At 50.3% G+C, this 115,343-nt stretch carries 88 protein-coding genes (1 of these 88 cut by a window edge); 69 read left to right on the top strand and 19 right to left on the bottom strand.

Annotated features, from left to right (window positions below; all coding sequences use genetic code 11):
* Nucleotides 1–84: 84 nt before the first annotated feature.
* From QMO62_RS28255 to QMO62_RS28235, 5 genes are all read left to right on the top strand, one after another.
* Nucleotides 85–1,014, top strand: a complete 930-nt coding sequence (locus QMO62_RS28255; RefSeq protein ID WP_284645836.1) for a carbohydrate ABC transporter permease — start codon at nt 85–87, stop codon at nt 1,012–1,014.
* 11 nt (nt 1,015–1,025) lie between these two features.
* Nucleotides 1,026–1,856, top strand: a complete 831-nt coding sequence (locus QMO62_RS28250; RefSeq protein ID WP_284645835.1) for a carbohydrate ABC transporter permease — start codon at nt 1,026–1,028, stop codon at nt 1,854–1,856.
* Between the two features lie 20 nt (nt 1,857–1,876).
* The gene (locus QMO62_RS28245; RefSeq protein WP_284645834.1) at nt 1,877–3,037 is read left to right on the top strand and encodes a Gfo/Idh/MocA family protein; all 1,161 of its coding nucleotides are present in this window, start codon (nt 1,877–1,879) and stop codon (nt 3,035–3,037) included.
* A gap of 18 nt (nt 3,038–3,055) precedes the next feature.
* Nucleotides 3,056–3,919 carry a sugar phosphate isomerase/epimerase family protein gene (locus QMO62_RS28240; RefSeq protein ID WP_284645833.1) on the top strand — a complete coding sequence of 288 codons (864 nt, stop codon included), beginning with the start codon at nt 3,056–3,058 and terminating at the stop codon, nt 3,917–3,919.
* 163 nt (nt 3,920–4,082) lie between these two features.
* The gene (locus QMO62_RS28235; RefSeq protein ID WP_284645832.1) at nt 4,083–4,526 is read left to right on the top strand and encodes a cell wall hydrolase; all 444 of its coding nucleotides are present in this window, start codon (nt 4,083–4,085) and stop codon (nt 4,524–4,526) included.
* A 105-nt stretch (nt 4,527–4,631) separates the two neighbouring features.
* On the opposite strand, the gene QMO62_RS28230 is transcribed toward QMO62_RS28235, so the two are convergent.
* Both QMO62_RS28230 and QMO62_RS28225 read right to left on the bottom strand, forming a co-directional pair.
* Complete coding sequence (locus tag QMO62_RS28230) at nt 4,632–5,174, bottom strand: hypothetical protein (RefSeq protein ID WP_284645831.1); 543 nt, start codon at nt 5,172–5,174, stop codon at nt 4,632–4,634.
* A 597-nt stretch (nt 5,175–5,771) separates the two neighbouring features.
* Nucleotides 5,772–6,785, bottom strand: coding sequence for a DUF3231 family protein (locus tag QMO62_RS28225; RefSeq protein ID WP_284645830.1), 1,014 nt, complete (start codon nt 6,783–6,785; stop codon nt 5,772–5,774).
* Nucleotides 6,786–7,051: 266 nt separating this feature from the next.
* Between QMO62_RS28225 and QMO62_RS28220 the strand changes: the two genes are divergently transcribed.
* From QMO62_RS28220 to QMO62_RS28160, 13 genes are all read left to right on the top strand, one after another.
* A complete protein-coding gene (locus QMO62_RS28220; RefSeq protein ID WP_284645829.1) occupies nt 7,052–8,575 on the top strand; it encodes an extracellular solute-binding protein in 1,524 nt (507 codons plus the stop codon).
* Nucleotides 8,576–8,745: 170 nt separating this feature from the next.
* Nucleotides 8,746–10,293: a sulfatase family protein gene (locus QMO62_RS28215; RefSeq protein WP_284645828.1), complete on the top strand. Its 1,548-nt coding sequence runs from the start codon at nt 8,746–8,748 to the stop codon at nt 10,291–10,293.
* A gap of 10 nt (nt 10,294–10,303) precedes the next feature.
* Entirely contained in the window at nt 10,304–11,959 is a 1,656-nt protein-coding gene (locus tag QMO62_RS28210; RefSeq protein ID WP_284645827.1) for a sulfatase family protein, read from the top strand.
* A gap of 14 nt (nt 11,960–11,973) precedes the next feature.
* Complete coding sequence (locus QMO62_RS28205) at nt 11,974–14,205, top strand: glycoside hydrolase family 3 C-terminal domain-containing protein (protein ID WP_284645826.1); 2,232 nt, start codon at nt 11,974–11,976, stop codon at nt 14,203–14,205.
* A gap of 174 nt (nt 14,206–14,379) precedes the next feature.
* Nucleotides 14,380–15,399 carry a helix-turn-helix domain-containing protein gene (locus QMO62_RS28200; RefSeq protein ID WP_284645825.1) on the top strand — a complete coding sequence of 340 codons (1,020 nt, stop codon included), beginning with the start codon at nt 14,380–14,382 and terminating at the stop codon, nt 15,397–15,399.
* Between the two features lie 32 nt (nt 15,400–15,431).
* A complete protein-coding gene (locus QMO62_RS28195) occupies nt 15,432–17,237 on the top strand; it encodes a cache domain-containing sensor histidine kinase (RefSeq protein ID WP_284645824.1) in 1,806 nt (601 codons plus the stop codon).
* A 257-nt stretch (nt 17,238–17,494) separates the two neighbouring features.
* A complete protein-coding gene (locus QMO62_RS28190) occupies nt 17,495–18,451 on the top strand; it encodes an ABC transporter permease (protein ID WP_284645823.1) in 957 nt (318 codons plus the stop codon).
* Nucleotide 18,452: 1 nt separating this feature from the next.
* Nucleotides 18,453–19,322: a carbohydrate ABC transporter permease gene (locus QMO62_RS28185; RefSeq protein ID WP_284645822.1), complete on the top strand. Its 870-nt coding sequence runs from the start codon at nt 18,453–18,455 to the stop codon at nt 19,320–19,322.
* Between the two features lie 49 nt (nt 19,323–19,371).
* Complete coding sequence (locus QMO62_RS28180) at nt 19,372–20,811, top strand: sulfatase family protein (RefSeq protein ID WP_284645821.1); 1,440 nt, start codon at nt 19,372–19,374, stop codon at nt 20,809–20,811.
* Between the two features lie 13 nt (nt 20,812–20,824).
* Nucleotides 20,825–21,472: a chromate transporter gene (locus QMO62_RS28175; RefSeq protein ID WP_284645820.1), complete on the top strand. Its 648-nt coding sequence runs from the start codon at nt 20,825–20,827 to the stop codon at nt 21,470–21,472.
* Between the two features lie 19 nt (nt 21,473–21,491).
* Nucleotides 21,492–22,031, top strand: a complete 540-nt coding sequence (locus QMO62_RS28170; protein WP_284645819.1) for a chromate transporter — start codon at nt 21,492–21,494, stop codon at nt 22,029–22,031.
* Between the two features lie 24 nt (nt 22,032–22,055).
* Entirely contained in the window at nt 22,056–23,015 is a 960-nt protein-coding gene (locus QMO62_RS28165) for a formylglycine-generating enzyme family protein (RefSeq protein ID WP_284645818.1), read from the top strand.
* Nucleotides 23,016–23,074: 59 nt separating this feature from the next.
* Nucleotides 23,075–24,400 carry a sulfatase family protein gene (locus QMO62_RS28160; RefSeq protein WP_284645817.1) on the top strand — a complete coding sequence of 442 codons (1,326 nt, stop codon included), beginning with the start codon at nt 23,075–23,077 and terminating at the stop codon, nt 24,398–24,400.
* Here the strand turns inward: QMO62_RS28160 and QMO62_RS28155 are convergent.
* Nucleotides 24,397–24,534, bottom strand: a complete 138-nt coding sequence (locus QMO62_RS28155) for a hypothetical protein (RefSeq protein WP_284645816.1) — start codon at nt 24,532–24,534, stop codon at nt 24,397–24,399. The genes QMO62_RS28160 and QMO62_RS28155 overlap by 4 nt on opposite strands.
* 45 nt (nt 24,535–24,579) lie before the next feature.
* On the opposite strand from QMO62_RS28155, the gene QMO62_RS28150 reads away from it, so the two are divergent.
* The 8 genes from QMO62_RS28150 to QMO62_RS28115 all read left to right on the top strand — a co-directional run bounded on the left by QMO62_RS28150 (nt 24,580) and on the right by QMO62_RS28115 (nt 33,428).
* Nucleotides 24,580–25,434, top strand: coding sequence for an alpha/beta hydrolase (locus tag QMO62_RS28150; RefSeq protein WP_284645815.1), 855 nt, complete (start codon nt 24,580–24,582; stop codon nt 25,432–25,434).
* 291 nt (nt 25,435–25,725) lie between these two features.
* The gene (locus tag QMO62_RS28145; protein ID WP_284645814.1) at nt 25,726–26,604 is read left to right on the top strand and encodes a pentapeptide repeat-containing protein; all 879 of its coding nucleotides are present in this window, start codon (nt 25,726–25,728) and stop codon (nt 26,602–26,604) included.
* 277 nt (nt 26,605–26,881) lie between these two features.
* Nucleotides 26,882–28,432: a copper amine oxidase N-terminal domain-containing protein gene (locus QMO62_RS28140; RefSeq protein ID WP_284645813.1), complete on the top strand. Its 1,551-nt coding sequence runs from the start codon at nt 26,882–26,884 to the stop codon at nt 28,430–28,432.
* Between the two features lie 159 nt (nt 28,433–28,591).
* Nucleotides 28,592–29,815: a multidrug effflux MFS transporter gene (locus QMO62_RS28135; protein WP_284645812.1), complete on the top strand. Its 1,224-nt coding sequence runs from the start codon at nt 28,592–28,594 to the stop codon at nt 29,813–29,815.
* A gap of 327 nt (nt 29,816–30,142) precedes the next feature.
* Complete coding sequence (locus QMO62_RS28130; protein WP_284645811.1) at nt 30,143–31,042, top strand: M15 family metallopeptidase; 900 nt, start codon at nt 30,143–30,145, stop codon at nt 31,040–31,042.
* A gap of 13 nt (nt 31,043–31,055) precedes the next feature.
* Entirely contained in the window at nt 31,056–31,553 is a 498-nt protein-coding gene (locus QMO62_RS28125) for a VanZ family protein (protein WP_284645810.1), read from the top strand.
* Nucleotides 31,554–31,609: 56 nt separating this feature from the next.
* On the top strand, nt 31,610–32,305 hold the full coding sequence (locus QMO62_RS28120) for a response regulator transcription factor (protein ID WP_284645809.1): 696 nt from the start codon (nt 31,610–31,612) through the stop codon (nt 32,303–32,305).
* The gene (locus tag QMO62_RS28115) at nt 32,298–33,428 is read left to right on the top strand and encodes a sensor histidine kinase (RefSeq protein ID WP_284646704.1); all 1,131 of its coding nucleotides are present in this window, start codon (nt 32,298–32,300) and stop codon (nt 33,426–33,428) included. Before QMO62_RS28120 ends, QMO62_RS28115 begins: the two co-directional genes overlap by 8 nt.
* Before the next feature lie 621 nt (nt 33,429–34,049).
* Here QMO62_RS28115 and QMO62_RS28110 read toward each other — a convergent pair.
* Nucleotides 34,050–34,205 (bottom strand): hypothetical protein, encoded by a 156-nt coding sequence (locus QMO62_RS28110; RefSeq protein WP_284645808.1) that lies wholly within the window; start codon nt 34,203–34,205, stop codon nt 34,050–34,052.
* Between the two features lie 362 nt (nt 34,206–34,567).
* Between QMO62_RS28110 and QMO62_RS28105 the strand changes: the two genes are divergently transcribed.
* The 3 genes from QMO62_RS28105 to QMO62_RS28095 all read left to right on the top strand — a co-directional run bounded on the left by QMO62_RS28105 (nt 34,568) and on the right by QMO62_RS28095 (nt 39,035).
* Nucleotides 34,568–36,754, top strand: a complete 2,187-nt coding sequence (locus QMO62_RS28105) for an alpha-galactosidase (RefSeq protein ID WP_284645807.1) — start codon at nt 34,568–34,570, stop codon at nt 36,752–36,754.
* 161 nt (nt 36,755–36,915) lie between these two features.
* Nucleotides 36,916–37,464, top strand: coding sequence for a GNAT family N-acetyltransferase (locus QMO62_RS28100; protein ID WP_284645806.1), 549 nt, complete (start codon nt 36,916–36,918; stop codon nt 37,462–37,464).
* A gap of 146 nt (nt 37,465–37,610) precedes the next feature.
* Nucleotides 37,611–39,035 carry an ABC transporter substrate-binding protein gene (locus QMO62_RS28095; RefSeq protein WP_284645805.1) on the top strand — a complete coding sequence of 475 codons (1,425 nt, stop codon included), beginning with the start codon at nt 37,611–37,613 and terminating at the stop codon, nt 39,033–39,035.
* An 82-nt stretch (nt 39,036–39,117) separates the two neighbouring features.
* Here QMO62_RS28095 and QMO62_RS28090 read toward each other — a convergent pair whose 3' ends face one another.
* From QMO62_RS28090 to QMO62_RS28060, 7 genes are all read right to left on the bottom strand, one after another.
* Entirely contained in the window at nt 39,118–39,498 is a 381-nt protein-coding gene (locus QMO62_RS28090) for a helix-turn-helix transcriptional regulator (RefSeq protein WP_284645804.1), read from the bottom strand.
* A 235-nt stretch (nt 39,499–39,733) separates the two neighbouring features.
* Nucleotides 39,734–40,729, bottom strand: a complete 996-nt coding sequence (locus tag QMO62_RS28085) for a zinc-dependent alcohol dehydrogenase (RefSeq protein WP_284645803.1) — start codon at nt 40,727–40,729, stop codon at nt 39,734–39,736.
* A 393-nt stretch (nt 40,730–41,122) separates the two neighbouring features.
* A complete protein-coding gene (locus QMO62_RS28080) occupies nt 41,123–43,357 on the bottom strand; it encodes a helix-turn-helix transcriptional regulator (RefSeq protein WP_284645802.1) in 2,235 nt (744 codons plus the stop codon).
* A gap of 91 nt (nt 43,358–43,448) precedes the next feature.
* Nucleotides 43,449–44,288 carry a carbohydrate ABC transporter permease gene (locus QMO62_RS28075; protein ID WP_284646703.1) on the bottom strand — a complete coding sequence of 280 codons (840 nt, stop codon included), beginning with the start codon at nt 44,286–44,288 and terminating at the stop codon, nt 43,449–43,451.
* Between the two features lie 35 nt (nt 44,289–44,323).
* Nucleotides 44,324–45,247 carry an ABC transporter permease gene (locus QMO62_RS28070; protein ID WP_284645801.1) on the bottom strand — a complete coding sequence of 308 codons (924 nt, stop codon included), beginning with the start codon at nt 45,245–45,247 and terminating at the stop codon, nt 44,324–44,326.
* A gap of 16 nt (nt 45,248–45,263) precedes the next feature.
* Nucleotides 45,264–46,868: an extracellular solute-binding protein gene (locus QMO62_RS28065; protein WP_284645800.1), complete on the bottom strand. Its 1,605-nt coding sequence runs from the start codon at nt 46,866–46,868 to the stop codon at nt 45,264–45,266.
* 345 nt (nt 46,869–47,213) lie between these two features.
* Entirely contained in the window at nt 47,214–48,425 is a 1,212-nt protein-coding gene (locus QMO62_RS28060; RefSeq protein ID WP_284645799.1) for an MFS transporter, read from the bottom strand.
* Nucleotides 48,426–48,617: 192 nt separating this feature from the next.
* Between QMO62_RS28060 and QMO62_RS28055 the strand changes: the two genes are divergently transcribed.
* From QMO62_RS28055 to QMO62_RS28020, 8 genes are all read left to right on the top strand, one after another.
* Nucleotides 48,618–49,076 (top strand): PCYCGC motif-containing (lipo)protein, encoded by a 459-nt coding sequence (locus QMO62_RS28055; protein WP_284645798.1) that lies wholly within the window; start codon nt 48,618–48,620, stop codon nt 49,074–49,076.
* Between the two features lie 537 nt (nt 49,077–49,613).
* Nucleotides 49,614–50,954 carry a spore germination protein gene (locus tag QMO62_RS28050; RefSeq protein ID WP_284645797.1) on the top strand — a complete coding sequence of 447 codons (1,341 nt, stop codon included), beginning with the start codon at nt 49,614–49,616 and terminating at the stop codon, nt 50,952–50,954.
* Nucleotides 50,955–50,975: 21 nt separating this feature from the next.
* Nucleotides 50,976–52,070 (top strand): GerAB/ArcD/ProY family transporter, encoded by a 1,095-nt coding sequence (locus tag QMO62_RS28045; RefSeq protein ID WP_284645796.1) that lies wholly within the window; start codon nt 50,976–50,978, stop codon nt 52,068–52,070.
* Complete coding sequence (locus QMO62_RS28040; RefSeq protein WP_284645795.1) at nt 52,051–53,157, top strand: Ger(x)C family spore germination protein; 1,107 nt, start codon at nt 52,051–52,053, stop codon at nt 53,155–53,157. The genes QMO62_RS28045 and QMO62_RS28040 overlap by 20 nt, the downstream gene beginning before the upstream one ends.
* A 423-nt stretch (nt 53,158–53,580) precedes the next feature.
* Nucleotides 53,581–54,144: an alkyl hydroperoxide reductase subunit C gene (gene ahpC, locus QMO62_RS28035; RefSeq protein ID WP_284645794.1), complete on the top strand. Its 564-nt coding sequence runs from the start codon at nt 53,581–53,583 to the stop codon at nt 54,142–54,144.
* Nucleotides 54,145–54,155: 11 nt separating this feature from the next.
* Entirely contained in the window at nt 54,156–55,685 is a 1,530-nt protein-coding gene (gene ahpF / locus QMO62_RS28030; protein WP_284645793.1) for an alkyl hydroperoxide reductase subunit F, read from the top strand.
* 86 nt (nt 55,686–55,771) lie between these two features.
* Entirely contained in the window at nt 55,772–56,713 is a 942-nt protein-coding gene (locus QMO62_RS28025; RefSeq protein WP_284645792.1) for an NAD(P)-dependent oxidoreductase, read from the top strand.
* Between the two features lie 26 nt (nt 56,714–56,739).
* Nucleotides 56,740–57,996, top strand: coding sequence for an FAD-binding protein (locus tag QMO62_RS28020; protein WP_284645791.1), 1,257 nt, complete (start codon nt 56,740–56,742; stop codon nt 57,994–57,996).
* A 251-nt stretch (nt 57,997–58,247) separates the two neighbouring features.
* Here the strand turns inward: QMO62_RS28020 and QMO62_RS28015 are convergent, their stop codons facing one another.
* On the bottom strand, nt 58,248–59,444 hold the full coding sequence (locus QMO62_RS28015; protein ID WP_284645790.1) for an MFS transporter: 1,197 nt from the start codon (nt 59,442–59,444) through the stop codon (nt 58,248–58,250).
* A gap of 222 nt (nt 59,445–59,666) precedes the next feature.
* Between QMO62_RS28015 and QMO62_RS28010 the strand changes: the two genes are divergently transcribed.
* The 9 genes from QMO62_RS28010 (at nt 59,667) to QMO62_RS27970 (ending at nt 71,224) form a co-directional block, all read left to right on the top strand.
* Complete coding sequence (locus QMO62_RS28010) at nt 59,667–60,119, top strand: GNAT family N-acetyltransferase (protein WP_284645788.1); 453 nt, start codon at nt 59,667–59,669, stop codon at nt 60,117–60,119.
* A gap of 157 nt (nt 60,120–60,276) precedes the next feature.
* On the top strand, nt 60,277–61,923 hold the full coding sequence (locus tag QMO62_RS28005) for a response regulator (RefSeq protein ID WP_284645787.1): 1,647 nt from the start codon (nt 60,277–60,279) through the stop codon (nt 61,921–61,923).
* A complete protein-coding gene (locus QMO62_RS28000) occupies nt 61,920–62,993 on the top strand; it encodes a HEAT repeat domain-containing protein (protein WP_284645786.1) in 1,074 nt (357 codons plus the stop codon). Before QMO62_RS28005 ends, QMO62_RS28000 begins: the two co-directional genes overlap by 4 nt.
* A complete protein-coding gene (locus QMO62_RS27995; protein ID WP_284645785.1) occupies nt 62,990–64,462 on the top strand; it encodes a glycosyltransferase family 2 protein in 1,473 nt (490 codons plus the stop codon). The genes QMO62_RS28000 and QMO62_RS27995 overlap by 4 nt, the downstream gene beginning before the upstream one ends.
* Before the next feature lie 55 nt (nt 64,463–64,517).
* Entirely contained in the window at nt 64,518–67,706 is a 3,189-nt protein-coding gene (locus QMO62_RS27990) for a hypothetical protein (protein WP_284645784.1), read from the top strand.
* A gap of 218 nt (nt 67,707–67,924) precedes the next feature.
* Nucleotides 67,925–68,404 (top strand): DUF6530 family protein, encoded by a 480-nt coding sequence (locus QMO62_RS27985; RefSeq protein ID WP_284645783.1) that lies wholly within the window; start codon nt 67,925–67,927, stop codon nt 68,402–68,404.
* Between the two features lie 25 nt (nt 68,405–68,429).
* Nucleotides 68,430–69,410: an AAA family ATPase gene (locus QMO62_RS27980; RefSeq protein WP_284645782.1), complete on the top strand. Its 981-nt coding sequence runs from the start codon at nt 68,430–68,432 to the stop codon at nt 69,408–69,410.
* Nucleotides 69,401–70,498, top strand: coding sequence for a vWA domain-containing protein (locus QMO62_RS27975; protein WP_284645781.1), 1,098 nt, complete (start codon nt 69,401–69,403; stop codon nt 70,496–70,498). Before QMO62_RS27980 ends, QMO62_RS27975 begins: the two co-directional genes overlap by 10 nt.
* A 177-nt stretch (nt 70,499–70,675) precedes the next feature.
* The gene (locus QMO62_RS27970; protein WP_284645780.1) at nt 70,676–71,224 is read left to right on the top strand and encodes a DUF3231 family protein; all 549 of its coding nucleotides are present in this window, start codon (nt 70,676–70,678) and stop codon (nt 71,222–71,224) included.
* A 127-nt stretch (nt 71,225–71,351) separates the two neighbouring features.
* Here QMO62_RS27970 and QMO62_RS27965 read toward each other — a convergent pair whose 3' ends face one another.
* Nucleotides 71,352–71,864 (bottom strand): CBO0543 family protein, encoded by a 513-nt coding sequence (locus QMO62_RS27965; protein WP_284645779.1) that lies wholly within the window; start codon nt 71,862–71,864, stop codon nt 71,352–71,354.
* Nucleotides 71,865–71,997: 133 nt separating this feature from the next.
* Nucleotides 71,998–72,813 (bottom strand): carbonic anhydrase, encoded by an 816-nt coding sequence (locus tag QMO62_RS27960; RefSeq protein ID WP_284645778.1) that lies wholly within the window; start codon nt 72,811–72,813, stop codon nt 71,998–72,000.
* A 450-nt stretch (nt 72,814–73,263) separates the two neighbouring features.
* Between QMO62_RS27960 and QMO62_RS27955 the strand changes: the two genes are divergently transcribed.
* From QMO62_RS27955 to QMO62_RS27940, 4 genes are all read left to right on the top strand, one after another.
* A complete protein-coding gene (locus QMO62_RS27955) occupies nt 73,264–74,097 on the top strand; it encodes an RMD1 family protein (RefSeq protein WP_284646702.1) in 834 nt (277 codons plus the stop codon).
* A 105-nt stretch (nt 74,098–74,202) separates the two neighbouring features.
* Entirely contained in the window at nt 74,203–74,439 is a 237-nt protein-coding gene (locus QMO62_RS27950; RefSeq protein ID WP_284645777.1) for a hypothetical protein, read from the top strand.
* Nucleotides 74,440–74,595: 156 nt separating this feature from the next.
* Complete coding sequence (locus QMO62_RS27945; protein ID WP_284645776.1) at nt 74,596–74,802, top strand: hypothetical protein; 207 nt, start codon at nt 74,596–74,598, stop codon at nt 74,800–74,802.
* Nucleotides 74,803–74,978: 176 nt separating this feature from the next.
* Nucleotides 74,979–75,152 (top strand): hypothetical protein, encoded by a 174-nt coding sequence (locus QMO62_RS27940; RefSeq protein ID WP_284645775.1) that lies wholly within the window; start codon nt 74,979–74,981, stop codon nt 75,150–75,152.
* A 91-nt stretch (nt 75,153–75,243) separates the two neighbouring features.
* Here QMO62_RS27940 and QMO62_RS27935 read toward each other — a convergent pair whose 3' ends face one another.
* A complete protein-coding gene (locus tag QMO62_RS27935; protein WP_284645774.1) occupies nt 75,244–78,840 on the bottom strand; it encodes an S-layer homology domain-containing protein in 3,597 nt (1,198 codons plus the stop codon).
* 274 nt (nt 78,841–79,114) lie between these two features.
* On the opposite strand from QMO62_RS27935, the gene QMO62_RS27930 reads away from it, so the two are divergent.
* Together QMO62_RS27930 and QMO62_RS27925 are read left to right on the top strand one after the other, a co-directional pair.
* Nucleotides 79,115–81,355 carry a methyl-accepting chemotaxis protein gene (locus QMO62_RS27930; protein ID WP_284645773.1) on the top strand — a complete coding sequence of 747 codons (2,241 nt, stop codon included), beginning with the start codon at nt 79,115–79,117 and terminating at the stop codon, nt 81,353–81,355.
* Between the two features lie 291 nt (nt 81,356–81,646).
* Nucleotides 81,647–82,846, top strand: a complete 1,200-nt coding sequence (locus tag QMO62_RS27925) for an MFS transporter (protein ID WP_284646701.1) — start codon at nt 81,647–81,649, stop codon at nt 82,844–82,846.
* On the opposite strand, the gene QMO62_RS27920 is transcribed toward QMO62_RS27925, so the two are convergent.
* Together QMO62_RS27920 and QMO62_RS27915 are read right to left on the bottom strand one after the other, a co-directional pair.
* Nucleotides 82,800–84,080 (bottom strand): DHHW family protein, encoded by a 1,281-nt coding sequence (locus tag QMO62_RS27920; protein WP_284645772.1) that lies wholly within the window; start codon nt 84,078–84,080, stop codon nt 82,800–82,802. The two genes, QMO62_RS27925 and QMO62_RS27920, sit on opposite strands and share 47 nt — an antisense overlap.
* A gap of 23 nt (nt 84,081–84,103) precedes the next feature.
* On the bottom strand, nt 84,104–85,363 hold the full coding sequence (locus QMO62_RS27915; protein WP_284646700.1) for an MBOAT family O-acyltransferase: 1,260 nt from the start codon (nt 85,361–85,363) through the stop codon (nt 84,104–84,106).
* A gap of 519 nt (nt 85,364–85,882) precedes the next feature.
* Between QMO62_RS27915 and QMO62_RS27910 the strand changes: the two genes are divergently transcribed.
* The 11 genes from QMO62_RS27910 to QMO62_RS27860 all read left to right on the top strand — a co-directional run bounded on the left by QMO62_RS27910 (nt 85,883) and on the right by QMO62_RS27860 (nt 105,902).
* The gene (locus QMO62_RS27910; protein WP_284645771.1) at nt 85,883–87,367 is read left to right on the top strand and encodes an Lsa family ABC-F type ribosomal protection protein; all 1,485 of its coding nucleotides are present in this window, start codon (nt 85,883–85,885) and stop codon (nt 87,365–87,367) included.
* A gap of 241 nt (nt 87,368–87,608) precedes the next feature.
* On the top strand, nt 87,609–88,646 hold the full coding sequence (locus QMO62_RS27905) for a Cfr family 23S rRNA (adenine(2503)-C(8))-methyltransferase (RefSeq protein WP_284645770.1): 1,038 nt from the start codon (nt 87,609–87,611) through the stop codon (nt 88,644–88,646).
* Nucleotides 88,647–88,888: 242 nt separating this feature from the next.
* Nucleotides 88,889–90,160 carry a hypothetical protein gene (locus tag QMO62_RS27900; protein WP_284645769.1) on the top strand — a complete coding sequence of 424 codons (1,272 nt, stop codon included), beginning with the start codon at nt 88,889–88,891 and terminating at the stop codon, nt 90,158–90,160.
* Between the two features lie 170 nt (nt 90,161–90,330).
* On the top strand, nt 90,331–90,936 hold the full coding sequence (locus QMO62_RS27895) for a DUF4183 domain-containing protein (RefSeq protein WP_284645768.1): 606 nt from the start codon (nt 90,331–90,333) through the stop codon (nt 90,934–90,936).
* Nucleotides 90,937–91,040: 104 nt separating this feature from the next.
* On the top strand, nt 91,041–91,325 hold the full coding sequence (locus tag QMO62_RS27890) for a DUF4183 domain-containing protein (protein WP_284645767.1): 285 nt from the start codon (nt 91,041–91,043) through the stop codon (nt 91,323–91,325).
* A 375-nt stretch (nt 91,326–91,700) separates the two neighbouring features.
* Nucleotides 91,701–95,600, top strand: coding sequence for a fibronectin type III domain-containing protein (locus QMO62_RS27885; protein WP_284645766.1), 3,900 nt, complete (start codon nt 91,701–91,703; stop codon nt 95,598–95,600).
* Between the two features lie 56 nt (nt 95,601–95,656).
* A complete protein-coding gene (locus QMO62_RS27880; RefSeq protein ID WP_284645765.1) occupies nt 95,657–97,666 on the top strand; it encodes a CBM96 family carbohydrate-binding protein in 2,010 nt (669 codons plus the stop codon).
* A gap of 11 nt (nt 97,667–97,677) precedes the next feature.
* A complete protein-coding gene (locus QMO62_RS27875) occupies nt 97,678–99,510 on the top strand; it encodes an S-layer homology domain-containing protein (RefSeq protein ID WP_284645764.1) in 1,833 nt (610 codons plus the stop codon).
* An 18-nt stretch (nt 99,511–99,528) separates the two neighbouring features.
* Nucleotides 99,529–104,448: a chondroitinase-B domain-containing protein gene (locus tag QMO62_RS27870; RefSeq protein WP_284645763.1), complete on the top strand. Its 4,920-nt coding sequence runs from the start codon at nt 99,529–99,531 to the stop codon at nt 104,446–104,448.
* A 255-nt stretch (nt 104,449–104,703) separates the two neighbouring features.
* The gene (locus tag QMO62_RS27865) at nt 104,704–105,324 is read left to right on the top strand and encodes an NAD(P)-dependent oxidoreductase (protein WP_284645762.1); all 621 of its coding nucleotides are present in this window, start codon (nt 104,704–104,706) and stop codon (nt 105,322–105,324) included.
* Between the two features lie 185 nt (nt 105,325–105,509).
* Complete coding sequence (locus QMO62_RS27860) at nt 105,510–105,902, top strand: VOC family protein (protein ID WP_284645761.1); 393 nt, start codon at nt 105,510–105,512, stop codon at nt 105,900–105,902.
* A 100-nt stretch (nt 105,903–106,002) separates the two neighbouring features.
* Here the strand turns inward: QMO62_RS27860 and QMO62_RS27855 are convergent, their stop codons facing one another.
* Together QMO62_RS27855 and QMO62_RS27850 are read right to left on the bottom strand one after the other, a co-directional pair.
* On the bottom strand, nt 106,003–107,229 hold the full coding sequence (locus QMO62_RS27855; RefSeq protein WP_284645760.1) for a multidrug effflux MFS transporter: 1,227 nt from the start codon (nt 107,227–107,229) through the stop codon (nt 106,003–106,005).
* Nucleotides 107,230–107,402: 173 nt separating this feature from the next.
* Nucleotides 107,403–108,383, bottom strand: coding sequence for a hypothetical protein (locus QMO62_RS27850; protein WP_284645759.1), 981 nt, complete (start codon nt 108,381–108,383; stop codon nt 107,403–107,405).
* Between the two features lie 438 nt (nt 108,384–108,821).
* Here QMO62_RS27850 and QMO62_RS27845 point away from each other — a divergent pair, with 438 nt between their 5' ends.
* The 6 genes from QMO62_RS27845 to QMO62_RS27820 all read left to right on the top strand — a co-directional run.
* Entirely contained in the window at nt 108,822–109,739 is a 918-nt protein-coding gene (locus QMO62_RS27845; RefSeq protein ID WP_284645758.1) for a TauD/TfdA dioxygenase family protein, read from the top strand.
* Between the two features lie 136 nt (nt 109,740–109,875).
* On the top strand, nt 109,876–110,838 hold the full coding sequence (locus QMO62_RS27840; RefSeq protein WP_284645757.1) for an ABC transporter permease: 963 nt from the start codon (nt 109,876–109,878) through the stop codon (nt 110,836–110,838).
* Nucleotides 110,839–110,853: 15 nt separating this feature from the next.
* Complete coding sequence (locus tag QMO62_RS27835) at nt 110,854–111,720, top strand: carbohydrate ABC transporter permease (protein WP_284645756.1); 867 nt, start codon at nt 110,854–110,856, stop codon at nt 111,718–111,720.
* Between the two features lie 39 nt (nt 111,721–111,759).
* Entirely contained in the window at nt 111,760–113,310 is a 1,551-nt protein-coding gene (locus QMO62_RS27830; RefSeq protein WP_284645755.1) for an extracellular solute-binding protein, read from the top strand.
* A gap of 30 nt (nt 113,311–113,340) precedes the next feature.
* Nucleotides 113,341–114,267, top strand: coding sequence for a TauD/TfdA dioxygenase family protein (locus QMO62_RS27825; RefSeq protein ID WP_284645754.1), 927 nt, complete (start codon nt 113,341–113,343; stop codon nt 114,265–114,267).
* A gap of 408 nt (nt 114,268–114,675) precedes the next feature.
* Nucleotides 114,676–115,343, top strand: partial view of an extracellular solute-binding protein gene (locus QMO62_RS27820; protein ID WP_284645753.1) — the 5' end (the start) only. The gene runs 835 nt beyond the window's last position; 668 of the gene's 1,503 nt are visible here — the first part of the coding sequence; its start codon is at nt 114,676–114,678; its stop codon lies off the right edge, out of view.

The raw sequence follows: 115,343 nt of genomic DNA, 5'->3' as shown, positions 1-115,343 counted from the left end.
GGATACATGCGGCCCTCTCCATTCTTCCGGGACGGCCGCTGCCTATCTTAACAACTAGAGGTGATCGAGTTGGAGCAAGCGACCATGAAGACCCCAAGTTCTATCACGACAGGAACGGTGCGGCGTACCGCACGTAAACAAGCTTTCCACGATACGCTCGCAGGATATTTATTCATCGGGCCGATGCTGATTACAACCGGCGTACTGACGATTATCCCCATTTTCCTATCGGCCATTATTAGTTTTTCGGACTGGAACTTTATTGCGGGGCTGGACAGCATTACCTGGGTGGGCTTCGATAATTACACAAGCATGTTCATGGATAATGAATTTATCCGAGCCATGAAAAACAATATCGCCCTTATGCTTGTTGTACCGGTAACCTTGTTTCTGTCTTTGATCCTGGCGACACTGATCAATAAGGCGACGTACTTCAAGTCATTATTTAAAGTAGTCTACTTTATGCCCTTCATCTCCAGCTTTGTGGCGGTTGCCGTATTGTGGAGAGTGCTCTTCCATCCGACGAGCGGTCCGATTAACGGCTTCCTGATGTCGCTTGGGGTATCGCAACCGCCGATGTGGCTTGCCGATTCCAATTACGCGCTTATTTCAGTAATGATTATTATGATATGGTCCTCCCTAGGCTTTAACCTAATCATATTTCTTGCAGGACTGCAGAATATACCTGCTGATCTATATGAAGCGGCCAGCATCGACGGAGCATCGCCGCTGCGCCAATTTTTCTCCATTACGCTTCCTGTGCTTTCTCCAACAACCTTCTTTCTTCTCATTACGGGGATTGTCGGCTCCTTCAAAGCGTTCGACCTGATTATGATTCTGACCAATGGGGGGCCGGCAGGCTCCACTTCCGTCATCGTATTTTACCTCTATGAAACGGCATTCATTAACTTGAAATCGGGTTATGCCTCTTCGATGGGCATCGTACTACTATTGTTTATTCTTGCGATTACACTGATTCAATGGATCGGTCAGAAGAAATGGGTTAACTACTAGGAGGTGCTCACATGCAATCGATCCGTCTGGACCGCACGATCGTTACAATTATGATGGCCGCATGCGGGATCTTCTTTATCCTGCCGTTCCTTTGGATGTTATCGGCTTCCTTCAAGCCGGAGCTGGAAGTGCTCGCATACCCTATTCAATGGGTTCCAACAACATGGAATGCCGCTAAAAATTACAGCGAGGTTTGGTTCGGAGCACTTCCCTTTACAACTTATTATTGGAACAGCTTGAAAGTAACCATATTGACAACCGCTTTCTCCTTGCTCATCTCTTGTATGGCTGCATATGGCTTCGCCAAGGTTTCTTTTAAAGGACGCGATGTGCTGTTTCTAATCGTTCTGGCGACCTTCATGATTCCCCATCAGGCGATCCTGGTGCCGCAATTCATGATGATGCGCTGGATCGGGCTGTTCGACAGCCATCTCAGCCTTGTACTGATCGGGGCTTCCGGTGTTCTCGGAACATTCCTGCTGCGCCAGTTTTTCATGGGAGTGCACAATGAGATTATAGAATCGGCACGCATGGATGGAGCGAATCACTGGGTTGTTTTCTCACGTATTGCGCTGCCGCTTGTTAAGCCTGCATTGGCCACTTATATGATTCTGCGCTTCATCTGGACATGGAATGATTATCAGAACCCGCTGATTTTTATCCGTTCGGAGGCACTGTATACGCTCCAGCTGGGAATGCGCAAATTCGCGGACGCCAATGGGGAATTCTACTCCCTGATGATGGCCGGTGCGGTTTCTGCTATCATTCCGCTGCTTATCATTTTTATCATCGGCCAGAAGCATGTAATTGAAGGCGTAGCGATGGGAAGCGTCAAGGGATAAACTAACGAGGGGGTAAGGACATGGGAAAAATACGCTTAGGAATTATTGGCCTCGGAGCTCAAGGGGGGACCTATGCGGGATTTCTTGCCGAGAATAAGGTAAAGAACGTTGACTTGGGCGCCATTTGCGATACGGATTCGAAGAAGAAGGCGCTTTGCGCGGAAAAATATCCGGAGGTTCCGTTCTACGAGAATTATCTGGAGATGCTTGAAAGCGGACATGTGGATGCTGTGGTGACCTGCGTTCCGCATTATTTGCACCCTGTGATGGGAATGGAGGCATTAAAGAGAAACGTTCATGCTCTTGTAGAGAAGCCTGCGGGGGTGTATACCAAGCAAGTAAAGGAATTGAATGCCTTCGCCGCAACCAGGCCCGAATTGACCTTTGGCGTCTTCTTCAACCAACGCACCAACCCTCTGTACCAAAGGGTCAAAGAGATCATCGAATCCGGGGAAATCGGTGCCATTCGCCGCACCAACTGGATCATCACCACCTGGTGGAGACCGCAGGGCTACTATGACCAGGGGGCCTGGAGAGCTACCTGGGGCGGCGAAGGAGGCGGGGTGCTGGTCAATCAGGCGCCTCATCAGCTTGACCTGCTGCAGTGGATCTGCGGAATGCCCAAGAAGGTGTATTCCAACGTTAAATATGGCTATCAAAGGAACATTGACGTAGAGGATGAGGTCACGGCGCTCCTGGATTACGGAAATGGAGCGACGGGTGTTTTCGTTACCTGCACGCATGATATTCTGGGGACAGACCGATTTGAAATTTTGGGAGACAAAGGAAAGATAATTGTAGATGACAGCAAGAAGCTAACACTCAAAAAGCTTCATAAGCCTGAAGCTGAGCTTAGCGCCTCTATGAGCATGCAGGATGTTATGAAGATTTTCATGAATCAGAACACATCGGAAATTTATGATGAAGAAGTGCTTGAATTTACTAGCGCGTGGGGTGCGCAGCATATCGCGGTACTCGAGAATTTTGCAGCGAACATTATCGACGGCACCCCCTTGTTGGCACCTGGCAGCGATGGCATTCATGGTGTTGCACTGGCCAATGCCATTCATTTGTCGAGCTGGCTGGGTCGAGAGGTGGAGCTTCCGTTCGACGAAGAATTGTACCAGGCTGAGCTTCAAAAACGGGTAGACGAGGAACAAAAAAATCCTAGGAAATCGTGATGAAATGGAGGTGCCCTTATGACAAAGGGGATCATTGGTGTTCAAATGATGATGCTGAAAGGCAAGGTTGAGGAATTGGGCGTGTACGAAACCTTAAGGAGAGTGGCTGAGCTGGGCTACCGCTGCGTGGAGGTATCCCAAATTCCAATGACAACGGAGAACGTCACAGAGCTAAGGAGAGCTTCACAGGATTTTTCCATTGAGATTGCCGCCCTATCTGCAGCCTTGGAGCCAATGATGCCGGGAATGAAGGGCGAAACACTGACGAACGACTTCGATAAAATCGTGGCAGATTGTAAGGCACTGAATTGCTCGTTCCTGCGCATCGGCATGCTTCCATTTCATTATATCGGCAGCAGGGAAAAGACGATGGAATTTATCGCCAAGGCAGATGAGGCAGCGGCAAGATTGGCGGAGGAAGGCATTTCATTATATTATCATAATCATCATATTGAGTTTCAAAAGTACAATGGAGAATATCTGCTCGATATGATTAAAAACCATACCTCCCATATCGGCTTTGAGCTGGACGTTCACTGGATTCAGCGTGGCGGGGAAAACCCCGTAGAGGTGATTAAGCGATATGCCGGCCGCGTCGCCCTTCTGCATATTAAGGACTATCGGGTCGGCAAGATGGATACAAGTGCATTGGAGAACGGAGATTTCGGCAAGTTTATGCAAGCCTTCACGAATGTAATTGAATTCGCCGAGATTGGTGAGGGAAGCTTACATATGAAAGACATCCTGGAAGCCGGTCTAGTCAGCGGCGTGCATTATTTCTTGGTAGAGCAGGACGATGTGTATGGCAGGGACCCATTCGATTGTCTTAGAACTTCAGCTGAAAATTTAAAAGCAATGGGGTATGGGGACTGGTTTCACTGAGAGACAAGTCACCGTTGGACAAGGTCCGGAAACTTGCCGGATTAGAAACATGACGAAAAGGGAGGATCACCTTCGACATTCCCAACAAAATTCCTACATTTTTGTCATACATCTGTATCGCCCACAATATGATTTGTCTAGAACAATGTAAAGAGGTGAGCCGATGGCGGTCGTAAAAGCCAGGGACAGAGATATTGACATGTTGGCAAGGTTGCTTCGAGCCGAAGCAGTGGGCGAGGGCGAGCAGGGTATGCTCCTGGTTGGAAATGTTGGCATTAACCGAATAAGAGCGAATTGCTCCGATTTTAAAGGAATCCGGACAATTCCCCAAATGATCAATCAGCCTCATGCGTTTGAGGCGCTGCTTCATGGTATGTATTATCAAAAAGCAAGAGAACAAGAACGCCGTCTGGCTCGGCGTGCGGTCAACGGGGAGCGGTATTGGCCGGCTAAATTCTCTCTATGGTATTTTCGTCCGGGAACGGCGGAAGCTCCCGAGCCATGTCCTCCGACCTGGTACAATCAGCCGCACGTAGGACGTTACAAGCTTCACTGCTTCTATGAGCCGACCGCAGAAGAATGTGAAGAAGTATATAGCACTTATTGAATTCTAGAGCGGCAGGCTTTTTTACCTATAGGATCAAGTTTGTGTCTATCTCCGTGACGCAAATTTGGTCTTTTTTTGTTTCTAGGTACCTGCAAGGAAATTCCTTTATAGCCGGAATTCCTTTCGTGACTTGATGAGCCCGTTCTCTTTCGGGGGTTGTATATAGCTAGTAAGCCATTGGCGGTAGAAGACAAGCAGCAAGCCCTGAAGACAACCGTATATGAAAAAAGAGTAAAGATAATTCCAGTGCTTGTGAGTGTACACCTTGGCAAGCGCTCCGATCCATTCCATCCCGACACCGAGCAAGGAATAACCGATAATCCAGGCGACAGTTGGCAACCCTCTCATGCGAAACCGACAATGGACGTAAACAAAGATATAGGCGAAAGGACCGTAAACAAGGTGGAGGAAAACGTCCGACATTTCCAGCATCGGATAATCGTTAATGTCGTATAGCTCGAACGGCTTTACGGCTAGAGTCGCGTCCCATAGTTTAGGGACGGTAATGCCGAATAATATGATCAACAGGCTGACCGGCAAGGGGAATTGCTTTTTAGGCAGCAGAACGGCTCCATACCCGACTAGCAGTCCAGCGATGATAAACCACTCGTTGGCGTCGAAGTGTTTCGGAAACGGCAGAAAACTCATGACTGTTTCAGCTCCTTCCGGATCATTCGCCGAAATGCGGACATGCACCCCGCGTTCATTCCCAACATCGCGAACCAGGCAAAGGAGGATCCATAATTTCCCGCTTCGGTATACTGAATAATGCCTGTCCAACGAAATATTTGTTGCGCAAAAACGAGCACCACCCCGCTGAGAATAAGCACTATGAATCCGGTTCGCAGAGTGGATCTAACGAAAATTTCTAAGAAAAGTAGGACGAGAAGCGGGAGCATTACGAAGCGGACTGCCACGGATGCAGCGATTTTACCCGGTTCCATGGGTAAGGATACGAGATTCATATTGGTGAAGATGCTGAACTGATATGTATATATGTAAATAAAGAAGATTGCGTTGAACCAAAGCTCGAGTAAGTGAAGCCGTTTCGGAAGATAGGCGAAAACGAGGACGACGATCAACGCCGCAACAAGATACGCTCCTAAAACCACTCGTATTCACTCCCTCAAGGCAAAATCTTTTAGGAATAGTGTGATCAGCGAATCATGAGGTTATTCCATAAACTTGCCAAATAAAGCGGCTGCTTGGGACAAAATTTTCATTTCTGTCCCAAACAGCCGAAGTTTATTTTGTTAACCCGGCAAGCTCCTTTCGATTAGGGGCTTGCGGAGGCTCCTCCAGCCATTCCCTTTCGATCAGCAGATCTGTCACATCTTTACCATACTGCATGACCTCAACCATAAGCTTGGAATATTCCCCAATCAAATCAAGACGAGTAGTCATCGAGATGGCATTTCCAAGAAAAGAGAGAGCAGCGGAATTAAGCAGGTTGATAAGAGTAAGAATTAATTTGTCAGAGAAAGGAGATACCGTTGATGTTGTAACTTCCGTATTCACCATAACAGTTCCGAGCAAATCGTCTTGTATAAACTTTTCATTGATAAACCGGATTTGTTCCGTTGCCATTTCTTTGCCTCTTATCAAGAGGCGTTTGATCTTCTCGTCCTTAACCACTTGAATAAATGCTGTAAGAAGGATCAGTCCGAAGTAGTTTCTCTCAATATTGAAGAACATTTCGGATATTTCCATTACATTTAGCTGTCGCTGAGGCCCGAACCACTTGGATAGGAAGTTTTCTTTCTTTTTTATATAGCTGGCATGGTCAGGATAAGGAATCATCGGCGGCCGATCGTAGATCCCCTTGTCTAACATAAGCGTGACGGATTTGTTGTACAACTCGGCCGTGGAGTGCAGACACTGTGTGTAATAGCTTCTTACATCCTCACGAGCAACATTAGACAGATACATAGCATATTTCGTCAGGCCAATCCGACTCATGGCATAAACATAGCTCAGAGGGAAGAGATCGAAAAAGAGAGGGGGAGCTGAAACATGAACATCAGCATCAGAAAAACCAATAGGGATAGGGAACGTTTCCTTTTTAAAAAGATGTTGAATCGTTTGCAAGTGAGTTTGAGCTAAAGTTAACGATTGTTCAAGAAGCGCCTTCGCTTCATCGTCCTCAGTCATCTGCACTAGATACTTGGAAAGACATACCGAAATACTATCATTAATATAGGATGTCCATAATGATGATAATTCAGTCGACGACAATCCCACTACATGAGTACCTGCCATTAAATACAACTCCTGTTGTTAAAATATTTGAGCTTACATTTCCCCTTATACGTTTAAATTATTACTTTTTTATTGAAGTAAGCGAAGGATTCCTGATCCACCCGCAAGGATGCCTTCACAATCGCTTCGTTCGATTGTTGGCGTACTCTTATTTTTTTGATAGGATAAGAATTCAGAGAATCGTGTAACGCGATATCCGCTTAAATCCCCTATGATAAAGAGGCAACAACACAACAAGCTGAACATTGGAAAGGGGAACGATAGAAATGAAGAAAAAGCTTCTGATGCTTTGCGCTCTGATGCTGGCGACGGGTAGTGTCATCGCCTGTTCGAAGCAGGAGACCGGTGCAACGACTCCGAAGGCTGGTGAGCCTGCGGCTAACGCGAACGTGAATGATATTAGTGAAAAGCTGACGATTACCTGGATGTCTCAAGCCTTCCAAGGCGGGGGCTGGCCGGAAGATCATCCGATGATTCGAGAAATCAACAAGAAATTTAATGTAGACCTGAAGATTCAATGGGTTCCCTTCGCAAACTATAAAGAGAAGCTGAACGTTCTGGCGGCCTCCAATGAGTTTCCGGACGTTTTCTACATCCTGCACCCTGAGTTCAATAAGTGGAAGAAGCAGGGGCTGTTCTACGACATTCAACCGGTCCTGAAGGATTATCCGAATCTCGCGAAAATTCCGCAAGGACCTCTGACGGTTCTTAATCCTAAAGGAAAAGTACTCGGGATCCCGTACTATCTCACGGAAGCGAGGGATTCGTATGCGGTTCGCGAGGATTGGCTAAAAAATCTGGGGATGTCCGCCCCCAAAACCGTGGATGAGTTCTATGAAGTTGCGAAAGCGTTCGCAACAAAGGATCCGGACGGCAACGGCAAGCAGGATACGATCGGATTCTCCTTCTACATCGATCCAACGGAAAATATGCTCCGGGATATTGAGTTTCTCCAGGCTAGCTTCGGTTTGTCGAGACTATGGAAGGAGGAAGGCGGCAAGCTGGTGCCTTACCAAACGCAGGTGGAGGAGTGGAAACAATTCCTGACCTTCATGAATAAGGCATACAATGAAGGCGTATTGGATAAGGACTTTGCCGTAAACAAGGTTCGTTCTACGATTGATAAGTTCGAGGGGAACAAGGTAGGTTTCACCATCCTGAACCCGAACGACTACAACAACACGAAGAAAGCGGTCCAGAAGCTCGTTCCGGCCGGTGTCGTCACACCGATCGAGCCGCCAAAAGGACCGACAGGCTTGACGGCAACACTTACTTTTGACATGCTCAACAAGCAGGTCATCAACAACAAGATTGACGAGAAGAAGAAGCGCCGCATCCTTATGATCATGGATTACTTCCTGTCCCCAGAGGGCTCTGATTTCATCAAGCACGGTATCGAGGGTGTCCATTACAAGAAGATTTCCAATGACAAGTATGAGAAGCTCGAGGCAGCGGACAAGGACCGTCAGAATCTGATCAATAACTGGATTCTGCGTCCGTTCGATCCGGGGATTCAGATGTACAAATGGGAGGACCCTGCCTACCACAAGGTCATGCGTGACATGTTCGCGATGAACGAGAAGTTCAAGTGGCCGAATCCTGCAGCGGGACTGGAGTCCGAGACCTTCAACCGAAGCGGCGGGAACCTGAACGTGAAGTTCATGGAGACCGTGTCCAAGATCATCATGGGCCGCGAGCCGGTATCCGCGATAGAGAAGGCGTCCCAGGACTGGCTGGCCAACGGCGGCAGCAAGATCATTGAAGAAATCAACAAGTCATACAAGGAATAGGCAATTTGCTTATACTCCCCTTAGCACCTAGGCTGAGGGGAGTTTTTTTGCAGTTATACGATTGTATCAGGAATCAGAGAATCGGATAACGACGAATGTAAGAGCACCCTATATGATGAAGAGGAAGACTTGACTGCACTTACTATATTGAGAAAACGGAGCTGAAACGAATGAGAATATTGTTTCTTGATTTGGATTCAACTAGCCCGGATCACCTAGGTTGTTATGGCTACCAACGGAACACTTCACCGAATATCGATCGTATCGCCGCGGAAGGCGTGCGTTTTACGAATTATTATACCTCCGATGCTCCCTGCGCCCCGTCCCGGACGGCGCTGATGAGCGGCAAGTTTGGTATTAACAATGGCCTTGTCGGACATGGCGGTACGGCAGGGGATATGAAGCCGGAGGGACGCGAGCGTGAGCTCATGGGCAAGCTGACACGCGGGGGCTCACTTCCTTCCTACCTGAATCTCGTAGGGAATCTGAACACGGTGCTGATCAGTCCGTTCCCGCAGCGCCACTCCACCTTCCACTTCTACGCGGGCTTTAATGAGATCATGAACACGGGAGGCTATGGCAACGAGTCCGCGGAGGAAGTTACCCCTACGGCGCTGGATTGGATTGAGCGCAATGCATCGAAGGATGATTGGTTCTTGTACATCAACTACTGGGATCCGCACACCCCATACCGCGCACCTGTGGAATTCGGTAATCCGTTCGAGAACGATCCGCTGCCGGAGTGGCTGACGGAGGAGGTGCTTGAGAGGCATAAGAAGCTCGCAGGCTCCCACAGCGTGCATGAGCTGAACATCGATTATCGGGAGAAAACCTACACGAATTCGACCAGCCCGGTATTCCCTCGTTATCCTGGCGACATTATGAACATGGATGACATGAGACGCATGATCGACGGCTACGACTGCGGAATACGCTATATGGACGAGCATCTCGGCCGTTTGTTCGCAGCACTCGAGAAGCAGGGTGTAATGGAGGACCTTATCATTCTGATCTCCGCCGACCACGGTGAGAACATGGGACAGCTTGGCATCTACGGAGAGCACGCCACGGCGGATCAAGGCACCTGCCGCATTCCGATGATCATCCGCTGGCCGGGTATGAAGCAGGGCATTGTGGACGAGGGGCTGCATTACCATCTCGACCTGCTGCCGACATTTGCAGAGATGTTTGGCGGACCGGCTGCTCCTGAGTGGAGCGGGTCGAGTTATGCTCAAGCTTTGAAGGAAGGCACGGACTGCGGCCATGACTACCTGGTTGTATCCCAATGTGCACATGTGGCGCAGCGAAGTGTCAGGTTCGGTGACTGGATGTACATCCGTACGTATCACGACGGCTTCCATCTGTTCGACGAGGAGATGCTGTTCAACCTGATGGAGGACCCGAAGGAGCAGAACAATGTAGCCGCCGAGTATCCGCAGGTGTGCCGTGAGGCTGTGTACTATTTGAACCAGTGGCATGATGCTGCGATGCGTAAAAACACCGATGCCGTTGATCCGCTGTGGACGGTTATTAAAGAAGGCGGTCCGTTCCACGCGCGAGGCTATTTGAAAAATTACATTGAACGGCTGGAGGAAACGGGCCGCGGCGAGCTCGTGCCGGAGCTGGTCCGCCGACATCCGAATGAATTCCCTCAGGAGCCAAGCGCCTTCTACGGTGAGATGAGGGCTCGAATCAACGCCAAAATGATGAAGAAGTAGGGGGATTGCCATGAGCACGAAACCGAATATTCTCTGGATCTCGCTGGAGGATACGAGTCCCCGCTTCGGCTGTTACGGGGATTCGGTTGCCAGGACACCGAATATCAATAGGCTTGCTCAGCAAGGGCGGCTGTACCGCAATGCCTTCGCGACGGCTGGGGTTTGCTCCCCCAGCCGATCCGCGGTCATTACGGGCATGTACCCGACCTCCATTGGGACACATCATATGCGAACGGAGCATGTGAATCCGAATACACCGGAGCTGCCGACCCCTTACCTGGCGGTACCCCCCGCTTACGTCAAGACATTTACGGAATATTTGCGGGCCGACGGTTATTATTGTACGAACAATTGGAAGACCGATTATAACTTTGAGTCGCCGCTGACCGCATGGGATGAGAATGGGAAGCAGGCCCATTGGCGCCACCGGGCGCCGGGACAGCCCTTCTTCGCGGTGTTCAACCATATGCTCACCCATGAAAGCAGCATGTGGGGCGATTTGTTCCGTAAGATGCTGCACCCGGAACAGGAAACGGAACGTCCGCTCGTCACCGACCCGGATCAGGTGAAATTGCCGCCCTATCTTCCGGATACGCCGAAATCGCGGGAGTCGCTGGCCCGGTATTACGATCTGATCGAGGAGGCGGATCACTATGTCGGCGAGCTTCTGAAGCAGCTGGAGGAGGATGGACTGGCGGAGAACACGATCGTATTCCTCTGGAGCGATCACGGGGAGGGCTTACCGAGAGCGAAGCGCTGGCCCTACGATGCGGGTATCCGTGTTCCGCTCATCGTACGCTGGCCGGGGGTGCTGGCTCCCGGAGAGGTGTCGGAGCAATTGGTCAGCCTGCTCGATCTTGGACCGACGGTGCTCTCGGCTGCCGGGGTGACACGGCCGTATCATCTGGCGGGCCGGCCGTTCGCCGGAGCGGAGGCGGAGACGAGGGAATTTATCTTCGCGACCCGCGACCGCTATGATGAATCGTATGATATGGTTCGTGCGGTGAGGGACCAGCGGTTCAAGTACATTTGTAATTACCATCCAGAGATGCCATATTTGCCATGGATCCGCTTTAGCCACCAGCATCAGATGTTCCAGGAGCTGTGGAGGCTGCAGCTTGCCGGGGAGCTTGAAGCGAAGCAGCAGCTGCTAATGCAAACGAAACGGCCGGCGGAGGAGCTGTATGATTGCGAGGAGGATCCTTATGAGACTCGCAATCTGGCCGGGGACCCTGCGTACCGAACTACGCTGGAGCGGATGCGTATGGAGCTGGATGCTTGGCGTGCCAAGTACGATGTGTGGGGAGATGTGCCAGAATCGCAGATGGTCTCGCAGATGTGGCCCGGCGGTCAACAGCCGCAGACGGCGGCGCCGCTCTTCATCCCGATCAATAGCGGGCTGCCAGGGCTGATCCCTGCAAAGGAAGGCAGCTATGCGGAGCCGACGGCGGTACTGCTGCATTGCGCCACACAGGGCGCATCGATCGCTTACACGACAGATGAAGGAGAGGAACCGAGGTGGAAGCTGTACACGGGTCCGATCGTACTGCCCGAGGGCTCGCTCGTGCTGCGTGCCAAAGCGGTGCGTATTGGCTACAAGGACAGTGATGAGGTGACTGCTTCTTTTACTGTGGAATGTACTCACGAAGGGGTGGATATCTGTTGAATATTCAAGAAATCATGGAAAAATTGACGATCGAGGAAAAAATCAGCCTGCTCGCCGGTGGCTCATTCTGGACAACACAGGCAGTGGAGCGTGTAAGGCTTCCATCGATTATACTAACCGACGGTCCCCACGGACTAAGGCTGTCCATGGGTACGAACCCAGGGCAGATGCTGATGAATACGCAGCCGGCGACCGCCTTCCCGATCGAAGCGGCCATGGCGGCAACCTGGAACGAAGCGCTGATTGAGGAGATGGGTGCCGTCATTGCAGAGGAATGCCAATACTACGATGTCGGCATATTGCTCGGACCTGGTATGAACGGCAAGCGCTCGCCGCTAGGCGGACGCAATTTTGAGTATTTTTCCGAAGACCCTTATTTGACCGGCCGCATGGGTAATGCGTTCGTAAAGGGTGTGCAGTCCGGCGGGGTGGGAACGTCGATCAAGCATTTTGTCGCCAATGAGCAGGAAACGAACCGGATGGTCGTCAGCTCCGAGGTGGACGAACGAACGCTGCGCGAGCTGTATATGCTGCCCTTCGAGATGGTCGTCGGGGAGGCGAAGCCGTGGACGGTCATGTGCTCCTACAACAAGGTGAATGGCACGCATATGGCGAACAATGACAAATACCTGAATGGTGTGCTTAAGCAGGAATGGGGCTTCGAGGGGCTGGTCATGTCGGATTGGGGGGCGGTCGGAAATAAGGTGGCATCGGTACAGTACGGACTAGACCTAGAGATGCCGGGACCAGGCGCCCGCAGTACGGAGGTGCTGGAGGCGTACCGTAACGGACAGATCACCGATGAGCAGCTGGATGACCATGTCCGCCGCATTCTCGGAGTCATTGCGCGCGTACTGGAGAATAAGCGGGATGTCGGCTCCATTGATGTGGAGCAGCATCATGGCATGGCGCGCAGGGTGGCGGAGGAAGCTATCGTATTATTGAAGAATGACGGAAACGTGCTGCCGCTGGCCAAGGGTGCGAAGGTAGCTGTACTCGGTGCGTTCGCGAAGGAGCCGCGCTTCCAGGGCGGCGGCAGCTCCCATATGAATCCGGCGAAGCTGGATAGCCCGCTGGAGGAGATCTCTAAATACGCAGACACCGTTTATGGTGCCGGTTATGACGAGAAAGGCAGCGACGAGCTCCTGAAGGAAGCTTGCACGCTTGCGGCGGGCCGGGATGCGGTTGTCATTTTCGTAGGCACGACGGAGATCATTGAGAGCGAAGGGTATGAGCGGGAGGACCTGAACATACCGGTAAGCCATACACGCCTGATCGAGGCAGTGGCCAAGATCAACCCGAATGTCGTGGTCGTCGTGAACAGCGGCTCAGCTACAGACATCGATAAATATGAAAGCCGGGTAAAGGGGATTGTGCAGGCTTGGTTGCCTGGTCAAGCAGGAGGTTCGGCGATCGCGAATGTATTGTTCGGAGAGGTAAATCCGTCGGGCAAGCTGACGGAGACATTCCCGCTGGCGCTTGAGCATAACCCGTCCTACCTGTCGTTCCCGGGCAATGTGAAACAGGTCGTCTACTCAGAAGGCATCTATGTAGGATATCGTTATTACGATACCAAACTTTTGGACGTGAAGTATCCGTTCGGCTTCGGACTGTCCTATACTTCCTTCGAGTACTCGAATCTTCGGTTATCCAACTCCCGTCTGAAGGATGGCGATGTGCTGAAGGTAACGGTAGATGTGACCAATGTGGGTGCTCGTTCGGGCAAAGAAGTCGTGCAGGTGTATGTCCGGGACATTAAGTCCTCTGTGCCCAAAGCGCTGAAGGAGCTGAAGGGCTTCGCTAAAGTTGATCTGGCCCCGGGTGAAACCAGGTCGGTGGAGATCGAACTGAACGAGCGGGCGTTCTCTCATTACGTCGAGCATCTGGGACGGTTCGCAGTAGAATCGGGCGAGTTCGAAATTCAGGTGGGCGCATCTTCCCGCGACATACGCTTGCTCGAGAAGGTAACGTACACTGCGTCGGAGGACGTGCGTGAGCCGCTTACTCTGCTGCATTCCCTGCAGGAGTGGATGCGGGACGACCGCCATGCGGCTAAGGTGCAGCGTGTCATGGCGCAGCTGAATATTAGCCCTGACAATCCGATGTATCCACTGTTCTTGGGGATGCCGATCCGGAAGATTCTTGGCTTCCTATTCTCCATGGGGTACCCGCAGGAGGTCATCGCCGAGCTGAACGGTTTGTTCGGTTTGGATGAAGGCTCCGGCAAGCAGGAAGCAGTACGATAAAGGATGACGACAGCCCTCGGTTATGGAGGGTTGTTTTCATTTAGTTACAACAAGGCGGCAACGGCTCGGCTGGTTCGGTTGACAGCCGTCCGCCCGGCTCGCTATAGTGAAGCTAGATAACGATATCCGGTCGTTCGGCTCCCGTAGCTGAGCGCTGATCAAGGGGGGCATGAAATGTATCACGTACTGGTGGCTGAGGATGAGCATTGGATCCGAAGCGGGATCGTCGAGATGGTGGACCGGATTGGCGGCGGTTTCAAGGTAACCGGAGAAGCCGGGGATGGTGCGGAGGCATGGAACCTGATACAGGAGCTCTGTCCGACTGTGCTGATCACCGATATCATGATGCCGAAGCTCGACGGCCTGTCACTTCTCAAGCAGATTGATGAGATTAAATTTCCCATAGTGAGTATTATTGTAAGCGGTTATGATAACTTCTCGTACGCCCAGCAGGGCATTCGGTATGGCGTCTCGGAATATTTGCTGAAGCCGGTGCGTGAGGACGCGCTGAAGGAGGCGCTTGAACGTTCGCTGCAGCGGTTGGAGCTGTTGCATCCGGCTCATGACCAGCTGATGCGCATCCAGGAGTTTATTGAGCGAATCCCCTCCATGGATACGCAGCAGGCGGTGACGGAACAGGCGCAGCTGGTCGCCGCGATTCAGAAAAACCGAAGCAGTCATCCGAGCACGAAGCTGGGGTTGCTGCGCATGCTGGCAGGGAAGCTGAAAGACCTGCTCGACTATACGTACCCTGAGCTGGAACGAAGCGCTCCTGCGAATGAGCATACAGAGGAAGCGCTGAAGCGGCATGTCCAGCAGCTTGTCGAACTGTGGTGTCAGTTTGGACAGCAGCAGCAGCACAAGCGATCCTTCCGGCTTGTTATGAAGAAGGCCTGCGACTACGCGGAGACGAAATATATGCAGGAGATCAGCCTCACGCAGATTGCAGATTACGTAGGGCTCAGCGTATCCCACTTCAGCGCGTTGTTTAAGCAGCATGCCGGTGATTCCTTCGTCAACTACTTGAATAAGGTTCGTATCGACAAGGCCAAGCAGCTGCTGCTGGAACCGGACCTGAAAATTTACCAGGTTGCCGATATGGTCGGATTTTCCTCCTTGCCTTATTTTAACCGGGTCTTTAAAAATGTTACGGGGCTTTCCCCCAACGAATACCGTAAGGGAATGGGGATATAAGCATCGTCATCCCGGAGAAGAAGGTAGCACTTATGAGACAATTTTGGCATCGATTTCCGATCAAGGTCAGCATGGTTATATTGTTCCTGGCGATCAGTCTCCTGTCGATGGTGCTCATGGGCATGATCTCCCATATCAATTACAGCAATGCGGTTGTAAAGGATTTCCACACCGTGACCGATGAGGCGACGAAACGGCTGCATCACCATCTGGAATTTTACTTTGAGCAGCTGTCGCGTACGACCAAAGCCCTGCTTAAGGACGAGCTTATACAGCGATGGTATGAGGGGAATCAGGGGCTAACCCCGTTTGATTTAGAGGATATGGAATCGCTGCTGCGGCGCCATGTATCCTTCAATTACAATGAAATCACGGGAATCTTCCTGATTTCTCTGGACAAGCGAATCTTCTCCTCCCGGACCTATCAATCCATAGTCACGGACTACACGACCGAGCCTTGGTATACCATTCCGTTTTCGGAGCAGCGGGTGCTCATACCTACCCATAGGATTACTTATCCGCAGCAATCGGGAATGTCGGTCATTTCGATGATGAATCCGGTATACAGCAATGCAACGCTGGAACCCGTCGGCTTCTTCGTCATGGATTTGTCTCTGAAGGAGATTGAAGCTACCTTGGAACGCTCGCGTTTGGGCGAATCGGGGCAATTCATGATTCTTTCGACGGAGGATACGATCGTATATCATCCCAGGTCGGAATGGCTCGGCCGCAAGCTCGGGGATACGCCGCTAGGGCGGATGGCCGTACCTGCAGAGGGGGGAGTCGGTATCCAGGAGCTGGACGGCAAGCGAATGCTGGTTTCCACCAGCAGCTCCAAGGTGCTCGGTTGGCGCGTCGTAGCGATGGTGCCGTTCGACGAGATGGCCAGCGGGCTGTATTCAGCGCGGAATGCGACGTTGGTTGCCTTTGTTTTGATTGCAGTGATGGTCATTCTTGTGGTGCCGATGGTATCGAATCTGTTCGTTCGGCCGGTGCTGCATCTCAAGTACAACATGAACCGAGTATCACAGGGCGATTACTCGACTCGTACTGAGATTCGGCAGGGCGAGAACGAATTTCAGAAGCTGAACTACAGCTTCAATAAGATGGTGGACCAGTTGAATGAGCAGATGGAGACGATATCGGATCTGAAGGTTCGCGAGGTGCACATGAAACTGAGGCAGAAGGAAGCCTATATTCAAGCGCTGCAGAATCAGATCAATCCGCATCTTCTGTACAATTCACTGGATGTTATTAAGAGCATCGGATACCTTAATAACGACGATCTGGTTGTGAGCATGGCCGGAAATTTGGCTGATGTGTACCGGTATACCGCCAAGATATCGGACAACGAGGTTACGCTGAAGGAGGAGCTCTCCATCCTTGAAAAATATCTCGAGATTACGCATATTCGTTTTCCTAAAAAGTTCATTAGCCGCATCACCGTGAATCCGAAATTCCATGATTGCTTGCTCGTCAAGCTGTCTGTGCAGCCGCTTGTGGAAAATGCTGTGAAATACGCGGTGGAGCCAAGGGCCGGAGATGCGGCGATCCTGATCAGCGCATATGACGATAAGGATGATCTTGTGATTGAGATTGCGGATAATGGCGACGGCATTCCGGAAGAGAAGCTCGCGGTAATAGAGGAACACCTGAAGCTGATATCGGAACACGCGAACGAGCAGGAATTTATCCGCAGTGAATCGCTTGGCGTTGCGAATGTCCATGCGCGGTTGTTGTTGAAATACGGCGAGGGCTACGGACTGAAGCTGGATTCGTTCCCGGGACGAGGCACCGTCGTGTCGATCCGGATCCCGCTGCACTATCGCAGCGGGTGAAACAAAACCTCACGAAACCGTGTGGCTGAGGTTACTAAGGATTTTTAGATTAACAAGATTCAGACGCAATAAAGCCGCCTTGATAGCTGCCTATCGAAGCGGCTTCTTTTTTATGTCTGTTATCATTCGAGCGGGGACTGAGGTGTTATAGCGCAGCTGGAGGTTTAGAAATCAGAGGATTGTGTAACGACGAAATCGGCAACTGCGCTTATGATGAGGACATAGCAAAGGTTATGACACTACAGGAGGGAACAATTATGCGAGCAGAATCGACAGTCGAGCTTGTCCGGCCGAAGGCGCAGGTGAAGCGCAGCGCAGCCTGGAAGGAGTGGAAGCGGGGGATGCCTCTATACTTCATGATCTTGCCAGGATTATTATTTTTCTTAATCTTCCGATACTTGCCAATGGGAGGCATCATTATTGCATTTCAGGACTTTAGTCCGTTCGCGGGCTTCACGGGCAGTGAGTGGGTAGGCTTCGCCCATTTCCAGCGATTGTTCAGTGAGCCGGACTTTTGGTCCCTATTGAGCAACACTTTGATTCTGAGTGCGCTGAACCTGTTCTTGTTTTTCCCGGCGCCGATCCTGATTGCGGTTGTCTTGAACGAAGTTCGTATCGCCTGGTTCAAGAAGTTCGTCCAAACCGCCGTCTACATGCCGCACTTCCTGTCGTGGGTGGTTGTAGTAGGGATTACGGTCATCCTCTTCGCCACGCAGGACGGTGCCATCAACAAGGGTCTCGCCAATGCCGGCTTAGAGCGAATAGAACTGATGACTGACCCGGATTACTTCCGTATTGTATATATCCTGCAGAGCATCTGGAAGGAAGCGGGCTGGAACGCGGTCATCTTCCTGGCGGCGCTGGCCTCCGTTGACCCGACGCTGTACGAAGCCGCTGTCGTAGATGGAGCAAATCGGTGGAAGCAGCTATGGTATATTACGCTCCCGGCGCTGCGGGCAACCATTATCATCTTGTTTATTCTCAGATTGGGACATGTCATGGATATCGGCTTCGAACATATTTATCTGATGCAAAATTCCCTGAACCTTTCCGTTTCCGACGTGTTCGATACATATGTGTACCGGGCCGGCGTATTGCAAGGGGAATTTAGTTTCACCACTGCCGTAGGTTTGTTCAAATCGGTGATCGGTCTGACCCTGATTCTGCTCGCCAACAAGCTCTCCAAGAAAATTGGAGAAGAGGGGGTATATTAGTATGAACGCATTCGACGCACGCGGAAAGGATCCTGTATTCAGCTCCCTCATTTATGGGATTATGGTTTTGTCACTCCTTGTCATCGCAGTCCCTTTCATCTATGTCATCTCCAGCTCCTTCGCAACGGAGCATGAGATTATGTCCCGCGGATTCTTCATCTTCCCGCATGAATGGTCGATCGAGGCTTACGGCTATTTGTTAAGCAATGCCGACTTCAAGACCGCTTTCGGCAATGCGGTTACCATTACGGTTACCGGTACTGCCATCAACATTCTGCTGACGAGCCTAATGGCCTATGGACTGTCCAAGAGCTGGCTGCGCGGACGTCGTACGATGAACTTTATGGTGCTGTTCACGATGATCTTCGCCGGGGGGATGATCCCAACCTACCTGGTCGTCAAGGAGCTTGGGCTGCTTAACAGCTATTGGGCACTGTATCTGACCAGCGCGATCGCACCGTTTAACCTTATCGTAATGCGCAGTTTCTTCCAGAATATACCCGGGGAGCTGGAGGAATCGGCACGGATCGACGGCTGCTCGGAGCTGAGATTGTTCTGGCAAATCGTCATGCCATTGTCCATGCCTGCTGTGGCGACGTTCACCCTGTTTTACGCGGTTCACAACTGGAATACTTACTTCTATGCCATATTGTTCCTAAATAACTCTCAAGACATGCCGCTTCAGGTGTTCCTGCGTCAAATGCTGATCGAGACCGATTCCGGCATGTCCGATGATGCGGGAGGCTACTCTTATACACCGGCGGTGAAGATGGCAGCGGTCCTGATTACTGCAGTGCCGCTCCTGGTAGTTTACCCTTTCCTGCAAAAGTACTTTAACAAGGGAATGCTGATGGGTTCGGTCAAGGGGTAAGCGCGGGTAAGCAGCGGATTAGGTATTACATTAAAAAGGAGCTATGAAGATGAACCAGAGACCCGATATTCTTGTCTTCCTGAGTGATCAGCACCATGCCAAATATGCAGGCTACGTCGGCCATGATACGGTACGGACGCCGCATATGGACCAGTTAGCGGAGGAAGGAACGGTTTTTGAGGCTGCATATACGTCGTGTCCCCTCTGCGTCCCCTCCCGCATATCCATGCTGACCGGTCAGCTGCCGGAGAAAACCGGCGTTTACGACAACAACGGCGCCCTTGGCGGCGATCAGGCGACGTTCCTGCACGGTATTGCCGCTGCGGGTTATGAGACTGTGCTGTGCGGTCGGATGCATTTTCTCGGAGATGACCAGCGCCATGGCTTCACAAGGCGGATTATGGGGGAAATGACGCCCCTTTATTGGGGACGCTACGGACCGCACCGTAAGGATCTCGGACCCTACGTCGGCACGATGGCGGACCAGAGCCTGAAGATCGTCGGCGGAGGCAACTCTCCCGTGCTGGAGTACGATAGGGCCGTCATCAGGGCTGCCCTGGAGTACCTGCAGCAGGAGCATCACAAGCCGCAATGTATCGTTGTCGGCACCTACGGCCCCCATCATACGTTCGTGGCGCCGCCGGAACTTTATCAGCATTACAAGCCGATTGCCGGAATCCCGGATTCGTTCTACCGGGAGAACGAGCACCCTGCACTGCAGGAGCTTCGCGAACAGTTCCAGGCGCTGAATGAGGATAACCTGATCAAGGTTCGGGCTGCATATCTCGGTATGATCGAGACGATTGACGGGCAGCTCGGCGAGGTTCGAAGCGCGTGGCGGGAGTATCTCAAGCGAAGCGGTCGGCCGGGGGTGTTCGTGTATATGTCCGATCACGGGGAGCAGGCGGGAGAACAGCGACTTCTCGGAAAGAGCACCTTCTACGAGGGCTCGGCTGCGATCCCGATGATTATCTCCGGTCATGAGGTCATCGAAGGTCGCCGCGTCTCGCAGCCGGTCAGCATCATGGACCTTGGTCCCACGCTGTGCGAGATCGCCGGTGCAGATACACCGCCCAGACCTGATGGGATCAGTCTGAAGCCGCTGATTGCCGGAGGACCTGAGTCCGATCGCTACGTAATCAGTGAATGCATGGCGAATGTGGACGGCAAGCCGGTGCCGGGCAGGATGCTTCGTTGGAGGCAGTGGAAGTACGTTTCGTATGCAGCACTCGATTCTCATGATATGCTGTTCGACCTGAGCGCCGACCCTTGTGAGTTGAACAATTTGGCTGCTGATCGAACCGATATCGCACAGTCACTCCGTGACACATTGTATCAATCATGGAATATTCCGGCGATTGTTGAGAAGCATACCGCCAAGGTAGAGCATCATCGGCTGTTGTCCAAGTGGGGATACATCGTTGATGTGGCCGAGCCGGAGCGGTGGCCAGTGCCTAAGGAGGCTACGGCGCTTCCAGTGGTGGAATAAGGGAGGCCTGAGCATGAAACCCATATCCTGGCTGCTGCTTGGACAGATCTTCTGGTCCTTCTTCAAGATTGGTCCTGTCACCTTTGGCGGAGGTTATGCGATGATACCGTTGATTGAGCGTGAGGTCGTGGAGAAGCGCAAGTGGATCAAAAACAAGGATATTGCGGACATCTTCGCTATATCCGAGTCGATTCCCGGTGCTATCGCAATTAATTCGGCCTCCTTCGTCGGCTTCCGCATTGCAGGAATTCCCGGTGCTCTCGCTGCAATGACCGGGGTGCTGCTTCCGACCTTTCTTATTGTTATCGCCTTGTGCATCCTCTTCTTGCAGGTGCAGCATCATCCCAAGATCGTGGCTGCCTTCCAGGGCATACGTGCAACTACCGTCGCCTTAATCGTCTATGCGGGCATCAAAATCGGCAAGACTGCCGTTCTGGACAAAACAACGCTTATGATTGTGATGGGTACGGTGATCACTATGCTATTCGGGCACATGAACCCGATCCTCATTATTGTAGCAGGGGCTTTGCTTGGAATAGGACTAGTCGTTTTGAAGAACAGATTGGGTATGAAGGTGCTCCTTGACGATGAAGAGCATACGGAGGAGGCTGGAGCAGCACGATATAAATATACGGATTATTACGTTGGCGACGGCATCTAGGCGAAAGGAGCTGCTTTCTATGATCTATTGGGAGCTATTCATCACATTTCTCATGATCGGGTTCGTCTCCTTTGGTGGAGGCTATGCCATGATTCCTGTCATCGAACGGCAGGTGACCGCGCATGGCTGGATGACCATACAGGATTTTACCGACGTCATCGCGGTGGCAGGTATGTCTCCCGGTCCGATTGGAACGAACAGCGCGATCTTTGTGGGTTACCAAGTCGCGAAGCTGCCGGGAGCCATCTTCGCTGCAGCGGGTATGGTGCTTCCATCGTTACTTATTGTGGTTCTCGCAGGGCTGTTTTTCAGCAAAATCGACCGCAACCGATGGGTTCAATCTGCATTTTACGGACTTCGGCCGATTGTTACGGGATTAATCTTCTATGGAGCCATCCGTTTTGCTATCAGTAACCATATCATCGGCGAGCTGAACGGGGCGACGCTCGTCGCCATGCTTTTCTTCGCCTGCTCCTTGCTGGCGCTCTTGAGATTCAAGATGCATCCGTTCTTCGTCATCATGATCTCAGGGCTCACAGGGATTGCTGTGTACAGCTAAGATAACGGAGGAGGCTTGGTTCATATGGAAAAAAGGTCCTGCTGCTCCATATCCAGAACGAGCACTGTAACTACCATTGGTAAGCAGGAGACATTCTTCTCATCTAGGAGCAAATCCACAGAAATCTTAGATATGGTTAGGCTGCCAGGGGGGACCTTCCTGATGGGCACTGAGGACGAAGAGGGCTTCCCCTCGGACGGAGAAGGGCCCATCCGCAGTGTTACGGTAAACCCTTTTTCTATTAGTCCGTATACGGTGACGAACGCACAGTATATGAGCTTTGTAGAAGCGACGGGTTATGTGACGGATGCGGAGAGATACGGCTGGTCGTTCGTGTTCCACCTGCTCGCTACTCCTGCTGCGGCTGCCAAGGTTACTCAGGTGGCCCAAGGCACACCTTGGTGGTGGAACGTTGAAGGAGCTTCTTGGAGACGGCCGGAGGGACCGGACTCTACCATGGAGGATCGGCCGGATCATCCGGTTGTGCACATATCCTGGAATGATGCTAGGGCATATTGCAAATGGTCGGGCACTCGCCTGCTGACAGAGGCGGAGTGGGAGTATGCGGCACGAGGCGGGCTTGTGCAAAAGAAATATCCCTGGGGTGATCTTCTGAAACCGAGTGGAATGCATATGTGCAACATTTTTCAAGGCAAGTTCCCGGAGAAAAACAACGCCGGCGACGGATACATCGGCACCGCGCCTGTTCATGCGTTTCCTCCGAACGGGTATGGTCTGTATCAAATGGCCGGGAATGTGTGGGAGTGGTGTGCCGATTGGTTCAGCAGAGACTTTCACCGTAAGGATGTAACCGTGAATCCGAAAGGGCCGGTTCATGGGGAGTCAAAGGTGATGCGCGGCGGCTCTTATTTATGCCATAAGTCTTATTGCAATCGATATCGTGTAGCTGCCCGTACGTCGAATACACCAGATAGCTCATCGGGAAATATCGGGTTTCGCGTAGCGGCGGATGCAGCAGAGTGATTGTGCTACGCTTGTAAGAGCCGTTCTATTTATCATGAGAAAACCAGGAGGCGTAACGAATGAAAAACGTTATTATGATCTCTACCGACCAGCAGCGGATCGATGCGATGAGCTGTATGGATCCAAGCTATCATACACCGAATCTTGATCGTCTAGTCGAGCGCTCCGTACGCTTCACCGGAGCGATCAGCACCTCGGCGCAATGCTCGCCTTCGCGGGCAAGCTGGATGACCGGAAAATTCCCGCATCAAGTTGGGGTCTATCAGATCGGTCATACACTGGATCCCAAGGGTTGGGGGATTGCCAAGGAATTTAACAAGGCCGGCTATGAAACGGCGTATTTCGGCAAATGGCATTTAGGCTTATCGCCGGCTGATCACGACTTCGCCGTAACGGATTACCGCCTAGATGGAATTGAGCTGGGCGGAGCCAACGACGATCCGCGGTTCCACAGCAATAAGGATGCAATTTCGACGACGCAAGCGCTAAATTATTTGGACGATTATTCCGGGAGCAAGCCGTTCTTCCTTAAGCTGAATTGGTATATGCCGCATCCGGATACGCCGGTTGACAAGCCCTTCGAGCTAATCGAACGCTTCGCGGAACAATACCCGCTGGAGCAGATGCCGGTTCCGAACACATTCTACTCCGACGATCTGTCGGGGAAGCCGCCGTTTCAGCGGGAGCGTTCCTCCAAAGGAGAGTCGGAGCTGACGGAGGAACTGGTACGTCGGGACGCTCAACGGTATCGCAGCTTGGTTGCGCTTATGGACACCTACCTCGGACGAGTGCTGGATAAACTGGAGGAAAAGGGGATGATGGAGCATACGGCGATTCTGTTCACCAGTGATCATGGGGATATGCAGGGGGCCCACCGGCTGCGTCTGAAGGGCGTACTTCCTTACAAAGAGCTATATAATGTGCCCATGATCGTACATGTTCCGTGGGTGCAATCCAAACGGAAGGTCATCCCCGATCTCGTCTCGACCGCAGCGGTTACCGGTACATTGCTCGATGCAGCGGGGATTCCATTGCCTGAGGAATGTGAAGGAGGTTCACTGCTGCCGGTTATGGAGCGGTCAGAGCCTCTTGCGGGGGAGCATGTGTTCTTCGAACACTATAAGGCATATTGGGGACGCCATCCGATGGTTGGCATTCAGACGTCGAGGTATAAATATGTATATTATCTTGAGGATGAACTCGAGGAAATGTATGATTTGGCGAACGATCCGGACGAGGTTCGGAATATCGCTGGGCAGCCTCAGGTAGAGGAGCAGCGTGCGGAGCTCCGGCAACGGGTCGTAGCATGGTGGGAAGCAACCGGGGGGTTCTCACGAGAACCGATCATCGATCAGGAAAGCGGATGGATCAAGATGGGTTTTTAATGGCAGCCGCCTTCGGCTGAATTGCTAAGATCGTATTGCCGCGACGGAGAGTCCAGTTCGAAGCCAACCCAAGCTTCATCGGTGGCATCCAGCGTCTGTTCGACCACAACTGCATCAAATACAATCCTTGGCAATAGTCCTGACGAAATGTTATGATTCAGGCAGGATGGTGATGATTCATGGAAAATGAAATCTTTTTGTTCCCAGGTAAGGCCCCGGGATCCGAGAAAGTACACATGGAAGAAATCATGTTTGAAGAACCTTGGGAACATACCTATAAAAGGGTGATTAAGGGAGTAACTGCACCGTCGCTCATTCCCTTTATCCCGGAAAAGCCTAACGGAGCTGCCGTTATTGTAATACCAGGGGGAGCCTACCGTAGACAGGTGTTTAATCTGGAAGGCACAGATATCGCAGAATGGCTGAATTCCTTCGGTGTCACAGCGTTCGTTCTAAAGCATAGAATGCCGGGCGACGGACATGAACAGGCGCTCGATGTTCCTTTGCAGGATGGGCAAAGAGCCGTCAGGCTAGTGCGCAGCATGGCCTCTCAATATGGAATCAATCCTGCAAAAGTAGGAGTGATGGGATTTTCTGCGGGCGGTCATCTCGCTTCTGCTCTAGGTACCTGTTACGATAGAACAATCTATGAGCCTATCGATTCAGTGGATCAAATCAGTGCGAAGCCCGACTTTCTGGTTTTATGTTATCCTTGTATTTCCTTGAGGGGTTGGGACACAAACGACGGACGGGACCGCTCGACTCCAATTATGGAAGTGTTGAAGAAATACAGTACCGATGAATTGGTTACTAAAGATACGCCAACATCGTTTATTATGGTTGCTGACGATGACACGATAACCCCGGCAGAACACAGTGTCAACTTCTATCTTGCGTTGAGAAAAGCACGCGTTCCCGCCGAGCTGCATGCATATAGAGCAGGACAACACGGTTTTGGCATGGGGACGACCAAAGGTCCCGTGCAAAGCTGGACTGCAGCCTGCCGAAGCTGGTTGGAAACGGTGCTAGAGTAGAGATTGCCTTGGTTACCGATATTAATGAGTTAATTGATACAGGGAGCAGATTGCGGCAGCTGCTCCTTCTGTCGTTAATTACAAAAGGGCGGGACGGAATTAGGCAACCCCGCGTGGCGGACAAATATTTTCCTAATGAACAGGAGGAAAAAATTGGTTGGCGTAGAAGTTAATATTGCGAATATATATTCGCATATGACATCGCATATGCCGCGCAAGATGAAAACGTTTGTTGCCGTTCTACCTACCACAATGCCTGCTAGTTCATGAATTATTGAAGGAGGAGAAGAAATGGAGATTATCGATCAGCGGGAGAACAAGCAAAAAGTCGTGGTACGGAATTCCAGCCTTGCAGGAGCAGAGTTCGAAAATTGCCGCGCGGAGGAAGTATCGTTCCGCAACGTTTCGCTGCCCAATTTCCGCGTTGCATGCGCGGATTTGAGCGGAGCGTATTTCAAGGACGTCAATATGTCGAGGACTTTCATCACCGATGCCAACCTGTCAGACCTGGAAATCGACGGGGCTCAGCTGGGTGGGGCTTATATCCACAATATCGGCCTGCCTCCGAAAGGGCACCCGGCCTACCGAGAAGATCAGGAGCGGCAGCGTCCGCTCCGATTCGAGATGTGCGAGCTGACGGGCAGCACGATATCTTTGTCCGATCTCAGCGGCGTTCGCATCGAAGGGTGCAACATCGAAGGGTTGACGATTGACGGCATCGATGTTTCCGATTTGCTCAAGCGCTACAGATCGGAGGGACAACCGGAAGCCAACGTGCAACAGGAGGAGCAAACCAGGCGTACGCCGCTCTTGAACCGGACGGGTGCAACATTCGTTCCGGTCCGCGATATCGCGAAGGCCAGGGATTGGTACTGCCGGATTCTAGGGATTCCCGTCGATTCCGTACATATTACAAACGGTCATCTGTGTTCGATTCCTGTTGAAGGGTCTGGACTCATTTTGGATACAATGCAGATGTGGGGCGGTAAAGAGCCCGGCGGTCCGCCGACATTCCAAACCCCGGCCTTCATGCTGCTGACGGACGATCTCGCCGCCTCGTTCAAGTATATGAAGGAGCAGGGCGCGGAGCTCGTCACCGAAATCGAGTACGACCATTGGTTCGCTTTCCGCGATCCGGACGGCAACCTGTTGATGGTCTGTAAGGCTTAGCCTTCGCTCCCAATATGGTCAGGCTGCCCGACCGGCCGCTGACGATGAACGAGTACCCAGTAGAAGAGGGTTGGTTACTCGGTTCGCGAGCATATCAACGAGAGGCTTACGCAATATCCAGTGGCAGTCTTGGACCTTGATATCTCGGTCTAAGGGTGCCGCTGTTTTTTTAGCATATATAAGACCCATCATGATCCGAATCAGTGCTGATTTATGAATTGCAGTTTATCACTTCTCCTAGTAAACTGGTAATATTACGTAAACAAGGGAGATTCTAATGAAGAAAACCAAACGATTCCGCAAATTCCTGTTGGCGGGACTTTCCCTTTGTTGTTGCCTTCCTTCCTATGCCTATGCCCTTGATAATCCCGACGCTCCATCGGTACTTACATTAAAATTAAATCAACAAACTGCCCAAGTCCGTGGGAATGCCGTTACACTAGAAACAAGTCCCATCTTGCAAAACGGTGTTACGATGGTACCATTACGATTTATCGCGGAAGCTTTAGGCTCAAGGGTGTCATGGGATGAGATGACACAGACGGTTACTCTACAGAAGGATGCGACAACCATTCAGCTAACGTTGGCTCATTCCGAGGCACGTGTGAACGGTGTCTCCCTTCCGTTGGAGCAGCCGGCCACAATCATAAATGAAACGACCTTAGTGCCGCTTCGCTTCATTAGCGAAAGTCTCCAGCAGACGGTGACCTATGACAACATCTCGCAGGTAATTACGATCACAAGCATAAAGAAATCTTCCCCCGTCCCCGTACCCGCGAAAAAGAAGCTGAGCAGACCTACGGTCGATAATTTAACGGAGCGGGACACGCAGTACAGCACGATTCCTATTGTAACGGGCAATACGATCAGCTACAGGGCAGCAATGGAATTTCTGGATCTTGTCGTAGATAAGAATGACAACGTCTATACACTGGACTTCAGTAGAAACCGCTCATCAGCAACCGGACATCTCATTTCGATGTACCGGTCGGCCGAGGGCAAACAATTGAACCCGCATATCGTGCTCACCGAGAAATTCAATTTTAACTACACAACTAAGAAAAACGGTGAATCGAAGCTGCTGTATTTCGAGCTGAATCCGCAAAGACTACATTACGATGAGCTGAAGGACAAAGTATACACGTCCGCTAACGTCACACAGCAGGGTATCTCATCCGAATCGGTAAGCTTCGCTTTTTTCGAGGTTGTTCCCGAGGTTAAGCTTATCACTTATTCCAAAGAGGAAGATATATTCGGTGAATTCAATTTTTTCTCAACGACTAGTGATGGAAAGGTATATTACAGCAATAGCTACCAGAACAAGGTATACACTGTTGGAAAAGATCAGTCTGTCACAACAAGCTTTATGCCTAGAGAAGCCAAGCTAAGCCAACTCGTTTCCACGGTATGGGAAGGGCAAACTTATTTGCTCGATAAAGCGAACAAGCGTATTCTCCGTATTCAACCGAACGATACGATTACACAGGTAGCTACGGTGAGCCTGGAAGAAATCCTGGAAGCTTCATCAAGAGACGGCAGCTTTTATGTACACGATCATCAAGGGTTCTATCGAATAGATATCCATGGTAAGGTTGAACCGTACGTCATGCTGGACCAGCTTACCTATCAGCGGGGGCTTTGGAATCCCGGAACCGGCTCATATGATGATACGGAGTCACAGAACGCGGATAAGCCCCTTTTCATGGGCAATTCAACGGAAATCAGTCTCACCAGCCCAACCAAATTTAGTATGGATACCCGCGGGAATATCATATTGTTTGACAACAACCGCCATATGCTGAGACGAATTAATGTGTATGAAAAATAACATCATTGTTCTAAAGACCATGTCCCCGGCATGGTCTTTGCTGTAGAAAGTCATTATTTTGTTTCCGGGGTTGATGAAAAGGGAACTAGGCATTTGGTCTGATATGGTTTACACTCATTACTTAAGTCTTATACATCGGAGTAAAGGAGTATGTTAACAATGAATAAGGAAGAAGCCCTACAAGCCCCGGGCGACGTGAGCAAACCCTCGAAGGCGACCTTGGTCGCGATTCTCGGCTCGTTGGCGATGATGGGGCCGCTTACCATCGATATGTATTTGCCTGCGCTGCCCGCCGTTGTGAGCGAGTTTCAAACGACGGAATCGTATGTGCAGCTCAGCTTAACATTCTACCTAGTTGGTCTGGTTCTCGGCAATTTGCTGGCCGGACCGATTAGTGACGTCAAGGGAAGAAGGGCTCCCATGCTGCTCGGACTGGCGGTGTATGCGGTATGCTCGCTGCTGTGCGCATTCAGTCCGAACATTTGGTGGCTGATCGGGCTGCGGGCGCTGCAGGGCTTTTCCGGAGCGGCGGGAATGGTCGTCTCCCGGGCGGTAGTGCGGGACCTGTTCTCCGGTACGGAGATGACCAAGTTCATGACGATGCTGATGGTCGTCAATGGGGCCGGGCCGATTATCGCACCGATTATCGGGGGACAGCTGCTGCGGTTTACGTCATGGCGTGGCGTATTCGTCGTGCTTTGCATCGTCGGGATATTGCTGTTCCTCAGCGTTTTGTTAGGGCTGAAGGAAACTCTGCCGCCGAGCCGCAGGTCCGCAGGGGGCATCGGTCGGACGTTGACCACTTTTGGCTCACTGTTCCGGGACCGGGAGTTCATGGGCTTTGCTCTTTCCTCCGGGTTCGTAACCGCCGCACTCTTCGCGTACTTGTCCGGTTCCTCTTTTGTTCTGCAAAATATTTACGGCGTATCGCCGCAGACGTACAGCCTCATCTTCGCCGTCAATGGCTTCGGCTTCGTGCTTGCCTCGCAGGTTATCGGCAGGCTGGTGGGAAGAGTGCCTGAAATCAAGCTGCTGGTCGCCGGCTATGTCATTGCGGCTTCAGGGGGCATTCTCCTGCTAGCCATGGTGCTGACCGGTGCCGGGATCCCCGGAGTATGGCCGGCTTTCTTCCTGATCGTATCGAGTGTTGGAGTAGTGGGGCCGACCAGCTCGTCGCTGGCGCTGCAAAATCAGGGCAAGAACGCCGGTAGTGCCGCTGCACTGCTGGGTGTGTTGTCGCTGCTGTTCGGGGCGGTTTCTTCGCCGCTCGCCGGAATCGGCGGCGGAGAATCCGCGCTGCCGCTCGCGATCTTGATCGCCGTCACCTCCTCCAGCTCCGTGCTTTGCTACTTGCTGCTGATCAGGAAGCGGCAGAACGTGTAACATAAAACCAACAAGGCTGCTGGGATGAGCAGCCTTGTTTGCGTTTTTAATCAGTTATGGAGAGCTTTTGAAGTTCCACTGTGGAGGCATTTATATTCCCATTCTTCGATGACTGGATAATACACTGGGGCGTCCGGTAGCCGTCGAATGGCGCATCCATCCCCGTCTGCGCATGTCCCACATGCCGAAAAGATATAGGAAGCACTTGGGGGAGATGAATTTGCCGGAAAAGGCAGGAATTTAATAAATATTTTAAGTTTACGCCACTTTTTTCTTAAAGAGTTTTTCCTATCCTAGAATCGAACCATAGGTTTAGGAGGAACACCAATGAAGAAGTGGCTGTTTTGGCTGGGTGTCGCAGGGCTGCTGACGTATGGGGTGGTTCGGAACGCTCCGGAGGGCACGGACGGGCACGAACGGAACATAGAGGTTCAGGTGCAGACGGCGAAGGCTGACGCTTCACCGAAGGACGGGCAGCGGATCAAAGTATCGAAGGATCAAATTTACAAAGGGAACTTGCTGCTTGTCAACAAGAAACATCCCGTTCCCGCAGGAGGCGAAGAGGTAAATGCGGTTTTCCTGTACAAGCACCAGGAGCTGGTGAAGGGCTACGGCTTGCTGGACCGTACGATTCAGCTATCCAAGGACATGGTGCAGAAATTCACCGCCATGGTCGCAGCGGCGGAGCAGGAGGGGGTGAACCGCTTCCTGATTACGAGCGGCTACCGGGACCATGTAGAGCAAGGCCAACTTTATAAGCAAATGGGAGCGGATTATGCCATGCCGGCTGGATACAGCGAACACAACCTGGGCCTCTCGATCGACATCGGTTCGGCACAGGGGGAAATGGACAAGGCGCCGGAAGGGAAGTGGCTGAAACAAAACGCCTGGCAATATGGGTTTATCCTCCGCTACCCGAAGAACAAGACTGACATCACCGGCATTCAATACGAGCCGTGGCATTTCCGCTATGTCGGGCTGCCTCACAGCGCCGTCATGCAGGAAAACGAGTGGGTGCTGGAGGAATATCTGGACTACTTGAAAGATCGGAAGTCGGTAACCGTCACGGTCAAGCATTCGACCTGCAGCATCTCCTACTATCCCGTTACCAAAAGCACAACGATTGATATTCCGTCGAACGATCGTTATGAGATCTCCGGCAACAATGTGGACGGTGTCATCGTAACCGTATGTCCAGACCGGCAGCATGACCGCAAACAACGATAAGGATGTGACCGAGATGACAGTGAGAAGACGATTGAAGGAAGGGATCCTTCACGTGATGCTGGTTTTGTACGGGTATGTGCTGATCAAGATTATTTTGTTCAAATTCCGTCCCGTCGAGCTGAATGTGTTCATGGATCGGATGAAAAAAAGTTTAAGTGATCCCGATCTGATCATGTGGCGGCTCCATAACGGAAATCTGACTCCTCTCGCGGAAATTACCCGGTCCGTGGATGAAGTATCCGTTCACGGACTGGTCAACTTGTTCGGGAATGTGTTGATTTTCATACCGTTCGGGTTGCTGCTTGGCTTCTTGTCAGTGGGAAGGAAAATATCCGCCGGAGGCGCGGTTCTCTTGTCCTTCGCCCTGAGTTTGAGTCTGGAGGGAGCCCAGTTGCTGTACATGATGGGGCAATTCGACGTGGATGATTTGATTCTGAATGCCTCCGGAGGCTGGCTCGGCTTCATGTCGTTCCTCATGCTGCGCCGCGTCGTATCCCGCGTACCCGCATAAAGCGAAAATCTGTTACAATACTACTAATGATTCTATGACATGCTGGAGTGGAAACCATGAGGTCTATCACCATACTGATTGCGGACGATGAGGCGGAAATTGCCGATTTGATCGAGCTGCATCTGGAGCGGGAGGGCTACCGCTGCGTCAAAGTCCATGATGGCCAGGAAGCGGTCCTTGCCGTACAATCCAACGCCATCGATCTGGCGATTCTGGATATCATGATGCCCAAGCTAGACGGATATGAGGTAACGAGAATGATTCGGGAGCAGCACCTGATGCCCATTATCTTCTTAAGCGCCAAAGCGTCCGATCTGGACAAAATCGCCGGGCTCGTCCGAGGAGCGGACGATTACGTCACCAAGCCCTTCAATCCGATGGAGCTGGTGGCCCGGGTCAATGCCCAACTGAGACGATCCCTGCAGTTCAATCCGACCTCCCAGCCCGGCAAGCCGATGTTGGAGGCGGGAGGACTCGTCATCTATCCCGAGGAGCGGAGCGTGTTTCTCTATGGCAAGCCTGTAGAGCTTACTCCGAAGGAATTCGAAATTTTGCATCTCCTGGCCAGCCATCCGAAGAAGGTGTTTAGCTCGGAGCATATTTTCGAACAGGTATGGGGTGAGGCATATTATGAAGGCAGCAATACGGTCATGGTTCACATTCGCACTCTGCGGAAGAAGCTCGGGGAGGACGTGAATAAGAATAAACTGATCAAAACCGTGTGGGGAGTGGGATATGCATTCAATGGCTGACTTGCTGCGAGGTTTCCGGTTCCGGATGATCATGCTGTTCGGGTTGAGCATGCTTCTGTCCGGCATCATCACCTATTCTTGCTACAAGGCTTTGCAGCTCTATTACCATACGATTCTCCACGAAAATCCCTTGAGACAGGTCCGCGACCTCATCAGAGAATTCGGAGACATCAATTTCTTTTTGCTGCTATTCATCCCGCTGTCCATCCTGTTCTTCCTACTGCTAACCAAACCGTATGTGGCCTATTTTCGGGAGATTTCGCACGGGATTCACCAGTTGGCGAACGGGAAGTTCGACATCCGCGTCGATATTCCGTCACAGGATGAATTCGGGGATATCGCGAGAGACATCAATCTGGCCGGGGATAAGCTGCAGCATGCTTTGGAACGTGGAGACTTCGCGGAGAACAGCAAGGAGCAGCTCGTACTGAATCTGGCCCATGACTTGCGCACGCCGCTGACCTCCGTCCTGGGCTATTTGGATTTCATCCTCCGGGATGACCAATTGACCCATGAACAGAGGAGGCACTATACGAGCATCGCTTACACCAAGTCACAGCGCCTGGAACGGCTGATTGACGAGCTGTTCGAGGTCACCCGTCTGAATTACGGCAAGCTGACGATTGACCGCAAGCCCGTCGATCTGAGCGAGCTTCTCACTCAGCTGAATGAAGAATTATATCCTGCTTTGGAGAAAAACAATCTGACATCCAGGATCAATGTGGCCTCCCATTTGATGATACGGGGGGACGGAGAACTGCTGGCGCGGGTGTTCGAAAATTTGCTTTCCAATGCCATCCGTTATGGACAGGACGGCCTGTATGTTGATATTGATGCTCATCCGGAAGGGGATGAGGTTGTCATTCAAGTGGTGAATTACGGGAACAGCATTCCCACGGAGGAACTGCCATATATATTCGATATGTTTTTTACCGGCGACCGGGCGCGGACCCATCGGGAAGGCAGTACCGGCCTGGGCCTGTTCATCGCGAAGAACATCGTCGAACAGCATCAAGGCGCTATCCTCGCTTCCAGCGATACGGTCCGTACGGTGTTCGAGGTGCGCTTGCCAAAGGACGCGGCCGCCGTTCCGGTGACTGACCGCCAGCCCTTTGTATTCTGACGGGTTCCCGAATGAGCCACAGCCGGAAGGAGTTGGTCCGGGACCTCGGATGGATCAAAGGTACGATGGCCAACATGATTTTCAACCATGAGTTTCGGAAGTTGCCGGCAATCGGCTTCGTCGCCACAGCCTCCAAATCGGGGGAAAGGCCATCGCCACAGCGATCATGCATGGACCTGAAACACTGCAAAATTAGATCGAAAATTAGTTGGGGGCATTGCGTTCCAGGACGGCACCAACGCCGGACGGATCGACTCAACTTAGTAGATCAAGCTCCAGTACCCGCTGATCTTTCTAAGATTTTTCGTGATCTCCTTGAATAAAACCCCCCAAAGTTGGCAATAAAGAATTAATGTGGCCAATCACAGAGATAAATAAGATTGAAACGTATTAACAGATAAAAATCGCTGATGAATCCATTATGGAATTTGATTAAATAAGTATCGTTCGTAATATGGCCAATTTCTGGTTTTATCCTTGTTGGACCTCAAAAAAAAGAAAGAGTTGGTCAAAAGACCGCTCCTTCTTTTTTTTACTTTTTTATAGTGTCTTTACATAATCAACCTGTCTCAGCATGCATAAAGCGTTGTCCGTTCTGTCTTAATTAATCGGATTTTTTTACTATTTCTGTTGACTTTGTTGACTATTTTGGCCTTGTTGCGATTGTTTTTGAGCTTGAAGAATAGCCTCTTGCGTTTGCTGCATTGCCTGTGTGGATTGTTGATTGTTTTGCGTAGATTGGTTCTGTTGGTTCTGCTGATCTTGTTGATTTTGCATGATAATTCCTCCAGTTACCTTTTTTTAATGCACTTATAATATGTACCATTACAGTAAGATTAATACTTAATGAATTTACAAATCAATTCTGAAACCATTAAAAAACCGAATCATCATGATACCCTTCTTTTCGCATGTTCACTTGGTGTGCCAGTATACATAAGATTTATTATAGGACCTAAATCCTGCAATGACATCTTATTCTCGGAAAGTTCTTCGGGCACAGTACGTCTATTTACTTTTCCCTTGACTTGTAGTCACTACATTTCTCCATGCGGTTCCTGCATCCTTCCATAGGTATCGAGGAGCCGCTAAGGTAAGATACACATAGATCTTATCTTTTCTAGAGGTGAAAGCTTACTATGTCCATTCTATATGATCAGGAGCAGCAATTATTTCATTTGCGGGCGGGAGATATGAGCTATGTATTGCACGTGCTTCCGTCCGGCCATTTAGGTCACGTATATTGGGGGCCGAAGCTGCGCTCCTTGAAGGCGGCCCATACGGTGCACGCTAGAGAGCGGGCATTCTCGCCGGTTTATGATCCTAAGAATCAAAATTTGTCCCTAGACACGATTCCTTTGGAATATCCAGGGTACGGGAACTCCGATTATCGCCAGCCGGCATATCAGGTGCAGCTGGAGAACGGTACGACGATTACCGATCTTCAGTATGTGTCGCACACGATTGAAAGCGGCAAGAAGGCGCTGCCCGGGCTACCCTCTACCTATGTGGAAAGGGAGGAAGAAGCGGATACGCTGGACATTGTGCTCGAGGACAAGCTATCCGGCCTGCAAGTGATTCTCTCGTACACGGCGTATTCGAAGCGAAATGTGGTGACTCGGAGCGCGAAGCTGTCTAATCAAGGTGCAGAGCCGCTTCGTCTTCAGCGCGCCCTTAGCATGAGTGTCGATTTTCCGCATGACCAATATGATTTGCTGCACTTGTCCGGGGCATGGGCTAGAGAACGGTACGTGGAAACCCGTCCGCTGCGTTCGGGGACGCAATCGATTGAGAGTCGTCGCGGGGCAAGCAGCCATCAACAAAATCCGTTTATCGCCCTGCTAGGGAAGGGAGTCACGGAGGAAACCGGTGAAGTATACGGCTTCAGTCTTGTATACAGCGGAAACTTCCTTGCATCCGTTGAGGTGGACCAGTTCCATACCACTCGCTTATCGATGGGAATCAACCCGTTTGATTTCAGCTGGCTGCTAGAGGCAGGAGAGTCCTTTCAAACGCCCGAGGTTGTCATGGTATATTCCCAAACCGGACTGACTGGGATGTCGCACACGTACCATGACCTGTACCGTACCCGGCTGTGCCGCGGCAAGTATCGCGATTCTTCTCGACCAGTTCTGATTAATAACTGGGAAGCGACGTACTTCGATTTCAATGCGGATAAAATCGAAGCGATCGCTGCAGCAGGCAGTGAGCTGGGAATTGAGCTGTTCGTGCTGGATGACGGCTGGTTCGGCCGAAGGGACAACGATCGCTCTTCACTGGGCGATTGGGTAGTGGACCGGAAAAAACTCCCGAACGGTCTGGAGGATCTGGTAGAGCGGGTTAGGAAACAGGGGATGCAGTTCGGTCTGTGGTTCGAACCGGAGATGATTTCTCCGGACAGCGAGTTGTACCGCAAGCATCCGGATTGGTGCCTGCATGTGCCGAACCGTCCCCGCAGTGAGGGGCGCAATCAACTGATTCTCGACCTATCCCGCGCGGAGGTCTGTGATTATATTGTTGCGTCGGTATCGAGGATTTTATCCGGAGCGCCGATCAGCTATGTGAAATGGGACATGAACCGTCATATGACGGAGATCGGTTCGGCACTGCTTCCTGCGGAACGTCAAAGAGAGACGGCCCATAGGTACATGCTGGGGCTTTACGATGTAATGGAACGGGTAACGTCGTCCTTTCCGGATGTATTGTTCGAAAGCTGCTCGGGCGGCGGCGGCCGTTTCGACCCAGGCATTCTTCATTATATGCCGCAAACCTGGACCAGCGATAACACGGATGCGGTGACACGCTTGAAGATACAATACGGCACCAGCCTCGTGTATCCGATTAGCAGCATGGGAGCTCACGTCTCTGCTGTTCCCAATCATCAGGTGCATCGAGTCACTTCCTTGAAAATGCGCGGCGATGTAGCGATGAGCGGGAACTTCGGATACGAGCTGGATGTAAGCACCTTTACCCCGGAGGAAAGGGAGCTCGCCAAGCGGCAGGTGGCTCTTTATAAAGAGCTTCGTGAATTTGTACAGTATGGAAAATTTTATCGCTTGTTGAGCCCCTTCGAGCAAAACGATGCCGCCTGGATGTTTGTTTCCGAGGACGGTCAAGATGTGCTCGCTTGCAGCTTCCGGGTGCTTGCGGAGCCGAATGAGCCGTTAAGCCGATTAAAGCTGAAGGGCCTTGATCCGCAACGGGATTACCGGGATACGGAAACGGGAGAGATCTATGGCGGGGACGAGCTGATGTACGCGGGGATTAGCCTGCTGAGGCAGCATGGCGATTTTGACAGCAAGCTTTTCCGCTTTAAAGCAATCTAAGCCTTCAGAGGAAACATCCGCCTGAACGGGCATGAGAGTGTTCGCAGGGGGATGTTTCTTTTGTTACTGAATTCGGTGTATGATAAAGAAGGTCAACAACATGATGCGTTATCAACGGCCTATCAATAAAGCCTGCTTATCTAAATCGAAGGAGTCCGTTCATGAAGCTTGTCACTATGAATCACTGGGATCCGGAACGCTGGATGCAAGCGGAGCCGATCTACCGGGAAGCTTTTCCCACGGGAAGAAAAGGTGATCTTATCATACGGCGGCTGCTTGAACAGCATGCTGGTTACCTTCATCTTGCTGTGGAAAGGAATGAAGTTCAGGCGATGGCAATTTCCGCGACAATCACAGAGATTGATGCATTGCTGATTGACTATCTTGCTGTACGGCATGAGCTGAGGGGACAAGGGATCGGGCAGCGATTTTTAAATCTGCTTAAAGGATGGACCGTGCAGCAGGGAATGAAGGGTATGCTCTTGGAAATCGAGTCGGACGAGGGAGAAACGAATCCTGCTCGTCGCCGCTTCTGGGAACAGGCCGGGTTCACGCTAACCGAGTATGTCCACGAATACATCTGGGTTCCGGAGCCTTATCAGGCGATGTATCTTCATCTGCGGGAAGGGAGCAAAGTGCCTGAAGAAGGTAAGGAGCTGTTCCGGCATATCACCCATTTTCATAAAAAAGCTTGGGGGCTGGCGAAATAGCGGCATCCTGGGCTTTTTTCTTGTTATGCTGACAAAAGTGTGATTTATTACCAGTAATAAATCAAAGTAATGGAACATTTATACAGTTTCTCTCGTCTTCTAATTGGAAATGCCAAAATATAGATTCATAGGAGAGAGAGCAACGAATGAAAAAGCTGGGGATCACGCTGTTGACGGCAGCAACCATGGTAAGCGGTTGTGGTATGGGGGAAGAGAAGCCCTCCTCACAAGCGCTTAAGGAGCTGGGCAAGGATGAGAAGGCAACCGTGAAGGTGTTGTACTATGATAGAACGGCCTTTTTTCAGCAATACGGCAATCTGTTGATGGCCAAATACCCGAATATCGATATTGAGGTCATTAGCAATCAGGGCATTTATGGTCCGGGCAAGGATCCCAAAAAAGAGTTCCGCAAGCTTATGGAGGAACAAAAACCCGATATACTGCTCATCAATAACCTTTCGGATTACGAGCAATATGTACAAGAAGGCTTGTTGTATGAGCTTGACGGAGTCATCAAGCAAGATAAGTTTGATGTTGAGAATATAATCCCCGCTGCAGTAGAGTTAATTCGAAACAAAGGGGGAGGCAAGCTCTATGCGCTTACGCCTAACTTCTACAGCCAGGCGATTTACTATAATAAGGATCTGTTCGACAAGCATGGAGTCCCTTATCCGAAAAACCAGATGACATGGGAGGATCTGCTGGCGCTGGCCAAAAGATTCCCTACGCAAGGGGATGAGAAGGATCGGATTTACGGGCTAAGTGCATACCATTATGTTAGAGACAGTATGTCCTTCTCGTATTTGAGTGCTATCGGCATGACCCATGGACTTACGTTTGTGGACCCGGCTTCGATGAAGGTCACCTTACAGACAGACGGCTGGAAGCGAGCGATGCAGCTAGCAGTAGATGCCATGAAGTCAGGCACACTGTATCAGCCGAAAAATGAGCCGAATTCGCAAGCGCCGGTCATGTTCGACAGCTACCTGAAGCAGAATCCGTTCATCGCGGGCCATGCGGCCATGACCATAGAATCGTCATATCTGATGGATCAGCTCGAGCGCGCCAAGGAAATACTGAAGGATGTCCCGTCGGTCAATTGGGATATCGTGACGGTTCCGGTTGATCCCCTGCATCCCGATGTCAGTAACACGGTGAATGTCAGCAACCTATACGCGATCCAAGCGTCATCCCCGAATATTCGCGCAGCGTGGGAAGTCGTCAAATACATCAATAGCGACGAAATGGCGCGCATTCAGTCGAAATCCTCCACGGGTCTGGTAACCCGAACTAAGCACGCAAAGGAACAGAACGGCCGCAGCTTGGAACCCTTTTATCTGTTAAAGCCTAGCGAGCAGTTGTACAAAGATACGGAGAAAATACCGCAAGGCTTCTATAGCACATTCATGGGCACAGCCAATACGGAAATTCAATCCGCAATTGATGGAAAGAAAAGTATAGAGGATGCTCTCCAAGCAATGCAGCAAAAAGGGGAAGAAGCATTGACCGCTGCTTTACAGCAGCAGAAGGATATGGAAGAGAAAGAAAAAGGAGCAGGAGCTCCCAAATAATGTGCGTAAGCCAGATCGGTTCAAGTCTCCGATCTGGTTTTTTTTATTGAAGCAATATATGCTTCAATAAATGGGGCTGGCTTTAGGAGTAATTATCCTGCAGGGCTTTTTGTAGAAGTCCAATGCACCGCTCAAGCTCGACTTTCATCAGCTTCTTATAAGCTTGGGCCTGCTGGCGCCCTTCATCGGTAAATCGGTAGTAAATGACCTTTTGGAATCCGTCTTTGTCCTTCGAGCGGAGCTCCTCGGTTCGGGTAACCCATCCAGACGCGTACATTTCATGCAGGATTTTATAGATATCGGAGTGGGAGGGGCGATAACCGTGCTTGGACAGCTCAGCCTCGAAGGTATCCTGGAACTGTAAGCCATACAACTCATCCCGTTCGATGAGAGTAAACAGGTACATTTTCAGAAACGCCTTTTGCTTGACTAAGAAATTGTTGGGCTTACTAGATGCATCCATGCAGAGGCTCCTTTACATTGTTGATCATAATGAACTATGTTGAAAATTCACAACAGGGAGAAAACTCAATTGCATTCTTCCCGAATGTATTCTGATCCCGTAGAAAAATGTTCTTACTTACTCCAATTGTTTCAATGGTGGATTGAACAAATCCTAGTTTATCTTAATCAACATTCTTCATGGGGTCAAGCCGCAACAAAAACAGCCCTCCGGAGAAAACTCCGTCAGGCTGTGTTTAATATTGAAGTAATGTTCCGATGATGTTGCCATCCTTACTGTAACCGGCATAAGCTTCTTGTGCCTGTTCCAGCGGATAAGTTCCAGTGAGAAGCGGCGCCGCTTGAATGCGTCGGTCTGCAAGCAGCCGGACATACTCGCCGATATTCCGTCCTTCCGTCCATCTCACGTAACCGATTGGGTAATCCTGATTGTTGCGCTCATAGGACGCATCATATCTTCCCGGTCCACCGGCACGCGAGATCAGCACCTGAGCTTCCTTCTGAAACATTAGGCTGCGGGAGAATTCGGCCGTAATATCGCCTACAATGACAACCTTGCCGCGATCACGCAGCCAATGCATGGCGTCGTTGATCAGCGTTTGGCCGCTGCCGCTGGCGCATAACATCACACAGTCGACGCCTACGCCGCGGCTTTGCTCAGCAATCTGCTTCTCTAACGCTTCGCGCTCGCCATATGCATGGCGGACACCGCAGTTCTGCAGAAGCGACGTGCGATGGGGATTGAGATCGTAGCCGTACGTAACCATCGAACCGGCATTCGCTATCTGGGCAATCAAATTGCCCAAGATACCAAGCCCTACTACGACAACGGATTCCCCGAAACGAAGGTCGGCGATTCGGTGTGCATGGACGGCTATGGCTCCCAAGCCTGCTAACGCCGCTTCCTCAGGTCGAACATGCTCCGGTACCGCCGCCGCCAAATTCGCCGGCACCGACATAAGCTCCGCATGATGAACATAAGGAGCGCCATAGCATGCTACTCGCTGACCGGGCTGTAAGCCCTGCACTTCGTCGCCGACCTCCTGCACAATGCCAACGGCGCTGTAACCAAGGTAGACAGATCTCTCCTTAGAGGCTTTGGCCATGGAGAGCTCCGTCCCTGGGCTTATTGCCGAAAATTCCGTACGAACGATCACATGCCCCGGCAGGAGAGCAGGGGGCTCTTTATCCAGGACGAGTATATGTCCATGCTGTGCAGCTACTGTCTTCATGATGAAGTCCTTTCTTTATAACATCAGAATTTATAAGTTTTGAGCGGAGCTCAAGGATTTTGATGTTTCAAGAAAAGCTACCGTATTGACACGAATGCACTACTTTGAAAGGGCTTCGATAGGAGCTTTTCTTATAATATCAGAATTTATAAGTTTTGAGCGGAGCTCAAGGATTTTGATGTTTCAAGAAAAGCTACCTTATTGACACGAATGCACTACTTTGAAAGGGCCTCGATAGGAGCTTTTCTTATAACATCAGAATTTATAAGTTTTGAGCGGAGCTCAATGATTTTGATGTTTCAAGAAAAGCTACCTTATTGACACGAATGCACTACTTTGAAAGGGCTTCGATAGGAGCTTTTCTTATAACTCAGAATTAATCGAGAGAAGTTTTTACATCGCCGGATTTTTACGATATTCGCTTGGCGACACTCCGTAATATTTTTTGAAGGTACTGGTGAAGGTTGTCGCATTCAGATATCCGGTCCGTTCTCCGATTTCCGTAATGGATAGATCGGTTTTTCTTAAATATTCGGACGCGTTGGACAAGCGCACTTTATTCAAGTACTCAACGAAATTAACTCCAAATTGCTTCTTGAAATAGTTGGAAAAATACTTCGGACTTGTCTCCAGCAGCTCCGCCATATGGTCCAAATGGAGATTATCCATGTAATGCTTGTCAATGTATTCGGCAATCGCCGCACGATTCAGCTTATTGGTCTGAGTCTCCTCATGCTGCGAAGCAATGGTGCGGGCCGCGGCAACCAGAAGCTCTCGGACCGTCTTGAAGTCAACGGCCAGCTCCAGCTTTCTCCTGAACGTGGCTTCCAGCTCCTGCTGCTGCGCAGGGAGGCGAGTAGATGAAGAAAAATGCTTCATCATGCCGTAGAAGATGCTTTCTGCAATCGATAACAGCTGATGATACTGGATATCCAGCTCCAGGTTGGCGTCCAGCATCTCCGATACGAGCCGCTCCGCTTCGGATTTATTTCCCGTCATGATGGAATAGGAAAGCCTTTCGATTTCTTGAGGGGCTAAGTGCACTCGGAATGACGGACGTATCGATTGAATGTCAAACAAGGGACCCTCATCCATCAGATTCCGCTCGGAATAGCAGCGAACAATATCCTTGTAGGCAAGACGAAAATTGCTAATCTTCGAAATATAAACCCGGCTGGCGGCTGCAATGATACCCAATTCATGAAACGACTCGTTCTGCAGACTCACAAGGAAGCTGCGAACCCGGTTCATCGCGTTTTCCTTATGAGATGCCTGGCGTAGGCTGATGAGCCCGATGAAGGTAAGGCCGGCTTCATGAAACAGGACGACATGCTCCAGCCGCTGGCTTAGGCCTGTTTGCAAACAATCCAGAAGCTCATCCGGGGTTACATGGGAATGCTTCACTTGATCCTCTTGGGGTCGAAAAGTGATCGACAGCATAATGAACTGTCCCAAGGGAATCAGCTCCCCAAAGTAGGAACGGCCATGAAGCTCAAACTCCAGCGAATCCGAGTAATCGTCCAGCGCCCTCAGGAAGTAGTTCCTGCGCATGTCCTCATGGACTGATGCGAGCCGACGCTGTGCCTCGTCATTTGCTTCCTGTAATCTGAGAATCTCCCGTTTAATGTTGGGGTAGTCGGGGCCCGTGCCCAGCCGCCCCCCAAACAGCTTGAGGATATTTTGCACCGGCTTATATAAGAAATGGCTTAATAAGAGAGAGAGGGCGATCGCACTTAGGATCGACACCAGCATAATAGATTGATTGGTTGTAGAGACGGCTTCCAGATTGGCAAATTCTCTTGGGGACTTATTGATATAAGTAAAGCCGTTATACTCGGACTTAAACACGTAGTATTCATAATCCTTACGTTGTACCGTGGATTCCTGGGCTGCGTCGATTCTCAGGTCGCTCAGAAGTCCAACCATATTCCAATCATCCTCTGTGTTAAGAATCATGGTCTGATTCTCATCGAGAAGGAACAGGGAGGTCCCTTGCATCATAGAAATTTGGTTTACCTCACTAAGCAGCTTCTGCAAATCGATGAACACCATAATGTTCAGCTCGGAGATCTGATTGTTGCCGAGTACCGTGAGAAGCTTCCTTCCCGGCGCCTCCGCGCCCGCCGTTTTTCTGCCGAAATATTGTGTGGGCATTATCTTGAGCGGGTGCTCGGAGGAAGCAAGGGAGTACCAGTACTCAGCATTATAAATTGGATGAATGTACTTTATTGCAAACAGCTCAGGTAAATGAATGGTGCCGGTGGATGTGATCGCCAAAGAAGAGTTTTTGTGAAAAACAACCACATCCTCAATGTAGTTGACGGAGGAGATTAAAGTGCCGATATTTTTCTGCATCATATAGGCGTCATGCATATCAATCGACCCGCTATCAATCTCATCCCACGCATTGTAAGGCAGCATTTGTACGGAATAAATGATATCATTTATTTTTTTGAAGCTGTTATCGAACGAGCGAATCACGTTATTGACCACAAGCCTATTATTCTCGCTCACTTGCTTATAAATGCTCTGAATCGAGTTTTTATAAACAATATAATTCGATAGAAACATGATGACGACAACAAGAAGCAGCGCACAAAAGATTCGCAGCATTCCTTTACTGGCCATGATTCTGAGCATTGGCATGCGAGTCTTCACCACCACGTCCTGGAATAGTTCATCGGTCTAATACTTATGTGTAATTCGACCAACTGCTGAATTATCCCTTCTCAGAACCGAGCATAATTCCTTTGGCAAAATATTTTTGCGCAAACGGATAAATGATAAGCACCGGAATCATAGATAAAAAGATCGTTGCATTCTTCATAGCCTGTGGCGTAAGCGCCGCGTGCTCCGCCATCCCCGTTTCCTTGGCGCTGTCGAAGATGAGCATATCCCGAAGCACAACCTGAAGCGGATACAAATCGGAATCGTTCAAATAAATCATGGGTAGGAAGAAGCTGTTCCAATGCCCCATGAAGTAGAACAGACCGATGGATGCCAGCGCCGGTTTGGATAATGGAATAATGATGCTGAACAAAATACGGTATTCCGAAGCTCCGTCCATAACAGCCGACTCGCGAAGCGATGCGGACATCGATTCATAGAAGCTCTTGAGAATGAGTAGCTCGATGGTCCAAATCGCATTGGGCAATACAAGCGCCCATATCGTATCGATCAGCTGGAGCTTCTGGACGATCAGATACGTAGGAATAATCCCGCCGTTCAGAAACATGGTCAGCACAATCGCAATCATGAAGTATTTCCGCCCGAAAAAGCCGGGCCTCGACAACGGATAAGCTGCAACTGCCGTCATCAGCAGGTTAATCGCCGTTCCCACGCCGGTATAAAGCACCGTGTTCAGATAAGCTCTTGGAATTCTAGGATCCTGCAGAATCTGAATGTAGGCGTCCATGTTGAAGCCCTTAGGCCACAGAAACACTTGATTTTGGACAATGCTGGCCGTGTCGCTGAACGAAATGGCTATGATATACAGAACGGGGTAAACCGTCGCAATCGCCACAAGACCTAAAAGAAAGACCAGGAGGGCATCGAACATCGTGAACCCTGTGCCGGAAGAACTTCTGTGACGTATTACCATAGTCCTTTCCCTCCCGCCTTCTTGCTAATCAGATTCGAAATCAGCAGCATAACCAAAGCGATCAGAGCTTCGAACATCCCGACCGCAGAAGCGTAGCTGTAGTTGGTTTCGAGCAGACCTTTACGATAAACGTAAGTGGAGAACACATCCGCGACCTCATAAGTCATCGGATTATAAAGCAGAAGCACCTTCTCGTAACCGATCCGGAACATAGCGCCCGCCTTAATGATAAACATGATGAGGACCGTCGGCATAATGCTCGGCAAGGTGATGTATCTCATCATTTGCGTACGTGTCGCTCCGTCTACTTTAGCCGCTTCATATAAGGTAGGATCGATGCCTGCGATAGCGGCCAGATAGATGATCGCTTCATAGCCCATATGCTGCCAAATTTCGGTGGAAACGTACACCGTCCGGAACCATTCCGGCGCAGCAAGAAAATAAATTCCGTCAAAGCCCATCAGCTTTAATACCTGGTTAATCAGACCATGGGTCGGAGAGAGAAAATCAATAATCATGCTGCTGACGATAACCACGGACAGGAAGGCCGGCAAATAGCTGAACGTTTGGACCGTCTTCTTGAAGGCCATATGACGTACCTCATTAAGAAGCACGGCAAAGAGAATCGGAAAAGGAAATGCCCATACCAGGGTGAATACCCCGAGTAGAAACGTATTTTTAAACAATAACCAGAAATCAGGACTATCGAAGAATCGCTCAAAGTGCCTCAGCCCGACCCATTCGCTGTCAAGAATGCCTTGATACACATTGTAATCCTTGAAGGCAATGATCATCCCGTAGAGCGGGCCGTAACGAAAGATAATAAAAAACAATATACAAGGAAGGAATAAAAGAAGCAGCTGCCGATCCCGTCTGATATGCCGCCATGTCGCTGAGAGCCCTCTGGTTGGAAGCATCGGAGCGCTCCCTTGCTTACTTGGTATCATCGTAACGTTTTTGTGCTGCGTTATAAGCGTCGATAAACTTTGCTGCGCCTAGCTTATCTGCGCTTTGCAGCCATTCCTTCCATTGAGCGTCGCCGAATTCCTTCTTCATAATATATTTCGTTGCGAATTCATTGGCGGCTTTTTCCAGAGATACTTTCATCTCAGCGAGTGTTTTGGTCTCATCGTCAGTAAACTTCAGAACCGGGTCGGCGGGCTCGAATTTGTTACCCTTCATGATCTTATCCTGAGCTTCCTGCTCCTTCTCCGTAAAGGTGTAATACACACTGCGCTTGTCCGGACGCAGGTACATACCTTCGATCCACATGCCGTACTTCTTATCGAGCGCTTTAATGTCAATCAGCGGGAGGTCCTTCAGCTCAGGATATACCGGCTTTCCGTTTTCCATTTTGAAGGTTTCGCCTTCAATCCCCATGGTAACGAGAGTGGAGCCGGAAGGGCTTGTTAAGTAATCGAGCAGCTTGAGAGCAATTTCTTTGTTTTTGCTATTGGAAACGACGATACCCCAGTTATCGATTTTCGGGAGACTGCGAATGTTACCGGTTGGACCTACCGGATTGCCGTACCGGAGGTTGTATTCCGGATTTTGTGCTTTTACCTGATTGGCGAAGGAGTCGAGACGGCCGATCCAGTCAAAGGTAACGAATGATTTGTTGCTGGAGGTCATCTTGGCAGTCCACGATGCATCGGTGTCCGTGACGAACTCAGGGTCCATCAGTCCTTCGTTGTACAGCTTTTTCATGAAGTCGAGCATGTCTTTGAACTCAGGCTGCGTATAAGCAAGCTCCCAGTTTTTCGATTTTTCATCGTAGGCTGCAGGGAAGCTGGTTCCACCGAGTCCCCAACCATAGGACCAATCGCGGAAAATCGTTTCTTTCGTCTTGGACGCGTAAGGATAGGACTGTGGATAAGCTTCTTTCAGCTTTTTGAGCGCGTTGTAGAACTCCTCGGTGTTCGTCCATTCCTTAATTCCATGTTTATCGAAAATATCCTTACGGTACAAGAAACCGTGGTTCACATCGCGCTGCAAGCCGTAGATCGGCCAGGAATACATGTTGTTTTTGTCGTCCGACCAGGATTTCATGACCCAGTTGTTTTCTTTATTGTCGACGTACAGCTTCTTAAAGTTAGGCAGTTCATTCAAATAAGGGTTGATTGGAGCTAAGGCGCCTTGAGCCCCCATCTTGTTCAATTCCGAGACCGTTTGGCCATGGTAAATATCGGGGAGCTTGCCGGAAGCAATGACGACTTTCAGCTTATCCTTATAGGTTTGAGAGGAGTAGGCTTGAATATCAAGCTTGATGCCTGTACGCTTCTCGATTTCCTTCACTACCATAGAATCATTCAAATTCGTATTATCACTGGGAAGCATCCAAGTAAGCGTTGTAGGCTTATCAACGATAGGAAGCTTCAGACCTCCGGTATCCCCATAATTTGCAGCAGGCGCTGCCGGTGCAGGGGAAGGACCGGTTCCTCCGGCAGGTTCCTTCGCTGTGTTGCCGCCGCTGCAGCCTGCAGCTACTGCAGCAGCAAGTGATGCCGTCATGATGGAGTTGACCCATTTACGTTTCATTTGTATACCTCCTTAGATTGTTGGAGCGAAGAAGCTGATCGTATGTCGTGCTACCGGGGGGTAGACTGTATCGTCAGCACCTGATTCGAATATAGTAGGTACGTATCACAACGTAAAGAAAGCGTTTTATATTTGCTTCGTATTTTCGCTTTTTAGCATATCTGACATGACCGAAACCCTTGATATATCTAGGTTTTGGTTGATGTAGAAAATGCTAAGGCGGTAGAAAATAATGAGATGATCCGGGTCGGACATTACATGGACGGCAAAAAAAAGAAGCGATACGATTCCTCCACATGATAGGCCCGTAATGGGGAGGAACGTTTCGCAGTTACTATAAGGAGCTTATGAAGAAATCTCCTTAATACGAGCTTTGTAAAATGCAAATTGCGGGAGCTTCATCAGCATCGCCACTACGAAGAGCAGTATTCCATTAATCAGGAAAATGTATGGAATGGGAAGCAAGCTGCCCAGGACGCCTCCAAGAAGGGGCCCGATGACGAGACCCAGCTGATTAGCAGTCTGATTCAAGCTAAAAGCGCGGCCTCTGAACTCAGGTTGTGTATTCTCGACAATGGATGCGTTTAAAGCCGGAAATACCGCTGCAAAAAATAGTCCATAGACAAACCTCAACACCCCGAAGCCTACCAAGTGAGTGAATGCGATCTGCAGAACATTACCCGCGGCTCCGCCGAGAAGTCCGATAAACAGTACTTTCCCGTTACCGAGTCGTGAGCCGAGCTTTCCCCAGACCGGTGCGGCAATTAATGTGGCTATTCCCACTGCGGAGAAAATGATGCCTGAATGCAAGGATGCGGATGATTCACTTGAGCCCAGCTGAATCACATAGATCGTCAGCAGCGGCTCGACAATCATGATGGAGGTGGAGGTAATAAAAATCAAGAGCAAAATCATCATTAGGTTTCGATTCGCTGCTGCTTCCTTAAGGTCACTCCAGACCGAAGATCGCTTCTTCTCCGATTTAACAAACTGAGGCTCTTTCACCCAAAGGAAGGCGATGACGAACGCTGCAAGCACCATCACGCCCGCCACAAAGAAGGTTTCACGAGGTCCAGCCCAATGGCTGACAACGCCGCCGAATAAGGGGCCGATCACGGAAGCGGAGGCACCTGCTGTGGAGATGATCCCTAATGCATAGCCGACGTGCTTCTCCGGCGTTTGGGTGGCTACCAAGGCGATTGCCGACGGAATATATCCCGCGAGCAGACCCTCCAGGATTCTTGCAAATAACATCTCATAGGGGGTCTGGACGAGAAAGTATAGAAAATAGGCGAGGGATAAGCATAGACCCGCCCTGAGCATCATGAGCTTACGCCCGTATTTATCCGCCAAGGAGCCCCAGAAGGGAGCAATAAATGAGCTGGCCAGGAACGTAACGGCGAAGATGATCCCCGTCCAAATTTCCAGATGCTCTGTGATATGAAGATCGTTCTGAAGAAATATCGGCAGGAAGGGAAATGAAATGGAGTAGGCCATGCTGACCAGAAAAGAACCGAGCCACAACATCGCCAAATTACGCTTCCAAGAATAACTCAAGGGGATCTACATCCTTTTTCGTAACTTGATATACCCCAACAGTTTAGCACAGAATGCCCTTAGGGTGGCTTTTCTTTTTCTTGTGCAATTCGTGAACATTTCGCATTTTCTATGATTTCGCCGGACGACCTGTGTTATAGTAGTGCCATTCCAATGCTGAGGTGAGCTTTGTTGAAAACTTCCTTCAAACTAATGGCGATCGGATTATCCTTAGCGACACTGGTCGCATGCAGCAGCGAAGAATCGGCTAAGCAAGGGCACGACAATCACGCCAATCACGATATCCAGGAAAAAACAGCCTCGATCCAGGCACTTCCGACGTTTTTAGACAAGCAGCCGGACCAAGTCCGTTTGGCCTATCAAATCGCGGGTTTAAGCACGGAGCTGCTTCAATGGATTCCATGCTACTGCGGCTGCGGCGAGAGTGCGGGGCATAAAAGCAACATGAACTGCTTCGTTCAACAAATCAACCCGGACGGGTCCGTCGTATGGGATGATCATGGAACCCGCTGCGGCGTCTGTCTCAATATTGCGGTGGAATCGGCACGCATGCTGAAGGACGGCAAATCAGCTAAAGAAATCCGGGATATGATTGATCAAAACTACAAGACAGGCTATGCCAAGCCGACCCCAACTCCCAAGCCCGTTTAAGAAGCGTTTCCTATCGGGATATCATGTAGGGGCTGACCCATAAGTCCGTGAAAATATGACCATCTTATCGTTGGTCGTGGGAAAATACCTTCAGCCTAAGCTCAAACACTTGGTTGCCGTCAATAGATTAGATTATATGGAAATGACGGCAATCCAAAACTCGCGCTGAAGCTATTTTCCCACTGACTCGCAAATGAGTCCTATTTTCAAGGAACTGGGCCAGCCCTTTTGGGGTAAGTAAATAAGAAAAGTTCGCTCAACATCGAGGTAGGTCTGCTTAGTCTTGCCCATAATTTACTCAAGAAAGCGGCAGTGGGAGCCAAAGGAGCTCCAAATTCGGCGGGATAGGCTTCCTCCTTCCACTATTTCAAGCGAAATTTAGTTCCACATAAAGAAACGGGGTGTTCCCTCAAGTAGAATTTCTACTTATGGGACACCCCCTTTTTTCTTTATAATTACAATTGGACTGACTTATTGTGGAATAATCACCGCCGGAAGGGGGAAAATATTCAAAAATGAGGAATGTGAGTCGTTGAAATGGATGAAAATGCAAAGCGATTACAGGACTATCTTCTTCAGCAGCTGTCGTCTTCCGATGATTTCGTAGATCAGAAGCTCGAATTTCAAGGAAATTGTGTTCAGTTATATTATGTGAAAAGCGTTTCCGACGAGAAAAAGCTTCAAGATCAATATATCATCCCATTTTTTACCCAGTTTCCGTCTCTCCACGATTACAGCCAATATGTCAAAGCGCTGACCACTTTAAAAAAGCTGCCGGACCCGCCGTCGCTCGTGCAAGCAATGCTTCGCGGCACCGCCGTTCTGGTAGTGAATCAAGAAGTCATCCTCATTGATGCCGCCAAAAATGAAAATACGAGCTTCGGCGAAGCAACCGTAGAGAATACAGTGCAAGGCCCGAAGCACGCCTTCAGCGAGGATCTGAGCATCAATGTGAATTTACTGCGTTTCCGGTACAATCAACCTTCTTTGGTAACGGAGCATAGGGAGGTCGGTACCTTATCGCGAACACCTATATGTATTGTATATGACGAAAAGCTTGTAAATAAAGAGGTACTGAAAGAAGTAAAGAAACGGTTGGACCGGGTTCAAAGTGTTGTCATCCAAGCCGCCGCGCAGCTGCAGCTGCATTTAAACCATAAGAAACGATCCATTGTTCCGACGATGATGGTTACGGAAAGGCCGGACCGTGTTGTTTTTAATTTAGCGCAAGGAAAGGTAGTAGTGCTGATACAAGGCACTCCCTTTTGCATTGTGGTGCCTGTTGTCTTTTACGATTTTATGGCGGGGATTGACAATTTCTATCAGCATTATTGGGTTACCCGCTTCCTGGTGTTTTTGCGATACCTTGGCCTCCTGTCAAGCTTAACGCTGGCTTCCTTCTATGTGGCGTTTACATCCTATAACCCGGAGCTTCTGCGTGTTCAGCTTGCCTTATCCATAGCGGGAAGTCGGGCCCCGGTGCCCTACCCGTCTTACATCGAGGTTCTGTTTATGCTGCTTATGATGGAGCTTCTGACGGAAGCAAGTATTCGGCTGCCCAAAACGATCGGTCCGACGGCTACAACCGTAGGCGGTCTGATCTTGGGGCAGGCTGCAACGCAAGCAGGGCTTGTCAGCAACATCATGATTATTATCGTTGCTGCCGTTGCCATCACCAACTTTGTCATTCCGATTACCGAGATGCATTTCAGTATCCGTGTCTTCCGATACATAATCCTGTTTATGACCGCGTTATTCGGGCTGCCAGGCCTTGTCTTAAGCTTCTTGGGAGTGATCATCTACATGGCCGATCAAGAGAGCTTCGGACAGCCCTACTTGAAAATTTTCTTTAAGAGCCCCAAAGAAAAAACCAATTGATTTACGAGAGGGGGCGCTCCGATGAATCGGTACTTTTATTATCTTGTTCTGCTGAATATGCTGACTAACGTAATCAGTTATGTACCGCAAACCCTGATCGAGTACCGATTTAGCGGTACGATATCCTCCATGCTGATTTCCGTTCCGATCGGAACCTTGCTGATGTATACGATGATGAAATCCATTGCGCACCTCCCTCAACAGGATTTGCCTCAAATATTACAGCAAATGATGGGAAAAAAGGTGGCCGCACTCATTAAAGTCTACTGTCTCCTGCTATGGTTTTTTGCAGGGGTTATCACGATCTATGCCATCGCGGACATTACGATCCGCTATGTCAATCCGGATAATCCCATATGGCAGATTATCCTGGTCTATGTAATTATCGGCTGGTACATCGCTACCCGCAAATCACGAAACGTTCTCTATACCGTTGAAATCGTTTTGTTTCTATATGTACCTTTAATCACATTGATTTTCGCCAAATCTTTTATTAATAGAGCCTTCCACTATGACTCGGTGATCGCCACCACCGGTCATATCTTTACTCCACCCGGGTTGGAGACCTTGTCCGCCGCTACGTATATTTTCAGCGGCTATCTCAATATGGTGTTCTTTAACAAGGTGTTTCAAAAGCCGGTGGAAACCAAGCGGATCTGGATGTTCGGTCTATTGGGATTAGGTATCCTATTTACATCATTCTACATCCCCATTGGGTTTCATGGGGCAGACGGTGTGGGGGATTATACATATCCCTGGGTTAGCACAGCCGATTCCATGCGCATTGAATTAGGTATCGTTGAACGCGTCATGTACATATTTATCGTCCTTTATACCGGGATCTCCGCCATTAGTATTGGAGTGCATTGGCACGCGGTTAACCAATTGCTGACTTCTATGGTCACTGCGGACAATAAACGGGGGACGATAATCCGATTTTTAGTATTCGCTGTTTTGGGAGCTGCCGTTATCTTCATTGGGGTAATGCTGGATGAGAAAAGCATTTTCAAATTGGGCCGAATGTGGCTTATTGTTCGTTTGGCCAGTGAAGTTGTCCTAGTGGCTTTTATCTACTTTGCTGCAAGAAGGAGACGTCATGAAGCGGATAGCATGTAAACTTGCCCTATGCATCATCTTGTGCGGCGGCCTGACGGGGTGCGGCTTCAAGGACATCGATAAACGTTTTTTTGCTGTCTCCATCGCTATTGATGAGCCTGTAAACAAGGAACGCAAATACATGGTTACGATCCGTCTTGCTATTCCAAGCCCCGAAGAGAAATTTGGCGCTAATAATTCGATTCTGGTAACAGAAGAGAACGATTCAATCGCTGAAGCGCTGCGTATTGTCAAGTCCAAAATCGATAAGGAATTGGATCTCGGCCATATGAAGGCGATTATCATTGGTGAGAGTATTGCCAAAAAAGGTGAAATGCAGGAAATTTGCGACTGGTTCTTCCGGCGAAGAGACGTTCAGCAGATTGCCTGGATGGGGATCGGAAGGCCCAGAGCCATCGATGTGATTAAATTGGAGCCGAATACCGAGAGGCTGCCTTCCAATATGCTGTTTATGTTCTTCGGAGAGACTGGAACGGAAACGGGGTATGTCGTCTCCGAGTATATGTTTGACTTCCGGAGAAGGCTGACCGAGCGTGGAATCGACCCTATACTGCCGGTGCTTGAGCCGCGCGGAGGCAACCAGTTAACGATCAATCGTGTTGCGCTGCTGGATAAAAAGAAACAAAAGCTTGTTCTTACACCGCGTGAAACGAAAATATTCAATACGTTTTATCAGGGGACCGGGAAATACGACATCAGAGTCAACCAAGGCAATGATTTCTTTGTCATTGCAGCAGAGAATGTAAGGAGCCTTTTCACGATTGTTCCTCAGGCTGACGGCAAACTGAAAATCAAAGTACGGTTGAAGATAAGCGGGATCATTGAGGAAACATCGAAAACCCATTTCCGCGGCGATGAGTTACATGATCTGGAAAAGCTGGCGGAACAGACCGTACAGGAGAGGGTTCAGCTATTTCTGAAGAAGCTGCAGCAATCCGGAGTGGATCCCATTGGATTCGGATTGCGGTATAGGGCGCAGAACTGGGATCGGCAAAAGGCTTGGGACGAATGGCAGGAGCTTTATCCATCGGTTGAATTCGAGGTCATCCCTCATGTGAATATTACCAGTACCGGGGTCATTAGTTAGTCTCCTTGTCCATCGGTCAATTAAACCCTAAATATAAACCCATAAAATTATATTTCTGGATTTCAATGGATATATTAATCCGGTATTCGAAATGTAAGCAAATGGAGGTTAGGCCAGCGTATGAAGGAGGTCAGGGAGTTTGTTGATTATATACCCAAACAACCGCTCAAATGTAAAAATTGCTTGTGGGGATCCTGGAATGGCTACAAGCAATTTTGTTCCAAAATTAGCTGTATTAAAGGTAATTAGGAATGTTGACTAAGCATTAATCCGTCACGACGACATCTTCATGAAACCTTCATGATATCTTCATCAAGGTTTCATGCTGTCTTCATCGTTCCTTCATGAATTTATTCCCAAAACGTGTTATTATATATTTATGGTTAAACTATTTACAAAACTATATCTAGGAGGAAATGGAAAATGTCTCTTATTGGAACAGAAGTAAAACCTTTTAAAGCACAAGCGTATCACAATGGTAAATTCGTTGAGGTTACGGAAGCGGATTTCAAAGGGAAGTGGAGCGTTGTATGCTTCTACCCTGCAGACTTCACTTTCGTTTGCCCGACCGAGCTGGAGGATCTTCAAAACCAGTACGAAACGCTGAAAGGACTTGGTGTTGAGGTGTACTCCGTTTCCACGGACACTCACTTTACACATAAAGCATGGCATGACACCTCCGAAACGATCGGCAAAATCACTTACGTGATGATCGGCGATCCATCCCACACGATCTCCCGTAACTTCGATGTGCTGATCGAGTCCGACGGTCTTGCTGATCGCGGTACCTTCATCATCGATCCGGACGGTGTGATCCAAACCGTTGAAATTAACGCAGGCGGCATCGGCCGCGATGCAAGCACTCTTGTTACCAAGATCAAGGCAGCTCAGTATGTTCGTAACAACCCAGGCGAAGTGTGCCCTGCTAAATGGCAGGAAGGCGCTGCAACACTCAAGCCAAGCCTTGATCTCGTAGGCAAAATTTAAGGGGCACCGACATGATACTGGACGCGGATATTAAGGCACAATTAAATCAATACCTTCAGCTTATGGAAGGGGACGTGCTACTTAAGGTTAGCGCAGCGTCCGATGCGGTATCTGTTGACATGCTGGCTCTGGTGGATGAACTGGCCGGCATGTCTCCCCGAATTACGGTAGAGAAGGCTTCCTTACCGAGAACTCCAAGCTTTAGTGTGAACCGTCCCCAGGAAGATACCGGCGTTACTTTCGCCGGTATTCCTTTAGGGCACGAATTTACTTCTCTTGTGCTAGCACTGCTGCAAGTAAGCGGAAGAGCTCCTAAGGTCGAGCAGAACGTAATCGAGCAGATCAAGCGCATCAGCGGCGAATATCACTTCGAATCTTACATCAGTCTGAGCTGCCACAACTGTCCTGATGTCGTTCAGGCCCTGAACCTGATGAGCATTCTCAATCCGGGCATTACCCATACCATGATCGATGGCGCGGCGTTTAAAGAAGAAGCCGAAAGTAAAAATGTGATGGCTGTGCCGTCCGTATTCCTGAACGGCGAATTCTTCGGCAGCGGCCGGATGTCACTGGAGGAAATTGTTGCGAAGCTCGGCAATACTCCGGATGCATCCGAATTTGCTGACAAAGAGCCTTACGACGTATTGGTTGTAGGGGGCGGTCCTGCAGGTGCCAGTGCAGCCATTTATGCAGCACGTAAGGGCATTCGCACAGGTATCGTCGCAGAACGCTTTGGCGGTCAGGTAATGGATACGGTAGGTATTGAGAATTTTATTAGCGTCAAATACACCGAAGGTCCTAAGCTCGCAGCAAGCCTTGAAGAACATGTGAAAGAATACGGAATTGATGTTATGAAGCTGCAGCGTGCCAAGCGTCTCGAAAGAAAGGACTTTATCGAGGTAGAGCTTGAGAACGGTGCAGTGCTAAAGAGCAAGACCGTTATCCTTTCCACGGGGGCACGCTGGCGTAACGTTGGCGTTCCGGGCGAAGCCGAGTTCAAGAACAAAGGTGTGGCTTATTGCCCTCACTGTGACGGCCCGATATTCGCAGGCAAGCATGTTGCGGTCATTGGCGGCGGTAACTCAGGTATTGAGGCGGCGATTGATCTTGCCGGCATTGTGAGCCATGTTACGGTTCTTGAGTTTATGCCGGAGCTGAAAGCGGATGCCGTGCTTCAGAAGCGTCTTTACAGCTTGCCGAACGTCACGGTTCTCAAGAACGTACAAACGAAAGAAATTACCGGTACGGACAAAGTAAACGGGATTTCTTACATCGAACGCGATACGGGAACCGTTCAGCATATTGAACTGCAGGGTGTCTTTGTACAAATCGGACTTGTACCTAATACGGATTGGTTAGGCGATACGGTGGAACGCACACGAATGGGCGAGATCGTCGTGAATAGTCACGGCGCTACGAACGTACCCGGCGTGTTTGCCGCGGGAGATTGCACGAACAGCCCTTATAAGCAGATTATTATCTCTATGGGATCGGGCGCAACCGCAGCCTTAGGCGCATTCGATTACTTGATTCGAAATTGATAGAATTTAATGTTAAACGTCCCTTTACGGGACGTTTTTCTGTTTACTTACTTGAAGGATTTCCCTGCATTGAGAGAGAAGATAATATGCATAGACCAGTCAGACGACAGGAGGCTAAATCAATGAAAATCGCATTTATCGGATTGGGAACCATGGGGAAGCCGATGGCTATGAATTTGCATAAAGCAGGGTTTTCCCTGATTGTTTATAATCGTAACCGGGATAGAACGCGGGAATTTGAAACCCTTTCCAATGTAGAATTGGCATCCTCTCCGCAAGAAGCCGCTGCACAGGCGGAGATCGTCATCACTATGCTGACGGATGATCAAGCCGTGGAGGAAGTCTATTTGGGTGAGAAGGGGATTCTCTCCGCTTGTAAGGAAGCTGCGAAGAGCAAGCCGCGTATAGTTGTGGACTGTAGTACAATCTACCCCGTTACCAGCCAAAGGCTGGCTGAACAGCTCGCCGTCTGCGGTGTGGAGATGCTGGATGCGCCGGTTACGGGCAGTGAACCTCAGGCTATTGAGGGTGTGCTGACATTTATTGTAGGCGGAAGTCAAGAAGCCTATGAAGCTTGCTCGCCGTTGTTTGAAGCGATGGGCAAGAAAGCTGTATACATGGGACCAAGCGGCTCGGGGGCGAATGCCAAGCTGGCCAATAACATGCTTGTCGCTGCGAACTTGACGGCACTTGCGGAGAGCTTGACCATCGTTCAGAAATCCGGCGGCGATCCGGAGCTGTTCCTGGAGGTGCTCTCCGGTGGAGGCGGACGAAGCGGAATGGCCGAGATGAAAGGCCCCAAAATATTGCAGCGTGACTTCACCGCACAATTCATGGCTCAGCTGATGTTCAAGGATTTGAAGCTTGCGGGCCGACTTGCGGAATCGCTGGAGGTACCGGTGCCGATGCAAGCGGCTGTACAGCAAATTTTTCAAATTGCATGCAACAGCGGTTGGGGGACGGAGGACATGAGTGCAATTGCGAAATGTTACGAAGCCTGGGCAAGCACTACGATTGGCCGAAACTAATGGGAGAAGAAAGGAGTAGGTAACCGATGGATATGATAAACTGGGCAGGCAATTACAGGTACAGTACGTCTAAGATGCACGTTCCCGAGCATGTCGAGGAGCTTCAAGAAGTGGTGGCGCGGAGCCGACATATCAAGGTGCTTGGTACACGTCATTCATTTAACGGGATTGCCGACTCAACCGGCAGCTTCGTATCTCTTCAGAAGCTGAACCGGGTAATCACGTTGGATCGTGTACATCATAGGGTAACGGTCGAAGCCGGAATTCGGTACGGAGAGCTTTGTCGATATCTTCACGATAACGGTTATGCGCTGCATAATTTGGCCTCGCTGCCGCACATTACCGTTGCGGGCGCATGTGCCACGGCGACACATGGTTCCGGTGATCGAAACGGCAATTTAGCTACCGCCGTGCATTCGCTTGAAATGGTCAATGCGGACGGAGAGACTGTCATGTTCTCACGTGATCTAGAAGATAGGGGCATTGCCGGGGCTGCGGTGAATTTGGGGGGATTGGGCGTAGTAACGAAGATGACCTTCGATGTCCTTCCAGCATTTGATATGCTGCAATTCGTCTACGAAAACTTGCCACTGGCTCAGCTGAAAGAGAATTTTCATGAAATTTTCTCCAGCGCTTATAGCGTCAGCTTATTCACGGATTGGAAGAAACCGATATTCAACCAAGTTTGGCAAAAGCGGAAAATGGGCGAGCCTAATTCCAGTTCTGCAGAACCGGAGTTTTTCGGGGCGACACTAGCTGCTGACCATAGGCATCCGGTACCGGGCTGTACCGCGGAGAATTGTACCGAACAGCTGGGTATTCCAGGACCATGGCACGAACGAATGCCGCATTTCCGTATGGATTTCACTCCAAGCGCCGGAGAAGAGCTGCAAAGCGAATATTTCGTGTCGCGGCGAGATGCTTATCAGGCACTATGTGAGATTGACCGTATAAGGGATTCAATATCGCCATTGCTTTATGTTTCTGAGGTTCGCACGATTGCTCAAGATAACCTATGGATGAGTCCTTGTTACGAACAGGATTCGGTCGGTATCCACTTTACATGGAAACCGAATTGGGAAGCGGTCCGGCAAGTGCTGCCGCTTCTTGAAAAGCAGCTGGCTCCCTTTGATGCCCGCCCCCACTGGGGGAAGTTGTTTACCATGCCGGCGGAAAGACTGCAATCGTTATATAGTAAGCTGCCTGCCTTTCAACAATTGATCCGCCAATGCGACCCGCACGGGAAGTTCCGAAACGATTATTTGAGCAAGTATCTGATGTAACTGTTGATAACGCAAGAAGCCGACCGCAATGGTCGGCTTTTGTATTTTTATCCATTGAAGAGTAGAGGTGCAGGAGGAATGATAATTGTAACTATACGAAAGTTGTTTCGTACTATTTTAACAACGAATCCGGGAAGAGGTTGTTTACATGAGGTTTATAGCGAGCTTACTCACACGTATATAAGGTCCCGAAAAAGGGGAGGGGGGAGGTAGCTGTCTCAAATGAACGACTTGAGGCAGCTCCCTTGATTTTAAGTGAAAGCTTTACGATCCGATATATAGCAAGCGATGCCAAGCAGCAAGGCAAGTCCAACCAGCATGGCTCCGACCCAAGGGAGCGAAGTCATCGGCATATGAAGGATGACCATGCCACCGATAAAAGCGCCCGTCGCGTTGCCTAAATTGCCCGCCGAGTGGCTTGTGGTGGATGCCAGCGCTGGCGCTGACCGAGCCAAACGCATAATTCGCACCTGCATCCCCGGAAATACCGCGAAGGAAGCAGCCCCCCAAAGGAAGATCGTAACGATAGCGGCGATTGGATGATGTACGGTAAAGGTAAATATCGTCAGAATGACGCAAATGGTAAAATAAATACCAAGTATGGAAGGCATAAGCTTCCAATCCGCCAGCCTTCCGCCGATGATATTGCCGGCAGTTACTCCGCAGCCGAACAGAATCAGGATCCAGGTGACGCTATGCTCGGCAAACCCGGTAATTTCAACCAGCAGCGGCGTAATGTAGGTAAACACCGAAAAAAGACCGGCGTTGCCCAGTACCGCGATGAGCAGGAAGACGAGCAGCTTTCGGTTCAGCAGTGCCGCCAACTGCTGCAATGCGCTTGCGGGCGGATCCTGCTTGAGCCGCGGGATAAAGGCCAGGATGCCTATCAGCGTTACGGCTCCCATTAGGGCAATGGAGCCGAAGGAGGCTCGCCAACCCCAATGCTGACCGATGTAGGTGCCGAGCGGAACGCCGATAATATTCGCGATGGTGAGGCCGGCCATCATCATGGACACGGCGCCGGCCCGTTTCTCGGGAGAGACGAGGCTGGATGCAATGACGGCCCCGACACCGAAGAACGTCCCGTGCGTCAGGGCAGTGATCATCCGGGCGAGCAGTAAGACTGCATAATTCGGGGCGATCACCGATATGACGTTACCAAGGATGAATAACCCCATAAGCAAACAGAGCAGTTTTTTTTGCGGAATTTTGTGCGTAAGCATGGTCAATAAAGGAGCGCCGACGGCAACAGCCAGCGCATACATCGTGATAAGCTGGCCTGCGGCCGAAATGCTCACGTGCAAATCCTCGGCGACATTGGGCAGCAGGCCCATAATAACAAATTCGGTCATGCCGATCGCAAACGCACCGGCAGTTAAAGACAATAAAGCGAGGGAAGACGAGCTGCGTGAAGCCTTTTCCCTAATTCTTGGTTGTAGTAATTCCATTGGATGTCTGTTCCTTTCGACGATTTCATGATGCCGGAATGATTTCTTTTCCTACTCGCGCCTGACAGCATGAATCCTATTATTTGTGTTATCGTGAAAATAAGCAACCCTATTACGTTAAAAATTTGTGTCGGTTGCCTTTCTTTACGGTGATTGACAGTAATGCCGAAATTCCTTAGCATTCAGAGCATCGATGACATTATTTGTAAAGGTGATAAAACAATGATAATCAGAAAACTAGAGCGTAATGAAAACTATCCGATGGAACTATTGCTATTAGCAGACCCTTCGCAAGAGCTTATCGAGGACTATGTAGAAAGAGGGGATTGTTATATAGCCGAAGCTGACAATCAAATGATTGGAACCTACGTGCTTTTACCTACAAGACCTGCAACGGTTGAACTGGTTAACATTGCCGTTACGGAGCCAATGCACGGCAGAGGTATTGGGAAACAGCTGGTCCAGCATGCCATTCAAACAGCTGCTTCGAAGGGCTTTAAAACAATAGAGGTTGGCACCGGAAATTCGAGCTTAGGACAATTAGCCCTTTATCAAAAGTGCGGTTTCAGAATAGTTGGGATTGATATGGATTTCTTCACCAGACATTATCCGGAGGAAATCTATGAGAACGGGATACGCTGTAGAGATATGATTCGACTTTCCCAGGATTTATAGAAGGGATTTCACTCATGGGAGATTCAGAGAAATTGTGGCAAATTTCGACTCGTCCCAGCGGCATATATTCATCCGTAGGGTTTGCTAGTATAATGAAATCATTCTAATCTACAAGTAGAAATGAGTGTGCTTCCGTTTGCTCAATAAGTATCAGCTCATGTTCTTACAACAGCTGGAACAAACGACGTCTGCCTGGCTGCAAGCGGGGCAACGAGCTGTAAATATACCGCACCGCGAGGTGTACCGCCTCCTGCACTCCGTACGCGGAACGGCAGGTACGATAGGGCTGCCTCGGTTCTCCGAGGTTGCGGGCGAGCTGCTGCAGCAGCTTGAGGAGGAGAGCGATCGACAGTGGCCGCAGGAGGAGCTTGGGGCGTATCTTCGCGAGCTGCTCTCACTGGCTGACGAAACCAAAGCGGGTGAGTATCCGGCACAGGAGGCCGGGATCACCACGCTTCCTGCCGCAAAAGCTTCCGACGCGGTGCGGGAAGCCGGCAGGGAAAAGGAACACGTTATTTTATTAATAGATGACGATGCGGCACTGCTGCAGCTGATCAAGGATGCGCTGGAGGCGGAGGGCTGGATGGTTGTAACCGCAACCGATGGCGAGCAGGCCATTCGTCTGTTCTTCGAGATGCGGCCGGACTGCGTTATGCTGGATGCGGTACTGGGGGATACCAGCGGCTTCGAGATCATGGATACGATCCGCGAGCAGGCGCTTGTGAGCTTCGTACCGATCGTCATGATGAGCGGCAAGAACGATAAGGCGACGCGCATTCGATGCTATGAAGGCGGCGGCGACGCCTTCTGCCCGAAGCCGGTCGATTTGGAGGAACTCGTGCCTCGTCTGCGGCGATTGCTGGTTAGACGCCAGCAGCTGAAGCAGTTGCTGCTACAGGATCCTCTGACCGGAGCCTATACGCTTGGTTTTTATCCTATGGAAATGCAGCGCAGGGTAACTGCGGGAGCGAGCGGCGGGCAGCCGTTTGCTCTGCTCTGCGCGGACGTCGACGGCTTCGCCGATATAAACGACACCTACGGACACATGCACGGCAACCGGCTGCTGAAGCAGTTCGTTCAGTTGGCCGAGGAAATTGGCGGGAGCGGCAGCGTCCTTTTCCGCGACTATGGCGACAGGTTCTACATACTGACGGGGTTCTCAGGCGAAGAGCAAGGTAAGCAATTGGCGGAGGCGTTGGTCAACCGCATGGCGCAAAGTCGGCTTCAGACATCGAAAGGGACGTTCTCGCGCACCTTGTCGGTAGGCGTGGCGGAGATCCGCCCCTCTGGGGAGGCGCCGGAGGTTTGGCTCGAGAGAGCGAAAGCGGCGCTGCAGCAGGCGAAGCGAGAGGGCGGCAATACGGTTCGGAGCTTCGAGACGCAACAGGCGGTAGCCGTGAAGCAGACGGCGATAAGGCTGGCGATCATCGACGATGACCCACTGCTATGCAAGCTGCTGGCCCGCCAGCTTAGGGATATCGGAGGGGCCGATGTACAGATCGATCTGCGGGTGTATGCCGACGGCGAGCTGTTCTTCGAGGATCCATGGCATAACCAGCCTGGCAGCTACCTGATTGTTCTGGATAAGATGATGCCGAAGATGAACGGCATGGAGGTGCTGCGACGGCTTCGGGCGCATTATGACAGACGCCGATACAAAATCCTGATGCTCACGGGGGTCGACGCCGATCAGGATGTCGTCACCGCGCTCGAGGAAGGCACGGACGACTATTTGACCAAGCCGTTCAGCCTGCCGGAGCTCGAAGCGCGCATCCGTCGCTTTATCCGGGGGATTGTGAAATGACGGACGTCCAGGAAGTGTTACGCTACACCCTCTATGCCACGCTTGGCATCGTTACGCTGCTGATCTTATTATTCTTGTATTTGCTCGTCGTGAAGCTATATACGCTGCGACAGGACGCGTTTCAGAAGCAAGAGCTCGAGGAGATCGCCGCAGAAGGGTCCGCAATGGACCGGTATTTGGTGGCAGGCGATATTTCCAGGCGGGCCGTTCCGCGGACAGAGCTGCAGTACGATATCTACGAGCGCTATTTGCTGCATCGGCAGAAGCTGACCCGTTCCCTAACCGAACACGGCTATATTATCGAATATGCTCATACGTATTTAACGGAAAGGCTTCGCAGGAAGCTGAGGAGCAAGAAGCGCTCCGTACGAATGAATGCCATGTACTCCATAGTAAGATTTAAGATGACGGAGGTCGCGCCGCTTCTGCTGGAGCTATCGGAGAACAAGAAGCTGCACCAGCAGGAGTGGTTCATGATTTGCCGGGTTATAGCCGCTTTTCAGCGGGAGGAAGCATTGGCTTGGCTAACGGATGACAGGCGGGAGCTTCCCGTATTTGTCATTCGCCAAATGCTGCTGGTCTTGTCGGAGTCCGCGCTGCTTCATCTCGCGGAGCGGTACGATTCGTTACCTTCACGGCTGCAGGGACATCTGCTGGATGTGCTGCGCATCCGCAACGCCAGGACGGAGAGTGTGCTCTCGCTGTTCGAACGCATGCTGAACTCAGAGGATGGGGAACAGCGCATCCGCGCCTTAAAGGGAATTGCGAACTTCGGCTGGATGAGTGATGAAGCGTTAGAGGCCTTGGCCGTTCGCCTTGACGAAAGCTCGCCTGCCGCTTGGTTTGAACGACTGATGACGATTCGGCTCATGGGCAGCCTGAGGGATGACCGCTTCCTCCCCTACCTGGAGCACTGGATCGGTGACAGCCATTATCTGGTGCGAATCGAAACCGCCAAATCGATCTCGAGGTTTAAATATGGGCCCGAGACGCTGCAGCGAATTGCGGAGCATCACCCGGACCGCTATGCGAGGGAAATGGCTGGGGAAAGGCTGGTGGCGATGGAATGAATTTAGGCAATGCAGAGTGGCTGTACTCGCTGTTGGATGGATTGAATATGCTCTTGATCGTTTATGTCATCTGTGTATCCATCTTCTATATGCTGCTGTTCTTCGCATCGGCCAAACAGATTCGCGCGGAGAGAGGACTTGGCGCCGCTGTCTACGAGGATGCGCTGAATTCCGCCTTTACGCCGCCGCTATCCATAATCGTGCCTGCGTATAACGAGGAAGTGGGCATTGTTTCCAGTATTCGCTCGCTGCTCAGCATCAGCTATCGGGAGTATGAAATTATTGTGGTCAATGACGGCTCGAAGGACAGCACCATCGAGAGAGTCGTCGCGGAATTCGATATGGTCGAAATGAAGGGCAAGATCGTCTGGAGCGGACTGCGCAAGGAGGTCAAGCCCATCCGGCGGGTCTACCGCTCCCGTATGCACATGAACCTGTTCCTGATCGACAAAGAGAATGGCGGCAAGTCGGATGCACTCAATGCGGGCATCAATTTGTCCAAGTATCCCTATTTCGTTTCACTGGATGGCGATACGGTGCTGGAGCAGGATGCTTTCTTGAAGGTAGTCCGGCCCATTATGGAGGCGCGTCCGGGGGAAGAGGTCATCTGCACCGGCGGCAGCGTCGGTATTGCCAACGGCAGCGAGATCGTCAGCGGGCATTTGGCCGCAGACCGGATCGGATTGTCTCGCAACAAGCTTGTGGTTATGCAAGTGATCGAATATTTGCGCGGCTTCCTCATGGGGCGCATTGCTCTGGGCAAATACAATGTGCTGTTGATCGTATCCGGCGCGTTCGGCGTGTTCCGCAAGGATTGGGTAATCGCTGCAGGCGGTTATGAGGTCGGTACGGTAGGCGAAGATATGGAGCTGATCGTACGGCTTCACCGCCTGATCCGCGAGAGGAAGAGCAATGCCAAGATCGTCTACATCCCGGATACGGTCTGCTGGACGGAAGCACCGGAGTCGATGGCCGTTCTGAAGCGGCAGCGTACCCGCTGGCACCGGGGGCTATTCGAGAGCATCTGGCGGCATAAAAAAATGCTGCTGAATCCAAGATACGGTCGCATCGGTCTGGTGGCGATGCCCTACTACTTGTTCGTAGAGCTGCTTGGGCCGCTCGTGGAGGTGCTAGGGTATATCAACGTAGTGATCAATGTGATTCTTGGCGACGTGTATTATCCGATGGCCGCGCTTCTGTTCGTCGCGCTGCTCATTTACGGCTCCTTCCTCTCCATGGGCGCGGTACTTCTTGAGGAGTGGAGCATGCGCAAATATCCGCTGCCCTCGCACTTGATCCGCTTGTTTCTCTATTCGGCGTCCGAGACGTTCTGGTACCGCCCGATCATGACCTGGTGGCGGTTAATCGGACTCTTCGAAGCAATCAGAGGCAAGAAGCACGGCTGGGGGGATATGGCGCGCAAGGCCGGCGTCATGGATTCGCGCAAGAGCACAGCACCGCCCGGATAATGGATCGCGGCTCCCAAGCTTACAAACACAATAACTGCAAGAAGGAGGCGCGCTTTTGAGAAGAAAAAGGCTCCCGCGCCCGTTATGGGCGGCGGTAAGCTTGCTGCTGCTGATCGCGCTGCCTTGGATCGTTTGGATGATTCAAGAGGAGAGGTCACTGGTGGTGACGATATATGATAAGACGGTCCCAGACACTTCTTATAGGGAGCATAAGGGATTGATGTGGCTGTTGAACCATCGGAAGCTCACCAAGGCGGAGGGGGGCAAGTTCAGCTACGAACAGGACTATTACGGTTTCCATCCGCGGGCGGACAGGCAATATGAGGTTCGACCCTTACCTGACACCCAAGGTCTGGCGTCAACGGATCTACTCTATATGACGGATGCCTATGGTGTCTATGAAGAGGAGTTCTTCGGGCACAATCCGGAAGGCAACCGCTCCAAGAGCTTATACGGCGGGGTCACGAAGGAGGATGTGGCCGCGTTCCGAGCCTTTCTGTCCTCGAAGAAGCCGGTTACCTTCATAGCCGAATTCAATGCGTTCGGCAGTCCGACGACGGATCCGGAACGGGAGCAAATGTACGAGCTGCTGCGCGTCCGCTGGAGCGGTTGGATGGGCCGCTACATCCCCGACCTGAAGCCGGGCGGTGAGGTGCCGAATTGGGCGATAGCCTCGTATGAGCGTAAACATGGAGAAAAATGGGGCTTTGAAGGTCCCGGCTTTCTCTTCGTAGGGGAACAGGACGATATTGTGGTACTGGAGATGGGCAAAGACATAAGCACGGCGGGGAGCCAGTATGTGTGGACAGAAGAAGGCAGCAAGCTGACCGGCCTGACCGGGTCCCACTACTATAATTACTGGTTCGATATCACTGAGCCCATGAGCGGCGGCAAGGTGTTGGCGGAGTACCTGCTTGATGCGACTGAGGCTGGCGCAAGGAAGCTGGCCGAACAGGGTATTCCGCTTAGGTTTCCAGCCGTCGTGCGCAGTGCGATCGGAGCGAATGCGACGTATTATTTTGCAGGTGATTATGCCGACCATTCGGCTGTTCCGAACTATTATCACTATGCGGGACTCTCCAAGCTGAAGCGCTGGTTTACACGCGATACGCTGGGCAACGAAAATTCCTTCTTCTGGCACAGCTATGTGGGACTCATGGACGGTATCCTCGCCGACGCGGAGCAGCGCAAGTCAAGCCATAATCCGGCAGCCGCTTCGGCTCCGGATGTATCGCAGGGCGCCAAGCTCGTTTCGCGGACGCAGGGACGTATGCTTCAGACGTTCACTGGAGGTACATGGTCCGACATGTTCGTAACGGGTGTCAATCTGGGAGCAGCGCTGCCCGGTAAGTGGTTTACGGAGTTCCCGCAGGATGAAGCGACATATTACCGGTGGCTGGAGGGTATGGGGGAGCTGCATGCTAACTCCATTCGCGTCTATACGCTGCTGCCTCCGCCGTTCTATCAGGCGTTGGAACGCTATAACGGACTGCATCCGGAGCGGAAGATCTGGCTATTGCAGGAAATTTGGCCGGAAGAGAACCCGGAGAACCATAACTATTTGTCGACTGCCTATATGACGGAGTATCGGTTAGAGATGGAGCGTGTTATCGATGCCATTCACGGACAAGCTTCTATCCCGCCGCGGCAAGGCAGGGCCTACGGCGAATATCGGAGCGATGTCTCGTCATATGTGCTAGGCTATCTGGTGGGGCGCGAGCTGGAGCCGGAGGAAGTGAAGGCGACGGATAAGCTCAATCCGGGATATTCCTTCCAGGGGGATTACTTGACGACCTCCGGAGCGAGTCCAACGGAAGCATGGCTAGCCGCCAGCGCAGATTATGCGCTCACTTACGAGGAGAAGAAGTATGGCTGGCAGCACCCTGTAGCCGTAGTGAATTGGCCGACACTGGATCCCATCGAGCATACGTCGGAGTGGAACGAGCAGGGGATAAAGTCGCAGGAGTTTAACGACAGTGCGACGGTCGATATCCGGCATTTGAAGCATGGGCCGAAGATGAAGGCCGGGCTGTTCGGAGCTTACCACATCTATCCGAATTATCCGGATTTCATGAACAATGAAATCGCGTACGATGCTTATCACGACGAAGAGGGACGGCTTCGCTATGGCGGCTACCTGCAGGAATTCATGAGCGTGCATCAGGAATATCCGGCGCTTGTGGCGGAATTCGGACTTGCTACCGGCATGGGCAATGCACATACCAACCCTGACGGCTATAACCATGGCGGTATGACCGAGGAGCAGCAGGGGCAAGGCATCGTTCGCATGCTGAAGGCAATCCGGCGGGAAGGCTATGCTGGTGGTGTAGTTTTTGAGTGGCTTGACGAGTGGGCAAAGAAAACATGGGTAACCGAGCCGTATATGATCCCGTACGATCGGCACGTGCTGTGGCATAACGCGATCGACCCGGAGCAAAATTACGGGCTGGTAGCTATGGAATCGGTGAAGCCAACCGTTCCCGGCGCTATTGCGGAAGCTAAGCAAGGAATAGTGCAGCGAGTGGAGCTTCGATCTGACGCGTCGTATCTTTATATAGATCTGAAGCTTCAGGAGACGTTCGACCCGGCGAAGCATGAGCTGCGCATCGGACTGGATACGTATGACCGCGTTCGCGGCGAGCACAAATATGCGCCGAACCGGCCGGAGACGGCTCCATCGGGCATGGAGTTTCAGTTGGTGCTGAGCGGCACAGATACAGGGATGCTTCAGGTCATACCTTCCTACAACATGACGGCAGGACGTTATGCTTCTCAGGCGGCAGAAGAAGGACACTTCGAGGTCATGCGAACGGAGATTCAGAAGAAGCGCGTGAGACAGGACGGAAGCCGCATCGAGGCGCAGTACGGGGAGTCGAGCAAGCTGAAGTACGGACCGCTTACGAACTCGGCCAATCATTGGCACTCGGAAGGAAACCGCTTATCGGTCCGAATTCCATGGGGCCGCCTGCTTGTATCGGATCCAACCCAAGGCACGGTCATCGACGACCCGCGCAGCTTTAACGTCAGCTTGGGGAGGGACATGCTTCGAACAGTGCGGTCGGAGGGCATAGCGGTATCCATATTGGCCCTGGGTCGGGACGGGGCGTTGCTCGGCAGTCTGCCGGAGCAAGGGATCCGTGCTCCTTGGACCATGCCATGGAAAACCTGGAGCCAGCCGACATATCAGGAACGCTATAAGGATGGGTTTCACACGATTGGACAGTATTTTCAGTCGTTGAGATAATGGATCGGCTCCAATAATCTATAGGAAGATTAGACTTTAGCTTCCCACAGCAACGAATTGCGTTGCTGCGGGAGGCTTTTTCTTTTTTCTTATTATACCAATTTTTATCTAAAAACAAACGAAATATATTAATGATTGCTAATAAATAAACAAAAATATATAATGTCTATTGAAATGACTTTGTTTTATAATCTATGGACATTCACGGAGGGGAAACGATGAAGATACAATCAATACACAACCATAAGCCCGTTGTTATTACGGATAACTATCATGAGATCGACGGACGTCATACAGGTCACTCCGATGCGAAAGGTCTTTCCTTAGGTTTAACGACGGGGAACGGCAGAGGAAAGGCTGAACTATCTGCGAGGATCTGGAGATGTACCGACGAGAAGTGGTCTGAACAAGCTGAGGAAATGCCACTCCACCGTGTTCTTGATCTATCCATACTGATTTGCAGATCTTTGGAATATTTTCAGGAAGCGTATATTTATGAGCATCTTTACAATCCTGAGAAGCCTGCCATTGATCGCATCGGTATTCAAGGGGGAGCCATGAACGTATCGATTTGTACAGAAAATGAAAAGATTCGCGAGGATATTCGGTTGTTTCACCAGGCTTTAAGCGATGACGGAGAAATGATCGGTGAGAGATTGCGTACGCTGTCCGGGATTTTGAAGGAACTGGGATATTAAATAATAAGGGAAGGCGGTGAGCACTGTGAATGAGAACAAACCCTATCTTTTATCTCCGGGTAGACAATTGTCAGAGACGGAACAAGCTCTAGTGTGGAAAAAGCCTTCTACTCATAAAGTTAGTGCTGCAGAGAAGCGAATTTGTGAAGAGGTGAAACGTAATTGGAACAAAGGGGAGATAAAAATCTCAACAATTTTACTGGAAGGTGATGCAGGGTCAGGGAAAACACAATTGGCGAAGGCGTTATCGGCAGAGTTCGGATTGCCGTATACGAAAGTAACTTGCTTTGCCGATATGGACAAATCTGATGTGATAGGTGCGATTCTTCCGGTCATCACATCGGATAATAATGAAGCGTCTGATGAATCGGAACCATCTCCGGTGGAGTATCGGTTCTATCCGTCCGAGATCGTAAGAGCCTATCAGAACGGGTACCTTTTGGAGATCCAGGAGCCCACCGTCATCCGCGATGCAGCTGTTCTTATGGCTCTTAACTCCGCACTGGAACCTGACGGCAGTATCAATCTTCCCACGGAAATCATCCGCAGACATCCCGATTTCGTTGTCGTGGTTACGACAAATCGCAATTATTCAGGGACCAGACCCTTAAATGAAGCACTGCGTGACCGAATCCAACACACAGAAAAGATGGATATGCCGACGAAGGAGGTCATGATCGAACGTGCGATCGCGAAAGTGGGATTTCAGGATCAGACCGTTTTGGGAATATTGGCCGACACCATCATCGTTCTGGATCAGACAGCCAAAGCCAATGCGATCAAAGGTGTGGCGGGGATGCGTTCCTTTTTCTACTGGACGGATGCCGTCTCTGCAGGGATTCCCGTGAAAGACTCTCTGTATCATAAAGTAATCTACAAAATCACTACGGATCCGGAAGAAATCAAGATGTTGGAAGAAGCCATTCAATCTCGCGGACTGATGACAAAACTGGATGAACTGGACGCTGAATTAAAAAAAAACGAATTCTCGGGACGATGGCTGTAACCACTTCGGAAGAGCTTGAATATAAAGAGGCACAAACGGATGACAACGTGGAGGGGATCGCGCTAGTAAAGTCTACCGAGAGTGGCGAGAACTCCAGCAACCAAAGTATCCATTTTGATAAGTCTGAAGAGGGGATACGAAGTGAGTTTGGCGACCATGTTTCGTTCGCTGTGTCTACTGAACAATATAACAAAGAGCCCCAAAACAATCAGAATGAAAAGGCATTCCGAAAGCAGTTGAACAAGGAAGCAAGAGAAATTGTCGCTCATTCGATTCATAACAACGTAAAGCTTATCGTTCACCGTCCGGATTATACGCCGGAAAATCAAAAAGAGTTTGAAAGCATGAGCAAGAATCTTCTGCCCGTGATAAGAGAAATCGCCCGTAAAACCATGCCGCTCCTTGAGCATGAAATCTCTACGGACTTTGCAGGCCGTCACTATTATGGCAATCAATTTAGAGCCGAAAGTCTGGGCTATTTGGACTTCAGATATTTTTCCAGGAAGCTTCCGCCGTCGGACTCTCCCTCTTTGGTTGTGGGTGTTCGAGTCGATGAATCCAAATCTATGATAGCTGCGGGAAGGCTGGAAGCTGCGAAGCGAGCTGCAATCGCAATTTATGAATTTTGCATGTTATGTGATATTCCGGTTCTTATTTCCGGTGATACAGCGGATGTATCTCGGCTGGAGCAGATGTCGATTTTTTCCTACGCGGATTTTGCGAAACCGGATCGCCGGGATCGGTATCGGTTAATGGGGATAAGTGCCAGAAACAACAATCGGGACGGAATGGCACTTCGGATCATGGCTGACAGATTGGCGGGAGCCGAAGGACAGACAAAGCTGCTCATCAGTATCAGTGATGGTCAACCGAAAGCCATGGAGTCCTATACCGGGGAGGCTGCTGCTCAAGACATGAAGCAAACTATGGCGGAATTTGAACGAAAAGGTGTACGTTTTGTGGCTGCTGCCATAGGTCAAGACAAGGAGATCCTCGGCAGTATATACGGGGACGGACGATTTTTGAATATTACGGATTTAAACAAATTCCCTACGGAAATGGTACGGTATATCTCCAGGTATTTGTGAGAGGATGAGGAATGAAGGCAGCGCTAAGCGTGCCCTTTGATTTATTCCATCGGTTGCTTTTTAAGGGTATTTGTCAGCCGTACATTCCCTGCTCGATTTCGGTGTAAAATAATTGAATAGCAAAACACATGACGCAAAACAATATCATTGAATTACCAATCTAGGGAGGCTAATCAATTGACAAATATCCTTGAAACAACAATCGATACTATAAAAGCATTGGTAGATGAAAAAGACGACCAGCCGCTTCATGCCGGGGAAGTGATGGGGTCTTGGATTTATCTGGCAGGACTTGAATTAGCCAAAACTTCCGTACAATACGGTATCAACACCACTACAGATCGTGAATTAAAGTCTTTGCTTGAAGAAGATTTGCAGCTTGGAAACAGTCAGAGAGAACGGCTCCATAAATTTTTGCTGAAGGAAGGGATATCCTTGCCTCCCTCGCCTGAAGATTTGCCTCATTCAGAACCGCGTGATGTGCCGCTTGGCGCCAAATTAACGGATGATGTCATTGCTAACGAACTATCATTGAAAATCGCAAGCCTGATCATGCAAGCCGCCACAATCGTCACCCAATCGATTCGTACGGATGTAGGTGTCATGTTTCTCGAGTTCCAGACCGAGAAGGTTACTTTCTCCGGGAAATTAAAGCAAGTGATGCGTAAACGAGGATGGATTCGGGTTCCGCCGTTCTTTGTCCCGTCAGGTTCCCCGCATGCGTGACATTCTTAGATCTACACATTACTTTCTCCGACTCCATAGGTAAAAGCCCATCGCCAGATAGGTGCTAAATAAGAGAATAAAGAACAATGGAGTGGACAATATCTCCATTCGCCGGCTTCACTCCCTTTTATTTTAATTCGTGTATGGTTGGGTGGAACAGAAATAAAAGGATAACAACGATCGGAACGGATATGATCAATCCGCGAAGCGTGTTCCGATGATGAATGCGGATGATGCTAAAGGTAATGATATTAAACACCGTAGACCAACCGATATTCCAACCGTTAGCAAAGATAAAAAGTCCCTTAAGATAAAAGAGATATTCTATAAAGGTGAAATAGGCTACCCACATCGATACATAAAAAAATTGTTTACTTCCTTTGGGATAATACTGAAGGTAGATCATGAGAACAACCGGGACAATGAAGAATGAAAATGCGATATCAATGAGCGTATGATTTAACCACCTGACGGTGACAGCCTTATAAGCCCAAAGCGTATGCTGATAGAAGATAAGGTTATACAGCAGGTTGCAAATGATATAAAACTGAATGGTAGGGTAGAACTCCCTCCACCGTTTCCAATCAATGAACATCTTGGCGAATAGGCAATAAACCAACAAGACAACGAGTAAATACATGGTGTCATATCCTTTAAGGGTTTTACCTTGAAGTCTTGCCATATATTCAGGGAACCATACTTGTGCCCTAACCGGGGAACCATAGCACAAAAAGAAAGCCGGCCATCACGGCTGGCTTTCGCAGTTATCTATTTCACTTCCGATTTGCTTCGTTCTCTATCACTTTTCTTTGATTCAGAGGCTGGACGGGTCTATGATTGTCCGGGAAAATTGCACCGAAGGCCTCAATTTGTTCTTTTGACATTTGAATCGGCTGCTTTAATAAGATCCATCTCACCCCCTCCGTGCAAGGAGGAGTGGTTAAGGATCCGTTATATAGATAGCTCGTCCGATCCTCAGGAAGCAGGCGGCTCAAGTCGATCTCTCGCTCGAGTTTGATATCGGATTCCGTTTGCTGCTTCGGCAGTTTATTCCACATTTCCGCTAGCTCTTCGTTTGTTTTCCCTGCCTCAATCAGAAAACCCACCACCGCAAGCTTTCCTTCCGCGTTTTGATGAACCAAGTGCCCTTCCATCATATACGGCTTTCGGTTTATTTCATGCTCAGATGGCTTATGAAAATGCATCTGCAGCAGCTTATAAGGCTGCCCTTCCAGGACAATCGAGTTAGAGCCGGACGGGTCGTTTGCCTGAACGGTATGTCCGTTATTCATTACAGTAAACAAAGTGCGTTGATAATGATATTGGATGCTCTCCTTGTTTTTTAGTTTGGTTACTTTTTGCGGATCAATGGAAATGGGAGATTGCTCTTTACCATTAGCGCATACGGCAAAGGCCGGGTCTAATTTCCCCCAATGCGCAGGTCCCGTAACCCCCTCATAAGACCACCTTGTGGCAGGCGGAGCCTCCGCTCTCGGGCTTACAGGTGCAATGGCCGCTGCAGACTGGCTAGCGAAGAACAAGAGACTAAGCGACGTGACTGTAATAAGTGTGCAATATTTTCTTTTCATGGATTATATTATGTATCCGATTTCGTCAGTTATACGGCCTCTGCAGGGCATAGTCTCATGGAATATATTAGACAAGGCTCTTTTGGCGATATAGTGCTAGAATGAGTCCTGGTGATCTCATTATGACAATGAAGTACAATTATCATTCCGTATCCAAAATGGTTGGCTTTTACCGTAAACATCAAAGAGTACCAAGCGAAACGGAGGTTCTGGCTGCTGCAGAGCAAGCAAAGAATGGAAATATAAGGGGGGCCGCTCTTCTTCTTGACTGGAGCCGGCACTGCTTCTTTGTTAAAACGGATTCAGAACGAATGGTCATGGAACAAATCCAGGCTCTCCTAAAGCAATTCATGGTCCGAAACAATGAAGGCTAACTTGATGGTTTGCGAACTGGCAGGTCATGGTAATACTAACAATGAAGTAGAAGCCTGACCGAACGGAGTCGTGAGAATGAAAGATATTACCTTTAAAGCTATAGCGATTACGAATGAAATTGACCTGAATAAAATCGCAATCCACTGCGGAATTCCCAAAAGATATACATGGGAGCAGCCACTAGTGCTAAAAGGGGAGCTCCTTGGGTCCATTATGAATTATTCCATAGGGCTGACGCAGCAAGTGCTTGTGTTTTCCTTCGGCAGTATTGTCTTCATCAACCATACCAGTGATAAAGAAATAACGAGCTTTTTAAAGTTTATACATACGTTTGAAAATGACATTGACTTCCAATCCGTATTTCAATATACGGACGATTACCGGCTGCATCTGGAGGTAGCTGATACCATTGAAATGACGGATGAATTCGTGGCGGTTCCTGAATATGAAAGCTTTTACCCCGAGCTGATCTCTACCGTACTGGCCAAATCCGTTGCACTGGAAAAGACGGAGGAGCAGCTAAGCAATATCCAGGATAACCTCGAAACGATGATCGATAGATTGGAGAGGGGGAAGCTGGGCATTGGTAACAAGGAGCTGGCGAGGATGACGGCAAGAATTGTACGCCATGAATATAATACACTTGCCTATATTATGATTTTGGATAAGCCGGAGATCACGTGGACTAACAGCTCGGCTAATGAGCTTTATGACAAAATGCTGGAATTTTTCGAATTAAACGATCGATATAAAATTCTCAAGAACAAGACGGATACTCTTTATCACATCCTGGAGGGGTTCTCGAATATCAGTCATTCGATCCGCGGACTGTTCGTGGAATGGGTTATAGTAACACTCATTGTAATCGAGGTTATTCTTACTGTGCTGCAGATCATCGGTTTATTATGAAAGAGCTAGGGCAGAGTCCAAACAGGACCTGCCCTTTTTTTTTGTATTGTTGAGATGGATATTGCAGCCGCAAGAGGATGCAGCGCGAAACGGGGGGGATGAAAGATGAGTGAGGTTTATATTCTGCTGACGGCAACGGGGATGAGATTTGCAATAATGATTCAAGCCTGCACGGCGTCTCCCTACACGCACGCTTCGCTTGCTTTGGATGCCGGGCTGGAGGAGCTTTACAGCTTCGGGCGTAAACACCCGACCAATCCTTGGTCAGGCGGTTTCATCCGAGAGACCGTTACTGAAGGAACTTATGCTCATTTTCCCAATACCCGATGTGCACTTTTGTGACTCTCTATCACAGCAAGACAACAAGACAACATCCAACGGCTCCTTTACATCTTCCGGCAAAATCAAGACCGGTATCGGTACAATCAGATCGGATTACTCGGTGTACTGCTGCAGATTGAGCTGGCGCCGCGGCACGCGTACTTCTGCTCGCAATTTGTGGCGCAGGTGCTGCAGCAGTCGGGAGTTGGCTTATGGGAACGTCCTGCCGGACTGATTACGCCAAAAGACTTCTGGGAGCATCCCGAGCTTCAGCCGGTGTACGAGGGGCTGCTTTTCAAATATCCGCTGTTGGATCGAAGCCGACGTAAGTATCTAGCTTCCGTCCCCGAGGGCGTCCTGACTCCACGAACGTCTACCTCTTAGAGAGGCAGGCGGTACTTATGCATGATCATGGAAAGAGGGGAATACGAACCGGTAGGTAGTGACGGTATGTTGCAGATACAAAACGTATCTGATGTATTAAGGAGCATTTACATAATTAGATCCGATGATTGGGGATTCTATCCATTAGGGAAAAATCAAGAAGGGAGATTTGACACATGGCGAAAGATAATCCCGAAACGGGGAAGGCAGCGGTAGGTGACGTAGATAGCTTTGGGTTGCAGCCAACCAGCTTTGTTTTGAATACAGAGGGAAATCTTGTGGAAGCCGCAAAAGGGTTTGAACCGAACATGATAAATGAAACGGACGTAAATTCCCGGACGCAAACATAGCCCCTCCGACTTCCATAGGGAAGCGAAAGGGCGAAATGTTCACTTATGTGGAGAGGAGATGGGGTTATCGGCCCCGTCGTACCTCCACCGCTTATTTCATCGTGTCGAGAAGCGTCTTCACTTCAGGATTCAAGTTAAGCGTGTTAAGAATCACTTGAAGTGCTTCTGCGCGTGTGGATTCGCTCTTAGGGTCGAACGTGTCCTCACGCTTTCCGTTGATGATGCCTGCTTCAGCCGCGTTCTTAATTTCCACTTCCGCATAAGACTCCTGCAGATCCTTGAAGAAGCCCTTGCTCTCGTCCTTCTGTACGACGCTCAAGTTGACTAAACGGGATAGGATTACTATCATTTCCTCTCGGGTAATGGCCTTGTCCGGACGGAAGGTACCGTCGCCATAACCGCTAAGAACACCCGACTGCGCCAGCTTCTCGATGGAGTTCTTGGCCCAATGATCGCTTAGATCATTCATCACTACGGGGCGAGCGGAGCTGTTGACATCGAATACGCGCGAAATAATCTGAGCAAATTCTGCACGGGTAATCGTCGCATCCGGTTTGGCTGTCCCATCCTCATAGCCCTCGATAATATGCAGCTTTACGAAAATGCCAACCGTCTTTTCAGCCCAATGCCCTGCCGTATCCGCCGGTATGGATTTCTCCTCCGTGGACGATTCGGCTACCTTGGTCCTAATGGAATGGACTACTTTCTCCGTCACGATAATCTCATTTCGGAATATCGGAGTACCGGCCTGTGCCTTATCTGGTGCATCCGCATTTACAGATGCCCCAGGACCTGGCGGAGCTGCGGGTAATACAGGTGCGGTCCGTACTGGAGCCGGGGTTACTGCATCCTGGGATACGGACGACGATTCCTCCGGAACAATTACCGTAGGCGAGATTTCCGCGGGAAGTACTGTTACAGCGATAAACGCCTGCTGTCCGCCGTAAGTAGCTGTAATCACGGTAGACCCTACGGAGTTGAAAGAAATCATGCCGGTTTCGCTAGCGGAAGCGATATTCGCGTTCTGGGAGCTCCAAATAACATCCTGATTGGAAATCACTACGGTCGAGTTGTCATGATAGACTGCCCGGATGACCGTACTGCCTGAAGGATACCCTGCTGCTTGTGTAAAAGTTGCCGGCGTTGCGTTAAGACCTGCGAGCGTGACTGTCGGCGATGGATTTGGATTCGTCCCTAATGCAGGCAGAACTTGTAATGAATAGGGATACGATTGCCCCTCATATGTGGCGGTTATCACAGTTGTCCCTGCATTGAGTGCGGAAACAATACCTGTTCCGGACACAGTGGCCACTGCGGGTATACTGGATTCCCATACTGCCGACGGAGTTATATCCATTGATGAACCCGCCGACAGTTGGGCATTGGCGTAGAACTGCTTGGAGTCCCCTGCATATACAGGTCCCTCTAGGGTTGAAATGGTTAGACCGGTTACAATGCTGGCCGGCGCATTTCCGCTTCCCGACGAATTGCCCGTTCCGCCGGCCGAGGGGCTTGCAGGCAAGATCTGCACAAAGTCGCTTAGTCCTCGGGGTTTCAGCTGGAACGTGCTATTATCGACAGAAGCAACACCGGAGATTTGTACCTTATCCCCAAGTCCATACGATTGTAGAAAAATATCCTTCGTAAGGCCCGTTCGTGCATCAACTCGTACTCGTGATGTTGTGCTGTCTGCCGCGACAGCATCAAATTCAAAAGAACCGGCAGGTGCTGCGTCGCTAAAATTTTGGATGACAACTTGATCCAGCGATACCAATTGCCCTTGGTTATAGGCGTGCAGGGAAGTGACCGTCTCGGGTACAGGGATGGCATCGGTTCCGGTCTTTGCCAAGTGGTGGATGCTTGCAAGCCCCAGCTCGCCGTTAAACAAAGTCAAATCTCCGCTGACCAGCACCTTGTCACCAACGTTATAACCCGTCGAATTTTGGGGAACATATATTCCTCCTGTAGAATCCTGCAGGTAGAACGACTGGTCACCGAATGCTCCAGGCTGTGTAGTCACTATCCCTTCGATGCTGACGGTCGTACCGCTCGCTTTACTTCTTGCCATGACGATCGTGCTGACCGGCGGGATATCCGGTGGAAGCTCTTGCGGCTGTGCAGTGGCGTCGGCCGGCACCGTCTTTGTCAGTAAAGCGTTTGAGCCCTGCCTGATCCGGAAGTTAGCGGAGGCAGGGGTGCCTTTAAGCTTTATCAGTACCTCTTTAACGGCATGCCCCTTCGCGTTAGCAGTAACGGCAAATGAAGCACTATAGCCTGGGCTTGTCGGCCAGGTTGCACCGCCGTCAAGGCTGATCATACCGAGCTGCGCTCCGCCGCTTGGATTATAAGCCCCAACGTTGAGGTTCGATAAGGTAGCGCCCGGAGCCATATTGTCGATAACAACACGTACCGGGAACACCTGCTCATTGCTTGGCATCGGCGACTGCGATACAAACGAGTAAGTCGGATTCGTCACAGCAATAGCAGAACCGTAAGAACCCGATTTGAACGTAGAAGGATCATACCATTTATAGCCTGCTGCGGGTGCTGCCCACGGTTCTGCCTGCGGCTCCGTAGAATCGGGTGGATTCTCGAAAGGCAGTAATGGGGTCGGCTGATCAAGCTCAAGTCCCGGGTATTGATCCAGACTTGTGATGTTAGGCTCTTCCGTTGTTAACCAGTCGATCAAATTGAGGAGATAAGCGGAATCCTGCTCTTCTTTCCACCCTGCATAGGTAGTTTTAGAAGTACCTGTCTCTTCCCGTAAATATTTAGGCGTTTCATCTTCCACAGGAGAGGAATCGCCGATAAACGCCGCCTTTCCCGCTCCTGCCTTGGCAATCGCGGAATAAGGACCTTCTGCCACGCCGCCGCCATTGTATACGCCTTGGTCCACGGCATTAGCCCATTTTGCGTTCGTTTGCGGCAAGTAGATGAGGCCCTTTGCCTTGGTAGGATCTGTAATGGCAAGCGTTGAGCCAGCGTGCATCGCGACATTGCTCACGCCTTGAGTTATCCCGAAGGACTGATCCGGAGGGACAATGGTTTGACCGGTAGTAATATCGGCTAGCGCATTATAACGAAAGCGTACGCCGAAATGATCGGATAACCAGTCCGAGCTCTGCACCCCCTGCATTGCGGAAGAGGCGGCCTCCTCGGCAGTCATGCCCTTTGCGGGATTGTCCCATGCACCGCGGCGGTACCCATTCATCACTTCCGAAGCATCCCACCTGTTTTTGTTGCGATCTGCGTTGTAGTGGTCGGCGATAAAGAAAATACTGCCGCCACCCTGGACATACTGGACCATTGCCTCTTGTTCCGATGCTTTGTACGGAATATTGGCTTCACCGATCACAAACGCATCATAATCCAAGAGGTCAGCGAGCGTAATCGGTGTTGTCTTGCGTAATTCCTTCACGGAATAGCCTCTTCCAGCAAGCCCATTAGCAAAATCGGAAAATCCCCCGTCGATGACCCAATCCGCTGCACCTGCGGTCTGGCCATGGGTGTTGTCAAACAACACCTTCTTTCCGTTCGGCATTCCGACCGGATTCACGACCGGTGCTGGATCCGCCGGCCCTTCCGCGTGAACACCATGTGTCCCGCCTGTGATTAGAACATTGGTAATCTGCAGGACCACCGTTGTTGTCAACAAAACTTTCAATATACGACCCTTAAATCTAACCACGCACACACCTCCGGTTGTCATAAAGCTAGCTAGCTTATGTAATCTATTTCTACCTTCTTAAATGTAACAAAATATTGTCGGTTTTTGTCGATTTTACATTAATTTTTTACTTTGTAATTTTTGGTAACGCCCCATTTTTTTGACGAATTTACACGAAAAATATTCACACTATCTTCACATAGGTTAGGTTATATTTAGAAAGAAAGCGCTTTATTTAACAATCTTAAGCATCTTTGCATAACGGCTTTCAAAATAAAAAAAGGGGGTTAGTTCGATGCTCCGTTGGATTCGGAAGGCACGGAACACGGGGGTGCAGCTTCGTTCGATCGGATTCAAACTGTTTCTTGCTTTTCTCGTTAGTATCGTAGCGAGCTTTGCTTTATCCGGTTGGCTGGTATACAGCATCTCTGCGCAAGCCTTGAAAGAAAAGGTCGGGAACAACGCCGACCAAGTAACCCGCGACGCCGCGAAGCAGGTCGATCTTTGGGAGAGGCAAATGGAGGGCGTGTTCAACAACACCGTCATCTTCGCAGTGAACAATCAAGCTTTGACGGAAAAGCGCCGCAAGCTGCTTCCTGACAGCCCGGTTGAATTGGCGGAATACGAGAGAACGCTGCAGCGTCTCGCCGCCATAAAAGCCGAGATCGAAAAAGTGAACTCGGAGCTGAAGCCGAACACGCCGAAGCCGATTGCGCTAACCCGGCTCGAATCGGAACAAACCGAGCTGTTAAAGAAGTCAGCCGAGCTGAACAAGCTGAGAACAGAAGCGGACAAGGCGTTTCGGGAGTACGTGCAAAGCTCCGTCATGACGAATTCGGATATGGTGTTCTCCTCCTCGATGGTTCGCCACAACGGAGATGATCAGATTCAAATCAGCAGTATTACAGCGTACAAGGCAAAAGCGAATCCTTACCAGCTGCCTCTAGTACAGGAAGCCGTCGCCGCTAAAGGCAAGGTCGTTTTCTCCAAACCGCAGAAGGGCTCATTTTTGTTCGAGGCTCCCGAAACGGTATTCGCCATGGCAAGAGCCTTTTGGAGTCCAGAGGACCTCGTGTGGGCCGACGTCATCGTCACGGAATTCAAGCTATCCTATTTCGAAAAAATGCTGAGCCCGATCACCTTCGGCGGCATCGGGGAGATTCATTTGATAGGACAAGACGGAACAACTTATTTCACGAACCGCCCTGAGGCGGAATTCGGGGATCCGGCCGCCGTGAAGCATTCCCCCAATCAGGACACCCGGATCGCAGATTATACCGATGCCCAGGGAAATAAATACTTGTTGGCCGGCACTACGCTGCGGAATCAACCCTGGACGCTGATTGGCGCCATACCGGAAACCAAATTACTGGAGGATGCCCAGAAGATTCTGGAGCGATTCTATTACTTGCTCGGCGGCTCCGTAATTGCGGCTTGCCTTCTCGGCTGGTGGGGCTACCTTACGTTCGGGAAGCCGATGATTATCGCACAGCGCAAGATGCAGCTTGCCGAGCAAGGCGATCTGAGCGTTCGACTGCAATTTCGCCGTTCCGACGAGATCGGCTCTGTCGGGACAAGCTTTGATAGTATGATGGATCGGATTAACGGGATTGTAGGCAGCACAAGCCAGTCCGCCAATCTGCTGCTTCACTCCACGGAAGAAATTCGCGGACTGGTTGAATCGAACGAGTCGGCGTCAAGAGAAATCGCCTCCACTATGAACGAGATTTCAATCGGCGCAAGTAATCTGGCAAGCGACGCCGAAAAAAGCGGTGTGCTGATTGGAAAGCTGCATCAGTGTTTGAATGACGTCATAGAGAAAAACACGCATATGATGCAGGCTTCGGAGCAGATGGAAGCTGCAAGTCACGAAGGACTTTCCACGATGCAGGTGCTTTCGGAGCAAAGCCAGATCGTCGAAGCCAAAATTACCGACCTAAACCAAAAGATGGAACGGCTGAGGGAAAGCACACAGTCTATCTCCATCGTCATGGATTTTCTGCAGAGCATTTCGAAGCGGATCAATATATTATCGTTGAACGCGGGTATTGTCGCTGCTTCTTCGGGAGAAACGGGCAAAGGCTTCATGGTCATCGCAGGGGAGATCCGGAATTTGGCCGTACAATCGCATAACTCCATCGAATCAGCCGGGCAAATCATCGAGCGGATCCATAGCTATATGGAAGAGACCAGTGAGCTGGTCTCGGAGTCGATGCCGATCTTCAGACGACAGCTGAATGCGTCCGACAATTCTCAGGAGATCTTCCAGAAGGTGATGCTTTCCATGCAGCAATTCACCGAGCGCTTTCATGAGGTCTGGGGTTCACTGCAAATATCGGTGGAGGCTGGTCAAGAGTTAAATGAAATGCTGCTGCAGGTCAGCGCTTTATCGGAGCAATTCACTGCTTCAACGGAAGGCGTCGCAGGACTGGTCGACCGGCAGTATCATTCCAGCAACCGCTTGGTGGAAACGACGAAGGCGCTTGAAGCACTCTCCGCCAAGCTGAACGATTCGTTAAAGGGGTTTGCCGTATAGTCCTCAATCGATAGCTTCTACAAATCCTAAGGCTTCCTGCGTTGAAGATACGCTCATACGCGTATCTTCAATGCAGGAAGCCTTTTTCCTAGTCTTTTCCCTTGAGTTAGTCAACAATGATTATGAAGTTGTTGATTAAACAACGAAACCGGTGAAATTAACGATTGTTTTGTTTATGTTCTTACTATAAATTATAGACGGATGTCGATAATACATCACTCGTAGTTTATATTTGAACATGAAAGGAAGGTATTGAATATGCCGAATTTTATTTTTAGGTTAAGCGATCATTTGGCTAAACAAAACAACGTGCTCATATTCATATTAACCATCGGAGTATTCGGTATCTTAAATACCGAGATGGGGGTTATTGGGTTATTGCCTGCCATTGCCGATCACTTTCATGTCAGCATATCCAAAGCAGGACTGCTGGTCAGTCTTTTTGCTCTAACTATTGCTGTGTCTGGACCAACGCTGCCGTTATTGTTTTCCGGGATAAATCGCAAAAAGGTCATGTTACTGGTATTAGGCGTATTCATTGTGGGAAACATGGTATCCATCTTTACATCTAATTTTACGATTCTATTAATTGCTCGAATCATACCAGCCATTTTTCATCCGATTTATTGTTCTTTGGCATTTACTGTGGCTGCTTCCTCAGTAAGCGCAAAAGATGCTCCAAAAGCTGTTTCTAAAGTGTTTATAGGAGTATCTGCCGGCATGGTAGCCGGTGTACCGATCGCAAGCTTTATTCATAGCGCCGTTTCATATGAAATGGCCATGGCATTGTTTGCTATTGTTAATGCTATTGTCTTCATTGCTACATCGATGTTTGTGCCATCTATGCCTGTTGAAAACAGATTTTCTTATGGCAGCCAGCTTTCCGTATTAAAAAAACCTATGATATGGATCTCCGTCATCACGGTCATTTTATTAAACTCAGCTGTATTTGGGGTTTATAGTTATTTAGCCGAATATCTGAAAACTGTAACGAATATGTCTCCGAACACCATCAGTTTAACCTTGTTCATTTTCGGCGGAGCCAATATCATTGGAAACATTGTCGCAGGAAGGTTACTTACTCATAGTGCCGTTAAGTCTGTAGTAGCCTTCCCATTGTTATTGGGGGCTGTTTACATCATTGTATTCTTCACAGGAAAGTTCACCTTACCTATGGAAGTGTTAACTTTCATTTGGGGAATATTGGCTGGAGGGATCATGGCAAATATCAATCAATATTTGATTATGTCCGCAGCTCCCGAAGCGCCCGATTTTGCCAATGGATTATTCATTTTATCTTGTAACGTTGGAACAACATTGGGGGCAGCTGTTGGCGGTTTTTTAATATTAAAAATCGGTACACAATATGTCGTACTGGTGGGAATCCTATCATTGGCAGTAAGTTTGGTAACGATTTTACTTAGACTCTACATTGAGCGATATGTTACTCAACCAGTCTCTTCAGCTGCTCAGCGAATCCCCCGTCCATAGTAACCTCTGCGTTGTTCAAAAACAGCAGCTCATCCACGGGATGCTCCCGAAGAAATTCGGATAGCTTCCGATCGAACTGCCGCGGATCGACCACATAAATTTCCTTGTAATGTGCCGTAAGGAAGGGGATAAAGGCATTCCCGTAAGAATCCTTCACCACTAGAAGCCTTTTCGTGCGCTCCGCATCGGTTCGGATCACACCCCAGGGGCGGTCCCCGCTAAGGAAGATCCGGTATTTGTTTTTGCGTGTCGCATGGCCCATATCCAGGAGCGGCAGGGTCAATGGCCCGGTATAATGAACGGTGTATTCCGTCTGCACCGGTGGATGGTAAACCGTGATGGTATCCGGATTGTCTCCCAGCTGCCGATTCTTCGTGGCAGCATGGAGCGAGCCCAGAAAGCCTGATATCTTCTCCACCCGATAGCTGCTTAGAGGCAAAGGCGTTTCGTTTCGGAGTTTCATATAGGCTGAATAGGCATAGTAAGCACCCGTTGCTGTCCAATGATGATCCGTGCGAAAATACAATTCTTCCCGGGCGTACGGCTGAAGCGCAGTTATCGCATCAACCCTTGCTATGGACGGGTGGAGGCGCGAATACACAGTTTCTACAGCTTCCCGCTGGGAGGAGGAGAGCTTCTTAAGTTTAGCTGACGCAAGGAACTCCACCGCCGTCGGTGCTAACAGCACGGTCACAGGGACTCCAAGCACTTCTTTCGCCCGGTTCATCGCATCGGCATAGGCCCGCCCCGCCTCCGAATCATAGGTAAACAGGTTCATAGCCCGGTCTCCTGTGATGAGCACCTTGCCCAGCACATGTCCCTTAATCTCGGGCTCCGCTTCCGTCTCTGCCGGTAGAATAGCAGGCGGCGGTGTCACGCCCGGTTCGACTGTGTGCTGCGGCTCCGGTTTAACGGCAATTTCCGACGTATTATTTGCCTGTGAGCTTATGATCGACGTCCGCTCCCTGCCGACGAAGCCGTGCCAGGATAGGACGAGTTTGCTGACATCAACGAGCCTATCCCGGAAGGCGACATGATCGGCAATATAGTTTTCCAGCTGACGGAAATACGCTCCGGACCATAGTGTTTGTGCCGTCAGTTCAGGAAAAACGGTTAAGGCGCGATTCTCCATCTCTGAGAGGGTTGCGCTTCTCCCGAAGGGTACAGACAGCGAAGCTCCGACCGCCAGGAAGGCGAGGAACAAACAAATTTGCAGAATCGAACCGGTGCGCATGTTCAGTGAACCTCCCCTTACGCCTAGAATCGGAAATAGAAAAACGGTACATAGCTCCGTCCCACCAATAGCAATGCGGATAGCGCCAATAAGGTAAAACATACCGCGGGAACCAGCGCATGCCGATAAACGTCCTGAACAAGCGGAGGCGGCCTGTCCCCCGAGGTTAGGGTATCATGCAGCACAGCTGGCAGCGGGGTGGATCCAATAAGAGCCAGGATCAGCAAAACGGCGTTATTATGAACATGAATCAGCAGCTCTTCATCGATCCATGGTGCTGCTGTCAATCCAAACATAACTCGCAAATAATATACGCCCCGTGTCATGGATTCGAAATAGAAGAACACCCAACCGATCAGAACGATTGCGATAAAATACAAGTGCGATATCCACCTGGGCATTGCTGTGAGGAACCGTAGGAGAATGCTTTTTTCCAGTGCAATCAAGGCTCCGAAGTATAATCCCCAAAGCACGAAATTCCAGCTCGCTCCATGCCATAAGCCCGTCGCAAACCACACGACAAACAGGTTCAGCCACGGTCTGCGCCGGTTGCCTCCCATTGGGATGTAGACATAATCACGGAAGAAACGTCCAACGGAGATGTTCCAGCGTCTCCAAAACTCCGTAGCACTCCTAGAGATGTAGGGGTAATCGAAATTCTCCTTAAATTTGAAGCCAAACATTCGACCTAGACCGATCGCCATGTCCGAGTATCCCGAGAAGTCAAAATAAATATGCAAAGCAAACAGCACGATCCCGAACCACGCCCCTGCGAGCGAAAGCTGCTGAAGATTGCCGTCCAAAAACAGAGGCGACAGCTCCCCCAGCGCATTTGCGAGAATAACCTTCTTCCCCAAACCGACCGCGAAGCGGCTGATACCATAGCTGAACTCCTCTAACGTGACGGTGCGCCGGGATAGTTGCTGCTGCACGTCGGCATAACGAATGATGGGGCCAGCCACAAGCTGCGGAAACATGGCGATATAGAGGAGAAGCTTGGCATAGGAGCGCAGCGCCGGCGCTTCACCGCGGTACACATCCACAAGATACGATATGAGATGAAACGTGAAAAAGGAAATGCCGATCGGGAGTCCCGGATCCTCATAAGGTATTCTTACCGAGGTCAGTGCAGCCAACGATTCCAAAAGGAAGGGCATATATTTGAAGTGGAACAGCAGCGCCACTTGGAACAGGATGGAGGTGGCAAGAATGGCCTTCCTCTTGGTTGAGTGACCGCCGCCTTGCTTATCCAGGAGCAGACCTCCGCACCATCCAAGGAGCACATTAAGCAAGAGAACGATGATCCAAAGCGGCTCGCCCCATGCGTAAAAAACTAACGAGAACAGAAGAAGTACAGGATTCTTAAGCCTTGGGGGTGAGAAGTAGTAGCAAATCAGTGCTAATGGTAAAAAGCCAAACAAGAAGACCAAGCTGGAGAAGACCATTGCTCACACCTCATCGGAACCGTATATGGATATTATTGTAACTATCGTTCCGAATCTATTCGTTGGTTTTGATTATTACATAACCATTTTATGGGACGTTGAAATAAAGAAAAGGATATGATAAGATATCGCTAAACTTAACGAATGGAGATGAAGAGAATAATGTAATATTTCTTGCCTGGTTTAAAGAATAAAGCGGATTGTTTTATTCTTTATTGGCAAGAAAGTTACCTTATTCTTTTCACTCATTAAATATATTGTATTCACCCTTGTTCCGGGGGTGGATTATCCGTATTTTTTGAGCTACAAGAAAGGTAACTTTCTTGTAGCTCTATTTTTTTTGATTGGAGGTCCAATATGTCATTGATTAAAGTTACGAACCTCACATTTGCCTATGAAGGCAATTACGACAACATATTTGAGAACGTTAGTTTTCAAATGGATACCGGCTGGAAATTGGGTTTTACCGGGAGGAATGGCCGGGGCAAGACCACGTTTCTCAATCTGTTACTTGGTAAGTACGAGTACAGTGGAACAATATCGGCAAACGTCAGTTTCGAGTATTTCCCATTCCACGTTGAGAACAAAGAGCACAATACCATTGATATCGTAGCCGACATCTATCCGGACTACGAGCACTGGCAACTTTTGCGTGAGCTGTCGCTTTTGAAAGTGACGGAGGAGGTATTATACCGACCGTTTGGGACCTTGTCCAATGGTGAACAAACGAAGGTGCTGCTCGCAGCCATGTTTTTGAAGGAAAACAGTTTTTTGCTCATCGACGAGCCGACCAATCATCTGGACCTTCATGCCCGGAAGCTGGTCAGCGATTATTTGAACGATAAGAGCGGGTTTATTCTGGTATCGCACGACCGGGCGTTCTTAGATAACTGCGTGGACCATATTCTTGCGATCAATAAGACCAATATCGAAATCCAGAAAGGAAATTTTTCCGATTGGTGGGAGAACAAACAACGGCAGGACCAATTCGAGCTCGCCGAGAACGATAAGCTGAGGAAGGACATCAAGCGGTTGTCCGATGCGGCCAACCGGACGAGCAATTGGTCGCACGAAGTGGAAAAAACAAAAAACGGGACTCGCAACTCCGGCTCCAAGGTAGATAAAGGTTACATCGGCCACAAGGCAGCCAAAATGATGAAGAGGTCCAAATCGATAGAGCAAAGACAACAATCCGCAATCGAGGATAGATCTCAGCTGCTTAAGAACGTCGAAAGCTCAGAAAGCCTGAAAATATCACAATTGACGTATCACAAACACCAATTTGTCGAGCTTGACCGCGTATCGATTCATTATGCCGAGAAGAAAGTTTGCCATGACGTCAGCTTCACTATAGAGCAAGGGGACCGCATTGTGCTCTCCGGCCCCAACGGTTCAGGTAAATCCAGTTTGCTCAAACTGATCTGCGGCGAGGATATCCCTTACTCCGGGGCGTTACGAATCGGGAGTCAATTGAAAATATCCTACGTTTCGCAAGACACTTCGCATTTGCGCGGCAATTTGTCGGATTTCGCCAGAAACAACGGGATTGACGAAAGCTTGTTTAAATCGATTCTACGGAAGCTCGATTTCTCGCGTTTGCAATTCGAAAAGGACATTTCATCTTTTAGCGGCGGCCAGAAGAAGAAGGTGCTCATTGCGAAAAGCCTCTCCGAGCAGGTTCATTTGCATGTTTGGGACGAACCGCTGAATTTTGTCGACGTCATTTCCCGGATGCAAATCGAAGAGCTGCTTCTGAAGCACGCTCCGACCATCCTTTTCGTGGAGCATGACAGCGAATTTTGCAAGCATATCGCGACAAAGATTGTAGAACTTACAGACTAACCCTTCCTGGAGGATGAAAGTGATGATGATTGAGGTTGTAGATGATTTTGTGAACCGGTTCATTTCAAAGGAAGCGGTTCACAAAAACAAAATGCCGGAGAATTACCATTATATCGATAAATGCACTTAGCGGTCCGTCTGCAAATGCATCGTGCTTTCTCTTCGTAATTGGTTAATGACGTAGTTAAGGCGCTGGCTAATGGCTGCTTTGGTACGTTTTCTCCGGCGGTAAGGAGAAGACATGAAGCCAGTCTCGAAATATGAAAGGATTCGCCAAGTATTGTCCGAGTTGAAGCAACCCTCATATAGATATTCACAAATTACAGAAGCGATTTTCAAGGGGAAAATCGGCGAGTTCGAACGAATGGTCATACTGCCCAAATCCCTGCGTGAAGCATTGATGGAGACGCTGGGTCCGCGGGTCTGCAGCATATCTCCAGTAAAGGAACTCACATCAAGTCAGGTCAGCAAGGTGTTGTTTGCTGTGGCTGGCGACGAACATATTGAGGCGGTACGCCTTCAATATGAGCATGGGTGGAAATCGTATTGTATTTCCACTCAGTGCGGCTGCGGGTTTGGGTGCAAGTTTTGTGCCACCGGTACGATAGGTCTGAAACGAAATTTGACGGCCGACGAAATTACCGACCAATTGCTTTACTTTCACCTGAATGGTCACAGCTTAGACAGTGTCTCGTTCATGGGTATGGGGGAGGCGCTAGCCAACCCGAATATATTTGATGCTTTGAATATTTTGACCGATCCAGGCCTCTTTGGATTAGGGCATCGACGAATTACGATTTCCACCATCGGTCTGTTGCCGGGGATCGACAAGCTGACAAGGGAGTATCCCCAAGTCAATCTAACCTTTTCTCTGCATTCGCCGTTTGACGATCAACGGAGTGAGCTGATGCCGATCAACGACCGGTTTCCAGTCCGAGAGGTCCTCCATTTGTTGGATCATCATATCCGACTTACAGGGAGGAAGGTGTATATTGCTTATCTTCTACTCCGAGGAGTCAATGACTCGGCTGCGCATGCGAAAGCGGTTGCCGAGTTGTTACGGGGAAGGGGACCGGGGGAACATCTTTATCACGTAAACCTGATTCCCTACAACTCAACCGAAGTTACTCCAGAAAGTTACCGTACATCGGATTCTAAGCGGATCGAGAGCTTTGTTCGGATTCTGAAGTCAAAAGGGATCAATGTGACCATCCGAACGCAATTCGGATCGGACATTAACGCGGCATGCGGACAGCTTTACGGTAAGAAAAGTACTTGAAATCTAATTAAAAATGGGTAGATAAATAAAATGAACATGCTAAAAAGCCTTCCTCCCGGAAGGCTTCATGAAAATCCTTTTACAGCTTTTTCCTCCGTCCCCAAATTTTCCGCCAACGTGCACCCCATTGATAAGACGGTAAGTCCGGCGATTCAGTATAAGTTGTTTGGTAATAGAGGAAGATAAAACAAGATTTTTGGTGATAATACATAAAGATTTCCAGCGGCAGGAGAAGAAAACCTATGCCACATCAGGATTTTCAGTCAGGTAACATAAAAGCTCGCTATTCCAAAGGAAAGATATCCGTATTTGGAATCAATTCGGTATATCCTCGTACGCCTTGGATCGCAGCCTGGTGGTCAGCAGCTTTTCCCGGGTTAGGGCATATGTTTATTGGTAAGTACCTGCATGGCTTTGTTCTGATCATCTGGGAGCTTGTGGTAAACGGGCTGTCCAATCTAAACATGGGGATTGCCTTATCCTTTCTTGGCAAGTTTGAGGAGGCAAAAGCTCATTTAAACCAGGACTGGGCTCTGCTTTATGTTGCAGTATATATATTTAGCATCTGGGATAGTTACCGTTGTGCGGTTGAGATCAAAAAAAGTCACTCTCTGGCCGAAGTGGAGGATGCACCTATCGTGCCATCCGAAGTGAGCTTTTTTGACGTTGTCATTCTTGAAAAGAAACATCCCTGGGTAGGTTTGGGCTGGTCAGTTTTATCACCCGGCTTGGGGCAATTATATGGTGGCAGTACGATTGTCGGTACTTTTGTTTTGGCCTGGTGGATATTTGTTTGTTATAAGGCACATGCCGTTCGCACCTTGCTTTATTCGTTCCTTGGGGATTTTAGCGGAGCAACTGCCATGGTAGACTGGCAGTGGTTTCTTTTCTTGCCTTCTATGTACGCTTTTGCAATTTATCAGGCATACGCATCGGTAAATGAAAACAACACTTTGTATGATATTGAACAAATTCGATACCTTAGAGTGAGGGCTGCAAACTTGGCACACCTAAACACAAATGAAACCGATACCGTTCAAATCGTCGCCACATTTGAGCATTCGCCCTTCGTGGAGATGGCAATCCATGATTTAGAAAAGCTGGGAGTTCCACCGCGCAATATCGTCGCATTACCTTTGGAAAACCTTGAGTCTCAAGTATATATCGTTGATTCCATTCATCGTGTCGATGGCAGAAGCATTCTGGACGGGGCCATGATGGGCGGAACCATCCTTGCTGTTCTGGGAGCTATCTATGGATTCGTGTTGTACTGGGGACCGGTCATTTGGGGGCTACTGGGCCTGGCAGGCGGTTTCTTTTTGGGATTGATCATTGAATTAGCGTTAAACAAGAAAAAATTAAAGCTTTCTTCCAGCCGCAAAAGTGAGGTTATTATTGAGGTTACATGTAACGCCTCTCTGCAGGATCAGTTGATTAAAGTTTTAAAAATAAGAAAAGCAACGGGATTCGTGACTAAGCCTCAAAGAAATTATTGCAGCGCTTCATCAGAATAATGTTATGGAACGGACGCCTATTATACCAGAAATATCTCGAAATAAGGAAAATAATGGATAAATGTCCATGCCCTAAATCTTTCGAACACATAGCATAAGAATTGAATGAGAAATGGTAGCCGTTGTTTGTAAAGGAGGTGTTTTATATGAAGTGCACTTATTGCTTCAGAATGCAACGTAAACAACTCCGTAAAAAGAAATTGAAAATAGCCTGTATAAAGAAAAGTAAGTACTGTAATGCATCGATTTCGAACCGAAAAAAACGAAAGTCAAATCGAAGAAAATGGCTAACCAAAGTGATTTGCATTCTGGTTCCTGGACGAAAGGGGAAACGTGGTTCCAGGGGACCGCGAGGTAAACAAGGAGAAAGGGGTGCTCCAGGTCCGAAAGGGCCGCGGGGTTCGCGTGGTCCATCGGGTTATGAAGGTCCACAAGGGCCACCTGGCCCACAAGGACCGTCGGGGCCTCTCCCAGATGTATCTATCATTCCGGTGGTGTATAGATACTATTATAACGCTAGTCAGGATTTGACTTCTATAGGCCCTTTAAATATTCCCGCTGATCTGTTCGTAGATAATATGGGGAATTTAGTAACTTCTTTCAAAGGTCTTGGTCCCAATAGCTATAACAACTTATTTATTAATGGGATTATGCAGGCCGGCAATGCATACAATATAAATCCAAATGCACTGACTTTGTATCCAGATGGTATGAGTATTTATAAAGGTACGCCATTGACTTTGGAAATGGTTCAATTTTCAGTCCTAGTAACCTAATATAGTAACCGGAAGGCAAACAGATTCCATTAATATCAGTTTCTATAAGCCCTCACCTCTATGAATCAACCGAATATGTTGATCAAGAAGGGAGGTGAGATAGAATGCCAATTGTTACTCCTTATCAAAACACTAGAAGATATACTTCAACAATAGGCGCAGGGACCGGTACCGGGGCAACGTTTGCAATTGCTGCTACGGCTTTTACGAACGATGCCGGTGCGGCTGCCACGGCTTTTCCAGGCACGTACAATTATTACAACCTGTATATTAACGGTATTATGCAAACAGCCGATACTTCCTCCGTAACAACCACAACCATAACCATTCCTGGTGGCGATGCTCTTGATGGAGGAACTCCGATCGTCGTTCAATTCATAGTCTCTTAATAAATTAAACTGTATTCGGAAAAAGACAGAGGGGATATGTTCTCTCTGTCTTTATTCATGATTGAGCTGCATGAACCGGCCATAGAAGTCTTTATCAGTATCTCGTTGGTTGTGGCCTCTTACATGAAGACTACCATCACAATATTTGTATTAAATGTAGCTGTAACGCAACTCTTCAAGCTGAGGGACGGACACGGAAAAGTGGATAAAGGTTTGTCATGCCAACCTAAAATAAGCACAACTCCATATAAAGTTAGCGCATCACACTTTGGGACATATATCCAGTAAAATAAAGCTGATTTTAAAGCGCTTACATCTATGAATGGGGGAGTGTGTAAATTGAAGAAACCGATATTCCGGACGATCTGTTTCCTATTGGCCATCGTTCAAGTGCTTGCGTCGGCATCGACTGTGCAGGCGTCAGTCAACTACGAAAGCTACAGCGGTTTTGTGGCGGATTCGACGCCTGTGCTGCCCGGGCAGGAGTCGCATCCGAAGCTGTGGTTTGACACGGGAGGGGTCGGAGCATTATATGCCAAGCGGCTGGCTGATCCTTATGCGGCATCCTTGTGGAATTCGATTCGAACCAGCCCGTACCTAACTATGGAGCTTCCGCAAGCACCGGGCTGTGTGTTCGGGAATGTCGTTCATGCTTATTACGGGGAAATGGCCCGTATCGCGAAGTATAATGCGTTCCTATACTTAATGGAAGGCAATGAGCAACACAAAGAGAGAGCAGTGCAAGCGCTGCTGCGTGCGTACGATGGGCCCATTTATACGTGTGCGGATATCGATCCGAACGTATCGAGCTCGCCCATAGATGAGACCTATCGAGCGAATTGGGCACAAAACTTCGCTGCCGCCTATGATTGGATGCAGCCTCATTTGACCCCGCAGCAGGACGCCGAGATCCGTGACCGTCTCGCCTTCGAGGCGCAGACGCTGTATGACAATATCTGGATCCGTGTCGATGGCGGGAATGACAGAGGATGGGGGCCGCGTCCCCATAACCATCGCTCGAAGCCTGCCTGGGGACTCGGCTCGCTGGCGCTAGCCTTGTCCAGTTATTCAAAGCCGGGAATGAATTCGCCATCCGATTGGCTTAAAGAAGCACTGGAGTCGGCTAACTCGAACCTGTCCTATTTCTTCAGCTCCGACGGCATCTATCGGGAAGGCTCCCAGTACTACATTTATTCGCACATCAATTTTGTGCCGTTCCTTTACCATTACAAGAATGTGTCCGGCGTAGATCAATTCCGGTTGTTCAAGCCAGCTTTTCTTTGGGAATTTAACGTCTCCAATAACAAAGGCTGGATGCCAAACTTCGCGGATTCCTTCCTGCGCCACAATTTTCTTCACATGGTAGCAGGGCAGTTCATGACGGAGGAAGACCATACTTCGCTCCACCCGGACGCCAAATGGGGCAATCTGTTCCAATGGCGGTATATGACAACGGATACATCGCCGTGGGGCGGGGAGTTCGGCAACAATACAGGCGCAAGCTACGACGACACGATGGATCTAGACAAATATTTGACCTACGAGTCTTCGATTGAACCCATAGCCCCTACGGGCACGGGAACGAGCTTCTTTCTCGAGGGCGGGCAGACCATCTTCCGTAATAACTGGCTGACGGACGATCCTTCCAGCCGATATCTGCTGTTTCAAGGTGTGGCCGAGGCGGACAACCATAACCATTTTGACCATCTAAGCTACATTATTCATGCCGAAAACCAGATGATGGCCAGCGATGCCGGCTATTCACGTTCGGCGTACGGCGATGCGGAGCGGAGAACCTGGTATCGGACCGCGCCCGCGCATAATACTGCGACATTGGACGGCAAGTGGCCCGTTGATTTTGCGCAGAACGATACTCCGCCCTCATTGTACAGCATGGATACCGATTTTTTTGATTTTCAACAAAAGTCGGCTCGCTTCATAGACATTCAGAACGATACGACCAAGGGGGAGAGTCCGCTGCTGTTTCCGCCTGACAGTGAAAGCCTGGGGTATATGGACCGTGCGGTGGCGTTTCCGGGCCAGCAATATTTCGTCATTGCTGATCAACTGCGAAGCCGTAATGGGACACCACGAAACTTCAGCGTATATGTCCATGGCGGTAAAGGCGCAATGAGCGGAAGCGGAGGCTTCCGTCAATGGGTATACCCGAACAGTGTCTACGGTTCGGCGGCGAAGCTGGGCGCTTGGATTTTTGCTGACAATGCTGCCTTCACGGACCGGACTGGAGAGGTGTCGTACGTGAAGGATGACTACACCGTGCAAGGCTACGTGGAAGCCAGTAAGCAAGCGGCAGCTGCGGATTTCCTGCAAATTCTTATCCCGATGCCTATCGCAGCGGCACTTCCGGAGGTAAAAGATCTAAGCAATAGCACTCGAACGGGCGGAACGGTAGCGATAGACGGCAATCTGGACACTTACATGTTAAAGGGAGGGAACGGCAATGCTCAAGTCGGGCATATGGAGAGCAACGGCTCATTCGCTTATGTAAGGGATTCCGGGCTTCCTCTGCAATACATGGTTCGGGAGGCAAGCTCGCTAAGGTACCGCAATACGGAATGGCTGCGTGCTTCAGCTCCAGTAACAGTCGCAGCGGATGTAAGTCGTAGAGATCGTCACACAGGTCGAATCTTTACACCGGAGGGCGGTGCGACGGTAAGCCTGCGTGTTCCCGCCGGGAAGCAGGTGCAGCAGGTTCTATTGAATGCGGAACCGGCCGCATTCGTAGTGAACGGTAGCTTCGTTGCATTTCAGACGACCGCGGGAGAGGCTGAATTCGTACTCATGCTGCAGGATGCAGGAGGTACCGATAAGGTTCCGCCGGGAGCAGTATCTGATTTGTCTGCAGACGTGGTCTCCCCGGAACGAGTGCGGCTCCAGTGGACGGCACCTGGCAACGACGGAACAACGGGCACAGCCGACTACTACGATGTACGCTATCATACAAGCCCGATAACAGATGATAACTGGGACGAGGCTGTGAAGGCCGCCGGGGAGCCGACACCGGGACCTCAAGGAACAGTGGAAGCTTTCGAAATCGGAGGATTATTTGCAAATACGAGTTACTATTTTGCAGTACGCGCGGGGGATGAATCCGGGAATGTGGCGGCGTTATCCAACGTGGCAGCCTTGACTATGCCAATAGCGGAGGATGTTGTTCCGCCGGCTGCCATCACCGATTTGCGTGTAGTGTCTGCATCGGCTGATTCCGTTGTGCTGGAGTGGACAGCGACAGGCAATGACGGCTATGTGGGTACAGCGGCCGGCTATGATCTACGCTACAGCACCAATCCTATTACAGAGGATAATTTCGAGTCTGCTGTGCGAGTGACTTCCGTTCCCACCCCCTTGTCCGCAGGCAGCGTTCAATCGGCAACGGTGCAGCCTCTGCTGCCAGGCCGTACTTATTTCATGGCGATGAAAGCGTATGATGTGGCGGGGAACCGATCGGCATTGTCCAATTGGCAGTTCGCTGCGCTCGGTGAAGGAACAGGGACGGAGAAGCTTGGCATCATTGCGGTAACTGCAGACGAGCATGACGGGAATGTACCCGGTAATGTAGTGGATGGCGACTTCACTACACGCTGGTCTGCTCTGAGCCAAGGCACCCTCGGAAGTCGAACAGCCCAGCGGCTGCAGCTCGACCTGGGGGCAATCCGCAGTCTGAGCCATATCAAAATCGCTTATCATAGCGGTCAGGTCCGCAAGTCGTATTTCAGCCTCGATGTGTCGGCTGACGGCACGAATTGGACGCGAGTCATCTCGAATGCGGAAACAAGCGGTTTGACCGCGGGTTTCGAAGCTTACGAGTTGAACCAAGCCAATGCCAGATATGTTCGCCTGCTCGGCTACGGCAATTCGTCCAGCGGCTGGAACAGTATTTCCGAGATCGAGGTGTACGGGACTGCTGCATCCTCCTTGCCGGCTGTTACGGTTGGGGCCGTTCTCATGAAGAATGCAGCGGGAGAGCCGGTGGAAGGCTTGCCTGCATCCGGCTGGCTGGATATCACGGTCCCGCTGACGAACAATTCGCCTGAAGCCCGCCGTGCAACCGCAATCGTTGTCCTGGAGGACGGCGATGGCCGAACGCTTCGGATCTCGGCCGTGACCGGGGATATTTCGGGCTGGGAGACAGATTTGTATGCGGCAGGCCTATCGATTCCTGAGCATAATTCGGGCGGATTGAAGCTTCGCGTATTTGTATGGAACGAGCTCATGGGATTAGAGCCGCTAGCGGAAACGAGGGTGATGCCATGAGGTGGGCCGATCGGATATTCGGCGATTTGGCGCCGTATGTCGAAAGGAGAGTAGCGATGCGCAAATCAATGATGTTACTTCTCAGCATGCTGTTGATGCTGAATATAGCCTTAGCACCTCAGCAGGCTCATGCTGAAGCAGGTGCTCCCTCTCTCGAGTATACCTTGAGCGCTTCTGCGGATACATGGGTCCAAGGGGGCGCAACCGCAGATACGAATTACGGAGCGAACGACCGAATGAAAGTGAAGCGGACGTCAACGGAGAACCGGGACGCTTTCGTGAAATTTGATACTTCCTCCGTGATTGGCAGTGTGTACGAGGCGGAGCTGCGGGTATATGTTGTATCCATGGAATCAGCTACTGTATCAGCAGGAGGAATGTATCAGATCGAAATTCGCGGCATGTCCGATGACGGCTGGAGCGAGGTCGGCATGACCTACGCGAACGCGCCCGCCGATCAGGGAACGGTTCTAGGAGTCGTAACCGTGACGCAGTCGAGCGTCGGAAGCTATGTAACAGCGGATGTAACCGACTTTATTAAGGGCCAGACAGATAGCACGGTCAGCTTCCGCATTCGCGGAGTTGAAGCGAGTAGAGGCGCTGACTATGCTACCAAAGAGCACGCCTTTCCTCCGTTGCTGATTGTCAAGGCTTGGCAAGGTGCGCAGCCCGATACGCTGCCCCCTACCATACCGGGTACGCCTCAAGCGGAATGGTCGGGGCCTGGAAGCGTGACGTTGACCTGGCAGCCGTCCACCGATAATTCGGGAACCGTGACCTACGCCGTCTACCGGGATGGGGCGGTTCGAGGAACGGCTGCTGCAGCGTCCTACACCGATACGTTGCTTAATCCCGGGAGCAGCTACGTGTATCGGGTCTTGGCCATTGACGGGAGCGGTAACGCTTCGCCGCTCAGCGAGCCTGTAACCGTTACGGCACCTGGGCGTCAGCTGGTTACTGAAGCAGCGGCTGATTCCTATACGAGGCCTGGCAGCGGACCGTTCGGCTCACAGACTACAATGAACGTGAAGAGCAATTCGTCCGGCTCGGATATACGCCGTGCATACATGAAATTTCCTATCCCTGAATATAGCGGAATGCTTGAGCATGCAGCGGTGAAGCTTTACGTAACCGCGCTCGAAAGCAGTACGCCGGCAGACGGGTACGATGTTACGCTGTACGGCATTCAAGACGATTCCTGGCAGGAAGGGACCATCACCGACGCAAACCGTCCTCAGGAAATGGGTGTGCCGCTCGGGCAGTTTAGAGTGAATGCGGATGCCGTCGGAACCTATATTACGTTTCCAGCCACTGAGTTTGTGCGCGGGCAGACGGACGGGATCGCCAGCTTTTATTTGCAATCGAGCTCCGGTGTGAGCAGAGGGGCGAACTATGCCACCAAGGAAAATGCTCTCGATAAACCGCCGCTCCTGATGCTGACCATACAGGAGCTCCAAACACCCGCCGTACCAGAGGGACTCGCAGCAGTGGCCTCCAGTAAGCGGGTACGCTTAACATGGAACGCCTCGAATCAAGCGACGCTCTACGAGGTTTATCGCGATAACGGAAGCGGCTTCACCCTTGCCGGCCAGACGGCGGGTCTCGAATTTACCGATACAGATGTTGTCAACGACACAACCTACACGTATAAGGTGCGCGCCCGCAATGCCGCGTTCGAAAGCGACTTCAGCGTACCCGTAGCGGCAATGCCGGTATACCCTATGCTCGTCAGGGACGTATCGTTCCGCACGCTCTCCGGCGACCAGATGGTCAGCCTGGATGGGGCAGGGTTCATCCAACTGCGTGGGATGCTCGAAAATCTGACAGTGGATTCGTTCGACACCGTTATGCAATTCCGGATCCTGAAGTCCAATGCGGACAAAGAGGAGGTGCTGACAGGCTCGGTTCGCAGAACGGTTAGGGCGGGAAGCATTGCGGAATTTAAGTGGAGCGGACAGTTTGAGCCATCCGATAGCGGCTATACGGTCGAGGTGTCCGTGCGGGATGCAGCTAACGGGTTATCGGAGGAACTGTACCATATCCGAACCTATTTCGATCACCCATGAGGAGGAATACGATGAAAAGGTTATACGCTTTGTGCATCTCGTTATTGCTCATTTGCCCGGTATTTCCGGTATCCGCTCTGGCGGCGCAGGTGAGCGTGCAGGCTTCTGCAGCCGCAGGCAGCGGACAGGTGACGATATCGGGTACGATCGCCTCCGGAGCCGGTAAGCAAGTGACGGTGATGGTCACATCTCCGGCTGGAACGATCGATTATTTGGACCAGACCGCCAGCGGAGAGAACGGAACTTACACCTTCGCGTACCGCCCCCATCCAAGTGTCCAGGGCACTTATCGGGTTACGGTCGGGGGCAGTGGGGTAACTGAGGTGCAGACAACGACGTTCGTCATTCCGCCATCGGCGGGGGGTGATCCCGGAAACGGCGGGGGCGATCCCGGCAACGGCGGGGGCGATCCCGGAAACGGCGGGGGTGATCCCGGAAACGGCGGGGGTGATCCCGGCAACGGCGGAGGTGATCCCGGAAACGGCGGGGGTGATCCCGGTAACGGCGGAGGCGATCCCGGTAACGGCGGGGGTAACCCCGGCAACGGAGGGGGCGACACCGGCAACGGGGGGGGCGACTCCGGCAACGGAGGAGGCGGCTCCGGCAACGTAGGAGGCAACCCCGCCAATGGCGGAGCTGGACCGCAAGAGCCGATTGTAAGGCCGAATGAGGCAACTGTCCAGCATGCAACGCGCACAGACGGCCATTCGGTGGCCGTTATCGTACTGACAGGGGAAGCCTTCGGTCCGGCGATCAATCGGATCAGCAACGGTAATCATGTATTAACGATTGATGTATCCGCATACGAGTCCGTCGATATAAAGCTGCCCCTAAGTGTACTAGAAAGCCTTGCCCAAAAGCATGCAACCGCGTCCCTTGCTGTCGCGACAGGAAGCGGCACATATGAGCTTCCTTTATCCGCCCTGGCGGGTAGAATGGATCCGCAAGGCCAGCTGGGCATCTCCGTCGGAAGGGCAGCGGCCCCGGTGGAGAAGGATATCAACGCGGTGTTCGGTCCAACGCTTGCTTCGGCCGCGATCGAGTACAAGGTGACGATGACAAGCGGGGGCCAAACTGTGGAATGGAACGATTTTGGCAGCCAGTATGTGAACCGTAGCGTGCCGTTACTTCGAGAGGTTAACCCGGCAGCGGCCACCGGATTGCGTTACGACCCGGCAACCAAAGAATTTGCGTTTGTACCGACCGTATTTGTGAAGACCAACGGACAATGGTCTGCCGTACTGAAGCGCAATGGCAACAGCATATACGCTGTTGTCGAGATGCCCAAGTCATTCGCGGATCTGAATGGAAGCTGGGCTCAAGGCGACGTTGAGATGCTTGCCTCAAAGCGCATCGTAAACGGTGTATCCGCGAACGAGTTTGCTCCACACGGCCAGGTGACCCGGGCCGAATTCGCGGCTCTGCTCGTCCGGGCGCTTGGACTTACCCCCGCTTCCGTTGCTGCTCCTTATTCTGACGTTCAGTCTGGCGACTGGTTTGCGCCGTTCGTCGCAACGGCAGCCAAATACAAGCTTATTTCGGGGTACGAAGACGGCAGCTTCGGACCGCAGCGTCCAGTTACTCGAGAGGAAGCGGCAGTGATGATTGTAAGGGCAATATCTATTGTAGGAAAAGCCGGCCCCGCCAAGGGCACGAACAATGGGTTTACCGATGCTGCCTCTATATCCGAGTGGGCGCGATTGGCTGTTTCAACGGCCGTGCAGGGCGGTATCGTAAGCGGCAGGCCCGACGGCTCCTTCGCACCGCAGCTTCACGCAACGCGGGCGGAAGCAGCTGTCATGGTAAAACGAATGCTTGTACAGCTGCAATTTATTAACCGTTAATGGGGAGGGGTTGCGACTATGAATCGATATACCCGATTGGTGCGAATACTTCTTGCCGCCGCTCTTGTTCTGGCGGGTTTCCCCCTGCCGTTTGCTGCTCCTGCTCACGCCGAATCCGTTGTTCTGCTTCAGGATGATTTCAACAGCTACCCGTCTAGCCCGGTAGGGTCCGTCTGGTCGAACGGCACCGGCAACGGTGTATGGGATCTCGAGACACGGGAGTCGCCTATGCTGAGGCAGAACGCGACAGGAACGACGTATGTGGTATCGAGAGGCGATATGAATTGGGCGGATTATGCTGTGTCCGCCAAGGTCATGCTCACCGGGACGCCGACGACCGGCACAGCACGGGTTGGTATTGCAGCAAGATATGTGGATAAAAACAATTATTACACATTATTGATTCGCCGAAGCACTACGAAGGACGATGTGCTCTTGACCAAGCGCATCAACAATTCCGAATCGACGCTATCGACTGTAGCGGTCAGCAGCACAATTGACGAATCCAAGGTTTATGAGCTGCGCCTTGCCCTGAACGGCTCCGAGCTGAAAGGGTATGTGAACGGGGAACTGGTCATTCAAGCGACAGATGCTGCTTTAACCCGCGGGGCGATTGGGTTGTATAACAACAGCGGCTCGGGTTACGCGGGGAATACGGCGCTTTATGACGATGTGCTGGTAACAAGAGAAGGGAGCGGTGATCCGGGTCCGGAAGACCCGGGTACGGGCCCGCAAGACCCTGGCGATCGAACGATAACGGTTACGAACAATAGCCAGCTGCAGGCCGCTATTAACGACCTTAGACCCGGCGATTTACTCCAGCTCGCTAACGGAAGCTATACGTTTCCCTCCATTTCCAACAAACAGGGAACGGAGGATCGACCTATCCGTATTCAGGCGCTTCAGCAGGGTATGGCGGTCATCACGGGTGGCACCTTATATATTAGCGGCTCCTCCTACTTGACTCTGGAAGGCTTTCTCTTTGAGAACAAAGGAAGCTATGCAGCCAGATTGACGAATAACCGACACGTGCGGCTAACGAACAATGTTTTCCATAATCCACCGCATACGGGTTCGTCGACCTGGGTGCAAATTGATGGAGCGAACAGCTCACATAACCGAATCGACCATAACGTATTCGAAAACAAGCTGGACACAGGTAAATTTATCGTTGTCGGCGGCGACAATCCGGGCTTCACCGGCATTTCCCAATACGACCGGATCGATCACAATACTTTCCGAAATACACTGCCACGACAGACGAATGAATCGGAGCCGATTCGTATCGGAGAAAGTAAGCTGTCGCTGTATGACTCGTTCACAACGGTCGAGCACAACCTTTTTGAACGGACGGATTCCGATCCTGAAATCATTTCGGTCAAGAGCGGGCGCAATATTATTCGTTACAATACGTTCAAGGAATCTCTCGGCACGCTGTCGCTGCGGCACGGGAACGGCACGCTCGTATACGGTAACCGGTTTCTCGGCAATGACCGCGAAGGTCTCGACCAGAACGGCAGTCCAACAGGGACCGGCGGCATTCGCGTATACGGGGATGATCATAAAATTTTTAACAATTACTTTGAAGGGCTGACAGGAACGAAATGGGATGCCCCGATAACGATTACGAACGGTGACGCAGACTATGGGTCCACCACCGATCTGTCGAAGCATTTCCGTCCACGGAATATTGTCATTGCCCATAATACATTGGTCAACAACCGCTATCACCTGGAGCTTGGATTTACCAACAACAACAATTACACAAGACCGCCGCAAAATATAACGTTCGCCAATAATATCGTCGTTGGCGATCGGAACACGCTGGTTGATTACAAATCAACAGGCTCCGCTCTGACGGAGGGCTTCACCTGGCAGGGAAATATCATGTATCCGAAGGGAAGCGCCGAGCTGGGAATCATAGCCACCGACAGCCAAATTCGGACAATCGATCCGTTGCTCGTCCTATGGGATGGTGAATTCAGACCGGGCGCGAACAGTCCGGTGCTGAACGCTGCAGCCGGCTCCTATCCGTTCGTTTATACGGAAGACAGCGGGCGAAGCTCAGCCCTGCATGTTGGCGCGCACGAAATACCGGCACCGGTCAACGGTTCGTCGGACAACGAAGAACAGCCCCCAGTCGAAACCGCCGTCAAATACGACATTGCAGAGGTAAGCGCAAGCAGCCATGACGGCAACTTTCCGGAGAATGTGCTCGATGACAGCCTAACGACGCGGTGGTCTGCGCAAAGTACCATCATCGACGGTCAACGGCTAGGCGAGTGGATCCAGTTCGATCTTGGCTCGATCAAGACGGTCAGCTATATTGGTGCCGCGTTCCACAGCGGCAACGCCCGACGTACGATATTTGACATCGAGGTATCCCAGAACGGCAGCGCTTGGGAAAAGGTCTTCTCCGGTGAGAGCGGGGGCACGACGTTGAACCTTGAGCCCTTCGATTTCGCCGATCGGCAAGCTCGTTATGTTCGTATTGTCGGGTACGGAAATACAGCTAACGCATGGAACAGCTTGACGGTCGTACACATCTATGGGCCTTCCTCGAGCGGTAATCCGGTGCTTCTGCCGCTGAGCCCTCCGCCGCCAGAGGTGCGGGAGGATGTGCCGCCTTACACTGTGGCCGGCATGTTCAAGGCGAATGGCGAACCGTACCCGCTGCATGTGCCTAGTCGGGTTACGGGCACGACGATTAACGTCACCGTTTATGGCGCCGTACCTAACGATGGGCTTGACGACGTGCCGGCGATCCACGCGGCGATTCAAGCGGCGCAACCGGGTGATGAGGTTTACTTCCCTACTGGTGTTTACGATCTGATCGGCACGCTGCCGAACGACGGAACGTCGCATATCGGTCTGAAGAATGGTGTCCATTTGCGGGGAGAGAGCCAAGCAGGCACCGTCCTGCGATCCCATTTTGACCGAAGCGCCTCCAATAGCAAGATGATCAGCGGGTACGCTAAGCATGATATTCTTATCTCGGATCTTACGCTGACGTCTACGTTTAGCGGAACCTACTCCACGAATCATCAAGTCAACAACCCTGAACGAGGGGGGCCTGAATACGGCATCGTACTGGAGGACGGTCTTGGCCAGCCTTCTTATAACGTAACGATTGATAGAGTCACCGTAGAAAAGTTCCAGAAGATGGGCGTCAGAATCAGCAAAAGCCGCGATATCGTAGTCCGCAATGCGCGGTTTCAGAATATGACCGACGTTGGCGGGGGCGGTGCGGGCTATGGCGTCTCCATTCAGGGCATTCCCAAAACGGACCGGCTCGGCTATGCCAACGATACACGCCACAATGTTGTAGAGAACAGCACGTTCGTAGGACCCTACATGCGGCACGGCATCATTATTCAGTATTACGCGCATAACAACGAAATCCGTAACAACGTCTTCACCGATTCGAGGCTGGATGCAATCGACCTGCACGGAGAGGATGAATATTTGAATAAAATTCACGGCAACCAGATTTCCGGGGTGCTGACCGGAGCCGGTATCGCACTTGGCAACACGGGCGGCACGGCACCAAGCAATCACGACGCTTCAGGCCCTTTTAACCACATTGTCAACAATACCATTTCCAATTCGCGCGAGGGCATTAAGGTTCATATGGGGTCTCCGGATACGTTAATCGAGTCCAATACAATTAGCGGCACGATAGAACCGGCCAACTCGCGGGGGATCCTGATTCAGAACGGGCCGAGGACTGTGATTCGCGGCAACGCGATTACGGGCAACCCGGCGACCGGCTTCTGGGGTATCGTTCTTGAGCAGGATCCGGGCGATCCGGGTGCGGGAGGTGTTGGAGCAGGCATTCCGACGGATGTGCGCATTGAAAATAACGTGATCACGTCGAATACGAACGGCGTGCTCTTATCCGCCGGTACCGGCGTCACCATGACAGGTAATACGATTGCAGGCAATACGGGAGTTAATTTACAAGATAATACACTGCCTGGCGGAGAAGAGCCCCGAGAAGCGGAAACGGTTGCCGCTACACACGATGCTAAAATCGATATCGAACGGCCGGACACAAATTATGGTGTAGAGGATCCGGACAAAACGGCATCGAATGCAGCGGATCGAAACTGGTTCAAATTTTTCAATGTGAAACGAAGCGAGGATGGAACCAAGGGGCGCATAGCCTATTTCAAGTTCCCGGTAACGAATGCGCATCAGGCCGAGCAAACTTCCTTCGAGGTACACGCACGAACAGGGAGCAATACAACGGCAGTGACGCTTCATGTATTTGGCATTACTAATGATGCTTGGACGGAATCAGAGCTGACGTGGAACAATGCACCGAATCGGGAGGAGCAGCTGGTGAACGTGGCAGGTGTTGGAGAGACGGCCTTTCTGCTGGGCTCTTTCACGATTGATAGCGCAGATATTAAGAAATATTCGGTCGACGTATCCGATTTTATCCGTGCCCAAAGAGACGGATGGGCAACGTTGATGATCGCAGATACCATCGGCCAGAACGGCAACGTTAACATTTATTCGAAGGAAGAGGCCAATAGCGGCAGGCATCCAGTCCTTCAGATCGTCCGGAGTGCCGGCGGCGGACAGCCTCAAGTACCGGCATTGCGAATTGTACAATTCCAAGCGGTGGATCTGAATGGCCTCCCAGTTACGACGCTGAACGGAGGGAGCTTCCTGCGGTTGTCGGCAACGCTGGAGAATGTCGCTGCGGGCGGCTCGGAGAATGCCGTGTTTGTCGCAGCGCTTTATCGGCCGGACCATTCGGTCAGCCGAATCGGATTTGCCGAGCAGGCGGTAGCGGCCGGGCAATCGGTAGGGCTCGGGGCAGGCTTCGACTTGCCGGAAGAAGTAACTGGACACTATGTGAAGCTTTTCGTGTGGAATAGCTTCACCGGTATGCAGCCGCTGGCAGAGCCGATCCGATTTCCGAATTAGCTTACTTCATCAAAGCCCTTCGCTCCGGACGTCATGTCCGCAGCGAAGGGCTTTTCCCGTGTAATTAGAGAAGCGAAGGCCCTTCCGATGCGAAAATGAATGGTAGCTTGGTTGAGTGAGTGGCAACAGGCTTCGGAATTTGAAAGTGCCGGAGAACCACGTGATGCCTCTCTTTACTGCGTCCCCTTCGGGAACGATTCTGTGATACAATAACTAAATAATGAATAGTCGTGAGTGTTGGAGGTCGTACACACAATGAAGCTGTTGATTCTGGGCGCCTCTGGCCGCGTCGGCAGCCGGATCGTCGCCGATGCTCTTCGGGGTGGGCATGAAGTCGTTGCATTAGTGCGCCAACCGAATAAGATGGCGGTTACCGGCGGAAGGATGACTCTTATCCAAGGTAATGCAATAAACAAGGATGATATACGAATTGCCATGCAAGGTGCCGATGCAGTGTTCAGCTCTCTGGGAACGGACGGGACAACAACTCTGTCGGAATCGATGAATGTAGTCATAAGAGAGATGAACCAGCAGGGGATACGGCGGATCGTCTCCGTCGGTACAGCCGGCATTCTGCGAAGCCGAACGAATCCGGATCTGTATCGCTATCAGTCATCGGAATCCCTCCGGAGAAGCACATTTGCAGCAGAAGAGCATCGTCGTGTCTATGAACTGCTCCAACATTCGGAGCTGGATTGGACGATCGTATGTCCTACTTACTTGCCCAATGGAGATAGGCTTGGAACTTATCGCGTTGAACGCGATTATTTACCGGAAGGTGGAACTTCGATATCGGTCGCAGATACGGCAGAGTTCGCCTACCGCCAAATCAACAGCGCAGAATATCACCGCACCAGGGTTGGCATCGCTTATTAGAACAATCTAGAGCTTTGATAGTAATCACATAGCACACCAAAAAAAGGCAATACTAAGATAGGCATCATAGTCGAACGACCTTTTTCATCCAATGTGGTGCCCGGCAGAGCAATGATGGCAAACTGGCAGTTCAGCAGCATATTGGTACTGTAGTAACCGGACCCAACTAGGAGGTGCTGTAGGATATGAAGAAAGTCGCATCGTTTCTCATGTTTGAAGGTAACGCCGAAGAAGCCATGAATTACTACGTTTCGCTGATCGAGGATTCATCCGTGACAAGCATTATCCGTTATGGACCAGAAGGACCAGGTACAGAAGGGAGTGTCATGCAAGCAACCTTTACTTTAAAAGGACAAGAATTCATGTGCATTGACAGTCATGTTAAACATGCTTTTACCTTCACACCTTCGTTCTCAATCTTCGTGACTTGCGATACGGAAGACGAAATGGATACGTTATATGGCGATTTGCCAGTAGGAGGCAAGGTTTTGATGCCGCTAGGCAATTATGGATTTAGTAAAAAATTCGGTTGGGTTGTGGATAGGTTCGGCGTTTCCTGGCAAGTGAACCTTCCCTGAAGCTTTATAGGCTCCTGCGTCCGATAGCTGGTGGAAGTGCACTACAATATAAAAAAGCAGCCATACACCTCGCTATCAGTGTCTGGCCGCTTCGATTTATTTATCCATGTTTCATAGTTGCTCCACTTGTTTCTTTCATCGAACCTCGTTTTACTAAAAGGAAGTAGGACAGCATCGCTGCTGCGCTTGTTGTCAAAATAATGACACCGAGTGGAACAGCCGTGCTTTCCCCGGCAATGCCGACTAGCGGGGAAACGACCGCACCAAGCAAAAAGGGGATAACTCCCATCAGTGCTGCCGCACTGCCGGCCATATGGCCCTGGCTCTCCATCGCAAGAGGGAAAGCTGCCGTGGATGTAATACCGATGGCCGCTACGAAGAAACCGAGCGGAATGACGAGTGCGTAGAGCGGTCCGTGAAGCATCGCAACCAATAAAACGGCGATACTGGCTGCGCCGGCAAGCCCTAAACCGAACAAGAGGAAGGTCTGTTCCGACACACGGTGAGCCATTCGACCGACCAATTGCGAGCCGATAATCAAGGAGATGCCATTGGATCCGAACAACAGGGCAAATACTGTAGGGGAAACTCCGTAAATATTTTGATAAATAAAAGGAGTACCGGAAACGTATGCGAATACCCCCGCGATCATGATCCCCTGCGCGAGCATATAGCCCGTAAATGAGCGATCACGCAAAAGTGTTCCATAGTTTCGCAATTGCTGAGTGAAATTGCTGGGACTGCGCCGCTCGACAGGCAGTGTCTCTTGGAGATTCCATTTGGTCATGGCAAGGAGGTAAGCTCCCAGCAGCGCCAAAGCGATAAATACGCCGACCCAGCTTGTGAGCGCCAGAACACCGCTTCCGGTAACGGGCGCCACAAGCGGACCCAAATTTCCGACAAGCAAAAGAAGCGAGAAAAACTTGGTAAGCTCGTGACCGCTAAACAAATCGCGAGCAATCGCACGGGAGATGACGATACCCGCCGACGCAACAAACCCCTGAACGAGCCGCGATAGAATCAGCAGCCAAATATTCGGTGAGATTGCGCAAGCTAAAGCTGCCACAATATAGATTACCATGGAAATGAGCAGCGGCTTGCGCCTGCCGTAGACGTCGCTAAGCGAACCCATGACCAATTGACCGATGCCAAGTCCCAGTAAACAGGCGGTCAGGCTGAGCTGGACGAGGGAAGCTGTCGTACCGAAACGCTCAACAATTTGAGGAAAAGCGGGCAAATACATATCGATGGTAAAAGGCCCAAGTGTCGAAAATAAACCAAGCAGCAGAGCTAGTCTAACAGCTGTTTGGCTGTTCTTGTTAGTCATCAAATAAGTTTCTCCTAATTCTTCATTCCATATCCGGAATTCTTCTCTTTGTATTTGTTACACCATATCATAACTGTACTCGTTTTGACAACAGTTTTGGTGAAAAAAATATGACATGGAGTTTGAATGGATAGGAGATAACTTCACGTAATAGAAACGGTTTCTTTTGTTATCTAGGAGGCACTGTAATTGTTGAAATAATGCACACCGTCGTTAGCGGTATCACCCGGTGCTGTTCTACGATTGGTGTTGAACCAAAGTTTATCCCCGTTGGCGATACCTACGCTCTCGATCTCAAAAAGATCCGAATAGGTAGAAGATGTAATGCGGAATGACAGGTTGTTATCTGCATAAATTGTGCCCGTGGCAGAAGATACATTACGATAAACAAGTACAATACTGACGTTTTCATAGGTCATCGGTACATATATCGAATTGTTGTAATAACCGAAGCCCTGGAACGCAAATGATGTAATGTTAGATACGGTATTGCCATTTACCAGCGCATCCTCAATATTTATGCTAAAGGCGCTGGTTACATTTATGGTACCGCTGTTTGCAGTCAGTGGAAGCGAGCCCTTGTAAAAGTTTTTACCGGATTTAAAAAGGAAGTTGATGTTGTTGGCGTCTTTGCTGGTAATTTTTACACCCGACATGGACGCGTCTGCACTATTGTATTGAATTGTGTAATTACCAACCTTGTAATAGGTAGCCCCAACATATTTTAGTTTCACGAGACTCATACTGCCTTTATTCATGGTGACCACAAACATGTAATATTCCCCGTTGATTGTACTGAGCACCACATCGTTGGCATGACCAAGGTAGGTGGCGTAGGTAGTCCCGTTATCGCCGTTTGTCATGAGTACAGTGGTTCCGTCGTTCATATTGGTGCGGTAAATGACAGCCTTGGTTTCATCATTGTTGATTTTTACGGAATAAGTGTAGGTAGACCCGACGGCAAATCCCTGTGCGACGAAACAATCATTCGCATTGCCCAGCGTTGCTACGGTGGAGTAGGTGTTGTAATATGCCGCACTGGCTGAGACGGGTATCATAATCACTATGCTGAGAAGGAGGACAAAAGAAAGAACTAAACGTCTGCCGGATCTCGAAGTCTTTTTAACCGTACTAGTAAGCATGCGCTTCATCATCAATAAAACCTCCCAGTAAATCATTTTTTGCTTTTATTGCGTCTGATTCCTCCTTTCCTTTGCTCTCTATTAGCTTCCAGAATCGACCGTTTTGAATAAAATGTCGGTCTGTTTGATATCGATGTAATTATATTCCACGAAGTAATTTTTAGAATCATCTGCTCAAGTATGGACATTTGCTCATAATAAAAAGATAGGGAATTGCACTTTAACCCACCCAGGTGTCATAAAATCATTGGAAAAAGGTGGTTGACGGGTAACTGCCTACATGTTATTATCAAAGTGCAGTAAACATATCGGAATTATATATTATCTACCGGACAACCGGAGACCGCACTTTTAACTAAGTGTTGCGTCTCCTTTTTTCGTTGGGGGCCCGACAAGGTATCATGCGAGATACAGCCATTTGCAATACTTATCCATTAGGGAGGAAAAAACATGAGCGAAATTGTAAAGGAAAACAAAAGCGGACTTCGGTTCCAGCCGGCTGCCGGAAAGATCGGGGCGATCGTCACAGGTGTTCGTTTATCGGCGAATCTCGGCGCCGATGTAGTGGAAGAGCTAAACAAGGCGCTTCTGAAGTACAAGGTGTTATTCTTTCGCGGGCAGAATCATTTGGATGATGCGCAGCAAGAAGCGTTAGCAAGCTTGTTCGGGGAACCGGTGGCGCACCCAACTGTTCCAATCAGGCAGGGCACCGGCTACCTGTTGGAGCTTGATTCCAACCACGGCGGCCGTGCGGACTCCTGGCATACGGATGTTACCTTCGTCGCAGACTATCCGAAGGCTTCCATTCTGCGGGCCGTCGTTGTTCCGGAAAGCGGGGGAGATACTGTATGGGCAAACACGGCGGCGGCTTATGAGGAATTGCCCGAACAACTGAAGGTGCTTGCCAATCATTTATGGGCAGTGCACACAAACGACTACGACTATGCGTCAGGGCGGAAGTCAGCGACACCTGAAGAACTCAAACGGCATAAAGAGGTATTTGCCTCGACGGTTTATGAAACCGAGCATCCCGTAGTCAGAGTGCATCCGGAAACAGGAGAAAGAACTCTCGTTCTCGGTCATTTTGTGAAGAAATTTCTTGGCTTTCCCTCACAAGATTCCGCACATCTGTTCACGGTGCTGCAAAGTCACGTAACCAAATTGGAAAACACGGTGCGCTGGCGCTGGACTGCAGGCGATGTCGTGATTTGGGATAACCGGGCAACCCAGCATTATGCAATCAATGATTATGGCAATCAACATCGGGTAGTGCGCCGTGTTACCGTAGCCGGCGATGTCCCGGTCAGCATCGACGGACGGAAAAGCGTAACAAGAGTGCCGGGCTCACGGCAAGAGGAATCGGCGTAAACCATCAAAGGATACATGCCTTTATCCATACTTCGTTCTCATCGTTGACCGGATTACCGGAGACACAGCATTCCGTAGGGATGTTGTGTCTTTTTTTTACCGAATCAAGAACACCAAGGGAGTTGAGAAACAGATCGTGAGTCACGAGCTTGCAGTGAAAATCAGGCCCTTGCCGGGCAAGACGGTCCGCAGCAGACATAAGCTTTTGCAATACGTTTGGTTCAATCGATATCTGTATTTGATGCTGGCACCGGCGCTGCTCTACTATTTGATTTTTCATTATATTCCCATGTACGGAGCGGTCATTGCCTTTAAGGATTTCAGTATAACGAAGGGCATCCTTGGAAGCAATTGGGCCGGCTTCAAACATTTTGAGTATTTGTTTACACAGGATAAGTTTTGGCAGGTCATTCGTAATACGATCATCATTTCCCTATACCGGCTTACCTTCGGGTTTCCCGCACCGTTTATCGCTGCCCTCCTGTTAAATGAAGTTCGGGCAAAGCTGTTCAAGCAAACGGTTCAAACGGTGATCTACCTGCCGCATTTCATCTCCTGGGTTATTCTGGGGGGAATTTTGATCAATTTGCTGTCTACGGACAACGGAATGGTCAACAACCTCTTGAAGGCAGCCGGGATCGAGCCGATAGGCTTTCTAAGCGATGAATCGTATTTTCGCAGCACGCTCATATTTTCGATGATCTGGAAGGAGTTCGGGTGGAACACCATTATTTATATGGCGGCTCTGGCGGGGATCAACCCCCAGCTTTACGAAGCGGCGGTCATCGATGGGGCGAATCGCTGGCAGCGTCTGATTCATTTGACGATACCGATGATCCGGAGCACGGTTGTACTCGTACTCATTCTACGGCTGGGCGGAATTATGGAGGCCGGTTTCGAGCAAATCTTCGTGCTTTACCATCCCGGCGTGTACAGCGTCTCGGATATTATCGACACCTATGTATACCGCATCGGCTTAACCGAAGGAAGATTCAGCATTGCGGCAGCGGTAGGGTTGTTCAAATCCTTTATCAATTTTGCCCTGCTTGTGCTTGCCAATAAGCTCGCGAGAATGCTGGGAGAACAAGGTGTTTACTGACAAGGAGGTAAGACCATGAACCGCACCAGTGCGGCAGGAAGGTTTTTCGATTCGTTCAACATCGTGTTTCTAGCGATAGTGGCCGTTGTCACGGTCTATCCCTTTTGGGACACCTTGGTCGTATCGGTCATTTCGCTTGAAGAGTATCTTCGTGCCAGCATTCATCTTTATCCCAAGTCGATAACTCTCGAGGCCTATGCCTACCTATTTTCCATGAAGGAGCTGTGGACATCGTACGGGGTGACTCTGTTCGTTACCGTCGTGGGTACGGCACTCAATATGGTTCTGACGGTGATGGCAGCCTATGCTCTGTCCAGGCCTGACTTGAAGGGGCATCGCGTCATCATGTTTCTCCTTGTTTTTACGACGATGTTCAGCGGAGGTATCATCCCGACATACCTTATCGTGAAAAGCCTGGGAATGATGAATTCCGTTTGGGCGTTAATCATTCCAAGTGCATTGAACACGTATAACCTGATCATTATGAGAAATTTTTTCCACTCCATGCCTGACGGTCTGATCGACGCGGCGCGGATTGACGGCTGCAATGATTTAGGAGTTCTTTTCAAAATCGTCATTCCCTTATCCATGCCGGCGATTTCCACCATTACGCTGTTTTATGCGGTCTCCCGTTGGAATGAGTTTTTCAATGCCATCTTTTTCATCAGCGATAAGGATCTTTGGCCGCTTCAGCTGTTCTTGCGGAGCATGCTGTTCGAGAACGAGTCCTCGTACTCCGGCGGTGGAGACAGCTTGTTTCTGCTGGGGCCGTCGATCAAGATGGCTACGGTCATGGCGGCGACGATTCCGGTCATGCTGATCTATCCCTTTTTCCAGAAATATTTCGTGAACGGTGTTTTAATCGGCGGGGTCAAGGAGTAGTTCATTCAAAAATATATAACCCGGTATGGAGGAAGAAACATGAAGAAATCGCAGTTTTCGAAACAGAGAAATCGAATGATCGGCTTAGGAACAGCCGTCTTGGTCATCGCAGCCGGATGCTCGAATCAGAACCAGGCGTCAACGACGACGGCCGGCCCGAATGAGCCGTATGAGCTTGTGTATCTGACGACCGGGGATCAAGGGGCGAAGCCGCTGGTACCTAATGACCGCATCATTGCGGAGATTAACAAGAGGCTGAACATCAAGCTGACGGTCAAAATCGTACCGGAATTTTCATATGACAAAATCAACGTAGCGATTGCCAGCGGCGATCTTCCGGATGTCGTAACCACCCAGTACCCTTCGGCCTCGGTATCCCAGTGGATCAAGGAAGGCATTCTTCTTCCTCTGAACGACTACCTGAAGGATACGCCGGCGTTGAAAGCCAAGTTGGACAATGGCCTGCAATGGACGGCGGTGGATGGGAAATATTACGGCTATCCGTTCGTCAGCGGAGCGGAGAAATCCAACTACACCGTACAGTTCCGGCAGGATTGGCTCGATAAGCTGGGACTTGCGCATCCCAAAACGTTGGAGGAGTTTCACAGCACGCTGAAGGCCATTGTGGAAAAAGACCCGGACGGAAACGGCAAGGCTGACACCTTCGGTTATATCACCAATAAGCCTAATGCCGGAGACCTGTTGACGGCATTCGATTTTGTTCTGTACGCACATGGTCTGCCCTATGCCGACTATGCTCTGAACGAAAAGGGGGAAGTGATTCCGCGCTTCGAGCATCCGTCCTTCAAAAAAGGAATTCAGGAGCTTAGAAAATGGTACGAGGAGAAGCTGATTGATCCCGAGTTTATCGTTTATGACCGTCCGGCCAAGGAACAGAAGTTTTTCCAAGGCAAAGCCGGCATCATGGACGGACCCTTGTTCAGGCACGTAAGCCGTATTGAAGGCAGCCTACAGCAGGTCAATCCGCAAGGAAAGCTCGGCTATGCGCCGCCTCCTGCCGGACCGGACGGCAAACAAGGAATGGCCACCCGTTCGAAATCAGCCCTTTTTACGGGTGTCACCAAGAAGTCGAAGAATCCGCAAAAGGCGGCCCAATTTATCGATTTCCTGTTATCCAAAGAAGGCCGCAATCTTCTGCAATTAGGAATCGAAGGCGTTCATTACACCAAGCAAGGAGACAAAATCAACTACATTGAGGCGGAACGGGAAAAGGACGGCTTCGCCGGGAACGGCTGGGCTCATCCGCTCGCTTGGGGTAACGTCACCTGGCCGATTGACGAAAATTACTTGCCGCAAACGGAGCCCAGAATTGAGCGCGCATTCGATTCGGTCAAGGTAGCCTCCCAATATTTCGTACCGAATCTGGTAACCAAGAAGACCGAGGCGGAGATTGAATTCGGCAAAGCGGTGAACGAAGTATATAACCAGTACTTTGTAAACCTGCTAAACGGCAAGCTTGACGTTGACAAGGGAATTGCCGAGCTCGGCCAAAAGTGGCGTCAAGCCGGCGGTGACAAGATCCTGAAAGAAATCAGCGACGAATACAAGAAACAAGGCACTAAAAAATAAATAAATTCAGATGAAAAAGGAGAATGCTCTATGACAGAAACCGTTACCAATCACGAACGTCCGCTGCGCATTCCGGATCGAGGACTGAAGGGGGGACCCCGTATTATTCGGCGCCTGCCGGAAGGAGCGGATGAGAAGCCGTACACGCTGTTTCGTGTAAAGCCTTTAGGGCCGCTGATCGGCGCCGAAATTGAAGGCGTTGACCTGCGACAGCCTGTATCGCCGAAGCTTCAACACGAGCTAAACCGAGCTTTGCTGGAATGGAAGGTGATCTTTTTCCGGAATCAGGATATTACAAGTGAACAGCAGAGGGACTTTGCCCGTCTGTGGGGTGAGCTGGAAACCCATCCTTTCCTGCCGCAAGGCAATTCGGAGGATGTCGTGCGGTTCGCCAAAAATGACAAAACAGCGGGCCATGAGAACAATTGGCACTCAGATGTAAGCTGGAGGCTTACGCCTGCCCTTGGTGCGATTCTCCGAGTGAAGGAGGTTCCCCCTTTGGGCGGCGATACTTTGTGGGCGGACATGGCCGCCGCTTATGATAACCTTCCGGACGATGTGAAGCAGCGAATCGACGGCTTAACGGCCATTCATGATTTCACCCACGTCTTCGGAGTCAGGCTGTCCACTGAGGAGTTGGAGCAGCGTCAGGCTGAATTCCCCGCTGCGGAGCATCCGGTCGTTCGTACCCATCCGGAAACGGGCAGAAAGACACTGTACGTCAATCCGAATTTTACGGTACGGATTGTCGGCCTGGAGCCGGAGGATAGCGAATCGCTGCTAGGCTATCTGTTCCGGCATTCTCAGCTGCCGGAATTTCAGGTACGGTTTCACTGGGAGCCTAACTCCATTGCCTTCTGGGACAACAGAGCGACACAGCATTACGCGGCATCGGATTATTTCCCGAACGGCAGGGTAGCGGAACGTGTAGCTATTGTAGGTGACAGACCTTGGTGAACTACTAATAGGGATACCGACGGCCAACAAGTCGTCATCTGCTTTAACGACCAGTCAAGGTTTCGGCTGGTCGTTTTTTTCATTGTTCTCTGAGGCTGTTCATTTATCATGGTAAGTGGATAATCATTTCATAAGATAAAGGTTATCTTCATTTATGGCGGGGGAAATGACTATAAAATATCCATAGCAATCAAAACCGTACATCCCAAATCTGCATTGCTGATTATCTCCGGCGGTTTCATCGATACGCGTTCTGCGAACATGATTATATCCTCCAAGCGTGGGCTGCTTGTAGAATGTGAATGTGGAACCGAGTTAAAGGCAGGGGATGCAAGACGAGCCGCTTTCTCAGACAAATAAGAAAGGCTTGCGCATCCGAATTAAACGAATTCAATGGAGGTCAAAGCAATGAAAAGAAATCAGAGATGGAAAAGTATCGGCGGAATCACATTAGCTTCAATCATGTTCGCAGCGGGCTGCGGAAACGGTGACAAAGCTCCCTCTGCAGTCAAAGAAGGAGGCGCAGCCAACCAACCCGTAAAGATTAGCATGATGGCAGTGCTGCATACACCGGAGGTTCCCTCGGACACGCTGGAGAAGCTTCTTGAACAAAAGACCAATACTCAGCTGGATATTCAGTTCGTACCGAGCGGCGCTTATGATGAGAAGTTTCAAGCCTCGCTTGCGACGGGCACATTGCCTCAAATTTCGTTTCTTGGCAACCAGGCCTCTTTTACCCATGTGAAGGATGCAATAAAAGGTCAGCAATTCTGGGAAATCGGTCCATATTTGAAGGATTATCCGAACCTGAGCAAGCTGAACCCCGATGTATTGAAGAATACCGCCGTTGAGGGTAAGATTTACTCTTTATATCAGGAGGTGCCGCTCACACGGCAAGGGATTATTTATCGGAAGGATGTAGCGGACAAACTCGGCATTACGCCTCCGAAAACAACGGATGACATCTATAACATGCTCAAGAAGTTTAAAGAATCCGGTGTAGCCATTCCATTGGCTGATCGAAACGATCTCATCTACGGCTCCTTCAAAACGTTAAGCTCCTGGTTTGGCACGCC

This window comes from Paenibacillus silviterrae, assembly GCF_030167925.1.
Lineage (GTDB): Bacteria > Bacillota > Bacilli > Paenibacillales > NBRC-103111 > Paenibacillus_G > Paenibacillus_G silviterrae.
The sequence above is the reverse complement of the archived record's forward strand: the minus strand, read 5'-3'. Positions and strand labels throughout refer to the sequence as shown.

Bases quoted from the DNA above. Each gene is read 5' to 3' on its own strand.
- QMO62_RS28050 (WP_284645797.1), top strand. From the start codon at position 49,614: ATGGATGAAAATGCAAAGCGATTACAGGACTATCTTCTTCAGCAGCTG.
- QMO62_RS28165 (WP_284645818.1), top strand. From the start codon at position 22,056: ATGGAAAAAAGGTCCTGCTGCTCCATATCCAGAACGAGCACTGTAACT.
- QMO62_RS28220 (WP_284645829.1), top strand. From the start codon at position 7,052: ATGAAGAAAAAGCTTCTGATGCTTTGCGCTCTGATGCTGGCGACGGGT.
- ahpC (WP_284645794.1), top strand. From the start codon at position 53,581: ATGTCTCTTATTGGAACAGAAGTAAAACCTTTTAAAGCACAAGCGTAT.
- QMO62_RS27950 (WP_284645777.1), top strand. From the start codon at position 74,203: ATGAGTGAGGTTTATATTCTGCTGACGGCAACGGGGATGAGATTTGCA.
- QMO62_RS28045 (WP_284645796.1), top strand. From the start codon at position 50,976: ATGAATCGGTACTTTTATTATCTTGTTCTGCTGAATATGCTGACTAAC.
- QMO62_RS28110 (WP_284645808.1), bottom strand. From the start codon at position 34,205: ATGCAAAATCAACAAGATCAGCAGAACCAACAGAACCAATCTACGCAA.
- QMO62_RS27930 (WP_284645773.1), top strand. From the start codon at position 79,115: ATGCTCCGTTGGATTCGGAAGGCACGGAACACGGGGGTGCAGCTTCGT.
- QMO62_RS28130 (WP_284645811.1), top strand. From the start codon at position 30,143: ATGAAGAAGTGGCTGTTTTGGCTGGGTGTCGCAGGGCTGCTGACGTAT.
- QMO62_RS28190 (WP_284645823.1), top strand. From the start codon at position 17,495: ATGCGAGCAGAATCGACAGTCGAGCTTGTCCGGCCGAAGGCGCAGGTG.
- QMO62_RS28005 (WP_284645787.1), top strand. From the start codon at position 60,277: ATGTTCTTACAACAGCTGGAACAAACGACGTCTGCCTGGCTGCAAGCG.
- QMO62_RS27905 (WP_284645770.1), top strand. From the start codon at position 87,609: ATGAAGCCAGTCTCGAAATATGAAAGGATTCGCCAAGTATTGTCCGAG.
- QMO62_RS27830 (WP_284645755.1), top strand. From the start codon at position 111,760: ATGAAGAAATCGCAGTTTTCGAAACAGAGAAATCGAATGATCGGCTTA.
- QMO62_RS27870 (WP_284645763.1), top strand. From the start codon at position 99,529: ATGAATCGATATACCCGATTGGTGCGAATACTTCTTGCCGCCGCTCTT.
- QMO62_RS28195 (WP_284645824.1), top strand. From the start codon at position 15,432: ATGAGACAATTTTGGCATCGATTTCCGATCAAGGTCAGCATGGTTATA.
- QMO62_RS27890 (WP_284645767.1), top strand. From the start codon at position 91,041: ATGCCAATTGTTACTCCTTATCAAAACACTAGAAGATATACTTCAACA.
- QMO62_RS27865 (WP_284645762.1), top strand. From the start codon at position 104,704: ATGAAGCTGTTGATTCTGGGCGCCTCTGGCCGCGTCGGCAGCCGGATC.
- QMO62_RS28040 (WP_284645795.1), top strand. From the start codon at position 52,051: ATGAAGCGGATAGCATGTAAACTTGCCCTATGCATCATCTTGTGCGGC.
- QMO62_RS28210 (WP_284645827.1), top strand. From the start codon at position 10,304: ATGAGCACGAAACCGAATATTCTCTGGATCTCGCTGGAGGATACGAGT.
- QMO62_RS28150 (WP_284645815.1), top strand. From the start codon at position 24,580: ATGGAAAATGAAATCTTTTTGTTCCCAGGTAAGGCCCCGGGATCCGAG.
- QMO62_RS27910 (WP_284645771.1), top strand. From the start codon at position 85,883: ATGTCATTGATTAAAGTTACGAACCTCACATTTGCCTATGAAGGCAAT.
- QMO62_RS27965 (WP_284645779.1), bottom strand. From the start codon at position 71,864: ATGTATTTACTCGTTGTCTTGTTGGTTTATTGCCTATTCGCCAAGATG.
- QMO62_RS28100 (WP_284645806.1), top strand. From the start codon at position 36,916: ATGAAGCTTGTCACTATGAATCACTGGGATCCGGAACGCTGGATGCAA.
- QMO62_RS28125 (WP_284645810.1), top strand. From the start codon at position 31,056: ATGACAGTGAGAAGACGATTGAAGGAAGGGATCCTTCACGTGATGCTG.
- QMO62_RS27975 (WP_284645781.1), top strand. From the start codon at position 69,401: ATGGCTGTAACCACTTCGGAAGAGCTTGAATATAAAGAGGCACAAACG.
- QMO62_RS27955 (WP_284646702.1), top strand. From the start codon at position 73,264: ATGAAAGATATTACCTTTAAAGCTATAGCGATTACGAATGAAATTGAC.
- QMO62_RS28000 (WP_284645786.1), top strand. From the start codon at position 61,920: ATGACGGACGTCCAGGAAGTGTTACGCTACACCCTCTATGCCACGCTT.
- QMO62_RS27860 (WP_284645761.1), top strand. From the start codon at position 105,510: ATGAAGAAAGTCGCATCGTTTCTCATGTTTGAAGGTAACGCCGAAGAA.
- QMO62_RS28010 (WP_284645788.1), top strand. From the start codon at position 59,667: ATGATAATCAGAAAACTAGAGCGTAATGAAAACTATCCGATGGAACTA.
- QMO62_RS28185 (WP_284645822.1), top strand. From the start codon at position 18,453: ATGAACGCATTCGACGCACGCGGAAAGGATCCTGTATTCAGCTCCCTC.
- QMO62_RS28250 (WP_284645835.1), top strand. From the start codon at position 1,026: ATGCAATCGATCCGTCTGGACCGCACGATCGTTACAATTATGATGGCC.
- QMO62_RS28020 (WP_284645791.1), top strand. From the start codon at position 56,740: ATGGATATGATAAACTGGGCAGGCAATTACAGGTACAGTACGTCTAAG.
- QMO62_RS27835 (WP_284645756.1), top strand. From the start codon at position 110,854: ATGAACCGCACCAGTGCGGCAGGAAGGTTTTTCGATTCGTTCAACATC.
- QMO62_RS27845 (WP_284645758.1), top strand. From the start codon at position 108,822: ATGAGCGAAATTGTAAAGGAAAACAAAAGCGGACTTCGGTTCCAGCCG.
- QMO62_RS28025 (WP_284645792.1), top strand. From the start codon at position 55,772: ATGCATAGACCAGTCAGACGACAGGAGGCTAAATCAATGAAAATCGCA.
- QMO62_RS28115 (WP_284646704.1), top strand. From the start codon at position 32,298: ATGGCTGACTTGCTGCGAGGTTTCCGGTTCCGGATGATCATGCTGTTC.
- QMO62_RS28145 (WP_284645814.1), top strand. From the start codon at position 25,726: ATGGAGATTATCGATCAGCGGGAGAACAAGCAAAAAGTCGTGGTACGG.
- QMO62_RS28120 (WP_284645809.1), top strand. From the start codon at position 31,610: ATGAGGTCTATCACCATACTGATTGCGGACGATGAGGCGGAAATTGCC.
- QMO62_RS28015 (WP_284645790.1), bottom strand. From the start codon at position 59,444: ATGGAATTACTACAACCAAGAATTAGGGAAAAGGCTTCACGCAGCTCG.
- QMO62_RS28230 (WP_284645831.1), bottom strand. From the start codon at position 5,174: ATGAGTTTTCTGCCGTTTCCGAAACACTTCGACGCCAACGAGTGGTTT.
- QMO62_RS28095 (WP_284645805.1), top strand. From the start codon at position 37,611: ATGAAAAAGCTGGGGATCACGCTGTTGACGGCAGCAACCATGGTAAGC.
- QMO62_RS28075 (WP_284646703.1), bottom strand. From the start codon at position 44,288: ATGTTCGATGCCCTCCTGGTCTTTCTTTTAGGTCTTGTGGCGATTGCG.
- QMO62_RS27995 (WP_284645785.1), top strand. From the start codon at position 62,990: ATGAATTTAGGCAATGCAGAGTGGCTGTACTCGCTGTTGGATGGATTG.
- QMO62_RS27875 (WP_284645764.1), top strand. From the start codon at position 97,678: ATGAAAAGGTTATACGCTTTGTGCATCTCGTTATTGCTCATTTGCCCG.
- QMO62_RS27855 (WP_284645760.1), bottom strand. From the start codon at position 107,229: ATGACTAACAAGAACAGCCAAACAGCTGTTAGACTAGCTCTGCTGCTT.
- QMO62_RS28090 (WP_284645804.1), bottom strand. From the start codon at position 39,498: ATGGATGCATCTAGTAAGCCCAACAATTTCTTAGTCAAGCAAAAGGCG.
- QMO62_RS27960 (WP_284645778.1), bottom strand. From the start codon at position 72,813: ATGAAAAGAAAATATTGCACACTTATTACAGTCACGTCGCTTAGTCTC.
- QMO62_RS28085 (WP_284645803.1), bottom strand. From the start codon at position 40,729: ATGAAGACAGTAGCTGCACAGCATGGACATATACTCGTCCTGGATAAA.
- QMO62_RS28160 (WP_284645817.1), top strand. From the start codon at position 23,075: ATGAAAAACGTTATTATGATCTCTACCGACCAGCAGCGGATCGATGCG.
- QMO62_RS28135 (WP_284645812.1), top strand. From the start codon at position 28,592: ATGAATAAGGAAGAAGCCCTACAAGCCCCGGGCGACGTGAGCAAACCC.
- QMO62_RS28055 (WP_284645798.1), top strand. From the start codon at position 48,618: ATGGCGATCGGATTATCCTTAGCGACACTGGTCGCATGCAGCAGCGAA.
- QMO62_RS28245 (WP_284645834.1), top strand. From the start codon at position 1,877: ATGGGAAAAATACGCTTAGGAATTATTGGCCTCGGAGCTCAAGGGGGG.
- QMO62_RS28255 (WP_284645836.1), top strand. From the start codon at position 85: ATGAAGACCCCAAGTTCTATCACGACAGGAACGGTGCGGCGTACCGCA.
- QMO62_RS28200 (WP_284645825.1), top strand. From the start codon at position 14,380: ATGTATCACGTACTGGTGGCTGAGGATGAGCATTGGATCCGAAGCGGG.
- QMO62_RS28140 (WP_284645813.1), top strand. From the start codon at position 26,882: ATGAAGAAAACCAAACGATTCCGCAAATTCCTGTTGGCGGGACTTTCC.
- QMO62_RS27985 (WP_284645783.1), top strand. From the start codon at position 67,925: ATGAAGATACAATCAATACACAACCATAAGCCCGTTGTTATTACGGAT.
- QMO62_RS28175 (WP_284645820.1), top strand. From the start codon at position 20,825: ATGAAACCCATATCCTGGCTGCTGCTTGGACAGATCTTCTGGTCCTTC.
- QMO62_RS28240 (WP_284645833.1), top strand. From the start codon at position 3,056: ATGACAAAGGGGATCATTGGTGTTCAAATGATGATGCTGAAAGGCAAG.
- ahpF (WP_284645793.1), top strand. From the start codon at position 54,156: ATGATACTGGACGCGGATATTAAGGCACAATTAAATCAATACCTTCAG.
- QMO62_RS28170 (WP_284645819.1), top strand. From the start codon at position 21,492: ATGATCTATTGGGAGCTATTCATCACATTTCTCATGATCGGGTTCGTC.
- QMO62_RS28180 (WP_284645821.1), top strand. From the start codon at position 19,372: ATGAACCAGAGACCCGATATTCTTGTCTTCCTGAGTGATCAGCACCAT.
- QMO62_RS27920 (WP_284645772.1), bottom strand. From the start codon at position 84,080: ATGCGCACCGGTTCGATTCTGCAAATTTGTTTGTTCCTCGCCTTCCTG.
- QMO62_RS27850 (WP_284645759.1), bottom strand. From the start codon at position 108,383: ATGATGAAGCGCATGCTTACTAGTACGGTTAAAAAGACTTCGAGATCC.
- QMO62_RS28080 (WP_284645802.1), bottom strand. From the start codon at position 43,357: ATGGCCAGTAAAGGAATGCTGCGAATCTTTTGTGCGCTGCTTCTTGTT.
- QMO62_RS27895 (WP_284645768.1), top strand. From the start codon at position 90,331: ATGCAACGTAAACAACTCCGTAAAAAGAAATTGAAAATAGCCTGTATA.
- QMO62_RS27940 (WP_284645775.1), top strand. From the start codon at position 74,979: ATGGCGAAAGATAATCCCGAAACGGGGAAGGCAGCGGTAGGTGACGTA.
- QMO62_RS27880 (WP_284645765.1), top strand. From the start codon at position 95,657: ATGCGCAAATCAATGATGTTACTTCTCAGCATGCTGTTGATGCTGAAT.
- QMO62_RS27825 (WP_284645754.1), top strand. From the start codon at position 113,341: ATGACAGAAACCGTTACCAATCACGAACGTCCGCTGCGCATTCCGGAT.
- QMO62_RS28105 (WP_284645807.1), top strand. From the start codon at position 34,568: ATGTCCATTCTATATGATCAGGAGCAGCAATTATTTCATTTGCGGGCG.
- QMO62_RS28070 (WP_284645801.1), bottom strand. From the start codon at position 45,247: ATGCTTCCAACCAGAGGGCTCTCAGCGACATGGCGGCATATCAGACGG.
- QMO62_RS28225 (WP_284645830.1), bottom strand. From the start codon at position 6,785: ATGGCAGGTACTCATGTAGTGGGATTGTCGTCGACTGAATTATCATCA.
- QMO62_RS28065 (WP_284645800.1), bottom strand. From the start codon at position 46,868: ATGAAACGTAAATGGGTCAACTCCATCATGACGGCATCACTTGCTGCT.
- QMO62_RS27900 (WP_284645769.1), top strand. From the start codon at position 88,889: ATGCCACATCAGGATTTTCAGTCAGGTAACATAAAAGCTCGCTATTCC.
- QMO62_RS28205 (WP_284645826.1), top strand. From the start codon at position 11,974: ATGGAAAAATTGACGATCGAGGAAAAAATCAGCCTGCTCGCCGGTGGC.
- QMO62_RS28235 (WP_284645832.1), top strand. From the start codon at position 4,083: ATGGCGGTCGTAAAAGCCAGGGACAGAGATATTGACATGTTGGCAAGG.
- QMO62_RS28215 (WP_284645828.1), top strand. From the start codon at position 8,746: ATGAGAATATTGTTTCTTGATTTGGATTCAACTAGCCCGGATCACCTA.